Source organism: Bradyrhizobium sp. S69, from assembly GCF_009766005.1.
GTDB lineage: Bacteria > Pseudomonadota > Alphaproteobacteria > Rhizobiales > Xanthobacteraceae > Bradyrhizobium.
In genome coordinates, this window is the sequence record NZ_LMUK01000046.1 from 487,690 (window position 1) to 603,032 (window position 115,343).

General features: G+C 61.3%; 100 protein-coding genes (2 of these 100 only partly in view). 42 read left to right on the forward strand and 58 right to left on the reverse strand.

Annotated elements, in window-relative coordinates; genetic code table 11:
- Both GSQ88_RS26985 and GSQ88_RS26990 read right to left on the reverse strand, forming a co-directional pair.
- Window positions 1-765, reverse strand: partial view of an isopenicillin N synthase family dioxygenase gene (locus GSQ88_RS26985; protein WP_246785028.1) — the 5' portion only. The gene continues 213 nt to the left of window position 1, outside the view; only the first 765 of its 978 coding nucleotides appear in the window; it begins with the start codon at window positions 763-765; the stop codon falls past the left edge of the window.
- 26 nt (window positions 766-791) lie between these two features.
- The gene (locus GSQ88_RS26990) at window positions 792-1,796 is read right to left on the reverse strand and encodes an ABC transporter substrate-binding protein (RefSeq protein ID WP_159010799.1); all 1,005 of its coding nucleotides are present in this window, start codon (window positions 1,794-1,796) and stop codon (window positions 792-794) included.
- A 277-nt stretch (window positions 1,797-2,073) separates the two neighbouring features.
- Here GSQ88_RS26990 and GSQ88_RS26995 point away from each other — a divergent pair, with 277 nt between their 5' ends.
- On the forward strand, window positions 2,074-2,472 hold the full coding sequence (locus GSQ88_RS26995; RefSeq protein ID WP_159010800.1) for a RidA family protein: 399 nt from the start codon (window positions 2,074-2,076) through the stop codon (window positions 2,470-2,472).
- 40 nt (window positions 2,473-2,512) lie between these two features.
- Here GSQ88_RS26995 and GSQ88_RS27000 read toward each other — a convergent pair whose 3' ends face one another.
- The 5 genes from GSQ88_RS27000 to GSQ88_RS27020 are packed head-to-tail and all read right to left on the reverse strand — an operon-like array spanning window position 2,513 to window position 6,548.
- Window positions 2,513-3,097: an NAD(P)H-dependent oxidoreductase gene (locus GSQ88_RS27000; protein WP_159010801.1), complete on the reverse strand. Its 585-nt coding sequence runs from the start codon at window positions 3,095-3,097 to the stop codon at window positions 2,513-2,515.
- Between the two features lies 1 nt (window position 3,098).
- On the reverse strand, window positions 3,099-4,466 hold the full coding sequence (locus tag GSQ88_RS27005; protein ID WP_246785029.1) for an FAD-binding oxidoreductase: 1,368 nt from the start codon (window positions 4,464-4,466) through the stop codon (window positions 3,099-3,101).
- Entirely contained in the window at window positions 4,463-5,284 is an 822-nt protein-coding gene (locus tag GSQ88_RS27010; RefSeq protein ID WP_159010802.1) for a cysteine hydrolase family protein, read from the reverse strand. The genes GSQ88_RS27005 and GSQ88_RS27010 overlap by 4 nt, the downstream gene beginning before the upstream one ends.
- Before the next feature lie 3 nt (window positions 5,285-5,287).
- A complete protein-coding gene (locus tag GSQ88_RS27015; RefSeq protein WP_159010803.1) occupies window positions 5,288-5,707 on the reverse strand; it encodes a cupin domain-containing protein in 420 nt (139 codons plus the stop codon).
- Window positions 5,708-5,729: 22 nt separating this feature from the next.
- The gene (locus GSQ88_RS27020; RefSeq protein ID WP_159010804.1) at window positions 5,730-6,548 is read right to left on the reverse strand and encodes a creatininase family protein; all 819 of its coding nucleotides are present in this window, start codon (window positions 6,546-6,548) and stop codon (window positions 5,730-5,732) included.
- Between the two features lie 186 nt (window positions 6,549-6,734).
- Between GSQ88_RS27020 and GSQ88_RS27025 the strand changes: the two genes are divergently transcribed.
- Window positions 6,735-7,637, forward strand: a complete 903-nt coding sequence (locus GSQ88_RS27025; RefSeq protein ID WP_159010805.1) for a LysR family transcriptional regulator — start codon at window positions 6,735-6,737, stop codon at window positions 7,635-7,637.
- 17 nt (window positions 7,638-7,654) lie between these two features.
- On the opposite strand, the gene GSQ88_RS27030 is transcribed toward GSQ88_RS27025, so the two are convergent.
- Window positions 7,655-8,455 (reverse strand): MetQ/NlpA family ABC transporter substrate-binding protein, encoded by an 801-nt coding sequence (locus tag GSQ88_RS27030; RefSeq protein WP_246785031.1) that lies wholly within the window; start codon window positions 8,453-8,455, stop codon window positions 7,655-7,657.
- 28 nt (window positions 8,456-8,483) lie between these two features.
- Window positions 8,484-9,776, reverse strand: a complete 1,293-nt coding sequence (locus GSQ88_RS27035; protein WP_246785055.1) for an O-acetylhomoserine aminocarboxypropyltransferase/cysteine synthase family protein — start codon at window positions 9,774-9,776, stop codon at window positions 8,484-8,486.
- Here GSQ88_RS27035 and GSQ88_RS35810 point away from each other — a divergent pair.
- Together GSQ88_RS35810 and GSQ88_RS27045 are read left to right on the forward strand one after the other, a co-directional pair.
- Window positions 9,681-10,076 carry a hypothetical protein gene (locus GSQ88_RS35810; RefSeq protein ID WP_246785060.1) on the forward strand — a complete coding sequence of 132 codons (396 nt, stop codon included), beginning with the start codon at window positions 9,681-9,683 and terminating at the stop codon, window positions 10,074-10,076. The two genes, GSQ88_RS27035 and GSQ88_RS35810, sit on opposite strands and share 96 nt — an antisense overlap.
- A 196-nt stretch (window positions 10,077-10,272) precedes the next feature.
- Window positions 10,273-11,685, forward strand: a complete 1,413-nt coding sequence (locus GSQ88_RS27045; protein ID WP_159010808.1) for an LLM class flavin-dependent oxidoreductase — start codon at window positions 10,273-10,275, stop codon at window positions 11,683-11,685.
- A gap of 24 nt (window positions 11,686-11,709) precedes the next feature.
- Here GSQ88_RS27045 and GSQ88_RS27050 read toward each other — a convergent pair whose 3' ends face one another.
- The gene (locus GSQ88_RS27050) at window positions 11,710-12,486 is read right to left on the reverse strand and encodes a MetQ/NlpA family ABC transporter substrate-binding protein (protein ID WP_159010809.1); all 777 of its coding nucleotides are present in this window, start codon (window positions 12,484-12,486) and stop codon (window positions 11,710-11,712) included.
- Window positions 12,487-12,885: 399 nt separating this feature from the next.
- Between GSQ88_RS27050 and GSQ88_RS27055 the strand changes: the two genes are divergently transcribed.
- Window positions 12,886-13,884 (forward strand): aliphatic sulfonate ABC transporter substrate-binding protein, encoded by a 999-nt coding sequence (locus GSQ88_RS27055; RefSeq protein WP_159010810.1) that lies wholly within the window; start codon window positions 12,886-12,888, stop codon window positions 13,882-13,884.
- A gap of 8 nt (window positions 13,885-13,892) precedes the next feature.
- Here GSQ88_RS27055 and GSQ88_RS27060 read toward each other — a convergent pair whose 3' ends face one another.
- The 6 genes from GSQ88_RS27060 to GSQ88_RS27085 form a co-directional block, all read right to left on the reverse strand.
- Window positions 13,893-14,720, reverse strand: coding sequence for a MetQ/NlpA family ABC transporter substrate-binding protein (locus GSQ88_RS27060; RefSeq protein ID WP_210253898.1), 828 nt, complete (start codon window positions 14,718-14,720; stop codon window positions 13,893-13,895).
- 53 nt (window positions 14,721-14,773) lie between these two features.
- Complete coding sequence (locus tag GSQ88_RS27065) at window positions 14,774-16,189, reverse strand: LLM class flavin-dependent oxidoreductase (protein WP_159010811.1); 1,416 nt, start codon at window positions 16,187-16,189, stop codon at window positions 14,774-14,776.
- Window positions 16,190-16,196: 7 nt separating this feature from the next.
- Window positions 16,197-16,862: a methionine ABC transporter permease gene (locus GSQ88_RS27070; protein ID WP_159010812.1), complete on the reverse strand. Its 666-nt coding sequence runs from the start codon at window positions 16,860-16,862 to the stop codon at window positions 16,197-16,199.
- Window positions 16,852-17,973 carry a methionine ABC transporter ATP-binding protein gene (locus GSQ88_RS27075; protein WP_174248115.1) on the reverse strand — a complete coding sequence of 374 codons (1,122 nt, stop codon included), beginning with the start codon at window positions 17,971-17,973 and terminating at the stop codon, window positions 16,852-16,854. The genes GSQ88_RS27070 and GSQ88_RS27075 overlap by 11 nt, the downstream gene beginning before the upstream one ends.
- 62 nt (window positions 17,974-18,035) lie before the next feature.
- Window positions 18,036-18,356, reverse strand: coding sequence for a 4Fe-4S dicluster domain-containing protein (locus GSQ88_RS27080; RefSeq protein ID WP_159010813.1), 321 nt, complete (start codon window positions 18,354-18,356; stop codon window positions 18,036-18,038).
- A complete protein-coding gene (locus GSQ88_RS27085) occupies window positions 18,353-19,981 on the reverse strand; it encodes an FAD-dependent oxidoreductase (RefSeq protein ID WP_159010814.1) in 1,629 nt (542 codons plus the stop codon). The genes GSQ88_RS27080 and GSQ88_RS27085 overlap by 4 nt, the downstream gene beginning before the upstream one ends.
- 317 nt (window positions 19,982-20,298) lie before the next feature.
- On the opposite strand from GSQ88_RS27085, the gene GSQ88_RS27090 reads away from it, so the two are divergent.
- Window positions 20,299-21,639, forward strand: coding sequence for an LLM class flavin-dependent oxidoreductase (locus GSQ88_RS27090; RefSeq protein WP_159010815.1), 1,341 nt, complete (start codon window positions 20,299-20,301; stop codon window positions 21,637-21,639).
- 9 nt (window positions 21,640-21,648) lie between these two features.
- Here the strand turns inward: GSQ88_RS27090 and GSQ88_RS27095 are convergent, their stop codons facing one another.
- Window positions 21,649-22,743, reverse strand: a complete 1,095-nt coding sequence (locus GSQ88_RS27095; RefSeq protein ID WP_159010816.1) for an LLM class flavin-dependent oxidoreductase — start codon at window positions 22,741-22,743, stop codon at window positions 21,649-21,651.
- Window positions 22,744-23,214: 471 nt separating this feature from the next.
- Between GSQ88_RS27095 and GSQ88_RS27100 the strand changes: the two genes are divergently transcribed.
- The 6 genes from GSQ88_RS27100 (at window position 23,215) to epsC (ending at window position 28,686) form a co-directional block, all read left to right on the forward strand.
- On the forward strand, window positions 23,215-23,991 hold the full coding sequence (locus tag GSQ88_RS27100) for an ABC transporter permease subunit (protein WP_159010989.1): 777 nt from the start codon (window positions 23,215-23,217) through the stop codon (window positions 23,989-23,991).
- 35 nt (window positions 23,992-24,026) lie between these two features.
- Window positions 24,027-24,734, forward strand: coding sequence for an ABC transporter ATP-binding protein (locus GSQ88_RS27105; protein ID WP_174248131.1), 708 nt, complete (start codon window positions 24,027-24,029; stop codon window positions 24,732-24,734).
- A gap of 20 nt (window positions 24,735-24,754) precedes the next feature.
- A complete protein-coding gene (locus GSQ88_RS27110; protein ID WP_159010818.1) occupies window positions 24,755-25,759 on the forward strand; it encodes an NrtA/SsuA/CpmA family ABC transporter substrate-binding protein in 1,005 nt (334 codons plus the stop codon).
- Between the two features lie 65 nt (window positions 25,760-25,824).
- Window positions 25,825-27,054, forward strand: coding sequence for an acyl-CoA dehydrogenase family protein (locus GSQ88_RS27115; protein ID WP_159010819.1), 1,230 nt, complete (start codon window positions 25,825-25,827; stop codon window positions 27,052-27,054).
- 66 nt (window positions 27,055-27,120) lie between these two features.
- Window positions 27,121-27,693: a flavin reductase family protein gene (locus tag GSQ88_RS27120; RefSeq protein ID WP_159010820.1), complete on the forward strand. Its 573-nt coding sequence runs from the start codon at window positions 27,121-27,123 to the stop codon at window positions 27,691-27,693.
- Between the two features lie 39 nt (window positions 27,694-27,732).
- Window positions 27,733-28,686, forward strand: coding sequence for a serine O-acetyltransferase EpsC (gene epsC, locus GSQ88_RS27125; RefSeq protein ID WP_159010821.1), 954 nt, complete (start codon window positions 27,733-27,735; stop codon window positions 28,684-28,686).
- 8 nt (window positions 28,687-28,694) lie between these two features.
- On the opposite strand, the gene GSQ88_RS27130 is transcribed toward epsC, so the two are convergent.
- The 5 genes from GSQ88_RS27130 to GSQ88_RS27150 form a co-directional block, all read right to left on the reverse strand.
- Complete coding sequence (locus GSQ88_RS27130) at window positions 28,695-29,567, reverse strand: ABC transporter permease (RefSeq protein WP_174248116.1); 873 nt, start codon at window positions 29,565-29,567, stop codon at window positions 28,695-28,697.
- On the reverse strand, window positions 29,560-30,423 hold the full coding sequence (locus GSQ88_RS27135; protein WP_159010822.1) for an ABC transporter ATP-binding protein: 864 nt from the start codon (window positions 30,421-30,423) through the stop codon (window positions 29,560-29,562). The genes GSQ88_RS27130 and GSQ88_RS27135 overlap by 8 nt, the downstream gene beginning before the upstream one ends.
- Window positions 30,420-31,484, reverse strand: coding sequence for an ABC transporter substrate-binding protein (locus GSQ88_RS27140; RefSeq protein ID WP_159010823.1), 1,065 nt, complete (start codon window positions 31,482-31,484; stop codon window positions 30,420-30,422). Before GSQ88_RS27140 ends, GSQ88_RS27135 begins: the two co-directional genes overlap by 4 nt.
- Window positions 31,485-31,511: 27 nt before the next feature.
- Window positions 31,512-32,441: a TauD/TfdA dioxygenase family protein gene (locus GSQ88_RS27145; protein ID WP_159010824.1), complete on the reverse strand. Its 930-nt coding sequence runs from the start codon at window positions 32,439-32,441 to the stop codon at window positions 31,512-31,514.
- A 106-nt stretch (window positions 32,442-32,547) separates the two neighbouring features.
- The gene (locus GSQ88_RS27150) at window positions 32,548-33,987 is read right to left on the reverse strand and encodes an FAD-dependent oxidoreductase (RefSeq protein WP_159010825.1); all 1,440 of its coding nucleotides are present in this window, start codon (window positions 33,985-33,987) and stop codon (window positions 32,548-32,550) included.
- Window positions 33,988-34,421: 434 nt separating this feature from the next.
- Here GSQ88_RS27150 and GSQ88_RS27155 point away from each other — a divergent pair, with 434 nt between their 5' ends.
- From GSQ88_RS27155 to GSQ88_RS27170, 4 genes are all read left to right on the forward strand, one after another.
- Entirely contained in the window at window positions 34,422-35,276 is an 855-nt protein-coding gene (locus GSQ88_RS27155; RefSeq protein ID WP_159010826.1) for a class I SAM-dependent methyltransferase, read from the forward strand.
- Window positions 35,273-36,616 carry an LLM class flavin-dependent oxidoreductase gene (locus GSQ88_RS27160; protein WP_159010827.1) on the forward strand — a complete coding sequence of 448 codons (1,344 nt, stop codon included), beginning with the start codon at window positions 35,273-35,275 and terminating at the stop codon, window positions 36,614-36,616. Before GSQ88_RS27155 ends, GSQ88_RS27160 begins: the two co-directional genes overlap by 4 nt.
- Before the next feature lie 83 nt (window positions 36,617-36,699).
- The gene (locus GSQ88_RS27165; protein ID WP_159010828.1) at window positions 36,700-37,515 is read left to right on the forward strand and encodes a MetQ/NlpA family ABC transporter substrate-binding protein; all 816 of its coding nucleotides are present in this window, start codon (window positions 36,700-36,702) and stop codon (window positions 37,513-37,515) included.
- 240 nt (window positions 37,516-37,755) lie between these two features.
- Window positions 37,756-38,166: a hypothetical protein gene (locus GSQ88_RS27170; RefSeq protein WP_159010829.1), complete on the forward strand. Its 411-nt coding sequence runs from the start codon at window positions 37,756-37,758 to the stop codon at window positions 38,164-38,166.
- A gap of 96 nt (window positions 38,167-38,262) precedes the next feature.
- Here GSQ88_RS27170 and GSQ88_RS27175 read toward each other — a convergent pair whose 3' ends face one another.
- Window positions 38,263-39,207 (reverse strand): helix-turn-helix domain-containing protein, encoded by a 945-nt coding sequence (locus GSQ88_RS27175; RefSeq protein ID WP_159010830.1) that lies wholly within the window; start codon window positions 39,205-39,207, stop codon window positions 38,263-38,265.
- A 524-nt stretch (window positions 39,208-39,731) separates the two neighbouring features.
- On the opposite strand from GSQ88_RS27175, the gene GSQ88_RS27180 reads away from it, so the two are divergent.
- The 5 genes from GSQ88_RS27180 to GSQ88_RS27200 all read left to right on the forward strand — a co-directional run bounded on the left by GSQ88_RS27180 (window position 39,732) and on the right by GSQ88_RS27200 (window position 46,551).
- Window positions 39,732-40,703 carry an ABC transporter permease gene (locus GSQ88_RS27180; RefSeq protein ID WP_159010831.1) on the forward strand — a complete coding sequence of 324 codons (972 nt, stop codon included), beginning with the start codon at window positions 39,732-39,734 and terminating at the stop codon, window positions 40,701-40,703.
- Window positions 40,704-40,745: 42 nt separating this feature from the next.
- Window positions 40,746-41,762, forward strand: coding sequence for a sugar ABC transporter substrate-binding protein (locus GSQ88_RS27185; RefSeq protein ID WP_159010832.1), 1,017 nt, complete (start codon window positions 40,746-40,748; stop codon window positions 41,760-41,762).
- An 87-nt stretch (window positions 41,763-41,849) separates the two neighbouring features.
- A complete protein-coding gene (locus GSQ88_RS27190; protein ID WP_159010833.1) occupies window positions 41,850-43,967 on the forward strand; it encodes an ABC transporter permease in 2,118 nt (705 codons plus the stop codon).
- Window positions 43,964-45,058: an SMP-30/gluconolactonase/LRE family protein gene (locus GSQ88_RS27195; RefSeq protein ID WP_159010834.1), complete on the forward strand. Its 1,095-nt coding sequence runs from the start codon at window positions 43,964-43,966 to the stop codon at window positions 45,056-45,058. The genes GSQ88_RS27190 and GSQ88_RS27195 overlap by 4 nt, the downstream gene beginning before the upstream one ends.
- Window positions 45,055-46,551: a sugar ABC transporter ATP-binding protein gene (locus GSQ88_RS27200; RefSeq protein ID WP_159010835.1), complete on the forward strand. Its 1,497-nt coding sequence runs from the start codon at window positions 45,055-45,057 to the stop codon at window positions 46,549-46,551. Before GSQ88_RS27195 ends, GSQ88_RS27200 begins: the two co-directional genes overlap by 4 nt.
- Before the next feature lie 60 nt (window positions 46,552-46,611).
- Here the strand turns inward: GSQ88_RS27200 and mmsB are convergent, their stop codons facing one another.
- The 12 genes from mmsB to GSQ88_RS27260 all read right to left on the reverse strand — a co-directional run bounded on the left by mmsB (window position 46,612) and on the right by GSQ88_RS27260 (window position 60,302).
- On the reverse strand, window positions 46,612-47,802 hold the full coding sequence (mmsB, locus tag GSQ88_RS27205; RefSeq protein ID WP_159010836.1) for a multiple monosaccharide ABC transporter permease: 1,191 nt from the start codon (window positions 47,800-47,802) through the stop codon (window positions 46,612-46,614).
- Window positions 47,799-49,382, reverse strand: coding sequence for a multiple monosaccharide ABC transporter ATP-binding protein (gene mmsA, locus GSQ88_RS27210; protein WP_159010837.1), 1,584 nt, complete (start codon window positions 49,380-49,382; stop codon window positions 47,799-47,801). Before mmsA ends, mmsB begins: the two co-directional genes overlap by 4 nt.
- 185 nt (window positions 49,383-49,567) lie before the next feature.
- Window positions 49,568-50,641, reverse strand: a complete 1,074-nt coding sequence (gene chvE, locus GSQ88_RS27215) for a multiple monosaccharide ABC transporter substrate-binding protein (protein ID WP_159010838.1) — start codon at window positions 50,639-50,641, stop codon at window positions 49,568-49,570.
- Window positions 50,642-50,845: 204 nt separating this feature from the next.
- Window positions 50,846-51,928 (reverse strand): aldose epimerase family protein, encoded by a 1,083-nt coding sequence (locus tag GSQ88_RS27220; protein ID WP_159010839.1) that lies wholly within the window; start codon window positions 51,926-51,928, stop codon window positions 50,846-50,848.
- A 33-nt stretch (window positions 51,929-51,961) separates the two neighbouring features.
- The gene (locus tag GSQ88_RS27225; RefSeq protein WP_159010840.1) at window positions 51,962-52,894 is read right to left on the reverse strand and encodes a sugar-binding protein; all 933 of its coding nucleotides are present in this window, start codon (window positions 52,892-52,894) and stop codon (window positions 51,962-51,964) included.
- Window positions 52,895-52,989: 95 nt separating this feature from the next.
- Window positions 52,990-54,072 carry an ABC transporter permease gene (locus tag GSQ88_RS27230; RefSeq protein ID WP_174248117.1) on the reverse strand — a complete coding sequence of 361 codons (1,083 nt, stop codon included), beginning with the start codon at window positions 54,070-54,072 and terminating at the stop codon, window positions 52,990-52,992.
- Complete coding sequence (locus GSQ88_RS27235) at window positions 54,072-54,833, reverse strand: ATP-binding cassette domain-containing protein (protein WP_159010842.1); 762 nt, start codon at window positions 54,831-54,833, stop codon at window positions 54,072-54,074. Before GSQ88_RS27235 ends, GSQ88_RS27230 begins: the two co-directional genes overlap by 1 nt.
- Window positions 54,834-55,092: 259 nt before the next feature.
- Window positions 55,093-56,439 carry a carbohydrate porin gene (locus GSQ88_RS27240; RefSeq protein ID WP_159010843.1) on the reverse strand — a complete coding sequence of 449 codons (1,347 nt, stop codon included), beginning with the start codon at window positions 56,437-56,439 and terminating at the stop codon, window positions 55,093-55,095.
- 100 nt (window positions 56,440-56,539) lie between these two features.
- Window positions 56,540-56,689 (reverse strand): hypothetical protein, encoded by a 150-nt coding sequence (locus GSQ88_RS27245; RefSeq protein WP_159010844.1) that lies wholly within the window; start codon window positions 56,687-56,689, stop codon window positions 56,540-56,542.
- Window positions 56,686-57,747 (reverse strand): ABC transporter permease, encoded by a 1,062-nt coding sequence (locus GSQ88_RS27250; RefSeq protein ID WP_159010845.1) that lies wholly within the window; start codon window positions 57,745-57,747, stop codon window positions 56,686-56,688. The genes GSQ88_RS27245 and GSQ88_RS27250 overlap by 4 nt, the downstream gene beginning before the upstream one ends.
- On the reverse strand, window positions 57,744-59,270 hold the full coding sequence (locus GSQ88_RS27255; RefSeq protein ID WP_159010846.1) for a sugar ABC transporter ATP-binding protein: 1,527 nt from the start codon (window positions 59,268-59,270) through the stop codon (window positions 57,744-57,746). Before GSQ88_RS27255 ends, GSQ88_RS27250 begins: the two co-directional genes overlap by 4 nt.
- 66 nt (window positions 59,271-59,336) lie before the next feature.
- Window positions 59,337-60,302: a sugar-binding protein gene (locus tag GSQ88_RS27260; protein WP_159010847.1), complete on the reverse strand. Its 966-nt coding sequence runs from the start codon at window positions 60,300-60,302 to the stop codon at window positions 59,337-59,339.
- A gap of 248 nt (window positions 60,303-60,550) precedes the next feature.
- On the opposite strand from GSQ88_RS27260, the gene GSQ88_RS27265 reads away from it, so the two are divergent.
- Together GSQ88_RS27265 and GSQ88_RS27270 are read left to right on the forward strand one after the other, a co-directional pair.
- Complete coding sequence (locus GSQ88_RS27265) at window positions 60,551-61,828, forward strand: ROK family protein (protein ID WP_159010848.1); 1,278 nt, start codon at window positions 60,551-60,553, stop codon at window positions 61,826-61,828.
- Between the two features lie 77 nt (window positions 61,829-61,905).
- Window positions 61,906-62,664, forward strand: coding sequence for an SDR family NAD(P)-dependent oxidoreductase (locus tag GSQ88_RS27270; protein ID WP_159010849.1), 759 nt, complete (start codon window positions 61,906-61,908; stop codon window positions 62,662-62,664).
- Window positions 62,665-62,772: 108 nt separating this feature from the next.
- On the opposite strand, the gene zwf is transcribed toward GSQ88_RS27270, so the two are convergent.
- Window positions 62,773-64,341, reverse strand: coding sequence for a glucose-6-phosphate dehydrogenase (gene zwf, locus GSQ88_RS27275; RefSeq protein ID WP_159010850.1), 1,569 nt, complete (start codon window positions 64,339-64,341; stop codon window positions 62,773-62,775).
- 319 nt (window positions 64,342-64,660) lie between these two features.
- On the opposite strand from zwf, the gene GSQ88_RS27280 reads away from it, so the two are divergent.
- Window positions 64,661-66,178 carry a porin gene (locus tag GSQ88_RS27280; protein ID WP_210253899.1) on the forward strand — a complete coding sequence of 506 codons (1,518 nt, stop codon included), beginning with the start codon at window positions 64,661-64,663 and terminating at the stop codon, window positions 66,176-66,178.
- A gap of 144 nt (window positions 66,179-66,322) precedes the next feature.
- Here the strand turns inward: GSQ88_RS27280 and GSQ88_RS27285 are convergent, their stop codons facing one another.
- A complete protein-coding gene (locus GSQ88_RS27285) occupies window positions 66,323-66,580 on the reverse strand; it encodes a hypothetical protein (protein WP_159010852.1) in 258 nt (85 codons plus the stop codon).
- A 430-nt stretch (window positions 66,581-67,010) separates the two neighbouring features.
- Between GSQ88_RS27285 and GSQ88_RS27290 the strand changes: the two genes are divergently transcribed.
- Both GSQ88_RS27290 and GSQ88_RS27295 read left to right on the forward strand, forming a co-directional pair.
- Window positions 67,011-68,303: a D-arabinono-1,4-lactone oxidase gene (locus tag GSQ88_RS27290; protein WP_246785033.1), complete on the forward strand. Its 1,293-nt coding sequence runs from the start codon at window positions 67,011-67,013 to the stop codon at window positions 68,301-68,303.
- Window positions 68,300-69,469 carry an alanine racemase gene (locus GSQ88_RS27295; RefSeq protein ID WP_159010853.1) on the forward strand — a complete coding sequence of 390 codons (1,170 nt, stop codon included), beginning with the start codon at window positions 68,300-68,302 and terminating at the stop codon, window positions 69,467-69,469. The genes GSQ88_RS27290 and GSQ88_RS27295 overlap by 4 nt, the downstream gene beginning before the upstream one ends.
- Window positions 69,470-69,493: 24 nt before the next feature.
- Here GSQ88_RS27295 and GSQ88_RS27300 read toward each other — a convergent pair whose 3' ends face one another.
- Window positions 69,494-70,156: a TetR/AcrR family transcriptional regulator gene (locus GSQ88_RS27300; protein ID WP_159010854.1), complete on the reverse strand. Its 663-nt coding sequence runs from the start codon at window positions 70,154-70,156 to the stop codon at window positions 69,494-69,496.
- 223 nt (window positions 70,157-70,379) lie between these two features.
- Between GSQ88_RS27300 and GSQ88_RS27305 the strand changes: the two genes are divergently transcribed.
- Together GSQ88_RS27305 and GSQ88_RS27310 are read left to right on the forward strand one after the other, a co-directional pair.
- Window positions 70,380-71,921, forward strand: coding sequence for an amidase family protein (locus GSQ88_RS27305; RefSeq protein ID WP_159010855.1), 1,542 nt, complete (start codon window positions 70,380-70,382; stop codon window positions 71,919-71,921).
- Window positions 71,918-73,222 (forward strand): MFS transporter, encoded by a 1,305-nt coding sequence (locus tag GSQ88_RS27310; protein WP_159010856.1) that lies wholly within the window; start codon window positions 71,918-71,920, stop codon window positions 73,220-73,222. The genes GSQ88_RS27305 and GSQ88_RS27310 overlap by 4 nt, the downstream gene beginning before the upstream one ends.
- Before the next feature lie 42 nt (window positions 73,223-73,264).
- On the opposite strand, the gene GSQ88_RS27315 is transcribed toward GSQ88_RS27310, so the two are convergent.
- The 7 genes from GSQ88_RS27315 to GSQ88_RS27345 form a co-directional block, all read right to left on the reverse strand.
- Window positions 73,265-74,800 (reverse strand): efflux transporter outer membrane subunit, encoded by a 1,536-nt coding sequence (locus GSQ88_RS27315; RefSeq protein ID WP_159010857.1) that lies wholly within the window; start codon window positions 74,798-74,800, stop codon window positions 73,265-73,267.
- A gap of 70 nt (window positions 74,801-74,870) precedes the next feature.
- Entirely contained in the window at window positions 74,871-76,145 is a 1,275-nt protein-coding gene (locus GSQ88_RS27320) for an efflux RND transporter periplasmic adaptor subunit (RefSeq protein ID WP_246785035.1), read from the reverse strand.
- Window positions 76,146-76,166: 21 nt separating this feature from the next.
- Window positions 76,167-79,361 carry an efflux RND transporter permease subunit gene (locus tag GSQ88_RS27325; RefSeq protein WP_159010858.1) on the reverse strand — a complete coding sequence of 1,065 codons (3,195 nt, stop codon included), beginning with the start codon at window positions 79,359-79,361 and terminating at the stop codon, window positions 76,167-76,169.
- 261 nt (window positions 79,362-79,622) lie between these two features.
- Entirely contained in the window at window positions 79,623-80,756 is a 1,134-nt protein-coding gene (locus GSQ88_RS27330) for a FlgO family outer membrane protein (RefSeq protein ID WP_159010859.1), read from the reverse strand.
- Window positions 80,757-81,129: 373 nt separating this feature from the next.
- On the reverse strand, window positions 81,130-81,744 hold the full coding sequence (locus GSQ88_RS27335; RefSeq protein ID WP_159010860.1) for a sigma-70 family RNA polymerase sigma factor: 615 nt from the start codon (window positions 81,742-81,744) through the stop codon (window positions 81,130-81,132).
- A gap of 1,170 nt (window positions 81,745-82,914) precedes the next feature.
- Complete coding sequence (locus GSQ88_RS27340; protein WP_159010861.1) at window positions 82,915-84,513, reverse strand: porin; 1,599 nt, start codon at window positions 84,511-84,513, stop codon at window positions 82,915-82,917.
- Window positions 84,514-84,523: 10 nt separating this feature from the next.
- The gene (locus tag GSQ88_RS27345; protein WP_159010862.1) at window positions 84,524-84,727 is read right to left on the reverse strand and encodes a hypothetical protein; all 204 of its coding nucleotides are present in this window, start codon (window positions 84,725-84,727) and stop codon (window positions 84,524-84,526) included.
- A 60-nt stretch (window positions 84,728-84,787) separates the two neighbouring features.
- On the opposite strand from GSQ88_RS27345, the gene GSQ88_RS35350 reads away from it, so the two are divergent.
- The 3 genes from GSQ88_RS35350 to GSQ88_RS27355 all read left to right on the forward strand — a co-directional run bounded on the left by GSQ88_RS35350 (window position 84,788) and on the right by GSQ88_RS27355 (window position 85,954).
- A complete protein-coding gene (locus GSQ88_RS35350; RefSeq protein ID WP_210253900.1) occupies window positions 84,788-85,054 on the forward strand; it encodes a hypothetical protein in 267 nt (88 codons plus the stop codon).
- Window positions 85,055-85,292: 238 nt separating this feature from the next.
- Window positions 85,293-85,652 carry a BA14K family protein gene (locus GSQ88_RS35815; RefSeq protein WP_246785037.1) on the forward strand — a complete coding sequence of 120 codons (360 nt, stop codon included), beginning with the start codon at window positions 85,293-85,295 and terminating at the stop codon, window positions 85,650-85,652.
- Between the two features lie 29 nt (window positions 85,653-85,681).
- Entirely contained in the window at window positions 85,682-85,954 is a 273-nt protein-coding gene (locus tag GSQ88_RS27355) for a hypothetical protein (protein WP_159010863.1), read from the forward strand.
- Between the two features lie 33 nt (window positions 85,955-85,987).
- Here GSQ88_RS27355 and cbbX read toward each other — a convergent pair whose 3' ends face one another.
- The 7 genes from cbbX to GSQ88_RS27390 form a co-directional block, all read right to left on the reverse strand.
- Window positions 85,988-86,860 carry a CbbX protein gene (gene cbbX / locus GSQ88_RS27360; RefSeq protein WP_159010993.1) on the reverse strand — a complete coding sequence of 291 codons (873 nt, stop codon included), beginning with the start codon at window positions 86,858-86,860 and terminating at the stop codon, window positions 85,988-85,990.
- Between the two features lie 62 nt (window positions 86,861-86,922).
- A complete protein-coding gene (locus tag GSQ88_RS27365; protein ID WP_159010864.1) occupies window positions 86,923-87,348 on the reverse strand; it encodes a ribulose bisphosphate carboxylase small subunit in 426 nt (141 codons plus the stop codon).
- Between the two features lie 12 nt (window positions 87,349-87,360).
- The gene (locus GSQ88_RS27370) at window positions 87,361-88,821 is read right to left on the reverse strand and encodes a form I ribulose bisphosphate carboxylase large subunit (protein ID WP_159010865.1); all 1,461 of its coding nucleotides are present in this window, start codon (window positions 88,819-88,821) and stop codon (window positions 87,361-87,363) included.
- 57 nt (window positions 88,822-88,878) lie between these two features.
- Window positions 88,879-89,964 carry a class II fructose-bisphosphate aldolase gene (gene fba, locus GSQ88_RS27375; protein ID WP_159010866.1) on the reverse strand — a complete coding sequence of 362 codons (1,086 nt, stop codon included), beginning with the start codon at window positions 89,962-89,964 and terminating at the stop codon, window positions 88,879-88,881.
- A 34-nt stretch (window positions 89,965-89,998) separates the two neighbouring features.
- Window positions 89,999-92,038 (reverse strand): transketolase, encoded by a 2,040-nt coding sequence (gene tkt / locus GSQ88_RS27380; RefSeq protein WP_159010867.1) that lies wholly within the window; start codon window positions 92,036-92,038, stop codon window positions 89,999-90,001.
- Window positions 92,035-92,910 (reverse strand): phosphoribulokinase, encoded by an 876-nt coding sequence (locus tag GSQ88_RS27385; RefSeq protein ID WP_159010868.1) that lies wholly within the window; start codon window positions 92,908-92,910, stop codon window positions 92,035-92,037. The genes tkt and GSQ88_RS27385 overlap by 4 nt, the downstream gene beginning before the upstream one ends.
- A gap of 6 nt (window positions 92,911-92,916) precedes the next feature.
- The gene (locus tag GSQ88_RS27390; protein WP_159010869.1) at window positions 92,917-93,963 is read right to left on the reverse strand and encodes a class 1 fructose-bisphosphatase; all 1,047 of its coding nucleotides are present in this window, start codon (window positions 93,961-93,963) and stop codon (window positions 92,917-92,919) included.
- A gap of 150 nt (window positions 93,964-94,113) precedes the next feature.
- Here GSQ88_RS27390 and GSQ88_RS27395 point away from each other — a divergent pair, with 150 nt between their 5' ends.
- Window positions 94,114-95,085, forward strand: coding sequence for a LysR family transcriptional regulator (locus tag GSQ88_RS27395; RefSeq protein WP_159010870.1), 972 nt, complete (start codon window positions 94,114-94,116; stop codon window positions 95,083-95,085).
- Window positions 95,086-95,103: 18 nt separating this feature from the next.
- Here the strand turns inward: GSQ88_RS27395 and GSQ88_RS27400 are convergent, their stop codons facing one another.
- Window positions 95,104-96,132: an SDR family oxidoreductase gene (locus GSQ88_RS27400; protein WP_246785039.1), complete on the reverse strand. Its 1,029-nt coding sequence runs from the start codon at window positions 96,130-96,132 to the stop codon at window positions 95,104-95,106.
- Here GSQ88_RS27400 and GSQ88_RS27405 point away from each other — a divergent pair.
- A complete protein-coding gene (locus tag GSQ88_RS27405) occupies window positions 96,059-96,787 on the forward strand; it encodes a TetR/AcrR family transcriptional regulator (RefSeq protein ID WP_159010872.1) in 729 nt (242 codons plus the stop codon). The two genes, GSQ88_RS27400 and GSQ88_RS27405, sit on opposite strands and share 74 nt — an antisense overlap.
- 22 nt (window positions 96,788-96,809) lie before the next feature.
- Here GSQ88_RS27405 and GSQ88_RS27410 read toward each other — a convergent pair whose 3' ends face one another.
- Window positions 96,810-97,982: an acyl-CoA dehydrogenase family protein gene (locus GSQ88_RS27410; RefSeq protein ID WP_210253902.1), complete on the reverse strand. Its 1,173-nt coding sequence runs from the start codon at window positions 97,980-97,982 to the stop codon at window positions 96,810-96,812.
- A gap of 107 nt (window positions 97,983-98,089) precedes the next feature.
- Here GSQ88_RS27410 and GSQ88_RS27415 point away from each other — a divergent pair, with 107 nt between their 5' ends.
- Together GSQ88_RS27415 and GSQ88_RS27420 are read left to right on the forward strand one after the other, a co-directional pair.
- The gene (locus GSQ88_RS27415; protein WP_159010873.1) at window positions 98,090-98,941 is read left to right on the forward strand and encodes an SDR family oxidoreductase; all 852 of its coding nucleotides are present in this window, start codon (window positions 98,090-98,092) and stop codon (window positions 98,939-98,941) included.
- Between the two features lie 51 nt (window positions 98,942-98,992).
- A complete protein-coding gene (locus GSQ88_RS27420; RefSeq protein ID WP_159010874.1) occupies window positions 98,993-100,180 on the forward strand; it encodes an acyl-CoA dehydrogenase family protein in 1,188 nt (395 codons plus the stop codon).
- A 12-nt stretch (window positions 100,181-100,192) separates the two neighbouring features.
- Here the strand turns inward: GSQ88_RS27420 and GSQ88_RS27425 are convergent, their stop codons facing one another.
- On the reverse strand, window positions 100,193-100,870 hold the full coding sequence (locus GSQ88_RS27425) for a transglutaminase-like domain-containing protein (RefSeq protein WP_159010875.1): 678 nt from the start codon (window positions 100,868-100,870) through the stop codon (window positions 100,193-100,195).
- Between the two features lie 131 nt (window positions 100,871-101,001).
- Here GSQ88_RS27425 and GSQ88_RS27430 point away from each other — a divergent pair, with 131 nt between their 5' ends.
- On the forward strand, window positions 101,002-102,966 hold the full coding sequence (locus GSQ88_RS27430) for an AMP-binding protein (RefSeq protein WP_159010876.1): 1,965 nt from the start codon (window positions 101,002-101,004) through the stop codon (window positions 102,964-102,966).
- A gap of 79 nt (window positions 102,967-103,045) precedes the next feature.
- Here the strand turns inward: GSQ88_RS27430 and GSQ88_RS27435 are convergent, their stop codons facing one another.
- Window positions 103,046-103,855 (reverse strand): enoyl-CoA hydratase/isomerase family protein, encoded by an 810-nt coding sequence (locus GSQ88_RS27435; protein WP_159010877.1) that lies wholly within the window; start codon window positions 103,853-103,855, stop codon window positions 103,046-103,048.
- A 184-nt stretch (window positions 103,856-104,039) separates the two neighbouring features.
- Between GSQ88_RS27435 and GSQ88_RS27440 the strand changes: the two genes are divergently transcribed.
- The 5 genes from GSQ88_RS27440 to GSQ88_RS27460 all read left to right on the forward strand — a co-directional run bounded on the left by GSQ88_RS27440 (window position 104,040) and on the right by GSQ88_RS27460 (window position 112,488).
- A complete protein-coding gene (locus GSQ88_RS27440; protein WP_246785041.1) occupies window positions 104,040-105,626 on the forward strand; it encodes a class I adenylate-forming enzyme family protein in 1,587 nt (528 codons plus the stop codon).
- 111 nt (window positions 105,627-105,737) lie between these two features.
- Entirely contained in the window at window positions 105,738-106,901 is a 1,164-nt protein-coding gene (locus tag GSQ88_RS27445; RefSeq protein ID WP_159010878.1) for an acyl-CoA dehydrogenase family protein, read from the forward strand.
- Between the two features lie 10 nt (window positions 106,902-106,911).
- Window positions 106,912-108,519 (forward strand): carboxyl transferase domain-containing protein, encoded by a 1,608-nt coding sequence (locus GSQ88_RS27450; RefSeq protein WP_159010879.1) that lies wholly within the window; start codon window positions 106,912-106,914, stop codon window positions 108,517-108,519.
- Window positions 108,520-108,534: 15 nt separating this feature from the next.
- Complete coding sequence (locus GSQ88_RS27455) at window positions 108,535-110,544, forward strand: acetyl/propionyl/methylcrotonyl-CoA carboxylase subunit alpha (RefSeq protein WP_159010880.1); 2,010 nt, start codon at window positions 108,535-108,537, stop codon at window positions 110,542-110,544.
- A 252-nt stretch (window positions 110,545-110,796) separates the two neighbouring features.
- Window positions 110,797-112,488: an alpha-amylase family protein gene (locus GSQ88_RS27460; protein ID WP_159010881.1), complete on the forward strand. Its 1,692-nt coding sequence runs from the start codon at window positions 110,797-110,799 to the stop codon at window positions 112,486-112,488.
- A gap of 37 nt (window positions 112,489-112,525) precedes the next feature.
- Here GSQ88_RS27460 and GSQ88_RS27465 read toward each other — a convergent pair whose 3' ends face one another.
- Window positions 112,526-113,992, reverse strand: a complete 1,467-nt coding sequence (locus GSQ88_RS27465; RefSeq protein WP_159010882.1) for a sensor histidine kinase — start codon at window positions 113,990-113,992, stop codon at window positions 112,526-112,528.
- 394 nt (window positions 113,993-114,386) lie between these two features.
- On the opposite strand from GSQ88_RS27465, the gene GSQ88_RS27470 reads away from it, so the two are divergent.
- Window positions 114,387-114,650 carry a hypothetical protein gene (locus tag GSQ88_RS27470; protein ID WP_246785043.1) on the forward strand — a complete coding sequence of 88 codons (264 nt, stop codon included), beginning with the start codon at window positions 114,387-114,389 and terminating at the stop codon, window positions 114,648-114,650.
- Window positions 114,651-114,757: 107 nt separating this feature from the next.
- On the opposite strand, the gene GSQ88_RS27475 is transcribed toward GSQ88_RS27470, so the two are convergent.
- Window positions 114,758-115,343: the 3' portion of a Crp/Fnr family transcriptional regulator gene (locus GSQ88_RS27475; protein WP_159010883.1), read on the reverse strand. 107 nt of this gene lie beyond the right edge of the window; 586 of the gene's 693 nt are visible here — the last part of the coding sequence; its start codon lies off the right edge, out of view — the gene reads right to left on this strand; the stop codon is at window positions 114,758-114,760.

Genomic DNA, 115,343 nt, shown 5'->3' on the forward strand with positions numbered 1-115,343 from the left:
CGTCGATCGCCAGCGACCGTTGGTCCAGCGCGACATCAGATCGCCGACGTTGATCACGAAGGAATTCGGCACCACGCCTGCCTCATGCCACCGACCCGAGCGGTCGCAAATTTCGAGGCCGCCCGGTGCCTGATCCTGTCGCAGGATGGTCAGGCCGCCGTAATCGTGGTGCGCCCCATAGCGGAGTTGCCCCGCTGCGGGGGGCTCGGGCTGGTCCGGGTAGTGCACAAAGCGGAGCGTGAGGGATGGGTCGGCATACCAGGGCGCTAGATAATCTTCCGGCAGATCGAGCGCGAGAGCCGAAAGCTGCGCAAGATGACCGGTCAATTCGGCGATGCTGCCACACCAGGCTTCGACCAGGCGCCCAAGTTGTGGCGGCCTCTCGGGCCAGATATTCGGTCGGCTGCCCTGCCCTTCACTGCCTTGACCCTCACGGTGCGGCGCGCTGAAAACCAGCGCCTCGCACAGATCGGGCGGCGTCGCTCCTGAGAGCGTTTTGGCGACGCTCTCGATTCCCATTGGAAGATAGCCTCGCCCCTTTGTTTTCTCCGGCGGGCTGTCGACAAGCTTGACCGCCGTCGACTGGGCGAAATACGCTTTCATTGCGTCGTAGGTGTCGGTGGCAAGCCGTTCGGAAACGCCATGTCCGACCACCACCGCGAAGCCGGTGTTCTCGAAAGCCTGGCCGAAGGCTCGACCGACCCGGCTGCGAGATTTTGCGTCTCCCTGGATAAAGGGCGCGAGATCGACAACCGGGATATCCATTTGAGACATACGCTTCTCCTCTCCGGTCATTCTTGATTACTGAATTGCAGCGTATAGGCAGCCTTGAAATCCAAGCTTCGGGGATAGATTCCAGCCGTCGCCATCGTGTCGAAGAACGACGCCCAGCGCGCGTCGGTCATTGCGCCGATCCCGAGTTTGGCTGCGTCACCACCATCGACAAGGCCACGCTTGCGCATCTGATCGAGCTTGAACTTGAACAAATCCTCGCCACCGGAGGGATTGACCGCGAGGATCGCCTTCATTGCGGGCGTGGCATCTCCCTTTGCGCAATCCTCGTAGCCCCTGCGCGTAGCGTTGACGAAGCCGCGAACAGTCGAAGCGTGAGCTGCGATATAGGCATCCGTCGCAAACACGGTCGTGGCGTAGTTGTCGTAGCCGTAATCGGCCAGCAATATCGAGACGGGCGGCTCGGCGAGGGCCTTGCCGAGCAGCGCGGCATCTTCCGTGATGTACCCCTGTTGCACGGCTCTCGGATCAGCCAGGAACGGGGCTGCCGAATAGCTATAAGGGCGCAACTGCTCGTCGCTGAAACCATAGCGGATCTTTAGGAATTGCCAGAACTCGCTGCGCGAGAACTGCCCGACCATGATCGGACGATCCTTCAGATCCTCCAGCTTGCTGACGCCTTGACCTGCATGGGCGACAAGCGTTTGCGGATCCTTTTGGAAGAATGCTGCGACTGTTCGTGCCTTGATGCCGCGATTGACGAGGTTGAGCGTCGTGAAGCTGGATCCCATACCCATGTCGATCTCTCCGGCCGCGACGAGCAAGGGCATGTTGAGATTCGGATTGCCCGGACGCAGTTCGACGTCGAGCCCGGCGTCCTTGTAGTAGCCCTGTGCTTGGGCCTGAAAGAAGCCGCAGTGTTCGCCCTGCGGCACCCAGTTCAAACCGAAGCTGACTTTCTCGAGTGCCAGAGCTGGCGCCGCGATGAAAGTCCATACCAATGCGCAGGCGCCAAGGCTGCCTTTCGTAGCCGAGGCGAGACCGGATCGAGACGGGAGCTTCATTGATGATTCTTTCGTCGGTGATGTGAACGAACGCGGTGAGCTTTCATCAACGCCGCACCTGACGGCGAACGATGAGATTAATAAATCAAGCGATGCTGTCATCTGAAAGCATTTTTATTCGCGCTATCCGTTGCCTTTTAAGCAACGTTCGATCTAGCGGTAGAGCTATCGGAACAGGTTCGCGCGGCTGTGAGGTTGTATTAAAAAGAAATAGCCAATGACGCGCACGGCGAAACCGACGTAACATCGACGACGTTCATCCGCGGTACGAGGCATGATGGATTCGCGCGCGCTCTCTCCTCGATCGATCAAACCGCCCTTTGCCCGGTATAGCCACGGCATCGCGGTGCCCGCGGGGCACCGGCTGGTCGTGACCTCGGGCCAGCTCGGCATCGGTGCCGACGCGGCCGTCCCGGCGGATTGCGAAGCGCAAGCTGACCTTTGCTTTGCCAACATCGCGGCGATCCTCGCCGAAGATCGCATGACGCTGGCCAACATCGTCCGCCTCAACGCCTATGTGACGGCGCGGGAGCACATGCAGGGCTACATGCGATCGCGGGACCGGCAGTTTCCCGGGACGCCGCCTGCTTCAACGCTGATGATCGTCTCCGGCTTTACCCGCGCGGAGTTCCTCGTCGAGATCGAGGCCATCGCCGCGGCGCCCGACGAAGCCTGAGCGAATATGGCGACGCAACCGGCACTGGGACGAATCCGCGCTAAAAGCGCTGCATTTCCTGCCTGACCTTGGCAAGAAAGCGATTCCGTCGCGCCAAAGTCGCAGTGTTCATGTGGTACAGCGCATGATAGCGCACCTTGGCGTTGCCGCCGGTGAACCAGGGCAGATAGCGCTTGATGATCTTGCGTGGCGGATCGGCCATGCCGATCGCCTGCCAGCGCGGGCGGCCATAGGTCGAGATGCCGGTGATGCGCTCGATATGAAGCAACAGCGGCTTTGCCTGCGCCGGATCGGAAAGATCCATCGCGATACCCGGACCGAACATTCGGTCGAACCAGCCCTTCAGCATCGCGGGCGGCCCGAACGACCAGGTCGGGAATTGCACGACCAGCGCGTTCGCGGCCATCAGCCGGTCGACATAGGCCTGGTTGTTGGCCCGGTTGCGCAAGGGATCGTGGTAGTCGCTGCGCCGCTCGGCGGTCAGCACCGGATCAAAACCCTCGGCATAGAGATCGAGCAGGTCGACCGCGTGCCCTGCCCCCTCTAGGGCGGCCAGCGCTTCCTCGCGGATCGCGGCATGAAAGCTGCCGTCGAGCGGATGGCAATAGACATACAGCACGCGCATGTTACGGGCTCGCGGCCACGAAGCTTCGCATTTTGCCGGGATTGAGCAATCCGTGCGGATCGACTTCGTGCTTGAAACCCAGTTGATCGACGTCGGCGCGTTTGTAGCGGCTGCCATCCTCGACGGTAAAGACATGCGGGTTGGCGATATAAACGCCGCGCTCTTCGTGCAGCCGGATGATCTCGTTCAGGCGGTCTTCGCCCCTGTAACGCACGACCGGCAATCCGCTGCAGGTGACGCGGCCATTGAAGCGGATGAATTCCAGATGCTGCAACACCTCGTCGGGAAACAGCTCCCGCATCTCCGCGACCTTTTCCATCACGCGATCATGCGAATACAGGCATTGCAGATAGGTGACGGAACGATCGGACTTGAGCACCTGCAATGTGGTGTGGTTCCAGGTGTATTCATAGAGCGGGACTTGGCCCGGACTATCGTCGGTCGGCGTCTCCAGCGTGACCGTGCCGCGCCCGCTCAGCAGCGACTTGAAGCTTTCCAGCGAGGGCTCAGCGATCATCGCGATCAGGATGCTCTTGCCATCGGGACAATACGGCGTCAGCGCGCCGAAATAAGACGGCAGCGGCGCGGTGATCGGCGCCAGCACTTTCTTGACGATGCCATCGGCAAGGGCTGCTTCATAACCGAACGCGGCGGCCTCGATAAAATCGTCGAACGCGACGACGACATCGATCCATTTCCAGGCCGGCGCCAGCGGCATTTCGAGCGCCGTGATGATACCGGTGGTGCCATAGGCGCGATTGATCTTTTGCGCCGCGTCGCCGCGCAACTCGATGATCCGAGGCTCTTCTTCGACCGTGACGATGCGGGCAGCCAGGATGTTGCCGGGCTCGCGTAACCCGCCGTAGTTGACCGAGCCGATGCCGCCCGAGCCGCCCGCCACGAACCCGCCAATGGTGGCAGTCCGTTTGGTCGAGGGGTGCATCCGCAATTCCCAGCCCTGGGGCTGAAGCTCGGCATCCAGCGCATTCATCTTCGCACCGACGCCCACGCGGACGATCCCCGGCCTGACCCATTCGGTCGCCGCGAGCGCGGTGATGTCGAGCAGCACGCCGCCGTGCAATGGTACCGCCTGGCCATAGTTTCCGGTGCCGCCGGCCCGCACCGTGACCGGCACCCGGTGCCGCGCGCAGGCCGCCGCGACCCGAACGACCTCTTGCTCATCGCGCGGCGCCACGATCAGATCGGCCGACTTGCCGTTCAGTTGCTCGTTCAGGACAGGGCTGTACCAGAAGAAATCGCGCGAGCGCCGGCGCACGATCTTGGGATCGGTCACGACGGGAATGTCGCCAAGATCGGCAATAAGCTCCATAACCAGCGATGAGAGGGGGCCGGACAGCGTATCGTTCATGGCGTGGTCGCCCGTGCTGCGTGGTCTAGCTCGGCCACGACCGCCTCGGACCTGACGACAAAGCCGAAGCACTGGCGCACGTTGTAGAGCGTCGCCGCCAGACAATAATCCGGCGAAGTCGTGGCGGCGCAGTCTTCCACGAGCAGGCAGTCATAGCCACGGAAGTTGGCGTCCTGCAGTGTGCACATGACGCACTGGTCGGCATTGACGCCGGCAAACATCAAGGTCGTGACGCCGAGATTGCGCAGGATGCTGTCGAGCTCGGTATCCTGGAAACCCGACATCCGGTATTTGGCGACGTGAATGTCCGACAGGTCGGCCGTGAGCTCATCCACGATCGCCGCGGACCAACTGCCGCGCTCCAGCACCCTGGCGCCGGAATCCGGCAGCGGATCGCCGAGGCCGATCCCGGTGCCGCTGGGCTTGTAGACGTGCAGCAGCGCGGGGCTGAGATTGAGCCGGTCGGGCCGGTTGCCCCAATTGAGCCAAATCACCGGAACATCATGGCCGCGCAGCGCGGGCAGCAGGCGCTGCAGCGGCGCAATCGGGGTTCGCGCCGGCGCGACCTCGACGCCGAGATGGCCGAGCCAGCCGGCGGGGTGGCAGAAATCATTCTGCATGTCGATGACGACGATCGCGGTCCGCCCGAGGTCGAAGGTGACGCGCTTGCCTTCCGCCTGCACCGTGACCGGCCGCGGCTGCGTTGGTTGTCGCACCAGATCGGCTCTCGTTTCCGAAACCGACCAGCGATTACGCGCGCTCGAACCTAGCGGCAGCAAGCCTTCATTGTCGCTGTTGGCTGGCGGCGCCACGTTCATCGATCACGCTCCCTGCAGAATACGGATATCGTCGGCATCAAGCTCGACACGCTCGCCGCTACGGATCAGCTCGGCGAAGCCCTCGTTCGGGGTCATCACCGTGAGCGTATAGAGTTTGCCAGTACCGGTGTTCTCGATCACATGTTCGGAACCGGGATGCAGCAATAGCGAATCGCCCTTCTTGATCGGCAGGGTCTTGCCGTCACAGCGGGCGATCCCCTCGCCATGCAGCACATGGAAGAATTCATGCGCGGCAGCATGTTCGTTCGGGGGCGTGGCGCCGCCTGCCCTGAAAATCTCGATGACGAAGATGTTGTCGATCTTGTCGCTTTCCTTGTCGAACAGCATCACGAAATAATTGGTGTCCTTTGGCGAAATCCGGAACGCCTCTGCGTTTGCAAGATCCGCGACACTGAATGCCATGCGACTATTCCTTCTCATTTCGTTAAGACACGTCAAAGGCCGTGCGTGTCGCAATCCGCGACAACGGATAGCGGCTGATCTCTTCGATAAGTTGCAACAGCCGCGCCGCGACGCGGTCCACGGTGGTGCGGCCGAGATCGGCGGTCGCCTTGGTGGCGTCGCCGCAAACGCCCTTGGGATGAAGATCCTGGGCTTGCCAGCCGAACCTCACGGCGCCTTCCGGGCCCAGCATGCCGGACTCACGTTCGATTTCGACCGTCACCGGCACGAAATTTTCGGCGCTGTTCATGTCGACGAGATCAGGATGCAGATGCAGCATCACACTGGTTTCGCTCTGGCCGCCGTGAATGCCGTGGCGGTTTTCCGCGGACGGATAAAGATCATCCATGTCGATCAGACGCGGCCACATCACGCTTGCCGCGAACATGCCGAGCTTGACGCGCAAATCGCGGCAGACGATCTCCAGCAATTGCGGCTGGCCGCCATGCGAGTTGAGGAACAGAATCTTGCGAAGGCCGGCGCGATGCACGCTCTCGCCGAGTTCGTACCAGACCCGGCCCAAGGTCTCATGCGATAAGGTCAGCGTGCCCGGAAAGGCCAGATGCTCGTCGGACTTTCCGAACGGCATCATCGGCAGCACCAGCGCCGGACAGTCCGATGGCATCAATTCCATCGCGCGCGCGACGATGCCGGCGTTGATCGCCGCATCGACCCTGACCGGCAGATGCGGGCCATGCTGCTCGACCGCACCGACGGGCAGGATTGCGACCACGCGCTCCGGATCGAGCCCAGCGAAGTCCTGCGTCGTCAGGTCCCACCACCAGTGCGATTTGAGGGCCATGCGTCATGCGTCTCCGGCTGTGGCGGAGCGAGCCAAAACGGAGCAGCTCCGGCAGCTCTTATCCACCAGTTACGATTCAGCACGTCGGGCCGACACTTCAAAGCGCTTTAATTCGGCATATGCGTTGCCTTTTAGGCAACAAGTATCCATGCTGACCGCTCGGATTTCTCACCACAGGTTCTGATCATGCTGCACAGTCGACTGCTCAATTACGTGGACGAGGTCGCGCGTACCGGATCGATCCGAAAGGCGGCGACCCATCTCAACGTCGCCGCGTCCGCCATCAGCCGGCAAATCCTGGCGCTGGAAACCCAGTTGGGGACACCGATTTTTCAACGTCTGCCGAAAAAGCTGATCCTGACGGCGGCAGGCGAAGTGCTGATCGGTCACATCCGCCAAACCCTGAAGGAGTTGACCCGCGCGCAGACCAAGATCGAGGAATTGAAGGGGCTACGACGCGGCGAGATTACCGTGGCGATGATGAGCGGGCTGGCTTCCAACCTCGTTCCTGGAACCGTGAAACAATTTCGTCTCGCCAACCCGCGGGTGAAGCTGATCCTCACGCTTTATACCACCGGCGAAGAAATTCAGAATGCGGTCGCGGGCGGCGAAGCCGATCTCGGGATCGGATTCGATTTCACCAAGGACAGCAATCTGAAAGTTCTTGCGCGCGCCGTGGGTAAGCTGGGCGCCGTCATGGCACCGAGCCATCCCCTTGCCAAACGCGCCAGCATCCGGCTCAGCGATTGCATGGACTATCCGCTCGTCGTGGCCGATACCAGCAGTGCGATCAGGCCTTATCTGGACGCCGCCTTCACCCGCGTCTCGCTCGACCTGCAACCCATCATCGAAACCAACGCCATCGAAATCATGCGGCACGCAGCGATTTTGGAAAACGGCATCACCTTCCTGACGCCGTTCGACATCGAGTTCGAGCGGCGCGCCGGAAGGCTGGTCTATGTTGCCGTTCGCGAACTATCCCAGGAGAACCAGGCATTGATGCTGATCGGCCACGAACGCGGCAGCAGCGCGATCGCAAGTGTGCTCGCAGAAATGCTCAAAATCATGATGCAGCAGGCCGCTTCCTAGCGGCCCGAGCGCATCGCCTAGCTGTTGAAGCCGGCCGGAATGAACGCCGGGATATTCTGCTCGATGAACTGTTTGACTTCGGGCGACTTGAACACCTCGATGAACGCCTTCAAGCGTGGATCGTCTTTCTTGTCCGGGCGGGCAGTGAAGCGCAGCACCAATCCATCGTCGACAGTCCGGTCGATCGCGAGCGCCGATTTCGGATCACCGCCGGCCGGAATCAAATAGGTGATGTTGACCAGCGCGAGGGTGACGTCATCCAGCGAGCGATAGGTCTGCGCGGGGTCGAGTTCGATGATTTTGAGATTCTTGGGATTATCGATGATGTCGAACTTGCTCACCGAAAAGCCCTTGCCCGGCGCAAGCTTGATCAAACCGGCCCGCTCCAGCAGAATCAATCCGCGCGCGCCATTCAACGGCTCGTTGGGAATGGCGACGCTATCGCCGGATTTGATTTCGTCGAGCTTCTTGATCTTTTTCGAAAATAGCCCGACCGGCGCGATCACGCCGACATTGTCGACCTGGACGAGATTGAAGCCGTGCTGCTTGTTCTGAAGCGCCAGATAGGTCGCGTGCTGGAATAGATTGGCATCGACGTCGCCGCTGTTGACCACCTCGTTCAACGCCACCCAATCCGACAGCTCGACCACCTTGACGTCGATCCCCTTGTCCTTGGCGAGCTTGGCCGCAAACGACACCAGTTGCCCGACCGGACCGGCACTGGTGGCGATTTTTAGCGGCTGATCGGCGGCAGCTGCGGCCGTCAGTGCGAACAACAGGCTGGTGGCACCCACCAGCCTCGCAAGCGTCTTCATCATTGTCGTCAATCTTTCCTGGAGGTTGGGATCAAGCGGCCTTCCGGGCGCTCTCGCCCCCGGATTCGGCCTTCGCGAGCGCCTGGGTCAGGTCGGCCAAGATGTCGTCGGGATGCTCGATGCCAACCGACAGGCGCACATAGCCGGGCGTCACCCCCGCCGCGAGCTGTTGTTCCGAATTGAGCTGTTGGTGCGTGGTCGATGCCGGATGGATCGCAAGCGAGCGCGCATCACCGATGTTGGCGACGTGATAGAACAGCTCGAGCGCATCGATGAACCTGCGTCCGGCCTCGACACCCCCTTTGAGTTCGAACCCCACCAGCCCGCCGAAGCCACCCTTGAGATAAGCGTCGGCGCGGCGCCGGTTCTCCCCGCTTTGCAGGCCGGGGAAGATCACATGCGAAATCGAGGGATGGCTGGAGAGGAAATTCGCCACCTTGATCGCATTTTCGTTGTGCTGCCGTATTCGCAGCGGCAGCGTCTCGATGCCCTGGATGAACTGGAAGGCGTTCTGCGGAGCGATCGCCGCACCAAGATCGCGCAACAGCTTGACCCGCGCACGAAGGATGTAGGCAATCGGGCCGAATGGCTTGGCGGCTTCGGTCCAGACCGCGCCGTGATAGGCGTCGTCCGGCTGGGTCAGCAGCGGGAAGCGCGATCCGTGCGCCTCCCAGTCGAAATTGCCGCCGTCGATGATCGCGCCGCCGATCGAGGTGCCGTGTCCGCCGATATATTTGGTCGTGGAATAGACGACGATCGCGGCGCCATGCTCGAACGGACGCGCGATCAGCGGCGCAGCGGTGTTGTCGAGGATCAGTGGCACGCCGAGAGAGCGGCCGATATCCGCGACCTCCTTGATCGGAAAGACATTGAGCTTCGGGTTCGGCAGCGTCTCGGCATAATACGCACGCGTCTTCGCATCGGTGGCGCGGCGGAAGTTTTCGGGATCTGAGGGATCGACGAAGCGGACTTCGATGCCGAACTGCTTCAGCGTGTGCGAGAACAACGTCCAGGTGCCGCCATAGAGATCGGTCGATGAGACGACATTGTCGCCGGCCTGCGCGAGGTTGAAGATGGCAAACGCCGAGGCGGTCTGGCCCGAGGCCAGCGCGAGCGCGCCGACGCCGCCCTCGATTGCCGCAAGTCTCTCTTCAAAGGCGTCCTGGGTGGGATTCTTGATCCGTGTGTAGATCTGCCCGATCGCTTCCAACGCAAACAGCCGCGACGCATGATCAGCGTTCTGGAACTGGTAGGAGGTCGTTTGGTAGATCGGCACGGCCACCGCGCCCGTCGTCGGATCGGCGCGGTAGGAGCCGCCATGCAAGGCAAGCGTCTCGACGTTCTTTGTTTCGACAGGCATTTGCAATCTCCCTTTGATTGTCCAAACTACGCGCAGCCTGATCCGGCATCGCTCGATCCGTTGCGCGCCCGGACCATCAACATCAAAATGATGCTTGTCGATTTCGGCGCTGTCGAGCCATCTGGAAAAATAGCGATGCGCGTGCTGTCGCGCGGTCTCATCGCACCCGGATTATTTTGGAATGCCGCGCAATCGGAGTTTATTTGTTTCGACGACAACGACGTCGGCCATCGGCAATCCGACGCACCTTACGCGATCGAATAACGACGCTCGTAAGAGCACTACGGTGCTTCGTACCATCGTAATCTAACGAACAGCGAAACGCTGCTACGACCGAACTAAAATGCAGCAGGATTCGCATATCCGCCGCTCGATTTGGAAATAAAGTCACTTTGAGAAAAGTGCTAAACACGCCCGCGGCACGAACAACCTGAATCGCAACTCCTGTCGGGAACCAATCATGGCGCGACCACGAGAACTCCGCTTCAATGCGTTCAACATGACCGCGCCCAGCCACAACTGGGCCGGCCTGTGGTCGCATCCGCGCGATGCATCGATCAACTACAACACCCTCGACTACTGGGTCGACTACGCCCGAACGGCGGAGCGCGGGTTGCTCGATGGCATCTTCCTTGCCGATGTCTTCGGGGTCTACGATGTCTATGGCAGCAGTCCCGATACCGCGGTAGCGCACGCGGTCCAGCTCCCCAATGCCGAGCCGACGTTGATCGTCTCCGCCATGGCGCTGGTCACCAAACATCTCGGGTTCGGCGTCACGTCGAATCTGTCGTTCGAACATCCCTATCAATTCGCGCGGCGCTTCTCGACACTGGATCATCTGACGCAGGGCCGGATCGGCTGGAATATCGTCACCGGATATCTCGACAGCGGCGCGCGCGGGATGGGCTTTGCGGCAGGCCGCGCCCATGACGAGCGCTATGATGCGGCGGACGATTTTCTCACCGCCGCCTACAAATTATGGGAAGGCAGTTGGGAAGACGGTGCTATCAGGCGCGATCGGCAGGGCCGCCTGTTCACCGACCCCGCGAAGGTTCACGCGGTCCACCACCATAGCCCGCATTATCGGGTCGACGGCATTCATCTGGCCGAGCCATCCCCGCAGCGGACGCCGTTGTTGTACCAGGCCGGAACCTCGAAGCGCGGCAGGGCCTTCGCCGCCCGGCATGCGGAAGCCATCTTCCTCAACGGCCAGACCAAACCGATCCTCGCCGACACGGTACGCGAGATCAGGAGCGCGGCCAAAGCGGCGGGCCGCGACCCCTACGACATCAGACTGTTTGCCGGCGCCACCGTCATCGTCGCGCCCACGCGAGCCGAAGCCAACGACATTCTCGAGGACTACAGCCAGTATGTCGATCGAGACGGGCAACTCGCTCTGCTCTCCGGTTGGACCGGCATCGATTTTTCGACCTACCGCCCCGACCAGGCCGTGCAATATGTCGAGAGCAATGCGATCCAATCGATGGTCGAGAATTTCACGCTGCGGAGCGATCAGCCGGTGCGGATCGGAGACCTGGCTACGCTAAGCCGCGTCGGGGCACGTTCGCCCTTCGTGGTCGGTTCGCCCCAGGACGTGGCCCACGAGTTGATCGCCTGGGCGGATGAGACCGACGTCGATGGCTTCAATCTGTTCCGCCTGGTGGTGCCGGAATCGCTGAATGCCTTCGTTGATCTGGTGATCCCCGAACTGCAATCGCGCGGCGTCTACAAGACGGCCTACCGTGAGGGCACGCTGCGCGAGAAGCTGTTTCCGGGACGTGGCCCGTTGCTGCACTCGACGCATCCGGGCGCGAGTTTCCGCCGCGGCGCTCCGCCCGCAACGAACGCTGTTCGATCCGACGCGGCCGAATAGCGCAGGCGCGAACCAACAGAGCCGTCACCAAGTCGCAATATAGGTGCCTTTAAAACGGGTCTCGATGAAGCTCCTCACCTGATCCGAGTGATAGGCGTCAATGAGCCCTTTCACCCAGGGCTTGTCCTTGTCCTCCTCACGCACCGCGAGAATATTGACCCATGGTCCATCTGCGCTCTCGCGCGCAAGGGCGTCGGTCGCGGGGTTAAGGCCGGCCTGTACCGCGTAGTTGTTGTTGATCGACACCAGGTCGACATCTTGCAGGGAGCGCGGCAACTGCGCGGCGTCGAGCTCGACAAAACGTAATTTCTTCGGATTGTCGGTGATATCGGCAATGGTCGAGGCGACATTGCTGGGGTCTTTCAGCTTGATTAGCCCATGTAGGGCAAGGATCATCAATCCGCGCGCGCCATTTGACGGATCGTTGGCGATGGCAACGCGCGCGCCCTCGGGCAGATCGGCCAGCTTCTTGTATTTCTGCGAATAGACGCCTTGCGGCGAGGCGACGGTGGTGACGACTTTGACGATTTTCCAGCCGGTCTTGGAGATCTGGTTCTTGAGATAAGGCTCGTGCTGAAATGAATTCGCCTCGATATCCCCGAGCGCGAGCGCCTGGTTCGGGACGACGTAATCGGTGAATTCGACGACCTTGACGTCAATCCCCCGCTCGGCCGCCACCTTCTTGACGACGTCCATGATCTCGGCATGTGGACCAGCCGTGACGCCGACCCGGATGGTCTCCGCCCGCGCCGCGCCAGCCAGCAAGACAACCGTCGCAACTAATCCAATCAAGATACGCATGAAGCTCTCCAACGCACAAAGGTAACGGAGGTACGCTTGGCACTGATGGTTCCCGGCTTCAATCGCTTGCGCAACAAAACGACGAAACGGCTGCGTTCGCCTGATGTCGAGACGTAACGTCTAGCTTTGCCGGCGGGACGATATTTCTATTCCCCTTCGGGCCGGCTCCCCATTTGGACGGTTACCGTCGGACCGACTGCCAGGTGAATCACGAATGCGCTAACGCCGACGACATGCCGCGGAAATACGGTTCTCATATTCCCGTCGCACGGAGAATTTTCGACTAAGCTCGGTGAAATCTCCGCCATTGCCAATCGCGCACGCTTCCCTGCAAATCCAGCCTGGGCACGACCCGCAATAGGTGACATTTGTCCGCTATCCTGAATCGGAACGATTAGAATGTTGATCTCGCCCAAGCCTTCTCCGGGCTCTTCCCGGATTGCATCCGTCACGCGCCGCTTCGCGCTCGGCATCATCGGTTTCTTGGCTGCGGTCACGCTCGCGCAACCCGCCACCGCCGACGAGGTGCGTATCGGCTATCAGAAATCCTCGACGCTGACGGCGATTCTCAAGGCCAATGGTGAACTGGAAAAGGCGCTGGCTCCGCTCGGGGTAACGATCTCCTGGCACGAATTCAGCAGCGGCCTCCCGCTGCTGGAAGCGATCAATATCAGAAGCATCGATTTCAGCGCCGACGTCGCCGACACCGTACCAATTTTTGCACAAGCCGCCGGAGCCAAACTCGCTTATGTCGCCGAGGAAGCGGCCTCACCGTCCGCGCAGGCCATCCTGGTGCCGCAGGCTTCACCGGTCAAAACCCTGGCCGACCTCAAGGGCAGGAAAGTCGCGGTCACCAAGGGCGCCGGCAGCCACTTCCTGCTGCTGGCCGCTCTGGCGAAGGCGGGCCTGAGCTTCAAGGACATCACGCCGGCCTATCTGACGCCCGCCGACGGCCGGGCGGCATTTGTCAGCAACAATGTCGATGCCTGGGTTGCCTGGGATCCATTTCTCACCAGCGCCAGCCGCCAGTCCGATACGCGTGTCCTGGCGGACGGGAGCAACGGTCTTGCCAGCTACAAGCGCTATTATGTGGCGTCAGCCGATTTCGCGGATCGGCATGGCGATGTGCTGAACGTCATTTTTGACAAGCTCGCGGAGACCGGAAAATGGGTCAAAACCCATCCCCAAGACGCGGCAACCTTGCTCGCCGGCCTGTGGGGCATCGATGCTGCGACGGTCGAGGAAGCCAATAGTCATCGGTCCTATCAGGTCGGCGCCGTCACCGCGCCCGGCCTGTCGGAGCAGCAGCGTATCGCGGATGCCTTCCTGGCCGAAGCCCTGATCCCAAAGAAGGTCGATACAACAGCCGTGAAAATCTGGTCGCCAAAGGGCTCGTAACCCTGGCTTCACCAGACCGGCACAAAGAAGCGGCCATATTTCTTGGTGATGTAGTCCTTGACCTCCTGCGAGCGGTAGATCGAAACGAATCGTAGCAGGCGAGGATCGTCCTTCCTGTCGGTTCGCGCCACGAACTGGAGCGCGTAGCGCGGATCGCCGAAGCCGTCCTCCGCCAGCAGGCTCTCGGGATTGCCGCCCGAGGCAATCAGATAGCTGATGCTGACCTGCGCTAACTCGACATCATCGAGTGCCCGGGGCAGTTGCGGCGCCTCGATCTCCAGGAATTTCAGCTTCTTCGGATTCTCCACGATGTCGCGGACATTGGCCTTTTCGCCCGCGCCCTCGCGCAGCTTGATCAAACCGGCCTTCTCGAACAGCAAAAGCCCGCGCGCCTCGTTGACCGGATCGCTGGCGACCGCCACCGTCGAACCCGGACGAACCTCTTCCAGCTTGGCGATCTTCTTTGAATAGAGGCCGACAGGCAGCACATATGTCGGCGCAATCGGACTGAAATTGTAACCGCGCGCTTCGATAGCGTTGTTGAGGAAAGGAATATGCTGAAACAGATTGGCGTCGATATCGCCGCTCTGCAGCGCCTCGTTCGGCGTGACCCAATCCGAGAATTCGACGATCTTGACATCGAGCCCCTGTTCCTTGGCTCGGGCCGCGGCAAACTGGACGATTTCGGCAATCGGGCCGCTCGACGTCCCGATCTTCAGTGGCTCGGCGGCCCTGACCGGCGACACCGCCGCGTGCCCGAGCGCGAACAGAAGACTTGCCATCATGGCCGAAAGCAGGCCGCGTCGATGATAGCTTGCGCCGGTATTGCTGCTCATCTCTATCCCCCTCAAGCTTTCATTCCGTAGGCATCGCCTGGTTAAACCGCTGGCTACAAAACCGTGACCGGTACGGAAGTTTGATCTGATACATCGTCCCTCACCGTCCGATGCCGATGCGACGCCCCGATATGTGAATCCTGCAGGCGGCCGGATGCACCCCCGAACAGCTTTTGCCGCAGCGTTCCCTCGCGGTACGCGGTCTTGTACACACCGCGCTCCTGTAGGATCGGAACGACCAGATCGACAAAATCCTCCAGCCCTTCCGGCGTCACCACACGGCTGAGGTTGAAGCCGTCGATACCGGTCTCTTCAACCCAGCCCTGCATCTCATCGGCAACCTCCTCCGCCGAGCCGACAAAGGGCATGGTCCGGCTACCGAGCCCCATCTGGCCGAGCAGCTTGCGCAACGTCCATTGCTCGCTGCTGCGGGTGGTCACCGCTTCCAGGATCGATTGCATGGAGTTGGTCTGCTCATGCCGGAGCGGCGCGTCGAGGTCTTCCTTGGCGTAGTCGATCCCCACCGAACTCGCGAAATGCGCCAACGCGCCTTCGACGCTGCCATACGCCCTGTAATCGGCGAACTTCTCCTCGGCTTCCTTGCGCGTCCTGCCCACGACAAAGGAGCGGCTCAGAAAGATCACGATATCCTCGGCGTTGCGGCCGTTTCGGACCGCCTGCGCCCGCGTATCCCTGGCGATGGCGCGGACGTTCTCCTTGGTCGACGTCGAGAAGAACACGCATTCGGCATGCTTTGCGGCAAATGCGCGGCCGCGCGTCGATACGCCGGCCTGAAACAGCACCGGCGTCCGCTGCAGCGAGGGTTCGCTCAGATGGATGGCATTAACCCGATGCCGCCGGCCGACATGGTTGATCGCATGTATCTTTGCCGGATCCGCGTAAAGCCTGTTGGTCCGATCCGCGATGACCGCGTCGTCCTCCCAGCTTCCTTCGAGCAGCTTGTAAATGACCTCCATATACTCGTCCGCCAGATCGTAGCGGTCGTCATGTTCGATCTGCCGATCGAGCCCCATCGCCCGCGCGGCGCTGTCGAGATAACCGGTCACGATATTCCAGCCCATTCGCCCCTTGGTGAGATGATCGAGGGTCGAGAGCCTGCGGGCAAACAGATAAGGCGGTTCGTAAGTCGCATTCGAGGTAACGCCGAAGCCGATATTCTTTGTTACCGCCGCCATGACGGGAACGACCAGCAGCGGATCGTTGATCGGAACCTGGACCGCGTTGCGGATCGAGGCGGCCGGCGAAGCGCCATAGACATCGTAGACGCCGATAATATCAGCCAGGAAAATCGCGTCGAACAGCCCGCGCTCGGCGGTGCGCGCGAGATTCTGCCAGTATTCGATATCGGTGTAGCGCGGCGACTGATCGCGCGGATGCGTCCACATGCCATGCTGGATATGGCCGACACTGTTCATGTCGAATGCGTTGAGGCGGATTTCCCTGGGCATGGCGATTTCAGCGATTCCGCAAGCGGCGATTGACCCGGCGCGCCAGATAATCGCCAACGGTCTGCACGCTTTGCACCAGCGCGATGAGAACGACCACCACGGCAAGCATCATGTCCGGCATGAAGCGCTGATAGCCGTAGCGGATGCCCAGATCACCCAACCCTCCGCCGCCGACCGCGCCAACCATCGCGGAGTAGCCGAGCAGGCTGACAACCGCGAGCGTCAACGCCAGAACCAGCCCCGGCAGCGCTTCCGGGATCAGGACCTTGAGCACGACCTGCAAGGGCGTCGCGCCGAACGACGATGCGGTTTCGATCAAACCGGAATCGACTTCGCGGATCGCGCCCTCGACCAGCCGCGCGATAAAGGGCGCTGACGCGATCGTCAGCGGTACGATCGCCGCACCCGATCCGATCGACGTGCCCGCGATCAGGCGCGTGAACGGAATGATCGCGACCACCAGGATGATGAAGGGGGTCGATCGGGTCGCATTGACGATAACACCGAGAATCTTGTTGACGGCCGGCGCCTCGAACAATTCCCCCTTCCGGCTCGTCGCCAGGAAAATTCCGAGCGGCAACCCGAAAAGCGTTCCGAACAGGGCCGCGACCGCGACCATGAAAAGACTTTCCCCGGTGGCCTGTACAATCAGATTGATAAGGTCAAGCGACATAGCCGAGGCGCTCCACGGAGAACTGACGTTGTGAAAGATAGGACAGCACCTTGGTGAGTCGGGCTTCATCGCCGGGCACGCCGAGCGTCAGCGAGCCGACATGCTGGCCTCCGATCTCATCGATACGGGCCGACAGCAACGCCACGTCAACGGCGAACTCGCGCGCCAGCCGCGACACCAGCGTGTCGCCGCCGTCCACGCCCCGAACCAACACGCGAATGACGGCCTGGTCGCCCGGTTTCCGCTGCGGTTGCAACCGGCTCGACAACGACACCGGCACCGCGTCGCCGAGAACCTCGGTAAGGAAGCTCTGGGTGATCGCATGCCGCGGATGGGTAAATATATCGGCGACGTGCCCTCGCTCGACGATCTCGCCTGCATCGAGCACGACGACTTCCCTGGCGAGTTGCCTGACGACGGACATCTCGTGGGTGATGAGGATGATCGTGACGCCGAGTTCGCGATTGATGTTGGCCAGCAGGTCGAGGATCGAGCGCGTCGTCTGCGGGTCGAGCGCCGACGTCGCCTCATCGGACAACAGTACGCTCGGCCCCGTCGCGAGAGCGCGGGCGATGCCGATCCGCTGCTTTTGGCCGCCGGACAGCTCTGACGGGTAACGATCACGCTTGTCGGCGATATCGACGAGGTCGAGAAGTTCCGAAACACGCGTCGCGATATCGGATTTCGACCAGCCCGCGATTTCAAGCGGCAGGGCGATATTGCCCGCCGCCGTCCGCGACGACAGCAGGTTGAAATGCTGGAAGATCATTCCGATCGCGCGTTGCGCCAACCGCAATTGGTGGCCTGCGAGACCAGAAATGTCGCGGCCGTCGACGAAAACACGGCCGGCGGTCGGCTTCTCCAACCCGTTGATCAGCCGGACCAGGCTGGATTTTCCCGCTCCGGAGCGGCCGATGACACCGGTGATTGATCCGCGCGGAACGCCGAAATCGATGTCCTGCAGCGCGCGCACGCTCGGTTTGCCGCGATGGGCCGGATAGGTCTTTGAGACCGCCTCGAACCGAACCATCGGGGCCGGCTCCACATCGGGCGCGATAGGCGGGAACGACTCGATCGGCCGCAATGCCGTCGAGGATTGACGCACGTTCATTCAAGGATTCCAGACTTTACATGGGACCGCACGTCCGAAGCGGGTGCAGTCTGTTGTCTCTTTCAGTGACCAAACAGCAGATAGCTTCGATCGATCCCGCGACGGTCGCTGGTTTCATCGGTCCAACCGACCGCCCGGCGATAGCTGCCCATCGCGGCAGCTTGTTTCAGGGCAGCGAGGTCGACCTGCTGTGGCTCATCGGCAAAGGGCGACACGAACAGCGCGTCCTCGGGACAATAGAGTTCGCAGAGGAAACAGGTCTGGCAGTCGCCCTGCCGGGCGATCACCGGAATCCCGCCGGTCTTGTCGAATACATTGGTCGGACAGACGTTCACGCAGATGTCGCAGGAGGTGCAACGTTCCGCATCGATGATCTCGATCATTCGGCCGCCTCCGCATAGGCCGCGGCGGCGTGCGGACGAAACGCTGTCCAGACCTCGTCAAGCCCGCCGGACGTAATGTAGTGCCGCTGCCGGTCGTCCTGATCGGGAAAATCATCGCGCCGATGCATGCCGCGGCTTTCCTGGCGCGCAAGCGCGCTGCGATACATCCACCGCGCTGTGGCCAGCATGGCCGCGCCCTCCCGTGCCCGCAGCACATCGGACGCGTTTGCGGCATCGGCACTGGAAGCTTCAGCCCACAGCGCGTCGAGCCGCCGCAGCGACCCGCCGAGACGTCCCGCCTCCCGAAAATAATTCAGTTCATAGGGGACGACTTCGTCCCGGACGGCTCGCGTCAAATCGGCAGGGTTAAACGGCCGATTGGCGTTCTCCCGAAGCGCGACGGTACCAGCGCCCGATAGGGACCGCCTGGTTGCCGGGCCAATCTGCCTGGCATAGTCGGCGGCGCCCTGCCCCGCCCAGCCGCCGGACGACATCGCCCACGCCGCGTTGTGACTGCCGCCGCCGGTAAATCCGCCGCAGATCAGTTCGCGGGTTGCCGCATCGCCTGCCGCGTAAAGGCCCGACACGCTGGTTGCGCAATCGTCGTTGACGATACGAAGTCCTCCGGTACCGCGCACCGTGCCCTCGAGCCGCAGCGTTACCTGGAAGCGATCGGTGAACGGATCGATGCCGGTCCGGTCGAAAGGCAGGAAGAAATTCGGTTGCGACGCGCGCATATGTTGCTGCACATCGCCGTCGGCCTTGTCGAGCCGGGCGTAGACCGGCCCCTGCAGCAGCGCGCGGGCGATGGCTGACCTGCCGCCCTTCGAGGCGGCACCGGGAACCACGCTGCCGTCTTCATAGGTGAAAGTCGCCCAGCCAAAGAACAAGGTCTTGGTCACCGAGCCGAACGCGGTGGAGATCGCGTAAGGATTCGAAAACTCCATGCTGGTGAATTCGGCGCCTACTTCCGCCGCCATCAGGTAGCCGTCGCCGGTTAGGACGTTCGATCCCAGCGTCTTGCTGAGAAAGGCGCAGCCACCGGTCGCGATCACGACGGCCTTGGCGCGCACGGTCCATCGATCGTGCTTCTGGCGGCGCTCGCCCGTCGCGCCCGCGACCGCACCGTCTTCATCGACCAGCAGCTCGAGAGCCGGACTATGATCGAGAATGGTAACGCCGGCCTGCTTGGTGCGTTTGCGCATCAGCCGCATATATTCCGGTCCCTGCAGCGAGTTGCGCTGAGCTTTTCCGTTGCCGTCGACCGGATAGGGATAACCCCAATCGGCCAACTGATTGCTCCGATCGTAGGTGCGATCGAGTACACGGGCCATCCAGCGGCGATCCTGCAGATAGCCGCCCATCTTCTCGCGATTGGCCATCGCAGCCTCGCGAAGCGCCGGATCCGGATCGACATACCAAACGCCCGTTCCGGCGGCCGCCGTCGCGCCGGACGTCCCGCAGAAGCCCTTGTCGGCCAGCACGACGCGCGCGCCGCGTTCGGCTGCGCCGATGGCAGCCCACGTCCCCGCCGGACCGCCGCCGATGACCAGAACGTCCGCGTCGAACTCAACAGATCCGGCCGCCGAGAATGTCCTTTCGGCGCGGATGGATTGATTTGTCATGGACTATTGCTCCGCGCAGACCGTTCACGGCCAAATCAAGCCGCGCCGTTATCGTCGCGCGGCGCACCATTTCTGGCAATTTCAGATATTCGTGGAGAATTGGGTGAAGCTTCCCCGGTCGCCCTGCTGCGAAGAAGATTCATGTGGTCACACACATGACATTTTCTATTGGCGCTAAACTCGACGCATACCTGCGTACGATGCCCGCCTGTAAAGACGAATTTTTCTTTTTTGTTCTGTCGGACCACCGTTTGTTTCCTTGATCGTCGCAAAGCGATATCTCGCTTGCTGCGTTATCCTCCGGCCGGAATCCCATTATGGCGCCACGTCAACTGCACCTGAACGTCAATCTTCTGCACTCCGGTGTCTATGCGTCGGCATGGCGGCTGCCCGAGAGCGACCCGCGCGCTTGTTTCGATGTCGGCCACTACGTCCGCGTGGCGCAGATCGCCGAGCGCGGCAAGCTCGATGCGATCTTTCTTGCGGATACGCCCGCCATCACGGATCGGATCGATTATCGTCCGTTTCAGTCGCTGGAGCCGACCATCGTATTGGCGATGGTCGCGGCTGCCACCAGTCATATCGGCCTGATCGCAACCGCATCGACGACCTACAACGAGCCGTACAATATTGCCCGGCGGTTCGCGACGCTCGATCTTGCCAGCGGCGGCCGCGCCGGTTGGAACGCGGTGACCACGGCCGACGCGTCCGCGAGCCGCAATTTCGGCCTGCCTGCCGTCCTCGAACACAAGACGCGCTACGACCGCGCCAAGGAATTCGCGGAAGTGGTTCATGCGCTATGGGACAGCTGGGAAGACGACGCCTTCGTCGGCGACAAGGCTTCGGCCAGGTTCGTGGACACCTCAAAAGTCCATCCGATTGCCCACCGCGGCACGTATTATTCGGTGGCGGGCCCGCTGAACATGCCGCGGTCCCCGCAAGGAAGGCCCGTCACCGTGCAGGCGGGCGGATCGAACGATGGCCGGGATCTCGCCGCCGCCCAGGCGGACGCCGTTTTCACGCTGGCGCAGACGATCGAGGAAGGTGCAGCCTATGCGCGCGATCTGCGAGCGAGAGCTGCCGCCTACGGCCGGTCAGGCGAAGCCATCGTTATTCTGCCGGGTCTAGCGACAGTGATCGGCAGCACCGAGGCCGAAGCAAAACGGCGGCAGGACGAATTGTGGGAGCTCGTGCCCATCGAATACAGCCTCGCGCGCCTCGCCAACACGCTGCAGATCGATCCGGCATTGCTTGAACTCGACAAGCCGCTGCCCGATCCGTTGCCGCTGCCCGCCAACGCCAATCACACCATGTTCCAGGGCACCGTGAATATTGCCCGCCGCGGCAACCTGACCGTACGTCAATTGTTGCGCGCACTCGGCGGCGGCGTCGGCCACCGCATCATCGTCGGGACGCCCGATTCGATCGCCGATGATATCGAAGCCTGGTTCAGAGCCGGCGCCGCCGACGGCTTCAATCTGATGCCGGATGTGCTTCCGACCGGCCTCGAGGTCTTCGTCGAAACGGTCGTGCCGATCCTGCAGCGCCGCGGCCTATTCCGCACGGAGTATCGCGGTTCAACGCTACGCGACCATTTCGACCTTCCGCGACCGCCGAGCCGCTTTGCCAAGCAGGCTCCAGCGGCGGCGTCCGCGTAAGGATCCCTGTCAGCGCTGGCTCAGTTGCCGTTCGGACCGGTCCGCGAACGACCCGGTCTGTGCCTGTCGCACGCGCGGAATCACCTCCCGCGCAAAGCGCTCCATCTCCGCTTCAAATGGCTGGAACTGCAGCATGAACAGCTCGATCCCGGCGGCGTGGAAAGCAACAATGCGCGCCGCCACCTCGTCGTAACTGCCGACCAGCCCGGCTGCGGTCCCGCCGTTGCTGCCGACCCGCGGTGTCTTCTGCATCGTCTGCATCATCACGACTTTCGGATCGGTGTTCTGTTTCTGGATCGCCTTCATCGGCGCGTCCTTTGCCGCCAGGGCCAGCAGCCGCTCGTGGGCCGCTGCGGCCTGTTCACTGGTCTCGCGCGCGACGACGAAGGCGGAAAGACCGAAACGAAGCGGCGCGGAATGGCGCGGCCGCGCCGCAACGTCGGTAATCAGGCTTGCGACGTCCTCCAGCGGCTGGCCATTGATGAACCATACGTCGCCGTGATCGGCGACCAGCGCGCGCGCGGGTTCGGATTCGCCGCCCACATAGATCAGGGGGCGCGACCGGTAGATATCCTTTGGTCGGAGAGCGTAGTCGCGCACGTCGAAATGTTCGCCCTTGTATGTGAGCCGCTCGCCCTGCATCAGGCGCGACACCACCGAGATCCATTCCTGTCCGTAGGCGTAGCGCGCATCGTGCTCCGGGAAACCGATGCCGGCCTTCTCCAGCTCCGGACGATTCCACGCATTGACAAGATTGATCGCGAACCGTCCCCGGCTGATGTTCTCGATTTGAAGCGCCATCTTGGCCAGCACCACCGGGTGATACAGATACGGCTTGATGGCAGCGATGATCTCGATCCGGCTGGTCAAGGCCGCCAATGCTGCCGCCGAACTCCAGGCTTCGAGCTGGTCGAGATCCTCCTGATGAGGATTGACGGTGTGCTGAGCGATCAGGGTGGAATCATAACCGAGCCGTTCGGCCGCCAGCACCAGATCGCGATTGCGCTCCCATGACGCGTCATACGGTTCTTCGGGATCCTGATGCGCGGCGCGCGGCCCGTGGACCAGGGCCCAGATGCCAAATCGAAGGGGGTGCGCTGACATTACGTTCTCTCTTTGCTGGATCGCCCGCATGATGTGTTTCGGAAATAGGTCGTTTTCACCAAAACGCATCGATAGATCAAGTACATCTGATGGAAAAGCCGACAATGAAACCTTGATAGACATTCCTTGCTATCTTTGGCTTGCAAAGAAATCAGAACACTCCGGAACGAACGACAATTGAAATACCGATCTATTTCTGTTCGGCCGAATTCGTGTGACAGTTTCCATCGTACGATCGAGGCTTCCGTTGATGCAACGGTGCATCGCTGATCGAGTGATAGCTGCCGCGCATTCCGCGCCTGACGTCCTGGTGTTCGTTGCATCCATGTTCGTTGCATCCATAGAGGCGGCATAAGGTTCGATCGACTAGGGAATACTCTGTTGAGCAATATCGAACAGACTGCGGCGAATGTCGAATTTGATCAGCCTCAGCGCGCAGATGAGTCTTCCGCCTCGTCGGACAAACCGGGCCTGACGATCGGTCGTCACGGTTTGCTGGCGCTCTCCTGGCTCGCGCCGGTTGCGCTTGTCATCATCTGGGAACTGCTGGCCCGAGCCGGATGGTTGTCGCCGCAGGTGCTGCCGGCGCCAAGCAAGGTCATCCAAACCGCGATCAGGTTGGTGACGACCGATAACCTGCTGGGCGACCTCGGGATAAGTCTGCTGCGGGCCGCGGCCGGTTTTGCGATCGGCGGCAGCGTCGGCTTTACGCTCGGCATCCTGGTCGGGTTTTCGCGCATCGCGGAAGCCGCCATCGACCGCAGCATCCAGATGATACGCGCGATTCCGTTTATCGCGTCGCTGCCGCTGGTGATTGTGTGGCTCGGTGTCGGCGAGGCAGAAAAGATTTTCCTGGTCGCGCTCGGCGTCACCTTTCCGATCTACATCAACACCACCCTGGGGATTCGGCAGGTCGACCCCAAGCTGGTCGAACTTGGGCGCGTTCAGGGACTGAGCTCGCTGCAACTGATCCTGCGCATCGTTCTCCCCGGTGCGTTGCCGTCGATTCTCACCGGCATCCGCTACGCGCTGGCAACAGCATGGCTGGCGCTGGTCGTCGCCGAAACCATCGGCGCCCAATCTGGCATCGGCTTCCTGGCGATGGACGCGCGCGAATTCCTGCGCACCGATGTGATCGTGCTGACGATCGTGATTTACGCGCTGATCGGCGTCGCCGCCGATGCGATTGCCCGCCTGCTCGAACGGCGTCTGCTCGCCTGGCATCCCAATTACGGAGCCGCCCGGTGACCTTCCATGTCTCGCCACTTCATGTCTCGCCACCCTTGTCGTCTTCGACCATCCCCTCGCCAGCCGTGGTGGTCAGTCATCTCCGCCGCGCCTATGGCAGCCGGGTGGTGATCGAAAACCTCAATCTGCGCATTGAACGCGGCGAATTCGTCGCGCTCCTGGGAGAAAGCGGGTGCGGCAAGACCACGCTGCTGCGGGCGCTTGCCGGCCTCGATCCGATCCAGGGTGGGCGCATCGTGGCGCCGCGTCGTCCGGCCGTGGTGTTCCAGGAACATCGGTTGCTGCCCTGGGGCAATCTTTGGCGAAACGTGTCGCTCGGGCTTCAACACCCGGATGCGCGCGAGCGCGCCGGCGCCGCATTGGCCGAAGTTGGGCTCGGCGACCGGCTCGATGATTGGCCGCGCAATTTGTCGGGCGGACAGGCCCAGCGCGTCGCCTTGGCTCGCGCCCTGGTGCAGCAACCTGAACTCCTGCTTCTGGATGAGCCCTTTGCCGCGCTCGACGCGCTGACTCGTATTCGCATGCATGAACTCGTCCGCGTGCTGGTCGCCAGCCACCGGCCCGGTGTTTTGCTGGTGACGCACGATGTCGATGAAGCCATCGCGCTGGCCGACCGCATCCTGGTGATGCGTGACGGCAGGATCGCCTTTGAACACCGGACCAAAGCTGACGCTTCAACTCCGATCGCCCGCGCCGACCTCCTGGCGGAGCTTGGCGTCCTGGCTTCTCCTCTCCCCGCCTGACCTCCCGGAAGGATCCATTGATGTCTGATTTCTCCCTTGGCAGACCATCCCGGCGCGGTTTTCTCGGCGCGGCGAGTTTCGGCATCGGCGCGCTCGCCGGGTTGAATTTGAACGAACCGGCATGGTCGGCCGCGGGCCGCACCACCGACACGGTCCGCCTGACCTGGGGCCTCAGTGGCCTCAATCTCATCGCCAAGGAGCGCGGCGAGTTCGACAAGCTCTTGGCCAAAGACGGCATCAAGGTCGAGTGGCTTGGCCCGTTTCCCAACCACGCGCCTACCTTGCAAGCCGTAACCGGCGGCAGTGCCGATTTCAGTTTCGGCGGCAGCACCACACCGGCGCTGGCCGCCATCATCGCCGGCTCGCCGCTGGTGTTCACCCAGTTCGTGGTCTACGAGCCGCGCACCACCGCGATCATCGCCAAGGACGATTCCGGCATCAACAAGATCGAGGATCTCGTTGGAAAATCGGTCGCGGTGAACCGTTCAGGCCTCGGCGAATTCCTGCTGGTCGCAGCACTGGAAAAGCACAAGATCGAACGCTCGGCGGTAAAATTCGTCTATCTCAATCCACCCGACGCCGCGCCCGCGCTCGCGTCGGGAAAAGTCGATGCCTGGTCGATGTGGAGTCCCGGCGTCGATATCGCGCGGCTGGAATACAAGGCGCATGACCTGTTTCTCGAAGGCCGCGATCTGGAGTTCCAGATCGATTACACCTCCTATCTGACCACCCGCAAATTCGCGACCGACAATCGGGCCCTGGTCCGCGCGGTCAATGATGCCTTCCGTGCCGAGGGCAAGTGGATCTCGGAAAACAGCAAGGACGCCGAATACATCGCACAGAAGGCCGGAAAATACAGCGATCAGGTGCGCGATCAGTTCATCGCGATGGACCGCAAATATCGCTATTTCCCTGTCAACGACGAGAATTTCATTGCCGAACTGCAAAGAGCGGCAGACTGGCTGGTCGCGCGCAAGGTCTTGCCGGAACCAGTCACGATCACCGATCACCTGGCGCAGCTTTAGTAGGCGAATTTAGTCTTGCACAATCACGCACCCGTCAATCGCATCCACTCCATCGGGGTCAACCAATGAACAAGCCTGTATCCGCTCTGTCCCTCGAACGTTCGCACCCTCTCGACCCCCGTTCGCCGGACCTCGAGGCGCTGTTGAACCACATCGAGAAGGGAGCCAGCGAGCGCGAGCGCGAACGCATTCTGCCCTATGAATCGATCGACCTCATACGCGGCGCCCGGCTCGGCGCCTTGCGGCTGCCTATCGAGGCCGGCGGCGCCGGCAGCTCGATCCGCGAACTGTTCGAGGTCGTCATCCGCCTTGGCGAGGCGGATGCCAATGTCGCGCATATCCTGCGCAATCACTTCAGCGTGGTCGAGCGGCTGGTGCGGTTTCCCCGCGACGACCAGAGCCGGCAGTGGCAGAAAGCCGTCGCCGATGGCGCCATTATCGGGCTGGCAACGACGGAGCTGGAGTCGCCGAAGGTGGGTGACGTCAAGCCGAATACGACGCTGACGGCTGACGGCGACGACTATCTGCTCAACGGCACGAAATACTACAGCACCGGGACGTTGTATTCCGACTATGTCCTCGTGCGTGTGGCCGACGCATCCGGCGCGACCGGGGCGACGCTGATCCCGGTGAAGCGGGAGGGCATTGAACTGGTCGATGACTGGGATGGATTGGGACAGCGGCTCACGGCGACGGGGACCACGCATTTCCGCAACGTTCGGGTCAAGCGACAGGAAGTCGTGTTCGACGCCCCCGATGTCGGCTACGGCGTCCCCTATTCGAACACGTTCGCCCAGCTTTTCCTGACTGCGATCAATGCCGGCATTGCGCGGGCCATCCTGCGCGACGCTGCCGCCCTTGTACGTACCCGCCAGCGAACATTCTATTACGCGCCGAGCGAGATCCCGACCGAAGATCCGTTGCTGCAGCAGACCGTCGGGCAAATCGCCGCCGGGGCTTTTGCCGCGGAGACCGTCGTGCTTGCGGCGGCCGAAGCGCTCGATGTCGCCACCGACGCATTTCATGCCGGCGCGGAAAACGCCGTCGAAGCCGCCCACAAGGCCGCGCTGCTATCGGCCAAGGCCAAGATCGTCGCGGACGAGCTTGCCATTCGCGGCGGCAGCCTGCTGTTCGACGTCGGCGGTGCCTCCGCCACCAAGAAAGTCACCAATTTCGATCGCCACTGGCGCAATGCGCGGACGTTGTCCTCGCACAACCCGACCACCTTCAAGGCCCGATCGATCGGGCAATACGAAATCAGCGGCACACCGCTGCCCGCCAAAGGGTTCTTCTGACGGTTCGGGCACTTGCCTGCGGCCGCCCATGACGAGCTTCGACGGCACTTGATGAGAGAGCGACAGATGAGCAAGTCCGACATTCATCTCGTCGACGATTCGGGCGAAATCGAACGCCAGTTTCGTTCCATCATGCGCCGCCTCCCCGGCGGCGTCAGTATTATCACGGCCGGCAACGGTGAGGATATCTCGGGCATGACGGTCACTTCGCTGAGCTCCCTGAGCACTGATCCTCCACGGCTGCTTGTAAGCATCAATAAGCAGGCGTCGTCGTTCGCCTTGATCGAGCGCTATCGCCTGTTTGGCGTCAATATTCTGGGGTCGGACCAGCAAGAGCTCGCAACCCGCTTCAGCAATGGCAGGCTGAAAGGCAAGGAGCGTTTTGAAGGCGCCGAATGGTTCCCCGGTTCATCCGGCGTGCCGCTGCTCGGACAATCGCTAGCGACCGTGGAGTGTCAGGTCGAGGAGATCATCGAGCGGCATTCGCACGGGATCGTGGTGGGCCGACTGTTGAGCTTCGACCTGTCGCATCGCCTGTCAGGGCTGGTGTACTGGAACGGCCAATATATCGAAATCGACCATGATACCGATCTGGACCGGCTTGCCGAAGTGAGCATTCCCTTGGCGCACGTGCGCTGAGTGAACGGCCGTGCAACCGAAACGACAAGGCGAAGCACAATGAAACGTGAAATCCCGCCGAATTCCCACATCGTATCAACCAACCACGACGACGCCCCGCGAGGGCGATGGCAGCTCGATCGGATCGTCGCCGAGCTGCGAAGCTCGCGCGAAGAGACCCATAGCATCCGCCGGGATGGAGAGGCGCGTCGGCCTCCGTCGCGAGACGCGTTGGAAGATATCCTCAACGGCCTCACCGAGGTGCTATTTCCACGCCACTATGGCCGGTTCGAGCTGGATGGCGAGAATATCGACTATTTTGTCGGCAATACGCTGAGCACCGCGCTCAACTCCCTGTGCGAACAAATCCATCGCGGCGCGCTATTTGTCGGCGACGAGTTGTTGCCGGGCTTTCGACGCGACGATGCGGTCGAACTGACACGCCAATTCGCCGCGCGCATGCCTGAGCTGCGGGGCATCCTCGTCAGCGATTTGCGGGCCGCTTTCGTCGGCGATCCCGCAGCCCGGAACTTTCCCGAGATCCTGATCGGCTATCCCGGAATGACGGCGATCATCCATCATCGTCTCGCCCACATTCTCCATGGTTTGGGTGCAAGACTGATTGCCCGCCTGATGGCCTCGATCGCTCATGCCGGAACCGGCATCGACATCCACCCTGGCGCGAGCATCGGATCTGGTTTCTTTGTCGATCACGGTACTGGCGTCGTGATCGGCGAGACTGCGATTGTTGGAGAGAACGTTCGCATCTATCAGGCTGTGACGCTCGGCGCGCGGCATTTTCCGACCGATGACGAGGGCAATTTGATCAAGGGCGACGCACGTCATCCGATCGTGGAAGATGATGTCGTCATCTACGCCGGCGCCACCATCCTCGGCAGGATCACGATCGGACGTGGATCGGCGATCGGTGGCAATGTCTGGATTACAAAAGATGTTCCGCCAAACAGCCTCGTGACGCAGGCTACCGCTCGCAACACGCCCGGCTCATCGTAAGGTTGCCTTTAGACCGCCGGCGCTTTCCAGCGCATGAAGTGCCGCTCCAGGACCTCCAGGATGGCATTGAACGCGAGGCCAAGCACGGTGATACCCAGAATTCCGAAGTACATCTGCGGAATCAGGAAACTGTACTGGCTGTAGATGATCAGATAGCCAAGACCGGCCTTGGCGCCGACCATCTCGGAGGCGACCAGCACCAGCATCGCCGCGGCGCTCGCAAGCCTGATCCCGACAAAGATCGTGGGAAGAGATGCCGGCAAGATGACCTTGCGGAACAGCTGCTGTGGCGTCGCCCCCATCGTGCGGGCCGACTTGATCAGCAGCGGATCGACCTGCTTGACGGCCGCGATGGTATTGAGAAGCAGCGGCCATGCGCAGCTGTAGATCACCATCGTGACCTTCGATACCTCGCCTATCCCCAGCAACAGGATGAAGACCGGCAGCAAGGCGAGCGGCGCGGTGTTGCGGGCTATTTCGATGATCTGGTTCAGTAAACTGCCGAGCCGGCCGTACCAGCCGATCACCAGCCCCAGCGGAACCACCAGCACGACCGAGATCAGAAAGCCGCTCAGGGCGCGCAACAGACTGGCCGCGACGTCGTCGTAAAGCTCGCCGCTTAGAGCGAGTTGCCACCCCGCCTTCAGCACTTCCGAAAACGGCGGCAGGAACGTCGGATCGGCCAGTCCCAGCCGCGGAACCGCCTCCCACGCCGCCAGCAAGACGAGCAGCAGCAGCGACCTTCGCCCGAACGCCCCAAGCCACCGGATGGCGCGGCGAAACTCCTTCGGTGCCGACGAAGACTGTTCGCCTGCACCGCCCAAGGTCGCAGGCCGCCCCTGCGCCAGTTCCAGCAGGGTCAGCATTTCCAGGCTAGACATGGGCAACTTCCTTTGCAGCGCTTTCGGCTCGCAGACCCGCGTCTCCGGTCAGCTGGCCTTGCTGAGCTTTCAGCACTTCGTCGCGCAGCAAGGTCCAGACTTCGTGCCGGACAGCTCCAAATGCCGGAAGCGACCGCACGTCCTCGGTCTCGCTGCGAAGCACCTCGGGAACCTCGATGATTTGCTTGATGCGCCCTGGGCGTGACGTCATGACCGCGACCCGCTGCCCGAGGACCACAGCCTCGTCGATCCCGTGCGTGATAAAGACGATGGTCTTGCCTGTGCGCCGCCAGATGCGCAGAAGCTCGCCCTGCAGCGTCTCCCGGGTTTGGGCATCGAGCGCCGCGAACGGCTCGTCCATCAGCAGCACCTCAGGATCGTAGGCCAGGCTGCGCGCGATCGCGACGCGCTGCTTCATGCCGCCGGACAGCTCATGCGGATACCGGTTGGCGAACGCCGACAGGCCAACCAAATCGAGATAGTGCAGCGCCTTTTCGCGACGCGCTTTCGATTTGAGCCCGGCGATATCGAGCCCGAACTCGACATTCTGGACCGCCGTACGCCAGGGGAACAAAGCATATTGCTGGAACACGATACCGCGGTCGCGCGCCGGCCCCAGGATCGGCCGCCCGTCAAGCAGTATCCGGCCGCTGGTCGGAGTGTCCAATCCGCCCAAGAGATCGAGCAGAGTCGATTTTCCGCAACCGCTCGGGCCCACGAGGGCGAGGAATTCGCCGGACTTAACATCCAGCGTAATGTCGTCGAGCGCGGTGAAGCGCCGGGCCGGTCCGCCGTTTTCGCCGCGGACGGCGAACTCCTTGCGGACCTGCTCGAAGCGAATTTTGACCGCGCTCATTGGGCATCCGCCGTCTTGCCCGGCCGATAGTAATTGAACGCATTGGTATAGATATCCGATGGCTTGAGCTGATCGGGCTTGAGAAGGCCGTCCTTGACCAGCCAATCGATCCATACCTGCAATTGATCGTCCGAGATCTGGCCACCCTTCGTCGGCACCCCGGTGCTCTTCCAGTATTTGATCGACGAGGCGTCCTCGTTGCGTTTGCGCTCGGCAATGATCTTTTCGAATCGGGCCCGCACCTCCGCAGGTGGCGTCGTCTGCGCCCAGTCGATGGCCCGTGAGATGCCTTCGACCAGCTTGCGGGACGCCTCCGGGTTATCCTTGATGAACCTGTCCCGCAGCACATAAGCGCCGCCGGTAAAATTGCCGAACAGGTCGGTATCGGCAAACAGTTTGCGGATTCCACCGCGTTCCAGCGCCTTGTCGCGCAACACGCCGCTGAGCGCGGTCACCTCGACCTGTCCCTGGCGCAGCGCTTGCTCGCCCGTGACCGGCGGCACCGCAACCAATGTGACCTGCTTTGCTTCGGCGGCGCTGAGGCCACCACGTGACAGATATTCGCGCAGCACGAATTCAAGGTGGGCGCCAAGTGTGTTGACCGCGACCTTCTTGCCGATCAGGTCGCGGGCCGTTTTGATGGGGCTGTCATCTTTTACGTAATAGCCGTAGTAGGTATCGGCATCGGAACCGTAATAGCCGACCACCGCCTTGATCGGCGCTTTCGCGTTGATCAGCTTGATGATCGCGCCATAGAAGGCGCCACCAACATCGACATCGCCCGTGACCACGGTCTGGATATCCTGCGGGCCGCTGATCGTGTTGCCGACCCATTTCAGCTTGAGCGGCGCCAGATAGCCGAGATCTTCGGCCAACTCCGGAAACGTCACCTGGCCTGCCCAGCCCTGATAGCGGATCTCGGTCTTTTCCAGCGGCTCCGCGTGGCCCTGCCAGCCAAAGCCCAGGGTCAACAAGGACGCCCACAGAACGGGCAACGCCTTTCGCGCACCAGCGACCGAAGCATTGCGCGTCGCACGGACCGATCGAAACAAGGATGTCATTTCGGAATTCCTCTGGTGATATCCGGTCTAGGCGGCTTTGGCCGCCTGCGGCTTGGTCGCCTTGATGCGCGTGACGCTGTGGCGGCCGTCGATGCTGACCGGGACGTCGCCGTCGATCGTGGCCCGGCGCACGATGCGATGCTGGTCGCCGTAGTCGTTGACCGCATAATGCTGAGTGGCGCGGTTATCCCAGATCGCGACGTCACCGTCCTTCCAGCTCCACCGCACGGTGTTTTCAGGCGAGGTGATATGCGACTGGAACAGGTCGAACAGCTTCTGGCCGTCATACTTGGGCAGGCCGACGAACCGCTGCACGAAATTGCCCAGCACCAGCGTACGCTCGCCGGTTTCGGGGTGAACCCGCACCACCGGATGCTCTGTTTCATAGACCGTTCCGGTAAAGACCTCGTCGAAATACTTCTTGTCGGCCTCGCTGGCGCGCGACTTGACGGCATAGTCGTAGGCATTGCTGTGCACCGCCCAGAGTTCGTCGGCGAGCCTTTGCAGAGGCGACGGCAGGTCGAGATAGGCTGCCGCCGTATTCGACCAGACCGTGTCGCCGCCGAACGGCGGGATCACGACGCCGCGCAGCACGGATATCTTCGGATAGGCGTCAACAAAGGTGACGTCGGTATGCCACTGGTCGGCGCGCCCCCCGCCGCGGCCGGAATCGAGCTCGAGAATTGACGACGTACCCTTGATGGCGCCGACCGTTGGATGCGGAACCAGTTTTCCAAGACGGACGGCAAACCGCTCCTGTTCGGCATCGTCAAGATGCTCCTGATCGCGGAAGAAAATAACCTTGTGCTCGAGAAGCACCTTGTTGATCGCACCGATGGTCTGGTCGGACAGATCACCCGACAGTTTGATATTCCTGATCTCCGCACCGAGACGCGCCGCGCGCTTGATGATGTCGGCTCTCGGAATCACGTTATCGATGGTGGCCGTTTCAGTCATGGTCTTGGTTCCCAGGCTGCGATCCTTTGCCAGGCAATGCTCCGCCGTGCGCAGGTCGCAGCTGCGACAGCGGAGATGAGATGAGGTGACTTTCGTTCATGGGCATCTATTCCGCCGCGACGTTTTGCGGCGATCGCCAGACCGCGGAAGCATAGAGATCGGTACTGAAATCCTCAGCGATTGATCCGTTGATGCGTTTTTCATGGGACGCGAGGTCAGCGAGGAACAGATCACGGCTGATCCGCGCCGCGATCGCCGGAATGTCGCGCTTGAAGCTTGGGATATCTCCGACCGGCAGGCCGAAACTGACGAACGCCGCAGGGTTGAAGACGTGGATATCTTTCAGATGAGGCGCGCTGCCGCGTCGCTTCTCCAGATACTCATGCCCCGATCCCAGATAGGGATAAGTTACCAAGGTCTCGTCGTGCTCGTGCTCCGGCGGCGTGAACCGGTCGCGCCAAAGCAGGATTTCACCAGCGAAGTCGCGCAGTTCCGGTTGCGAGGCAAGGTCGACGGAATAGCCGGTGCCGGCAATCACGAAATCAAACGCGAACTCACCCAGCGGCGTGCCGGCGACCAGCCTTGATCCCAAGGGCTTCGCCGAGCTCCACGGCGAGGCCAAATGCAAATGAAAATTGGGAAACTTTACCGCACGCGCGATCGCATCGGGCGGCGGCGTCGAGCCGGCGCGCCGGAAGCGAATGGCCTGATGCCATCGCACCGCATCCGGCAGTGAACCGTAATTATCATAGGCGCCGGGATAGCCGCGTATCCGGATCACCGGTAGCGAAGCAAGGCCGTCGCGGCGGGCGAACAGGTGAACCTCACTCGCCCCGGTCTCCAGCGCAACCGCGGCGGCGTCGAAGGCCGATGCGGCGCTTCCGAGCACGGCGACAGACTTGCCGCGTAACGCCTCGAAATTGATGGCCTCCGATGTGTGAGCATAAAGGCTCTTCGGTAAATGGCGCACCAGCACATCAGGCACGGAGGGACCGCCATTGCCGGAAAATCCGGTTGCGAGAACGAGTTTGCGTGTGGTCTCGACCCTGGTTGTGCCGCCCTGCTCCAGATGAAGCCGAAGGTGATCGGCCGCAGGCTCAACACGAACCAGCCGCGTGCCGTAGCGGACGGAAATGCCGGTCAGTTTACGGTACCATTCGAGATAGGCGGCCCACTCCAAACGTGGAATGCGATCGATCTCAACGTAGGCCGCCACGCCGTAACGTGCTTCATACCAGGCCTGAAAGCTCAGACCGGGCAACCCGAGTTCCGGGCCCGGCAGATTTTTCGGGGTGCGCAGCTTGTTCATCCGCGCGCTGGTCAACCATACGCCGGCTTCGGCGCTGTCTGTCGCGGCATCGATCACCGAAACCTTACCGATCCCGGCTCGCCGCAGCGCAAACGCCAACGCGCTTCCGGATTGGGCGCCGCCGACCACCACCACATTATGATCGATCCCATCGCGGTCAGGTACCCAGTTTTCCGGATCGGGACCGATCAAGCGGAGGGCTTCGCGGGCAACGCTATCGGGATCGGACTGCGGCATGATGATCGACCTCACTATGGTCGGCAAATCGTAGAAGCGAACGCCAGACAGTCAATGAAACGAAATCAGCTTTGTTTGCGCGGACGAACAATGATCGCATCGTCGCCGATGCCGGCCCTGAAATATTTGCAACGACAGTGACGCGGCGGCTTCCTCGCCGATCAGATTTCGGCGCGACCACATCGCATTTGACGCGAACACGCTCAACGAACCGCAACAATCCCCGGAAAACACGCCGCGAACCACGGACTCATCTCCGATTTGAGATCAACTCATGCGATTCATGCTCGCATCCGCTGCAACAACGTAAATTCATTTCATCGACATCATCGCGATCGGAAACGTAGAGTTCCGCTTCACACTCGCCTGGAAGACAGGCCGGCCGGTCGCTCCGGCCGCCAGAGCCAAACAACCGAGATTGACGGATATTGGAAATGCCACAGCCTGGCGAAACCATCAGCCTTGAACAGGATACGCCCGAACTCGCCAACACCTACGAACGCGCAGGCATCGTTCAATTCCATCACGGCAAGTTCCTGATCGGACCGTTGGCGGTGAAGGCGGGAGAGCACGTTCTCGACATCGGCGCCGGAACCGGCCGGCTCGCTGAATTCGTCGCCAGCCTGGTTGGCTCGCAGGGCCGGGTCATCGGAATTGATCCGCTGGAAAGCCGCATCGAAATTGCCCGGCTTCGGCAATCGAAAACACTGACGTTCGAGACCGGCCGCGCCGAGGATCTCTCCCGTTTTCGCGACGGCCAGTTCGACGCGGTCTATCTCAACAGCGTATTCCACTGGATTGAGGAAAAGGATCGTACCTTGCGGGAGGTCCACCGTGTGCTCAAGCCCGGTGGCCGGCTCGGGCTCAATATCCAGGATCCCTCAAAACCTCACCAATCTCGCGTTTTGCTGCGCACCGCCATCGCGCAAGTCGGCCTCGGCGATCGGCATCGCGAGTCCAATCCGGTCCTCGGCGCGACCCACGAGCAATTGAAGGATCTGTTCACGACAGCCGGATTCGTCGATTACCGCAGCGACCTGCGGTCGCTGATCGACGTGCACGCCGACGCCGATTCCCTGCTTAAATGGTCGGAATCGAGCGCCTTCGGCAACTTCCTTGACGGCTTCTCCAAATCGGAACGTGAACAGATTCGCAAGGCCTTCACCGGGCTGGTCGAGACCAAGCGCGCACCGGAAGGGCTGCGCCTGGAGCGCTATCTGCGCTTTGCGTTCGCGCGCAAAACTCCCTCCAACGTCGTACAGATCGCCACGCGCGAGTCCCTGACATGAGCGAACAACGGCAGCTTGCGCTGAACCTCTTCATCTATCCCGGCGGCCACCACGAAGCCGCGTGGCGCCACAAGGACTCCGCGGCGGATCGCATCCTTGATATCACCTACTACCAGGAACTCGCGCAGCGCGCGGAAGCCAACAAGTTCGACGCGATCTTCTTCGCCGACGGACCGGCACTTGCCGACAACGTCCGCTATGCGCAGCGATTTCGATTTGAGCCCATCACCTGGCTTGCGGCCATCGCGGCCGTAACCAGCCGCGTCGGATTGATCGCGACGGCGTCGACGACCTACACCGAACCCTACAATCTGGCGCGACTATTCGCCTCGCTCGATCATCTCAGCGCGGGCCGCGCCGGCTGGAATATCGTCACGACCAGCACCGCGCAGGCAGCTCAGAATTTCGGCCTGCCCGAGCATCCTCCGCACAGCGAGCGATATGAGCGTGCTAGGGAGTTTCTCGACGTCGTCACCAGACTGTGGGACAGCTGGGAGGATGACGCGCTCGTCAACGATCCGGTGTCCGGCGTTTTTGCCGACACCAGCAAAATCCACGCGATTAATCACGTCGGAAAACATCTTCGCGTCCGCGGACCGTTGAATATCTCGCGGCCACCGCAAGGCCGCCCGGTCTATGTGCAAGCGGGCTCATCCGACGACGGGCGAGCGTTCGCAGCCCGTTTCGCCGAAGCCATCTTCACCGCGCACCAGACGCTTGCCAGCGCACAGGAATTCTACGCCGACATCAAACGGCAGGCCCGGGCCTTCGACCGCAGTCCGGACCAGATCAAGATCCTGCCCGGCATCAGCCCCTTTATCGCCAGCACGCAGGCAGAGGCGGACCGGCTACAGGATGAATTCAACGAACTGATCCAGCCGGAATATTCATTGACCCAGCTTCGTCAGATGATCGGGTTGGATCTCTCCGGCTTCGACCTTGACGGTCCATTCCCGCGGCACCTGATCGATACCGACAGCGCCCGCGGTGTCGCCAGCCGTTTCAAGCTCGTTGTCGATATCGTCGATCGCGAGCAGCCGACCATCCGGCAACTGGTGCAGCGACTTGCCGGCGCGCGCGGTCATTGGGTGATCGCCGGACCGCCGCAAAAGATCGCCGACAACATCCAGACCTGGTTCGAAAATGGGGCCGCCGACGGATTCAACGTCATGCCGCCGTGGCTGCCGGGCGGATTTGACCTGTTCACCGAGCATGTCGTTCCGATCTTGCGTCAACGCGGGCTGTTCCGCGCCGAATACACCGGCAAGACGTTGCGCGAGCACTACGGCCTGAACCGGCCCGCAAGCGTGTTTGCTGACAGGATTCAAGCGACCGCATGATCGTTTGACCCCTGCCGCATTCTCGCTATCCGCCGCATGACGCCGGCGACGCAAAATCCGAATAACAGCAACCCGAGATAAAGATGAAACACAGATGGTCGCTGCTTTCCGCAGCCCTGATCCTGTCCGCACTGATCACTGGACAATCCTTTTCACAGCAGGTCTCCAAAGCCCAGATCAAAATCGGCTTCGTGCCAGGTCCCTACATCGACGAGTTCAAGGCGGGAGTTGAGCCGGAACTCAGGAAGAAGGGCTACAGCATTCGATATTTCGAATTCAGCACCGGCCTGGAAGCCAATTCCGCCGTGTTCCGCGACGACATCGACGCCAATGTCATGCAGCACCCGGTATTCCTGAAATCTTACAACGACCGCAACAACACCGATCTTGCGGGCATCGTCGACGTGCCCACCCCTCCGATGGGGCTCTATTCGAAGAAACATCCACGCAACACCCCCGTAAAGGCCGGGATGACGGTCGCGGTGCCCAACGATCCCGTCAATCTGCAGCGTGCCCTCTGGATCTTGCGCGACCTCGGCTGGATCGAAATCAAGGACAACAATCCGGTCGACGTCACCGAACTTGACGTCATCAGGAACCCCAGCGGGATCAAACTGGTGCCACTTGAGAATGCCCAGGGTCCGCGCGCGCTCGATGACGTCGACTTTGTCGCCATTCAAGGCAATTTCGCGATTTACAGCGGCCTGAAACTAACGGACGCGCTGGCGCTGGAAAAGATGACAAGCCCCTATCGCAACGTTGTGGCGGTACGGCAGGGCAATAGCGAAAAGCCGTGGGCAAAGGATATCGTCGTTGCCTATAAATCAGACACGTTCAGATCGGCGATCCGGTCGAACAACTTCTACGACGGGTTTGCACTGCCGGATTACTTCAACTGAGCCGACTGGCGGAAAGACGACCGCGCTGCCCGAAAAAAGAGGCGTAGAGAGCCCGTCTGCGCCCCTTCTTCGTCTTCTTGTTTACTCTTAACAGCTCCTTAACAGCTCGCATTCCGCACGAACGCGGAGCTGATGGATACCAGAAATAGTACAATCTCTCCGGCTGCTTCCGTATGTATTTGTCGATGGCCCGTTTTGAGGTAGCTTTGCGTCCGTAGACCTCGGCCAGGACATGAATCGATGTTTCAACTTCTTTGGCGACCTCGTACGTACAAGCGGACCAGCCAGGGCAATCGCGACTTCAGGGCACGCTCAAGCGACCGCGACGCCGGCACCGATCGGTCGCGCGTCAACTCGATTCTGGAAGCGATCGAAAATGCTTTGCGCGCGACCGAGCAGGAGCGATCAGGCCTTGATCGACGGGTCGAGGATGCTCTGGCGCGCGCCGCCGTTACCATAGGCAACGGAACCGACGAATACCTGGAACGCGACGCCCTCGATAGTCATCATCAAGACTTGTTCGGCACCGAAATTTCCAACGGTCAACGTCGCCTCAAAGAGCTCGCCACCACGCTCACACACTTCAAATTTTTAAAGGCAGCGGTGTTGAGCAGATTCCCTGACCTAAATCCGCCCTCGCCGAAAAACTAGACCTGCGACAGTTACTGCGATCGTTACGCGCGGATGGGCTGTCGGGCGCGCTTTGGGTCGCAGCCACGGCCAGCCCTGCTCCAAGCGATCACGGCTTCACCGTCTGCGTAGCTCCGACGGGCTATGTCCGAACTTTCTCCGGAACACGGTGCTGAAATGCGAAGAACTGCGAAATCCGAACCGATACGCCAGTTCAGTCACTGACAACGAGCGCAACTCAGGGCAAATCAGCGCGTCATGGCAGCGCAACAGCCGTCGATCCAAAATCCACTCGGAGACGGATAAGTCCGTGAGCCTGAAAAGATAATGCAAATGCCTTAGCGAGACACCGTTGCTCCTCGCGATTTTTTCCAGCGAAAGGTCTGGATCGGCGAGATGCTCCTCGATCCAGGCTTTTACAGAACGAAGGCGAGCTTTCTGCGCCGTCGCATCTTCCGAAAAGTCATCCTTGTCACCCATATCCAATGCGAGCGCCAGGACGTCCATCAGTTCGTCACCCAGCCGGGTTCTCACGGTCTCTTCCAAGGAGGAGCCCTCCGAGGCAAGCATCGCGCAGAATTCAGCGGCAATCCGACCGAGACCGCGCCCTGTTGCTATGGTCACGGCGACCGGAATCCCGCTTTCGTTAAACCGCGACGAAAATTCCTCGCGCGGTATCTCCAAATAGAGTGACCGGACCCTGCCCACGCACTCCAGATCATAGGCTTCGGAAGCCGAGAAAATCGCGCCTACCCCCGGATTTGAGAGCAGCGTCTGGCCTGCCTGGAGGATGTTGACTTTTCCCTGCTGGACAAACTCGACGTAGTAGCAATCCTTGTCGAGCTTCGCGATATGCCGCTCGCGTCGCGTTATCCGCTGCTCCGACACCAAGACGTCCGTCATCGTGACGGAGCCGAACCGCGCTTCGCGGATGAAGCCCTGATAGTCGGAACGCTTTTCGGCATTCACGTCGACATGGACATAGACGTCGCAAATGGCGCCTTGCCAGGCTGCATAACGCTTGGAAGGCTCCAGATCCTCCGTCGTGAACACCAGTTCCATCAATTGCCCTTGCCCGCAGGTTCGAGACCCTTGTGCATCGCACAAAATGCCGAACGACGCGATTCTAGATGTACATCCGCGCTCCGCAAGCTAACTTTGCGCGCCAGGGCAAAACCTTTGCGCTCCAGAGCAAGCGTTGTCTGGGGCACTGCGCTAAGCAAAAGCAAAAACGGTTCACACATGGGAGGAAGCATTGCGCGCGCCGCTGCGGCACAGGTGGCCACGAAGTGCCGATCCAGGGACTGCGGGAATCCGTGCCGGTCTGCCTTCACCAGTGACAACGGGGTTCACGAGACCCATCAAAACCATCGCCGATATCGAGGCGGTGCAGCAACTGCCGCGCGGCTCTCTCGTGCCCGCACGCAAAATCCATCATCTCTTCGATGCTACCACGCGATTGCATCCCGAGAGGTCAGCGCCGCCGGTTTTGACGAAGAACTTCTGGAAACCCGGCGAAATCCGCTTCACGCATCGTGGATGGCTTGTGGAGATGTCCCGAGCGGTGAACCTATGAGGGCAAGACGATGAAGCGCTTTCGGCTCAATCAACAGGAAATCGTGTTCGCGGTTTTCGCGGCGCTGTTTCTGGTATTTTCGATTCTGCTCAAAGGCTTTCTCACCGCCGACAACATGCTGACGCTGCTGCAGAACGTGGCAGTCCTCGGCATCCTTGGCCTGGCAATGGCGATCGTGGTGATCGGCCGGGGGATCGATCTCTCGCTGATAGCAACGCTCGCGGTTCCGGCCGGCCTCGTGCTGCAAATGGTGCAGAACGGCCACTCGTTGCCTGCGTCCTTGTTGGCCGCCTCCCTCTTGTCGATAGCGATCGGCCTCGTCAATGGATGGCTCATTGCCTATGCGGAAGTCCCCCCGTTGTTTGCAACGCTCGCCAGCGGCTTGTTTGTTGCAGGGCTTGGTCAGGCAGCGCTGTTCCAGCTCGACGTCGTTCAATGGAGCGATGGCATGGCCGGGTTCGAGCGGCTTGGGCAAGGCAGCATCCTCGGTATTCCGACGTCGATCGTGATGTTTGCGATTGCCTGCGTCGTGGTGTTCATCCTGCTGCGGTTCACCCGCTGGGGCGCCTACATCTATGCCGTCGGTGACAATCCGTTCGCAGCGCGCGTCACCGGCATTCCGTCCAGACCCATCATTGTGCTCCAATATGTCCTGGCAGCGCTGATCGGCTGCTTTGCCGGCCTCGTGATGGCGGCATCGGTCAACTCGATGCCGACCCGGATCTTCAATTCGACGCTGATCTACGATGTCATCCTCGTCGTGGTGCTGGGTGGCATCGGTCTGTCGGGCGGACGAGGCGGCGTCGTGAACGTCATCATCGGCACGCTGCTGATCGGAACAATGTTGAACGGGATGACCATCCTGGACGTACCTTATGCCGGTCAGAACCTGATCAAGGGAATCGTCCTGTTGATCGCGGTCATCACGGACACGTTCTTGAATCCACGAAATGAGGAAACGGCCCAACAAGGCGACATCTAATCTGCCCAAACATCGAAAAAAACATCAACCAAGGAGGAAACAATGGTCCGTGTTCACAGGTTCGCGTTTGGAAGTATTGCTGCGCTGACATTTGCAAGCGTCGCGGTCCCGGCGCTCGCGCAACAGGGGCTCGATGAGCCGTTCCAGAAACCCTTTCGCGAGTCTCTTGCCGGCAAGACGGTTGCCTATGTGCCGGTCGCGATGAATTTCGATCTTACGGAAGGCTGGTACGCCGGCCTGAAAAAGGAGCTCGAGCCATACGGTGTCAAGTTCGAGATTCGCGATCCCAACTGGAATACCAATGCCGGCGCGCAGGCCGTCACCTCGCTGATTTCCGAGAAGCCGGCGGTGATGGTGATTCACAATCCCGACGTTCAGACCTATGCCAAGCTGTTGCAGCGCGCGGAAAACGAGGGGATCTATGTTATCCAGATCAACATGGGGTCCGCCTATCGCAGCTCGGCCTTCGTCGGCGCAAACTGGATCGAGATTGGTGAACGCCAGACCGAAGGTGTGGTGAAGGCGTGCGAAGGCAAGTCGAACAAGATCGCCATCATACAGGGAGCGCTTTCCGCCGCCGCCAGCGCCTATACGCTCAAGGGCGTCGAAAACATCCTCGCCAAGCACCCCGAAATCAAGGTCGTCTCCAGCCAGGCAGCCGACTGGGATGCGGCAAAGGCCAAGGCGATCACGCAGACGGTGTTGAAGCAGAATCCCGATCTCTGCGGCATTGTGGGCTTCTGGGATGGCATGGACATCGGCACCGCGGCGGCAGTCAAGGAGGCCGGATTGACCGGCAAGGTGTTTTTGGCGACGTCCGGCGGCGGAGAGCGGAAAGGCGCATGCGAACTCGTCAAGAACGGATCGTTCGATCTCGACATGAGTTACGACGTGCCGACGCAGGCAGCGCAAATGGCTGGAACGATCAAGTGGCTGCTGTCTTCCGGGGTCAAGCCCGGATCGGTCAAGGGTTCGGAATACACGACGCTCATTCCGATCACCAAGGAAAACGCCGACAGCCAGACGACGTGCTGGAACCTGTCCGATCTCAAGAAGTGATCGCCGCATAAAAACCAGCGTTCCGGGCCGGCGGTCCGGAACGCGCGTACCACGCCGTTCTCCATCAGCAACATCCACGGAAGCTAGATGCGCGAGACACTGACTCGGCTGCGTTATCGTTACTGGCCGGACCATCTCCTGGGTGAGATCCTATCCAAGAGGTGGACCGAAACTGCCATTCCGGTGATCTTGCTCTTGATCGTCGGGTTCGCATTAAGTCAGTCGCTCGAACATTTCCTGTCTGCCGCAAGCCTCGCTGACACCGCGCGCGAGGCAGGAGAAATCGGCTTCATCGGTCTCGGAATGGGGCTCGTCGTTATCGTCGGCGGCATCGACCTTTCGGTGGGATCGATGTTCGCGTTGACGGACTTCTGCGCGCTCTATCTGCTGGACGTGCTGGGTTGGCCTGTCCCCGCTGTGATCATCGCGACCATGGTCTTCGGCGGACTGCTCGGCGCGGTCAATGGGTTCCTGATCGGCTATCTCAGGCTTCGCGCCTTCATCACCACGCTCATCACCCTGATCATCTATCGCTCGGCATTCGATCTGCTGATTCAACGCTATTCGAATGCCATCGCCTCGGCATTTCCGGATATTCCATCCTGGAACTTCATCGGTGACGGAAACGTCTTTGGCATTCCGAGCGTCGCCTTGGTCTACATCGCCGTCGCGATATTTGGTCATATCTTCCTGACGCGATTGCGGCCTGGCTGGCACATCACGGCGATCGGCGGATCGCGCCGTTCGGCCTATAATTCGGGTATTCCCGTCCGGCGGACCATCGCGCTTTGCTATGTCGCAAGCGGCGTGCTGACCAGCGTCGCCGGCCTCTTCTTTGCCGCCCGCCTCGGGACGGTGGGCGGTGATATCGGCGTCGGACTAGAGGTGATCGTGCTGACGGCCACCGTTCTTGGCGGCATCACCCTAGGTGGCGGTAAAGGATCGGTCGTCAAATCGCTTGTCGGCGTGCTGGTCGTCCTGCTGGTCACCAACGGTTTGACCGCCATGAATGCCCGAGGTGGCGTCAACCGCATGGCGCTCGCCACGATTCTGCTGGCGGCCGCGATGATCGACATCCGCTGGCAGAAGAATCGCACGCGCATCATCAGCAAGGTCTACGTCGCACCGACATACCATGCGCTGCCGCCCGCTCCGTCGACCGAAATCGGCAAGGGCGGACCGTTCGAGCAGAATGACAAGCTGCGAGACGTATCGCTGATTGGACTGGGGATGATCGAGGCCCCTGAGGATGTCATCCTCGACCGCAACGACGTGCTCTATGCCGGATCACGTCACGGCGACATCATCCGCTTCTTTCCGCCCGACTATCAACGAATGGAGGTGTTCGCGCATATTGGCGGTCAACCACTCGGCATGGCGTTCGACCGGCAGGACAACCTTTACGTCTGCATCGGCGGCATGGGGCTCTATCGCATCAAGCCTGACGGGACCGTGGAAAAAGCCACCGACGAGACGAACCGCAGCCTGTACTCCGTGAACGATGACAGCCGTCTCCGGCTCGCGGACGATCTCGACATCACCGATGACGGGCTGATTTTCTTCTCCGAAGCGACCGTCCGCTATGAGATGGACGAGTGGCCGGTCGATGGACTTGAGGCGCGCGGCAATGGCCGCATCATCTGCTACGACACCAAGAGCGGCGCCACGCATACGGCGCTGCGCGGGCTCAAATTCCCGAACGGCGTCGCCGTGGCAAGCGATGGGCAGTCGATATTGTTCGCGGAGACCTTCGGTTGCACGGTCAAGCGGTATTGGTTCGCCGGGCCGAAGAAGGGCGCCGTCGAGGTCGTGATGGATAACCTGCCGGGGTATCCTGACAACATCAACCTTGCTTCGGACGGCAACTACTGGCTGGCGCTCGTCGGCATGCGCAGCCCGTCGCTCGATCTGGCCTGGAAAATGCCCGGCTTCCGCCGGCGCATGGCCAAGCGGGTCCCGGTCGATGAATGGCTATTTCCAAACATCAACACCGGCTGTGTCGTCAAATTCAACGAGCAAGGCAAGATTCTGGAGTCGCTCTGGGACCTCAAGGGCGTCAATCATCCGATGATCACCTCGATGCGGGAGCACCGCGGCTACCTTTATCTCGGCGGCATCGCCAATAATCGGATAGGACGATTCAAGCTGCAGAATGCCGATCCTGACTTTGTGCAGTATGACCGGCGCTGGAGGGGGCAGTCGTGATCGCCATCATCCGTGAGATCGCCAACCGTTTTCTCGGTCGCGGAGAAGCGACCATCACCGTGCCGTCGTTCGATGGGGCATTGAAGCCAAATCAAATACTCGAACAGGCCGAAACCCTGTTCGAATGCGAGGCACCGGAAGATCTTGCGACCGATGGCCATTCGCTCTTCATTGCCGATGGAACGCGGCTACTGCGCGTAGCCGGATCGTCGCCGACATTGATCCGAACATTCGAACGGCCGATCTCCGCCCTCGCCGCCTTGCCATCGGGTGGACTGGCTGTCGCGCTCGGCGGACGTGAGGTGCACATCTACGACAGCATCACGGCCGAGACCCCGGCAGTGGTCTTCACCGGCGAGCTGCATGCCGTAAATGCGCTCGTTGCGGCGCCTGACGGCACGCTGATCGCTACCGACGGCTCCTCCGAACGAGACGTCGGCGATTGGGCGAGGGATTTGATGGAGCTCGGCGAGACTGGCCGGGTCTTTCGGCTGGATCCAAAGACACAAACGATGAGACAGCTTGCCCGGGGGCTCGGCTACGCCTTCGGTGCTGTCGCAAGCGGCAGCGACATCCTCGTCAGCGAGAGCTGGCGGCATCGCGTGGTTTCGATTGCCCCCGACGGAACACGCAAGGTCATCCTGCGTCATTTGCCGGTCTATCCTTCCCGGCTTGTCCCAGCCACCGGCGGCGGCTTTTGGCTCACGGCGTTCACCGCTCGCACACAGCTCATCGAGTTTGTGCTTCGCGAACCGGCCTACCGTCGCCGAATGATCGCTGAAATCGATCCAGAATATTGGATCGTCCCGCGGCTCAGGTCCGGAAGCTCTTTCAAGGAGCCGCTCCAGGGGGCACACATCAAGACCATGGGGGTGATGAAGCCGTGGGCTCCCCCCCGTTCATACGGTCTCGTCATCCGGCTGGGCGCCGACGGATCGCCACGCTACTCGCTGCATAGCCGGGCCGATGGCCTCAATCACGGCATCGTCGCCGCTGTCGAGTTCGGCGGCGACCTCGTCGTAATCGCAAAGGGGCCAGGACGCGTACTCAAGCTGCCACTTGCGGTACTCGACAAGGAGGCCCGCCTATGACCGACATTATCCTGTCACTGTCGCAGGCAACCAAACTTTATGCCGGTGTGCCGGCAATCGAGAACGTCGATTTCGAGCTTCGGCGTGGCGAAATCCACGCATTGGTTGGCGAGAATGGTGCCGGCAAATCGACGCTGACGAAGGTCATGGCCGGCGTCGTCACGTTGACATCAGGAAAAATGACCGTCGACGGCGCCAGTTTCGCTCCGAAGACGCCGCTGGAGGCACGCCAGCTCGGCATAGCGATGGTGTTCCAGGAGAACAGCCTGGTGCCCACCATGACCGTGGCGCAGAACCTGTTTCTGGGGCAGGAGAAGTTCTACAACCGCCTGCGCGGAATCTACATCGCGGCCCAACAATTCCTTCAGTCGCTCAACTTCGACGTGACGCCGACGGCCACCGTCGGCGGGCTCGGGGCAGCCAAGAAGCAAATGGTCGAAATCGCCCGCGCGGTTCTGCACAACGCAAAGGTCATCATCTTTGACGAACCGACGGCCAGCCTCACCCCGGAGGAGAAGAAGTATTTCTTCGATTTGGTGCGGGATCTGAAGAAGCGCGGTGTGTCGATCATCTTCATCTCGCATGCGCTCGAGGAAGCGCTGCTGCTCGCCGACCGCATCACGGTCCTGCGCGACGGCAAACATGTCGTGACCGACGATGCATCGAAGTTCGATCGGGCGCGCATCGTTCAAGCGATGGTGGGGCGCGACCTCTCCAACACGCTCTACGGCGCACGCAAGGATAGCGTTCGTCCATCCGGCAGGCGGGTATTGACGGTGCAGAATCTGAAGATGGCCCCGATGGTCAAGAACAATTCCCTATCGGTGTTCGCCGGCCAGATCACGGGTGTGTTCGGCCTGGTCGGCGCCGGCCGCACCGAAACATTCAAAATCGTATCCGGCGTGTTGAAACGTGATTTCTTCCACGGCGGAGAGATCCTGCTCAACGAAAAGCCGGTGCGCTACCGGGTGCCCGGACCGGCTGTGAAGGCCGGCATCGCCTACGTCACCGAGGACCGCAAGGTCGAGGGCTTCTTCGAGACGGCCTCGATCGCGCGCAACATCTATCTCGGGCTGCTCGCCAAATTTCCCTCGGGGCGCACCTGGCTGTCGCGACGCGAAATCAATTCGGCGGGCAAGACGTGGATCGAACGTCTCAAAGTCCGCGCCACCGGCGACGAGATCAAGGTCGTCGAGCTCTCGGGCGGCAACCAGCAGAAGGTCGTGATCGCCAAATCGCTGATCCAGGATCCGGAGCTGATTATTTTCGACGAACCCACGCGAGGCGTCGACGTCGGAGCCATTGTCGAAATTCACGAATTGATCAACAAGCTTGCCGACGAGGGCAAGGCGGTGGTCGTGATCTCGTCTTATCTGCCGGAAATCATGGCTCTGTCGGATCGGATCCTGGTTTCTCGACAAGGCAAGGTCGTCGAGGAATTCTCCGGGCTCGAAGCCACGGAGGAGAAAATCATGTACGCGGCAATCCATTGAATGCCGCGGATGTGAGGCCGCGATCGTGCCTTGCGCCGGAGGCCACCGTGGCGACGTCCGCTATCTGCGCTGGTTATAGACGTCGACCGCGACAGCGCCGAGCAGCACGAGGCCCTTGATCACCAGCTGCCAGTCGATACCGATGCCAAGGATGGACAGGCCGTTGTTCATCACACCCATGATCATGGCGCCAACCACGGCACCTCCGACCCGGCCGACACCGCCATAGGCAGACGCGCCGCCGATAAAGCAGGCCGCAATGACGTCAAGCTCGAAACCGGTGCCCGCACCGGGCGTCGCCGAGTTGAGGCGCGCGGTGATGACCAGCCCGCCAAGCGCTGCCAGCACCCCCATATTGACGAAGGTCAGAAAGGTAAGCCGATCGGTCTTGACGCCGGACAGTTTCGCGGCTCTGGCATTGCCACCGACGGCGTAAATCTGCCGGCCGAGCACGGTTCGCCGCGTCACAAAGCCGTAGAGCGCGATCAGCGCCATCAAGATCACGAGCACGTTCGGCAGGCCGTGAAGCGAGGCCATCAGATAGGTCGAGTAGAACAGCAAGCCCGACAGCAGGAAGTTCTTTACGACAAACACCGCGTAAGGCTCGACGTCGATGCCGTGCGACTGCTCACGCGCGCGGCCCTTGGCGCTGGAATAGATCATCCCCAGCGCCAGCACGGCGCCGATCAACAACGAGGTGGGATGCAGCGTGCCGGCGCCGGGAAACAGCTCCGGAATGTAACCCGACGACAAATTCCGGAAGGTTTCGGGAAACGGCCCGATCGACTGGCCATCCAAGAGCGCGAACCCGAGGCCCCTGAACACCATCATGCCGGCGAGCGTAACGATAAAGGCCGGAATCTTGAAATAGGCCACCCAGTAACCTTGGGCCGCGCCGATCGCTGCTCCCACCAGCAGGCAGGCGATGAAGGCCACGGGGTAGCCGACGTGATAGCGCACCATCAGCATGGCCCCGACTGCGCCGACGAAGCCAGCCACCGAGCCGACCGAGAGATCGATATTGCCGGTGACGATCACCAGCAACATGCCGAATGCCATGATCACGATATAGCTGTTCTGCAGCACGAGATTGGTGAGATTGGCCGGCTGCAGCAGGATGCCGTCGGTGACAAACTGGAAGAACAGCATGATCGCAAACAGCGACAGCAGCATGCCATATTCGCGCAGATTGTTCTTGATGAACCCGCCATGCCGGCGCTGCTCGGGCAGCGAAACCGTCTTGTCTGTCATACCTGCATTCCTTGCGTCCGCATGTCGCTCTCGTTCATGCCCTTCTTGCTGGGGATTTTAATATTACGCATGATGGCGCGCATGATCTTCTCCTGCGTTGCGTCTGCAGCGGCAAACTCGCCGACAAAGGCACCGTCGTTCATCACACAGATGCGATCGCAGGTGCCGAGCAGTTCCGGCATTTCCGACGAAATCACCACAACGGCCCTGCCGGCCTCCGCCAGCTCGTTGATGATACCGTAAATCTCATATTTGGCACCGACGTCGATGCCCCGGGTCGGCTCGTCGAGAATGAGCACCTTGGGGTCCGTCATCAGCCATTTCGACAGTACCACCTTCTGCTGGTTGCCGCCGGACAGTTGGCCGACCTCCTGGTAGACGTCGGAGCAGCGGATCCGCATCCGGTTCCGGTAATCGTTCGCCACCTTCAATTCAGCGATGTCGTCGATGACCCAGCGCGGGGCGACCCTGGCGAGACTGGCCAGGGTGACGTTCTTGCGGACGTCATCGGCCAGGATCAGCCCGAGTTGCTTGCGGTCTTCGGTCACATAAGCGAGGCCGGCATCAATCGCCGTTGCCACATTGGAAAGCTGGACCTCGCGGCCGTCGAGATGGAGCCGTCCGGTGATCTGGCGGCCCCAGGCCCGGCCGAACAGGCTCATCGCGAACTCGGTCCTGCCAGCGCCCATCAGGCCGGCGATACCAACGACTTCGCCTCGCCGAACTTGAAAATCGACGTTCTTGATGACCTGCCGCTCGGGATGGAGCGGATGGTACACGGACCAGTCCTCCACCTGCATCACGGGATCGCCAATCGCAGCCTTACGTTCCGGGAAGCGGTGCGCAAGGTCGCGGTTCACCATGCTGCGGATGATGCGGTCCTCCTGCACTGGTTCGGCGTGGCAATCGATGTCATCGACGGTGCGGCCGTCGCGCAGCACCGTGATGCGGTCGGCGACACGGGCAACCTCGTTCAGCTTGTGGGAAATCAGGATCGAGGCGATGCCCTGCTCCCGAAATGTAACGAGACGCTCGAGCAGCGCTTCGCTGTCCTTTTCATTGAGGCTGGCGGTCGGCTCGTCCAGGATCAACAGCCGCACCCGCTTGGAGAGCGCTTTCGCGATCTCGACCAACTGCTGCTTGCCGACGCCGAGATCGGTGATCAGTGTGTCCGGCGATTCTTGTAGGCCGACCTGGGTCAGCAATTCGCGCGTGCGCCGATACCCCTCGTAACGATCGATGACACCGAGCCGCGACGGCGGATGCGACAGGAAGATATTCTCAGCGATCGACATCAGCGGGATCAGCGCCAACTCCTGGTGGATGATGATGATCCCGAGCGCCTCGGAATCGTTGATGTCGCGAAAGCGCCGCTCTTCGCCCTCGTAGACGATCGCTCCCTCATAGCTGCCGTGGGGATAGACGCCGCTGAGCACTTTCATCAGCGTCGACTTGCCGGCGCCGTTCTCGCCGACCAGGGTATGGATCTGGCCGGGCTCGACAGTGAGGTTGACGTCGCGCAGCGCCTGGACGCCCGCAAAGCTCTTGCTGACGCCGCGCATTTCCAGCATTGCCGTCATCGGATCATATCCCTCGTGCGCCGGGCCCTAGTCTTTTGTTTTGACGCGTTTTCTTCACGCGAACCGGTACCCACGGAGCCTGTCATCGGGCGCGCATTCGCGCGACCCGTTGGCTCGAAAACGCTCTAGTGGGGGTATTGTCCGGCAGGCGCTGGTGGGCACCGCACCTGCCGGACAAGTTGCGGTTACTCGAACTGAGCGCGTTTGTAGTAACCGCTATCAATCAGGGTCTTCTCCCAATTGCTCTTGTAGACCACGACCGGCTTGAGCAGATAGGACGGAACCACCTTGACACCGTTATTGTAGGTCTTGGTGTCGTTGACGGAAACTTCCTTGCCGCTGAGCGATGCATCGACCATGTCGGCGGTCACGCTGGCCAGATCGCGGGTGTCCTTGAAGATGGACGAATACTGCTCGCCACGCAGGATCGCCTTGACCGACGGCACTTCCGAGTCTTGGCCGCTGATGATTGGCATCTTCTGATCGCCGCTGCCGTAGCCGACGCCCTTCAGCGAGGAGATGATGCCGATGGAGAGACCGTCATAGGGCGACAGTACCGCATCGACGCGCTTCTTGCCGTAAAACGCGCTGAGCAGATTGTCCATGCGGGCCTGGGCGGTGGCAGGGTCCCAGCGCAGGGTCGCAACCTTGTCCATACCCTTCTGCCCGCTACCGATCACCAGCTTGCCGCTGTCGATATAGGGTTGAAGCACCGACATGGCGCCATTGTAGAAGAAGAAGGCATTATTGTCGTCAGGTGAGCCACCGAACAATTCGATGTTGAAGGGCCCCTTGCCTTCCTTCAGCCCAAGCCCCTGCTCGATCGACTGCGCCTGGAGGACGCCGACCTGGAAGTTGTCGAAGGTCGCATAATAGTCGACGTTCGGGGTGTCGCGGATCAGGCGATCATAGGCGACCACGGTAATACCCTTGGCCTTGGCCTGCTTAAGCACGTCCGAAAGCGTGGTGCCGTCGATCGCGGCGATCACCAGCACCTTGTCGCCCTTGGTTACCATGTTCTCGATCTGCGAGAGCTGATTGGGAATATTGTCGCCGGCATATTGCAGATCAGTGCCGTAGCCGCGCTCCTTCAGGACCTTGACGATGTTGTTGCCGTCGTCGATCCAGCGCGCGGAGGTTTTTGTCGGCATCGCGATGCCGACGGTCGGCTTGCCTTGGGCAAAGGCACCGACCGCCGATGCCGTAGTCATTGCCGTCGCCAGCGCGAGGGCCATCAAGGTGCTCTTCAGATTGATCATGCTTCACTCCCTTTGATCATCGAGGATTTATGGTTCTTGGTTCGCAAGACCGCTGATGCGGTTATTGAAGTCGAATGGTTTGCGGGGTTGGCTCTCCCTGCTGGTCTCTCTCCCTCAAGCGGTTGTGGGTTTGACGTCGGGCTCCGGGCGTCCATGCGCCGCCACGCGGCTTTGATCTAAGTCTCTTTTGATCCAACTCTCCCGTCATCCGTGCATGAACCGGTACAGTGTGGTGTGGCGATAGACCTCCCCAGGGAAGAGATACGCTATCGGGAAATCGGGCCGGTTGGGTGTGTCGGGCCAGGCCTGCGGCTCAAGGCAGACGGCGTCGGACTGCCGATAGAGCCGACCACTCTTTCCGGCAGAGCTGCCGTCGAGATAGTTCCCGGAATAGACTTGCAGGCCGGGTTGATTGGTGTGCAGTTCGAGCACGCGGCCGGAGCCTGGATCGGCGAGCCGCGCGGCGAAGTGAGGCGCATCGCCTGCCCGCGCGAGACAAAAATTGTGATCATAGCCGCGGCCATTTCGCAGCTGCGGATGATCGTTGCGGATGCGTGCGCCGATCTCGACGCCGGCGCGAAAGTCGAACGGCGTGCCGGCAACGGCGCAGGGTGACTGCGATAGCGGAATGGCGGCGGCGTCGATCGCCAGAAAATGATCCGCGGCGACGGTAAGGCGATGATCAAGAATATCGCCCGCCGAGCCTGCCCCGGCCAGATTGAAGAAGCTATGATTGGTGAGATTGACCACGGTAGCGCGATCGGTCCGCGCCGTCATGTCGAGTGAGAGCTCCATCGGCCCGGAGAGACACCACCTCACCTCTACTTCCAGCTTACCGGGATAGCCCTCTTCGCCATCGGCGCTGGTGCGCGCGAGGGTTACTGCCGGACGAGCGCCCTCCTCGATCGTGACAATCCGCCAGTTGTGACGATCGAAGCCCTCGGGTCCGCCATGCAGCGCATTGGGTCCATCATTGGCCGCAAGTTGCACCACCTCACCGTCGAGCACGAAGCGCGCGCCCGCAACACGGTTGGCATAACGTCCGATGGTCGCGCCGAAGAATTGCCGGCGGGCAAGGTATCGATCAAACGTGTCGTGACCGAGCACGACGTCGTCGCGGCGGCCGGCGGCATCCGGCACCAGCAACGCCTGCAACGCCGCACCATAGGTGATGATGCGAGCCTCGAAACCACCGGCATCCTGCAAGGTCACGCACTCCACTTCGTTGCCATCGGGCAACGTCCCGAAGGAGGAGCGCGACACGCGAGGAGCCGATGGTGTATTCATGCTTGGTCCTCGCGCGTCAGGTTACGCACACTTTCACTTCAGGAGCTGAGCGACATTGTCCTTGGTGACGAGATCGAGACCCGTGTAGATGGTCTCGGGCACCTTCTGGCCCTTCTTGATCGCCAGCAGCGTGTCCATCGCCTTCTCGCCCATCTCGAACGGCCGTTGGCCGGTCAGCGCGTTGGAATAGCCGTCGCGCAGCAGTTCGAGCTGCATCTTGAGGGTATCGGCCACGACAAGCGTGAACTTGCCGGCGTCGATATCCTTCTTGTTGTGGTTGACAAAGGACTTGTAGCCCTCGGGCGCGAACATCGGCCAGCCGCCGATCGGCACGATGGCCCCAAGGTCCGGCGTCGCGGTGCGCAGGTCGGTCATCTGTTGCACCGCGAGCGCGGGGTCGTCATTGCAGAAGGTCGGCGAACCCGCCACCTCGACCCATTTCGAACCCTTGAGCGCTTCGCGGACACCATCGACGCGTTCGGCAAGATTCTTGGCACCCGGTCCGCCGGAGACGATGGCGTACTTGCCGCCATCAGGCCGCAGTTGCAGCAGCTGTTTGCCCAGTGCGAGGCCAAAATCCTTGTTGTTGGTACCAATGTAGGCCAGGCGCTTGGAGCCCGGCGCGTCCGAATCGAAGGTTATGACCGGGATGCCGGCGGCGGCAGCGGCGTCGATCGACTTGGTCATGGACGCGACGTCGGCGACCGAGATAGCAAGTCCATCCACCTTCTGTGTGACGAAGTCCTGGATGATCTGGGCTTGGGTCGCCGGCTCATGCTCGACCGGGCCCTTGTAGATGCATTCGATGTTGCCGAGTTCCTTGGCGCGCTTCACGCAACCGTCACGCACCCCGTCGAAGAACGGGTTGTTCATGGCTTTGGGCACGATCACGAAGTGGTAGGTCTGGGCGAGAGCAGGTGTCGCGATCATCGCGACGGCCATGCCGGCAAGCAGAAGCTTCCTCATTGGTGTCTCCTCCACGGTTGTTATGCCTATCCCAAAGATTTTCTGTTCCGGGAGGTGGATAGACGGCACATTGGTTGCCCTCCCGGCCTTTATCTTCAAATCATGCGCGAGCGAACGCGATCGACCAGCACAGCCAGAATGATGATCACGCCCACCAAGGTCTGCTGCCAATAGGAATTGACCTGCGCGAGCACGAGACCGTTGCGGATCACCTCGAGCAGCACGCAGCCGACGATGGCGCCGAGCGGTCCACCGATGCCACCCGCGAGATTGGCGCCGCCGATGACTGCCGCCGCGATCACATTGAGTTCATAGGACGTCGCCATGTTCGCCGGCGCCGAACCGAGCCAACCGCAGACGATGATCCCCTGCAGCCCCGCGGCGAGCGCGCACAGCACGTAGACTTCGATCTTCACCCGCACCACCGAGACGCCGGTCAATTCGGCCGCCTTCTCATTGCCGCCAAGCGCAAAGACGTGGCGACCGAACGCCGTGTGGTGCAATACGACCGCCATCACCAAAGCGAGGATCACGAGATAGATGAAAGGTGCGGGCACTCCGTACACCTCGCCCGACGTGAGCGCGTAGAAATAGTCGGCGTCCGGTCCGGCCGGGGATGCACCTCTGCCATTGGAGATGACATAGCCGAGGCCGCGCACGATCGAGAGCATGCCGAGCGTGGTCACGAACGGCGACAGCCCCAGCGCTGCGATGCAAAAGCCGTTGACGAGGCCAACGATCAGCGCGACCCCAAGTCCTGCGAGGACCGAAATGAGCAGGATCAGGCCGGGTATGTTGGCAACCACCGTCTTGCCGTCGCCGGCGATGTGGACGAACAGCGATGCACCGGGCATGCCCGGCGTCGACAGACCCGTCATCACCATCGATGTGACCATCGCAGAAAAGCACATCATCGAGCCGACCGACAGATCGATGCCGCCAGTGATGATCACCAACGTGACGCCGAGGGTGGCGATCGCGATAAAGGAAAAATTCTTCGCGACGTTCTGGATATTGCCTTCGGTGAAGAAGTACGGACTAGCGAAGTTCATCACCACGATGAGGACCAGCAGCGCCAGTGCAACATAGCCGGTTTGCGAGGCAAAAAAGCCGCGTTGCCACCATCTGGACTGGCCGACATTGGTAAAGGAGATCGGCGATTCCATCGGCAGGCCCATCACGCGGCCTCCTTTGCGCCGGTGATGAGGGCCGTCACCTCCTCAGGGCTGGTGTCGCCGATCGGCTTGTCCGCCCTTTTCTCGCCGCGACGCATCACGATGACCCGATCGCAGACCGCGAAGACGTCGGGCATGCGATGGGAGATCAGCATGACGGCTACGCCCTGTTCTTTCAGCCGCAGGATCAGACTCAGCACCTGCTCGACCTGCCGAACCGAGATTGCGGCGGTAGGTTCGTCCATCATGACAAGCTTGGCGTTGGATAGCCGCGTCCGCGCGATCGCGACCGCCTGGCGTTGACCACCCGACATCTGCTTGACGAGATCGTGCGGCCGGGTCTCGGAGCGCAACTCGCCAAAAAGCTCCAGCGCGCGGGCCGCCATCGCCTTGTGGTCAAGCAAGGCGATGGGGCCGAACTTGCGCTTGAGTTCTCGCCCCAGGAACACGTTTGCCGCCGCCGTCAGATTATCCGCGAGCGCAAGATCCTGGTAGACGACCTCGATGCCGACGGCGCGCGCATCAACGGGGCGATGAAAATGGACAGCCTTGCTGTCGAAGCGAATCTCTCCTGAACTCGGTGCGAAGTTGCCGGCGATGATTTTCACGAGCGTCGACTTTCCCGCGCCATTGTCGCCCATGAGGCCGACGACCTCTCCGGATGAAACTTGCATGTCAACGGCGTGCAGCGCCCGGATCGCGCCGAACTGCTTACCGACCCCTGTCAATTCCAGAACCGGCTCGCCGGCCTGAGGCGTCTTCACCACGACAATCCCCTACTCGCCCCTACTCGTTTGATGCACGTGGCCTCCGCACGATGGCGCGCCCGATCGGTCCGCCGCGATCAAGGATCGCGTGGATGGTGCTCGTGCGGCCCCTCGGCGTCGACGTCCCGTACCAGCAGAGCCCGCGCATGTTGCGTGCGCCCTAACCGGGCTTCCCGGCATGCCCGCATACGGGCATGCACTCACCTTCCGGGTCAGAGCAGTTCAGTACTTTGACCCGGACAGGCTTACCGCCGCATCAGAAGGCGACCGTGGTGCGCAGGCCATAAACCCAGGCATCGTCGGTCTTCACGCCGGCGGCGTTATATCCGCGGCCGCCAGGATTCATCACATACTGGAGGTCGAACTTGAGGTTCATCCAGCCGGTCGCTTGCCACCCGTACCAAACTTCGAGCGGAACTTCGTTACCGCCCGCATTCGGGGTAAGCGCGGACGAATTCACGTGGGTCGTACCCAACCCGAAGGCGACTTCGTCCAGCGGACGGAAGGCGAAGGTTCCGGTGTGCTTGAACATCAAGGAGACCTCGTAGTCCTGGTACGAAGTCCGTTGATCGGCCCATGTCGTATTGAGGTTGATATACCAACCCTTTGCGGGGCCACCTTCATCGGTCAAGCGCTGCAGGACCGACTCATAGACGCCGTAGCGGCCTCTTTGATCTCCCAGATTTTGGCCACCCACGCCGGGATCGCCCGGGATGGTCCTAATGATACCCGGGAGGCCTCCGTCAATGGTCGACGCATCGTCATACCAGCCGCCCAATCTCCAGGTCCCGAACAGGTGACCTTCCGGGCGCCAGGTCAACTCCACCGGCACCAGCGTACCCGAGGCAAGACTTGAGCCAGGAATGCCCCCTAGGTAGACGCCGGCGTCGCTGGTCGTCAGATAATTCGGGTTGGCATCGTAAACGCCGACCGAAAACTGGACTGTCTTGGTTATGTTGTAGTGGACGAGACCGGCCCATTGGCTGACCGGGAAGTTATAGATGTAGCCACCCTGGATGTTGCCGGGCTGACCGCCGCAGAAGGTCAGGTTGATGAATTCGCAGTTTCCGAAGAAGAAGTCGGAACCGACTGGAAGACGGCCGCCCTTGATTTCAAGGGTGTCATTGAAAAGCTTCTGCGAATAGTAGAGTTCGGTCAGATGCGTAATACTGCCGCGGCCGAAAACTTCGTTGGTCAGCTGCAAGGCCGGAATGCCTGCTTCGCTGTTCAAATTCTGGCCGTAACGGTCGACGATCGTGACACCGATCAAGCCGCCCGGGATGCCGGCCAGCTTCGCCATGTCGAACTTGCCCTGAAAGACAAACTGTCCCGCGTGGGTCACCTGTTGGTTGCTTCCGCCTGTCGCGTTGGCGACAGTTTCGTCACCAAAATTCAGTGACAGATCGATGCCCAGCTTCTTCAGCCTCGCCCTGCCGAGATCGCCGAACAGATACGGTCTGGTCCAGAAATCATCGGTCTCCGCATAAGGAATCGGCGGAGCTTTCGTTATGAGATCGGCCGCATACGCCCCACCACTCAACAGGGATGACAGAGCAACCCCTACCCCGCACGCTCGTGCGGTTTTCACAAACCTAGGTAACATCTTCTTGGCCCTCCCAAAGTCACAGGCTTTGTCTTTCGTCTCACGTTCCGGCCCAAAGCCCTCAAGCCTGGAACGTGCTCTCTCCCCAGAGACACCGATTTCAGCCGCCGAAAAAAGCGGCCGCAAATAAACTATTTCCCTTGGCGCTATCGTCGTTGGTGAAAAGCGGCAGATCTGAGACCGCCTTGCCGTTCTCCCCATTGAGTCGTTCCGCAGCCTTGGTCGTGGTTTTCCGTTGTTGAGCTGTCATGCGTGATCACCCGTTCTCGCCGGCAACGCAGCTGCGCCGCGTGGTGGTGCGTTCTGCTGTCCTTGCGTAAGTATCGATTTCGGCACCGTGCGGACCAGGCCGGCCAGCGATACCTGGCGCCGCCGACGGGCCTGCAATTGCTGATCCGCCAGCACCCCGAGCAAAATCACCGTTCCCATCACCGCGAAGTTCAGGGAATTGGGGATGCCCAGGATATTCACGAGGTTCTGCAGCACCTGCAGCAGCGCCGTCCCCAGCACGATACCGAGGATAGAGCCCTCGCCGCCGCGCAGGCTGCACCCGCCCAGGACGGCAGCGGCGATCGCGTAGAGTTCGTAGAAGTTTCCGAACGAACTCGGAGAGACCGAGTTGGTGTAGAACACGAACAACACGGTCGAAACCCCGGCGAGCCCGCCGCTGATGATATAAGCGGTCGCGATCACGACTCCCGTGCTGATCCCGGAGAAGCGCGCCGCTTCCTCGTTTTTGCCCACGGCGTAGAGCCAGCGCCCATAGACCGAGCGATGCAGCAGCACGCCGAGGATCAGCGCAAGGATGATCAGGAGGATAAAGGTGTTCGGGATGCCCGCGATATGGCCGGAGGCAATGTTGCCCAGTGTCCCGGCTTCGTCACCGTAGCCGAAGCCGCGCGTCGAATCGCTGGTGTAGTAGCGGGCGGCGCCGCGATAGATCAGCAACCCGCACAGCGTTACGATGAAGGGCTGCATTTTCAGCCGTGTGATCAGGAACCCCTGGATGCCCCCCAGCGTCAGCCCGCCCAGCAGGACCAGCAGCAGCGCCAAGGGCCAGGCAATCTGATACGTCGTCAGAAGGTCGACGAATACGACGCCAAGCAGCGCGAACATCGAGCCCAGCGAAAGGTCGATGCCTCCGGTGATGATCACGAGCCCCTCGCCGAGCGCGAAAACACCGAACAGGCCGATCAGATTGGCCATATTCAGCAAGTTCACCAAAGACAGAAACGCCGGATTGATCGCGCCCGTGATGGCGGAGATCACCACCAGCAGCAGAAACAGACCGAGTTCTTTCTTCATCATGACGCAGCGGCTTCCATGGTTTCCAACGTTTGGCCGATCGCTAGCCGCAACACGTTGTATTCGCTGAACTGCTCGCGCTCGAGCACGCCACTGACACTGCCTTCATGCATTACCGCCACGCGGTCGGAGACGCCGATGACCTCCTCCATGTCCGAGGAGATCATCACGATCGCGACGCCCTGGTCGGCAAGATCGCGCATCAGCATGTAGATCTCGCTCTTGGCACCGACATCGATGCCACGGGTCGGCTCGTCGAAGAACATCACGCGCGGCCGCATGGAAAGCCACTTGCCCAGCACCACTTTTTGCTGGTTGCCGCCGGAGAGCGTCACGGCCTCCACATCGATGCTCGGCACCTTTATGGACAAGCTCGCGACCTGTTCTTTGGCGACCCGGCGCTCGGCCGTGCCGTTGACCAGCCACATCCGCGCATAGTCCAGCAAGCTCGCGAGCGCCACGTTCTCCCGAATCGGCAGCTCCAGCACCAACCCGGATTTCTTGCGGTCCTCCGGCACCAGATAGATGCCCTGCCTGATCGCGTCGCGCGGCGAGACGACGCCGACCGGCGCGTTGTCGATCCTGATCTCGCCGCCCAGCAGCGGGTCAATGCCGAAGGCCGCGCGGGCGAGAGAGGTGCGGCCAGCGCCGACGAGTCCCGCCAAGCCAAGGATCTCGCCGCGCCGTACCGAAAGATTAATCTGCCGGTCGGGAAAGGCTGATGTCACCAGGTCGACGATGTCGCAGCCGCCCGGCTGCGGCGACTGTTTCGGTGGCGTGTACTGCGCCTTCAGGTCGCGGCCGATCATCAACCGGATCATTGCGGCATGGCTCAGTTCGTGCCGCGCCAACTCCCCCACCGTGTGCCCGTCGCGCAGCACCACGACGCGGTCCGCGCAGGTCATGATCTCGCCCAGCCGGTGAGAGATATAGATCACCGAAATCCCATGCGCCTTCAGGTCGGCAATCACCTCCAGCAGCCGTTCGGTCTCCGAAATTGTCAGGCTGGAAGTCGGCTCGTCCATGATGATCACGCGGGCGTCGATCGAGAGCGCCTTGGCGATCTCCACCATCTGACGCTGCGCAATGGATAGGTTCTCGACCAGCGTGTCCGGCGTGAAATCCGCGCCCAGCCGCTGCAGCAGCGGCGTCACGCGGGCCCGCATCACCTTATGGTCCACAAGCTTCAGCGGGCCACCGGTAAGCTTCTCGCGCCCTATGAAAACATTGGCTGCGACGTCGAGATTCTCGAACAGGTTCAGTTCCTGGTGCACGAAGGCGATGCCGGCCTGCGTCGCTTCGCTCACCGTCATGCGGGCGCGGTCGTTGCCGTCGATGCGGATCACGCCCTCGGTCGGCGCGACCACGCCGCCCAGCACGCGCATCAGCGTCGACTTGCCGGCGCCGTTCTCGCCAATCAAGCCCAACACCTCGCCGCGGTACACGCGCAGGCTGACATCGTCGAGGGCTCTGACACCGGGATAAGTCTTGCTGATCCCGGCGAGTTCTAGCAGCGTCTCCGCCATGCGGCGTTTCCTTCGGCACGACCGCCCGGCGGCCTGTGGCAGCCGGGCGGTGAAGCACATTGAGAGTTACTTCTTCAGCAGTTCCTTCATATTGGCGGCGAACTCCGCCACGTTGGACTTATTGATCACTTTGGTCGGCACGATCAGCTTGCTGTCCGCCGGGATCCACGACTTGTCGCCGCTCAGCGTTTTGATGATGTTGGTGGCGGAGAGATAGCCGAACTCGTACGGCTGCTGCACGACCGTCGATTCGATCGTGCCGTCGGAAACGCCCCGCAGCGTGCGCTGATCCTCGTCGAAGCCGACGATCTTCACCTTGCCGGCCTTGCCCGCCGCCTTCACCGCGTCATAGATCAGCGGCGTCTCGTAGCTCCACAGGCCGGACAACAACGCAATGTCGGGATATTTGACCAGCACGTTCTCCATGTTCGCCTTGGCCTTGGCGGCGTCCACCTGATCGGTGAACACGTCGACGAGCTCAACCTTGGTGCCGGCGATCGACTCCTTGATTCCCTGCACCCGCTCGCGGGCGTTGTCGGCGTCCATCGTGCCGACAAACAGCGCTATCTTGCCGCCGTTCGGGAGCGCCTTCTTGATTTCCTCGCCCGCCTGCCGCCCGGCCGCGACGTTGTCGGTGCCGATATAGGCCAGACGCTTGCTCTGCGGCGCGTCACTGTCCGTCGTGATCAACACGGTGTTGGCCGCAATCTTGTTGAGTTCTTCGGTTGCGTGCGGCGCATCGTCTACAGAGACAGAGATGCCGGCGACGCCGCGCACCTGCAGGTCGTCCAACTCGCGCCGCTGGCCCGCCGCGGTGCCTTCATTGGTGACGATCAACTCGATATTGTAGTCCGGGTGTTCCTTCTGCGCCTTCTCAAGCCCACGGCCGGCGATGGTCCAGAAGTCGGCAGCGACATTGGTCACCAGCGCGATGGTCTTTTTCTGCTGCGCTTGCGCCGTCTGCGTGGCCATGGCCAGCACGGCTGCGCTCGCCAGCAGCGGCACGATCCATTTATTCATTGAGCCCTTCATATGCACCTCCCTATAGTCCCCCCGGTATGCGGGGATTCACGCGCGGCGCTTGTGCGCCTTGATTTTATTTACGTGACGAATAAATTATGCGAATTAAATCCGCAGTCAAGGCTGTTCTTAGCCTCTTTCTCAAGCAAGAGTGGTGCATGAGACCCCACAATGGCGTATGAGACACTCTATATTGGTCTTTAGTGTTGCCTTTTAGTTTCACACGTTGATTAAATTCACTAAGCGAATTAAAAACCCGCATGGATGAGCAGCCCGAGACACCGAGACGTACTTCAGGCCTGGCCCGTGGATCGAACCGCGGCCGCCTCGTCGACGTCTTGCGACGCCAGGGGCCATTGCCGCGCGTGGAGCTGGCACGCAGCACGGGGCTGAGCTTCCCGGCCATTTCGGCCATCACGTCGAGACTGATGGCGGAAGAATTGCTCTGCGAGGCTGAGACAGAGACGGGCGCGGCGATGTCGTGGCCCGACGACGCCTACGAAGAAGATGCGGACGGGCTGAATGGCCGTCGCCGTGGCCGGCCAGCGGTGCTGCTGACCCTGAACCCGGCGTTTGGCCGCATCGTTGCTGTCTCGCTGCGCATGAACCTGATTGAGACACTGATCGCGGATTACAGTGGCACCGGCCTGGCGCAATCGCGACGTGTGCTCGCTACGCGCGCTCTCGATGCAGGCGCGTTGTGCAATCTCGTGATCGCAGAGATCGATGCAATACTTGAGGCGACGGCCACGCCGCGCCATCGGCTGCTGGGAATCGGGATTGCGCTGCAGGGCATCGTGAACGGCGACACCGGCCGGCATCTGTGGAGTCCGGCGCTGTCGGTTACCGACATCGATCTGGCGAAGCCGGTGCGTCAGGCATTCGGAGTCGAAGTCGTGATGACGAACGACGCTGTTGCCGTTGCGCTAGCCCTCGCGGCCGCAGAGCCGGCACTGGCGCAGGGCCTCACAGCCACGATCATGGTGGGCCACGGCGTTGGGATGGGCGTCGTTATCGACGGCGAAGCGCGCTGGGGCACGGGAGTCGGCAGCGAGATCGGCCATGTCAAGGTGGCGCCGGATGGTCCGCAATGCCGCTGCGGCCAGCGCGGCTGCATCGAGGCCTATCTCGCCGACTATGCGCTCTACCGCGATGCCCGCACCTTTCTCGATCTGCCGTCGGCGGAGTCGCAGCAGCCGTCCGAGGCGCAGATGGCTCTGCTGCGCGAGCGCGCACGAGGCGGCGACCCCCGCCTCGAGCAATTATTCCAGCAGGCAGGCCGCGCGCTTGCAGAGGCGGTCGCCGCGACGATATCGGTGCTGCGCCCGCATCATGTCATCCTGGCGGGGCCCGGCCTGCAGGCATTCGACATGATGCGCCATGCCTACGAGGAGCGGCTTGAGCAGGCCGTCTTGCCGTGGCTGCTCAAGTCCACGGCGATACATTTACGTCCAAGCGAGTCTGCGACCATTGTCGATGGCATGGCGCGGCGGACGCTGCGGGTCGTGGACCAAAACCACATGGAAACGACCGAGTGAACCCGGGAGCTGCGGCCCTCGTTTGAGCCGCAGCGACGCAACCGGCGCCGTTCAGGCGCCAAATCGAGAGAATGCAAATGCAGGGCGCCATCTATCCAAGCCTCAAGGACCGGACCGTACTGGTGACCGGCGGCGGTTCCGGCATTGGCGAAGCCATCGTCCGCCAGTTCATCGGCCAGGGCTCGCGGGTAGGCTTCATCGACATCGACATGGCGGCCTCAAAGCAGCTATTGGCCAGCCTGCCGGCGGATGCCAGCGTGCACTTCGAGCACGCCGATCTGCGCGACATCGGCGCCCTGAAACGCGCGGTCGCGGGAGTCCGCGAGGCGTTCGGGCCGATCACCATCCTGGTCAACAACGCGGGCCGCGACGACCGTCACACCATCGAGGACGTCACGCCGGAATACTGGGACGAGCGGTTCGCGCTCAACCTGAAACATCAGTTCTTTGCCGCCCAAGCGGTCGCGCCGGACATGAGCAAGGCGGGTGGCGGCTCGATCGTCAACATGGGCTCGGTCAGCTGGGTGCTCGGCCAGGGCAACATGCCCTGCTACACCACCGCCAAGTCCGCGGTTCAGGGCCTAACCCGTGCGCTCGCCCGCGATCTCGGGCCGAACAACGTGCGGGTCAATTCCATCCTGCCCGGATGGATCATGACCCAGCGGCAGCAAGATCTGTGGTTGACGCCGGAAGGCGAGGCCGAGCTCATGAAGCGCCAATGCCTCAAGCGCAAGCTGGTGCCGGACGACATCGCCCGTACCGTGCTTTTCTTTAGCGCCGACGACAGCGGCGCCTGCACCAACCAGAGCTACATCGTCGATGGCGGCTGGGTCTGACCACGGCCGATGCCTGTCACGGAGCGGGCGGCGTCTCGGCGTCGTCAACCATGATCCTCGCGGAATGAGTCGGCGAGCCGCTGCACGTCGCACGCACGCCGCGCCTCCTCAAATAGGATTGCCGATCGGGCGCCAACTGCGTTCGCCGTCGTTAGCGAGCAGATCGTCGGCGGCCTTGGGGCCGCTGCTGCCGGCAGCGTAGTTCGGGAAATCCGCCGGCTTCTCCGCGGCCCAGCCGTCGAGAACCGGCTGCACGATGCGCCAGCCGGCTTCGACCATGTCGGCCCTCTGGAACAGCGTCGCATCGCCGATCATGCAGTCGTAGATCAACGTCTCGTAGCCAACATTGGCTGAGGGTGGAAACCAGTCCTTGTAGGCAAAGCTGCTCTTGACCGGTGCCAGCGCAACCGTCTGGCCCGGGCGCTTGACCTGAAATTGAAAAGAGATGCCCTCGTCCGGCTGGATCTGCAGCACCAGCCAATTCGGGGCCATGTGCGACACATCCGTGCCCTGGAAGATCGACAGCGGCGCCCGGCGGAACTGGATGGCGATCTCGGTCCATCGCTTGCTCATCGACTTGCCGGTGCGCAGGTAGAACGGGACTCCGGCCCAGCGCCAGCTGTCGATCTCGAGCTTGAGCGCGACATAGGTCTCGGCCGACGATGTCGGGGAGACGTCCGGCTCGTGCCGATAATCCACGACCGGATGCCCTTCGACTTCACCTCTGCCGTATTGGCCGCGCACGGCACAATCGAGCGACGCCGGCGGGATCGCCTTCATCACATCAGCCTTGCGGTCGCGCACGGCGTCGGGATCGAAGCTGGTCGGCGGCTCCATGGCGATCATCGTCAAGAGCTGGAACAGATGGTTCGGGACCATGTCGCGGAGCGCGCCGGTTTGCTCGTAGAACTTGCCGCGGCGTTCGACTCCGACGGTCTCGGCGACGGTGATCTGCACCTGGTCGACGTGGTCACGGTTCCAGATCGGCTCAAAAAAACCGTTGGCGAAACGAATTGCCATGATGCTCTGCACCGTCTCCTTGCCGAGGAAATGGTCGATCCGGTAGATCTGGTCCTCGCGCAGCACCTTGAGCAGCCGCTGGTTCAGCGCCTTCGCCGACTCCAGGCTATGCCCAAACGGCTTCTCGACGATGACGCGCCGCCAGCGCTTACCGTCCTGCTCATCGGCAAGCCCCGCAGCCGCGATCTTATCCACCACCGGCCCGAAGAAGCGATCGGCCACCGCAAGATAGAACAAGACGTTGCCGCCGGTGTGCCGATCGTCCTCCGTCTTCTGCAGCACGTCACCCAGCTTCTTGAAGGTTCCATCGTCGGCGAAGTCGCCGCGCAAATAGCTCATGTTGCCGATGAGCCCATCCCAGGCGCTGGGGTCGATCGATTCCGGCGTGAACTCGCCGCCACCGGCGAGGAAGCTCTGCATCATCTTGCTGAGGTTTTCGCGCCATTGATCGGTGGTGAGATCAGCGACATCGACGCCGATCAAGACGAAATCCTTCGGCAACAACTTGCTGGTGGCAAGATTGTAAAGTGCCGGAACCACCAGTCGCTTGGTCAAGTCGCCCCCGGCACCGAAAATGACCATCGCACAGGGCCCGGCCGGCTTCGCTTCGGGCGCCGGCTCCATGACGCGGCCTTTGACGCTTCCATCGTTGGACATCGTATCGCTCCTTCAGCGGACGCATTTCACGAAGATCTCGATGTGGAGTCTGGCTGAAGACGAGCACTCCATCAAGCTGATCCAGTCGTTCATTTCCCCCGCAAGACAATCGGCATCGCGACGGTTCAACCGACCAACCATATGAAACTTATGTGACGCCAAGTCCTTGAGGCACTACACGAAATCTTCATCCGGTTTGGCGGCGCAGCGGCTGCTATGTCCGCGAAAGTTACCTGATGGCCACACCTTAAAATGATCAGGTGAGCTAAGCACCGACCAGTTGTTTGGGGGTCTTAACCGTCAAGCACTATCGGACTGGGTGGTCCGGGCGAGTGTCGGCAAGTGTGGGGTCAATGGGCGCCACAAAGAAACGAGAGGACAATCTGTGAAGAACTTCGGAAAACTGCTTTTGGCGTCCACGGGCGCGATAGCGCTGTGTGGCGCGGCGCAAGCAGCGGATCTGCCTGCCTACACCAAGGCGCCACCGGCACCGGACGCTTTGGCCGCGCCTGCGTCATGCACCAACGTGCCGGATTTCATCACCACCAATTGCGCGCTGGCCTATTACGGTATCACCGTGTACGGCACGATCGACATGGGCGGCGGATACGAGACCCATGGCACGCCGTTCAATCAAAACATCATCACCGGCGTCGAAGAGCTGGTGCAGAAGAACAGCAACAAGGCTCTCTGGCTTCTGACGCCTGGTGGCCTCAGCCAATCGAACATCGGCATCAAGGGAAATGAAGCCATCGCGCCTGGCTTGAATTTCATCTTCGATCTAAATTTCGGGTTTGACCCCTATTCCATGACCGCGGCTAACGGCCCGAAGTCCCTTCTTGACAACAACGGTGTGCCGCTCTCCGCCCAATCGTCGAACGCGGACTCGAGCCGCGCAGGTCAATTTTACAATGCGGTAGGTTACGCGGGCCTCAGCTCGCCGACCTACGGCACCCTGACCATCGGTCGGCAAAACTCGCTCGAACTGGACGGTGTAAACGCTTACGATCCAATGGGCGGTTCGTATGCCTTCTCCGTGATCGGCTGGCAGGGAACGGCGGTCGGCGGCGGCGATACCGAAGATGCCAGGGTCTCGACGGCGGTGAAATATCGCCTCAATGTCGGAGATAATCTGTTTCGGGTCAGCGGCATGGCTCAGCTCGGCGGCTACGATCAGAACAACGCGACCCAGGGCGAATACGGCGCTGGGATCGGCAAGGACTTTAATTTCGGCGCTGCCGGCTCGCTCGCCCTCGACGCGATCTTTACCTACGACAAGGGCGCGGTGAAATCGACGGCGCTGGCCGCGGGTTCGGCGGCGTTCCTGGCAGCTCCAAACACCCTGGGAGCCACCGTTTCCGACGACACCAGCGGCATGATCCTGGCCAAGTACACCTATCAGAAGCTCAAAGTGTACGGCGGCTACGAATACATCTCGTTCGCCAATCCAAATTCGCCTTTGACGACGGGCTTTACCGACATCGCCGGAATACCTGTTCTTCTCGGCAATATCTCGCAGAGCGGCTTCGTTAATAACGAGCATCTGCAGATCATGTGGACCGGCGCGCGATACGCCTTCACCGATACCCTCGATGCCGGCATCGCCTACTACCACTACGATCAGAACAGCTTCGGCAAGACGTTCTGTAACAACAACTCGGCGTCGACGTGCTCGGGCACGCTGGACGCGGTTTCGTTGAACGTGGATTGGCAGTTCGCGAAGAAATTCGATGCCTACGCCGGCTTCATGTACTCTCAGGTCCACAACGGACTGGCGAACGGCTACCTCTTCACGAACAACTTCGCTCCGACGGTTGGCCTTCGCTTCCGGTTCTGAGTACCTGCGGGCTAGCCCGCGCAGGCAAGGCCTGTGAACGACCTTGCACGGCTCTTCAAGTGCCGATCGTTTCTGTGGAAGGTGAACTCCGGTTCACCTTCCATCGAATTGTTCGCGGCCGACGACCGCTACGTGGCTTCTCGCCTACGGGGCGCCGCCGCCAAACTCCGACGCGCTGCGTCCGTTCCACATCGCGCCGCCCGCGGACACGCTTCCCGGATCGTTCGGGCCGCTGGCGTATGAATTATAGAAATGTGACCTCGCCATCGGAATGCCCCGGTACATGCTGTAGGTTCTGTAATGCGCGTGATGGCTGGTTCTGTAGTGTCGCGTATGCGCCGTCGCCTGGGTCGCGAAGGCCGATACCAGCAATAGCGTCGCCAGAACGGATGTGATCTTCATTGTTCGCTTCCTTTGTTGGCCTCCACCGGCGGAGGCGTTCTGTCTCTAAAAGGAAGACTGAGATCGGGGCCTGGATATTCCCCTGATGCAAAATGTTTAGCCGCGTCAGCCTGCCGCGAGCTCGTCTGGAACTGGAGCCCCGTTCCGAGCGAAGCGCAACGGGCTCAAATCTCTTGTTTTGGCGCGTTTCTTCACACGAACCGGCGCCCAAGGACCCTGTCATCGGGCCCGCGTTTCGCGCGACCCGTCCGCTCGAAAACGCGTTCTCTCCCGGGTAGCTACACGATCGCTTGACTCTCGATTTTTAAAACGGTAATCATCGCTACTATATTGACATACCTTCTTGCTCGCGGCATGAGACCTGTCCTCCGTTCGATGCCCGGGGAGCGCGCCCGCATGCAGCAGCCACCGTCGGCGGGAACGCGTGGAAATGCCCCAGGCTATGAAGAACCAATGGTCGAACTGGTCAGGCTTCGTCACAGCCCAGCCGCGAAGTCTGGCCAGGCCGCAAGATCAGGAGGAACTGACGGACCTGATCAAGACCGCGCCGGGTCCGATTCGCATCGCAGGCACCGGGCATTCCTTCACCCGGTTGGTGCAGAGCGAGGGCACCATCCTATCGCTCGACAATTTCCAGGGGCTGATCGCGCATGACCCGCAAAAGCTGCAGGCCACCGTCGGCGCGGGTATTAAAATCGGACCGATGACCAAGCTGCTGCATGGGATCGGCCAGGCGCTGCCGAACATGGGCGACATCGACACCCAGGCGTTCGGCGGTGCGCTCGCCACCTCGACCCACGGCTCGGGCGCGACGCTCGGCGCCTATCCGACGCTGCTCGAAGCCATTCAGATCACCGACGGCCGCGGCGCCGTGCGCGAGTTCAACCGCGCCGCCCATCCGGATGCGATGTCCGCCATCAGCGTCTCGCTCGGCGCGTTCGGTGCGGTCACGCAAGTGACCATCCGAAATGTCGCGGACTATCGCTTGCGTCGGCGGCGCTGGACAGAACCCGTCGTCGGCGTGCTGGAGCGCTTCGAGAGCGTCATGACCGCGCAGAGATCGGTCGAGTTCTTTTACATCCCGTTCTCGGGTCAGGCCATCATGCTGACCAGCGAAGTCACCGAAGCGCCGGTGACTCGCCGTCCGCCGAATACGGACGATGAGGCCGTCAAAACCTTGCGCACCCTGCGCAACTATCTCAAGCGGGTGCCATGGTTGCGCCACCGCCTGATCGGCTCGGCGATCGGAAAACTGCCGCCGGAGGATTATGTCGAGGCGTGGCTGAACGTCTTTCCGTCCGAACGCAATGTGAAGTTCAACGAGATGGAATACCATCTCCCGATCGAGGAAGGCGCGAAAGCGCTGCGCGACATCATCGCCTTGCTGGAAGGCCGGTTTCCCGAGGTGTATTTCCCGATCGAAGTGCGGGTGGTCGCGCCCGACGACAACTGGCTGAGCCCGTTTTACAAGCGGCCCAGTTGCTCGATCGCGATCCATCACGGGACGCCGGAAGATCCGTTGCCCTTCTTCGCCGCGGCGGAGCCGATCTTCCGCAAATATGGCGGGCGGCCGCATTGGGGCAAGATGCATAATTTGGCCGCCAAGGAACTCAGCGCCCTCTATCCGCGCTGGAATGACGCGATGGAGGTGCGCCGCGAGATGGACCCCGACAACCGCTTCGTGTCGGCCTATATGGCGCAGCTTCTCGGCGTCGATCTGTGACGGGTGATCGTTATTTTGCGCAACTGTCGGAAGCCCTGCGCGCTGCGGAGATTCACCAGCCTTCTCTGGTGCTCGATCTCGACCGGCTGAACGCCAATATCGCGAGCATCAAGTCCCGGCTGGCCCCGGGGCTGCAAGTCCGCATCGTCGACAAGTCGTTGCCATGCCTGCCGCTGCTGGACCACATCCGAACGGCAATGAAGACCGACCTGATCATGACTTTCCATTTACCGGTCGCTGCTGCCGTTGCGCAGGCGTTTCCCGCAGCCAGCCTGCTGTTCGGCAAGCCGATGCCGGTGGGCGCCGCGCGGCAGGCGCTGACCAAGGGCATGCTCGCCGATCCGGGCGGCGTGGAATCGCGCATCGTCTGGCTGATCGATACCGACGAGCGGCTGGCGGCCTATGGCGCGCTGGCCGACGAGCTGGGAATCGATCTGCACTTTTGTTTCGAGGTGGATGTCGGCCTGCACCGCGGCGGCTACCGCAATCACGATACGCTTCTGCTCGCACTCAAGGCGCTGGAAAAATACCCCAGGCTGCATTGTCAGGGGATCATGGCCTATGAAGCCCATATCGGCCATGTGCCCGGTCTATTCGGCGGCCCGACTGCGGCGCTGGCAAAAGCCAGGAGCCTGATCCAACAGTTCGTCGCCTGCCTTGGGCCGCAGCAGCGTACCATCCTCAATATCGGCGGCAGTTCGACCGCCCTGCTCTATGACAACGACGCCGGCGCCAACGAGGTGTCGATGGGATCGGCATTCGTGCTGCCGACCGATTTCGACGTACCGAGTTTGTCCGGGCTCAAGCCCGCGGTGCATATCGCAACGCCGATTCTGAAGGTCGTGGACGCGCAGGTGCCCGGGCTCGACGACCGCTCGTGGATCTTGCAGAAGCTCGGGAAGTTTCCCAGGCGCGGCTGCTTCCTTTACGGAGGACGATGGATGGCGAAGCCGGTGCACCCGCCAGGCCTCAAGCCAAGCAAGCAATTCTGGCATTCCACCAATCAGCAATTCGCCGCGCTGCCGGACGATTCGGACGTCAAGCCCGACGACTATGCGTTCCTGCGCCCGACCCAGAGCGAATTCGTGCTGCAACTGTTCGGTCCGATCGCCGTCTATTCCGCTGGCCAGATCGCGGATAGCTGGCCAGTGCTTCCACCATCTTGAAGATCGCGCGGACGTCAGACTGGATCAAACCTCGCTGCGCTGCAGGTCGAGTACAGCCAAGTTCAAAATCCGCGACGCGTCGCGAAAAATGTCATTGCGCGAAATGCGATCCTCTTCGTCCAGCATCTCGTCGACGGCGTAGCCAAATTCGACGGTGAGCCGCACGCGGCGCCAGAGCGCCTTCCGGGGCACACCGGGAAGCAGTGGCGCAAAGGCATCGGTAATCCGGTCGGTCACGAACTGATGCGAGGCCACCCGCACATGAGCGAGTTTTGGCGAGGCGCGCAGGGCCCGTTCGATCCAGACGCCGCCCGGTTCCGCCCTGGTGATGCGCGCCGTCTCGCGCATCAAATCCTCGAGATGGGTCGTGAGCGCATCGATGCCGTCCGGCGTATGGCGTTCCAGCCAGCTTAGCAGCGCCTCGTTCTGGCGATCCATCAGACGCTGCCCCAAAGTCTCGAGCACCGCGTGCTTGTCCTTGAAGTAGCGATAAAGCGCCGGCGGCGTCATGCCTGCGCGGGCGCAGATCATGTTGGTTGAAATGTTCTCGATGCCGACCTCGCCAAGCAACTCACCGGCAACGTCGAGCAGATGGTCACGGGTCTGCACCGCGCGCTCCTGCTGCGGCGCGATCTGCCCAAGCCGGGATTTTGCCTTCTTGACGGGACGTGTTTTCGCAATGGCCATCTATCGAACTCTCAAGAGCGCGCGCTTTTGCGCGGGATTATCCCGGCGATACGTCGCCGCTCGCGGCATCCGCGCGTACTACCAAAAAAAACAGAACGCACAAAATCCTGTTGTCGCGTCGGGAGCCGATGTATCGCCTTGACAAAAGATAGTTATAACTACTAACTTGATTTATGCAAGCGCTGGCCCGGCGGTCTTTGATGCCCAGAGAGAGAAACAAGCCATGCAAATTCGCGATCATGTGTCAGGGGCGTCGGCGCCAGCGGGAGGCGGCAACGACGGCGACCTCCATCCGGTGACACCGGACGCGACGGAAATTGCCGCGATGATCCGGCGCAAGGACATCACCGCGCTGGAGGCGGTCGATGATGCCATCGCGCGCGCGGACGCCATGCAACCGAAGCTCAACTTTCTGGTGACGCCGATGTTCGAACAGGCGCGGGCACGAGCTAAGGCCGGTGGATTGAGCGGCCCCTTCGCCGGCGTGCCCTACCTCCTCAAGGACATGTACGACATCGCCGGCGTGCCTACCCGCTGGGGCGCGCGCTTCACGGAGGTGGCGCCGATCCCGACCAAGAGTTGCGCGCAAGTGATGGCCTACGAGGCCGCAGGCCTGGTGCTGATCGGCAAATCGGCGTTGGGCGAATTCGGCTGGCTGCCGACGACCGAACCGTTGACGTTCGGGCCGACGCGCAATCCGTGGGATCTGAGCCGTACGCCGGGAGGATCATCGGGCGGTTCTGCCGCCGCGGTGGCAGGCGGCGTGCTGCCGATGGCGGACGCCGCCGATGGCGGCGGATCGATCCGTATCCCGGCCTCGGCCTGCGGCCTGTTCGGCATGAAGCCGTCGCGCCGCCGGCTGATCGGCGATCAGCACGCGGCCAGCGGTATCGAGCTCACCGCGGAGCACTGCGTGTCGCGCAGCGTGCGCGATTCGGCCGCGTTGTTCGCGGCGATGGAGTGCAGCGGCGTGGATGCCGCGTTGCCGCCGATCGGCGCGGTGACCGGTCCGGCGCAACGTCGCCTGCGCGTCGGCTATGTCTGCAACAGCATCTGTGGCCAGCGGCCGGATGCCGAGGTGCAGGCCGGCGCGGACAGCGCGGCCGAACTGCTGCAACAACTCGGACACCAGGTCGAGGAGACCAACTGGCCGTTCGACGGCGCCGCACTCACCTCCGATTTCGTCAAGCTGTACAGTGCCGCGGCGCTCGAGGTCACCGGATTGGCGCGGCTTGCCATCAATCCGAAGATCGTTGCGCTTGCCGCACTGGCGCTGAAGTCGATCGGACTGTTTCCGCGTGGGCTGGGGCGCAAGCCCGATCAGCCGATGCTCGAGCCCCTCACTTTGGCGCTGGCCGAGGAAGCCGCCCGGTTGCCCGCGGACGAGCTTAACAAGGCGCTGGCGCGGCTGAAAGGATATGAGACCTCCTATGACGGCTGGTTCGAGCGTTACGACGTGATCCTGTCGCCGGTGTTGTTGCAGCCGCCCGTGCCGATCGGCCATATCACCGGCGACGTGGAACGCGAAACCCTGACGAAGCGTGTGTTCGCGTTCGCGGACTACACGCTGGTTCACAATATCGTCGGCGCACCGGCCATGAGCGTTCCCCTGCACTGGACGTCCGGCGGCTTGCCGGTGGGCCTGCAATTTGCCGCCCGCAGGGGCAAGGAGCGCCTGCTGTTCGAACTCGCTTACGAACTCGAGGCGGCGCAGCCATGGGCTCATCGTCGACCCCCGGTGTTCGCCGAAGGGAGGCACCTATGACGCCGGCGGCGGATGTGGTTGCATTCAACGCAGCGGCATCGGCCGCGGAGACGCCGGCGGCGCTCGCCGAGCCGGTGACGCCGGTTGGCAAGCGCTTCATCGCGCTATTCACGCTGGCCAATCTCGGTTTGTTTACCGGGATGTTCGGGGCTGCCAGCCTGCTGCTGCCGCGGCAAATCGAACTGGTCTCGCCGAACGGCAAGGAAGCCGTGCTGGCGCTGGCTTCCGGCCTCGGTGCGCTCGCCGCCTTGCTGGCTAATCCATTGGTCGGCGCATTGTCCGATCGGACCACGTCGCGATTTGGCCGGCGGCACATCTGGACCCTGGGCGGTGTTGTGATCGGCGCCCTGGCGTTGACCCTGCTCGGCGGTCAAGCGAGCCTCGCCGGCGTGTTGGTGCTCTGGTGCGTGGCGATGGCGGCCTTGAACGGCATGCTGGCGGCGCTGACCGCGGAGGTGCCGGATCACGTGCCGGTGCAGCAGCGCGCGGTGACCAGTGCCTTTATGGGGTTGATGCCCGCTACCGGCAGCGTCATCGGCGTCGTGGTGATTGTCTTTGTTTTCACTGAGCTGTCGACCGGCTACGCTGCACTCGCCGCAATTGCGGTTCTGCTCACGTTGCCGTTCGTGTTGACGACGCGAGACGCGGCGTTGCCGCGCGCCGTGCTGACGCCGTTCCGCTGGCGTGACTTCCTTGCCGGGTTCTGGATCAGCCCGCGGCTGCATCCCGACTTCGCCTGGGCCTGGATCACCCGCTTCCTGATGCAACTCGGCTCCGCGATGTTCACGCTCTATCTCCTGTTCTTCCTGCGCGACCGGATTCATTACGAGCAGGTGTTTCCCGGTGGGCGATCCGAGGAGGGCGTATTTATCCTGACATTGATCTACACGCTCTGCGCGCTGCTCACCGCAACCACCGTCGGTTTGCTCTCCGACCGCAGCGGACGGCGCAAGATTTTCGTGATCGTGTCGAGCATGATTCAGGGCGCCGGCATGCTGATGCTGGCGTTCTGGCAAACCTGGATTGCGGTCGAGTGCGCCACCGCCATCGTGGCCCTCGGCTATGGCGCCTACATCGCGGTCGACCAGGCCATGATCACCCAGGTGCTGCCGGCGGCCGGCAACCGCGGCAAGGATCTCGGCGTCATCAATTTCGCGATCGCGGGCCCTTATGCGCTGGCGCCGGTGTTCGCCGCCCCGTTGGTGACAAAACTCGGTGGCTATCCGGTTCTGTTTGCCGTTGCCGGAACGATCCTGGTGCTGGGCGGTATCTTTGTGCGCAACATAAAAAGCGTGCCGTGAAACGACGCATGGTCGATTTTATCGACAAATGGGTCGTCAGACTCACCGATTTTGCAGGGGGGCCGGCTGCAGGTACCTGGAAGCGGCGATCAGCGCGGGCTGCGGCCGCGAGAGCTGCGGAATGACCGCGTCCGGTGGCCAGCCGCCGCCGAGCGCCTTGCAGAGCGCGACGAAATAGGCTGCCGCGGCCTGACGCGCGATGACGTGCCTTTGTTCGATGTCGTAGAGCGCGCGCTCGGCATCGAGCACATTCAGAAAATCGGTCAAGCCGCGATCGTAGCGTTCGCTAGCGATTTTCGCCGCCTGAACCGCCGCCTCGAGGGCGCGATCGAGGCTGCCGAGACGTGTCAGTTCCGCATGGTAGGACGCAACCGCATCGTCAACCTGCTGCACCGCGGTCAATATCGTCTCTTTATAAGCGGCCAACAGCCCGCGCGTTTGCAGGTCGGCGATTTGGATCTGCGCGTCGAGTCCGCCAAAATCCAGCACCGGCATGGTGACCGATGGACCGATCGCGCCGATCCAGGTCATCGGCACGGCGGCGGGGGACGAAGCCACACCGCCCTGCCCGCCGCCGCCCCCGATCAGAATCACGGTTGGAAACAGTTGTGCGATGGCGACGCCGACCAAGGCATTTGCCGCGGCCAGCCGCCGCTCCGCCTCGCGAATGTCAGGACGTCGCCGCAGCAAATCGACCGGCAGCCCGAGCGGAATCCTCGGTGGCAGCGCAGGAAGCGGGCCCGATCTGGCGAGCTCCGGGGCCAACTGCTCGGGAAAATATCCCATCAGGACCGCGATCGCGTGACGGCTGACGTCGACCTGGGCGGCCAGCGGCGCGGTATCGGCTTCCAGGGTCGCCAGTTGCCGCTGCGCCAGACTGACATCCAGTTCGTTGGTGAGGCCCCGGTTCAAACGGGTCTGCGCCAGATCCAGGTTGCTGCGGGCTGCGGCAATGTTTTTGCTCAGGACAACCAATTCGCGCTGATGCGCTCGCATATCGAGGTAAGCGCGGGCGACATCGGCGGCGACAATCGCAAACATCCAGTCGCGCGCGTCCTTGAGCGCTTCGGCGTCGGCGCTGCGTGCTTCGACCGCGCGCTGGATCTTGCCGAAAAGATCGAGCTCCCAGCCTGCGTCGAGGCCGCCGACTTGATTGATGCTCTGGAGGTTCTTCGAGTTGTCCCCGGCCCGGAGCGCCGCCGGCGCCACGGCCTTGGTATTGTCGGTCCCGGTGCCGGCGGCGGCGCCGTAGCCCGCGTCGACCTCAGGAAGCCCCTGGTTGGCTTGGACCACGATCAGCGCACGCGCCGCCTGTACGCGGGTCAGCGCTATCTCAAGGTCGAGATTGGATTCCAGAGCGCGGGCGACCAGGGAATCGAGCTCCCGGTCGTGCAGCATGCGCCACCATTGCGTGAGGTCCGCGCTTGCGGAATTGGCCGACAACGAAGCGTCCCTGCCCCGCTGCGTCAGAAAGCTCGCCGGCATCGCCGCCTCCGGCGGCACATAATTGGGACCGACGGCGCACCCGGTGACGACGACGGCGACCCCGAGCAAACTAATGATGATTCGCTTTTTCACGCCACAAGTCCAACGATAGCTGATCGTGCAAGAAGGCTACGCGGCTTAAGGCGCCGCATCGGTATTTTCTCTACTGGACCGATGCGCTTTTTATATCGCTTGCGCTGGTTTTAACCTTTTCGCCGGCTGCGATCTGGCTGCTAAGATTAAGAGCGACTTTGTCGCCAATCGCAAGGCCGGAGTCAATGGCGACCTCGTTGCCATTGTCGCTAGCGATCGTGACGTCTCTGAACGCAACCGCGCCGTCGTCACCAATCACCGCGACTTGTGGGCCGCCCGACCGAAACAACAGTGCCGCCGCCGGAACCTCGATCTGCTCATCGCCCTTGATGCTGAAGGCGACCTGCACATACATGCCGGGAACCAGTACGTGGTCCGGATTCGGAATGTCGACCTCGACGCGCAGGGTGCGGGACTGCGGGTTGACCGCCTTCGCGGTGCGGGCGACCTTGCCTTCGAAATGCTTGCCGGGAAGATCCTTGCAGGTGATCACGGCGTTCACGTCAGGCTCCATGAGTAGCGCAGCGGCGCTCTGCGGCGCATGCACGAAAATGCGCATCGGATCGTCTTTTGAAATCCGATACAGCGGTGAGGTGCTCGCGGTGCTGCCGGCCGTGACCAGATTGCCGATGTCGATTTTACGCTCGACGATCGTGCCGTCGAACGGCGCCTTGACTTTCTTGAATTGGGTGAGCGCGGTGAGACGATCAACGTCGGCCTGTTGTAGCGCCACTTGCGCGCGCGCCGCATTGAGTTCGGCGTTTGCCTCGGCGCTGCCCGCCTTCTTGGATTCCCGCTCCTGATCCGACACGACCCCCTTCGGGGAATCTCGCCAGCGCTCATCCGTCGTCGTGGCGAAATCCGCCTGGGCCTGTTTGACAACCACCTGGGCGACGCTGGCATTTAGTTTCGCCTTTGCCGCCGCCAGTTCGGCGTCCAGTTCCGGCGTGTCGATCGTCGCGAGCGTCTGGCCTGCTTTTGCAGTGTCGCCAATATCGACAAACCATTTGGCGACATAGCCATTCACGCGCGCATAGATCGTGGTGGCATCCCACGCAGCGGTCTCACCGGGAAGCGTGAGCGACTGCGCGCCGACGGCGGGTGCGATCGTGACCACATCGACCGCCGGCGCCTCGGAAGCGCTTTTCGATGTTGCATCGGCGAGGCGCGCCTCGGCCTCCATCTTCTGGCGATGTACCAAGAAAAAGCCAACGGTTAGCCCGATCGCAATCACCCCGGCGATACGCAGCATCCGTCTGCCTGTTCCAGGTTCGCGCTGCTGCACCATTTGCACGTCGTCCGGAATTGGCGATTCCGGATCGAGGTGTTCATCCAAGGCTTTCATCGCGATTCCTCAAAATACGGTTCATGACGGCGAGACAACGGGTGCCGCAACAATAGCGGCGCCCGGCGCAGCCGGTCGCAACATTCGGTACACCACCGGAACGAAAATCATCGTTGCCGCCGTGGCGAATAACAGCCCACCGATGACCGCGCGCGCCAGTGGCGCATTCTGCTCGCCACCCTCGCCCACGCCCAACGCCATCGGGATCATACCCAAGATCATGGCGCCCGCGGTCATCATCACCGGCCGCAGCCGGGTATAACCCGCGACGATCGCGGCGGTCGCCTTGTCGTCGCCTGCTTCCATTCGCTGATTGGCGAAACTCACGACAAGAATGCTGTTGGCGGCCGTCAGACCGATGCACATCAACGAGCCCATCAAGGCCGGCACGCTGAGGTGAGTTTGGGTGAGAAACAACATCCACATGACGCCGGCCAAGGTGAAGGGGACGGCCGCCAGCACGATCAGCGGATCGGTCCAGCTTTGGAAGTTGATCACAAGAATGAGGTAGACCAGCACGACCGCCAACGCGATGCCGGAAAACAGCCCGTCAAAGCTTTCGCGCATGGTTTCGACCTGGCCGCTCAGCGTGATCGTGACCGGCGTGGCGGACGCTGCCCGTTCTTTCGCCAGCACCTGGTCGATGGCATCCGCGGCGGACGCGAGGTCACGGCCCTGGACGTCGGCGTTGACGTCGAACACCGGTCGGATGTTGAGCTGAGACGCGACGAGGGGCATATTCTTGCGCCCGAATGCCGCGATATTCGAAAGTATCTGGTTCGATTTGCCCGGGGCAGTCACCGGCATGACGCCCAGATCCTGGGTCGAATTGACCCGATAGGTCGGCATCTGGACCACCAGCGGATAGCTCACGCTATTTCTAGGATCGACCCAGAAATTGGGAACGGTCTGCGCGCTCGAATTGGCCGTCACCAGCACGTTCTTGGCAACCTCGTCCTCGCTGACGCCAAGTTGATTGGCGAGCGTGCGGTCGACGTTGATGGTCAGGGCCGGCGCGTCGGGCACCTGGAACACATGCGCATCGACCACGCCGGGAATGGCGTTCAACTCACGTGCGATCTTCTGCGCCAGTTCGTAAGCGACGTGGCTCGCCGGCCCCGAGATCCGGACATCGATCGGTGCGGGTTGACCGAAATTGAGCACCTGATTGACGATATCCGCGGGCTGAAAGAAGAACTGTAGGTCGGGAAACAGTTTTGGCAATTCGCGCCGCAACGCCGCGACATGAGCGGCCGTCGGGCTGTGCTCCTTCTTCAGCGAAATCAGAATCTCGCCGTCCATCGGACCGACGGTGGCCGAATCGCTCAGCGCAATATTGATGCCGCTATAGGGCAGACCGATATTGTCGAGGATGACGTCGATCTGGTCCTTGCCGACGATCTTGCGGATTGCGGTCTCGACTTCGGCGAAATAGCGCTGGGTCTCCTCGATACGGCTGGCGGGCGGCGCGCGAACGTGAAGCCGCATCTGGCCGGCGTCCACCTGCGGGAAGAAGTCGCGGCCGAGCTGTGGGAACAGCAGCAGCGAGCACGCGATCAGAGCCATGAAGAACACGCTGGTTGCGCCTGCGCGCGACACGCAAAAGGCGACGCTGTTGCGATAACCGTCGCGCAGGCGGGTGAATCCGGTCTCGAATCCATGATGGATCGCGCCAAACATATTGAATGGCCAGCGTCGCGGGGCGCTACGATGAGCAGGGTTTGCGTGGCCCTCGACCGATGAGCGCATCAGAACGGCGAACAGCAGCGGCACCAGCGTGAAGGACAGCGCCAGACTGGCGACCAGCGAGATGCAAACCGACAGCGACAGCGGCGAGAACAGATATTTGGCCGTTCCCTGCAGCATGAACACCGGTACGAAGACGATGCAGATGCAGATCGTCGAAAGCACGGTGGGAACGGCGACCTCTCCAGAGCCTGCGATAATCGCCTGAGTGAGCGGATCGCCTTCATGGACGTGGCGCTCGATGTTCTCGATGACGACGGTGCTGTTGTCGACGAGAATGCCGACGGCCAACGCGAAGCCGCCAAGCGTCATGGTGTTCAGCGTCTGGCCGTCGACGAAGAGGACGAGAATGGCAGTGATGATCGCGAGCGGAATCGTCGCCAGAATGATCAGCGTCAAACGCCAGTTGCCGAGAAACAGCAGGATCATCATGGCGGTCAATCCGGCCGCCATCAGACCGCCCATCATCACGCTGTCGAGCGAGGCCTTGACGAACACCGACTGGTCGAAGATCGCCTTGATGTTGACGCCCTGCGGCATCAACCGTCTGATATCGGGCAACGCCTCCTTGACGCCATCGATCACCGCCAGGGTCGAAACGCCGCCGGTCTTGCGCACCGACATCAAGGCGCCGGGCCGGCCATCGACGCTCACCGAATTGGTCTGAACCTGGAAGCCGTCATGGACATGCGCAACATCGCGCACGAACACGGTTTGACCGTCGACCTGCCCGACCGGAAACCCGTTGATGGTTGCGATCGCGTTGGGGCTGGTGTTCATCGCCAAGGCGTAGTCCTTGGCGCCGATCTTGACGTCGCCGGAGGGCAGAATCACGTTCTGCTTCTGGATCGCCGCCGCGACATCCGATGCCGACAATCCGCGCGCGCTGAGCGCCTGCTGGTCGAGATCGACCATGATAACACGCGGCTTGCCGCCGTAGGGATAAGGAACTTCGGCACCGTGAACGACCGCAAGATCGGGACGGATGATGTTTTGGCCAAGATCGTTCAGCTTGGTGTCCGGCAGCGAGCCGCTCGACAGGCTGAGCTGGATGATGGGCACGTCCGTCGCGCCATAGCGCAGCACCAGCGGCGGCGTTATGTTCGGCGGCATGTACTTCAAAACCACGAGCGCACTACTCGCCAGTTGCGTGATGGCGCGCGACACGTTGGCGCCTTCGTGCAGATACACCTTCTCGACGCCGACGCCGTTGTAGCTCGTCGCCTCGATCCGGCTGATATCATCGACCAGCGAGGCGAGTTGCCGTTCATGCAGGGTCAGAATGCGGTCACGGATGTCCTGCGCGCTCATCCCGTTGTAAGTCCAGACCACGCTGACGACAGGGATGTCGATTTCCGGGAAGATATCGATGGGCATGCGCAATGCAGCCCCAATGCCCATCAGGCAGATGAGAATCAGGGACGCGACGATCGTATACGGTCGCTTTAACGCGAACGCGGCAAACCACATTTAAGGAGTCTCAGTGTTGGCGCCTGCGGCGCGGATCGCATCCGGCGAGGCCAGGTAGCATGTAAATTCCGTCACCGACTGCCTCCGCCTGGCCCACGTTGCTGATCAACGCCTCTGGTAACCAGACTCGCCGTGCAGTCGCGATATTCCCGCACCCGCGAAGTCGTCAGCTCAACGACCTGGGATATCGTTAATCTCTATGAATAGACGGCTTTAATGCGATGGCGTCAGCGAGCCCGAGTAGGCTTCGGCGTCGTTGGATCAAACGCGATCGGTAAAATACCGCAGGACGTTCTTCAATCCGTCTCCGGTACTCCGTTTCCAGAGATATCGGTCCTTGAGGTAACTCCCGTAAGCGACGGTATTTCCCCTTGCCGGCTTCCTGAGAGCGTCTTCTTGCTGCCGATCCAGGATATTCCGGAGCTCGTCGGCGATCGACTGCGCTATCTCACTTTGGGTCTTCAGCGGGTGCTGGATATCTCTTTCATAGCTTTGGGCCCATACGTCCCGTTCGCTCGGCATCTTGACCAGGCGCGCCGTGATCCGCACGTGGTTGCTGGAAAACAACACGCTGCCCGTCACCACGGCATCGACGTTCAAGTCTTGGGCGATCTCGCGCAGGGATCGATGGGAACGCCCGTTAGCGATCGACGATGGCGCGGCGATGACCCGCAACCGGCGGATCTGAGCCAAATCAGTGATCAACTCATCGGTCATGCCATCGGTGAAGTAATCCTGCGACATATCGGTGGAGAGGTTTTCCAGCGGAAGTACGGCGACAGAACGGATTTCAGGCGATGGCAGCCTCGACGCGTGGATCACCGTCAGCAACAAAACGACAAGTACAAATAACCCGCCGAAAAACCACCGAGTGGGAAAACGGCTCAACCGCCCAGGTGGTGTGGCGGCAGGTGCTGTGGCGGCAAGTGATGTAGCGGCGGGAAATGTGGTATCGGTTGATGCGATCGCAGGCGGTGCAGCGGCAGCTCGGAGATCCGGAAGCCCAGCATTCTGCTGCGGGGCGAGATCAACGGTTTCGGGCGCAGGTTGTTCGTCCCCGACCACCGTCACATCGGCGAGAAACTTGTAGCCGCGGCGAGCGACGGTCTCGATGAATCGGGGATTCTCGGCTGAATCTCCCAACGCTTCGCGAATCTTGCTGATGGCTTTGTTGAGACCGTGATCGAAATCCACGGTGGTTTCCGGCCAGAGCTTCAGATGCAGCTCTTCCCGGGTTACCAGCACGCCCGGTTTTGCCAGCAGCATCGCCAGCAACTGGAATGGCTGTTCTTGCAATCTGACGCGCTTGCCCAGCTTCGTCAGTTCGCCGGCTCGAACATCGACTTCGAAGACTCCAAACTTCACGATCGGGACAGCCATTTCGGTTTGCAGCATGGTAATTTGGCAGGTCCGTCGAATGCGGGAAGATCCGAACACCAGTAAGACGCTTCAGGACCGCCTACTCAGCAGAAGTTGCCCCAAATCGCAATCAAACTATACGCGAGCTCGGATCAGCCTCTGGTGAATGATTCTTTTTCTTTCCTTAGTATGTTGGAAGCCACCCGGAAATCCTGTTACCCGCGCGCCACAGAATATCAGGAAGCTTCTATTAACGAATGTCCACTTCTCAAGCAGCAAACAGAGAGGCTGAATCGGCGTAACGCGTTCTCGCGCGATCCTTAAAACGAGAACCAACGCTCGCATTCAACTCAGCGCAGTTACGGCAAGCCGTACCAGCGCAGTATTGATCAACTCGCGTGGCATTCCTTCACGTAAACGCGAGATCGGCTTTCTCGTGGCTCTTCTTTTCCCCAACCGCGAGAAATCGGCTGCGCGCCCGCGCGAGGCGCGACATCACGGTACCGATCGGCACATTCGTTCGCTCGGCAATCTCGCGATAGGACAGTCCATGAAGATTTCGTAATATTACCGTCTCCCGGAATGGATCGGGCAAAGCGGCAATGCTCGTCTCCATGTCGGATTTGGCGATCAGCATCGTTTCGGGACCCGGATCGCCGGGGTCCGTCTGCGCGACCTCGACCTGTTCGAGATCGTCAACCGTGAATACGGCCGAAGGACGGTTCTTGCGTATCCACGTAAAGGCGGTGTTGCGCATGATCGTCATCACCCATGCACGCGCGGTACCATCCACGACGTTGCCGACCGCACGGAATGCACGCAGGCAGGCATCCTGCAAAACGTCCTCGGCATCGGCGTGACTTCCTGTGATCCGGTAAGCCAGCGCGTAGGCATCGCTCAGATGCGGCACCACCAGCTTGGAAAACCGTTCGCTATTGTCATCCTGCGGACCAAGTTTGCCAACGATTGTGTTCTTTTGTCGCGAGCCGGGCAAACACCCAACACGAGCGGAATAACAAGACATTGCGGCCTCCTGACGTGATTGACCAATCCAAACCGTGCATCGTTTTGGTTTGGACAGACCGTCACCTCAATGGACCGGCTCTCCCATCGTTCGGGATCGTGAATACCCTGAAAAATTCAAATAATTCAGTCTCTTACCTACATGTCCTCCTCTGCGCGGCTGCACGTTTTTGACCTCCCTGAAGTGCCATCCCGCGCCTCGAAACAGCTTTCGTCTCGCTCCTGGAATTTCGAATCCGCCTCGGACTGTTTTCAACCGGCAGGCGCGATGTCCGAGCTTGATATCCCGCGCGCACAGCGTCGCGGCCGACGCAAAGTCCAAGCGCCGGCGCAGGATCTGCTGATCCTGGTGAATGAATTGTGATCCCTGCACCTGACTCCGCCGGATACCCCCGCTCGCTGAACCGGGCAAACGCCGAAGGTTTATTTTGGCGGCCTGCCTCGCTTGGCGAAGACCAACCCGCGAGAATCGGCAGCGCACCGAAGCAGGCTTGCCAGTTTAAGCGCCTCGTTGCGTTCCGGACCAGGCGGCATCAGCCGCGCTAGTTCCAAGGCGTCTACAGCGAGGGTACCCCAATCATACCGACCCGTTGAGCGCTGCGTTTCGTTGTCCATCGCTCCCCAGAGCTCCTGCTAGCTCGTTCCAGGACTTGTGTTTAACAAGACTCAACTTGGGTGGCGTTTATTCCCGGATCGTCAGCGCCACTCTCCTCAGTCGAAAATCCCGATCGAAGCCATCTGCGCGAGCGACCGATTTGTCGCCCTTCTCCCGCGATTGGCGTGTGGGCACCATCGCTCACGGACACCTCACGCTGGTGTGATTCAAATAGTGTCTCAGCCGGGCATGACTGAGACACTTCTTGGAGTTCGAGCCAGCTGAAGGCCGCCGGCATTTCAAATTCTTGAATTTTGTTGTTACAGAGCGCCTCCTTTCCTTCTTGCAGAAAGACTCGCGCGCCCCTGCGGATATTCCCAACGGACAATCAATTTGTTGCCACAACACCAATCCGTTACTTGTCGCGCGAGCGTGCAGATTCGGCCATCGCTCAAGGAAAAGCCCCGCCCCTATAAAGAGGGACGGGGCTTCCTGGATTGCGCGCAGGACCGCGGCAACAGTCCTGGGCACAATCATCAAGTTCGGCGCGGCGTCTGGATCGCCGCGCCGATGCACTCAGAACGAGTAGCGAGCGCCGATCGTCGGATCGAGGTTTGTCGCGGTCGACTTGCCATTATTCCCAAGCACCGCACCTGTCGCGCTGAGGGTCGAGGTCTGGACGGTGCCATTCGCCAGGCCGTTATTCTCCTGCGAGTACTCGATGCCGGCATAGACGTCGAAGTGCTTGTTGAAGACGTAGTCGGCTACGAACGACACGGCATCCAGCGTTCCGCTGCAGAAGGACGAAAGCGCCGTGTTGCATCCGGCGACCGCGCCAATGCCGAAAGCATTCTGCGTTTCATGATAGTAAGCCGCGATCAAGGTCAGATTGTCGGTCGCCTTCCACTTGCCGCCGACCCACATCATCTGGAGGATCTTGTCGTTTGGGAAAGCGGTGTTGCTCACGGTGGTGAACTCGTAGCCGTAGTTGTTCGAGAAATCCACCGGCACGGGATTGGACGGATTGGCGAAGTCGATGTGCTCGTAGCCGCCCATCACCTCGAACCGGTCCCATTTGTACTTCGCGGTGACCATCCACTGGACGTTGTCGGAGATCGTGCCAGAAAGTCCCGTTAGGCCGATATTCGCCGGAGAGGGCGCCAGCGGCGACGCCGACACCACGCCGCGAATCTTGGCGGCGGTGCCATCGACGCTGAAGCCCCCGTAGATCAGGCCGATATCGCCCTGGAGGTCGTCGTGCACCCACTCCGTGCTGCCGCCGCTGCCGTAGTTGCCGACCTGGTAAAGCGCACCGCCATGGATAAGGCCGTAGTTCCAGTTATATTTGATCGACTGGTCGAGCCGACCGTCTTCGGTCGAACCACCGCCGGCCCACGTACCGGAGAATCCGATCGGCGAGAACGCGTAAGCCCCACCCATCGGGTCGTAGGCCAGGATCTGATCAAGCGGCAACCCGTTGTTGCGGCCGATGGTCAAGGTGCCCCAGGTCGGAGATTGCAGACCGACATAAACCTGGCCGTTGAGGGCCTGTCCGTTGCGGCTCGAATCGCCGTTCGCCGAGCGCAAGTTCAGCGGAACGCCGTTGTTCTGCACCATTGAGCCCTCGCCGTTGGCGAGTTGGCCGGCCTCCGGATTGAAGCCGGTTTCAATCTTGAAGATGGCATCCAGATCAGGAAGTATTCCGACTGCCCCCTTCAAACCGATGGTCGACTGCGACAGCGCGTTCGGTGCGGCGGTCCACATCGCGCGGTTGCTGCCCGGGCTCACCAGATATTGCGCGCCCGTTGGGAAGGCACCGTTGAACGGCTGACCATGCGTCTGATAGCCAAAGCCGGCATCGACGATGCCGTAGAGGCAGACGCGGTTCCAGCACAACGCATCATCGACCGGCGCGGCGTGAGCGGCCGCCTTGTATGGCATCGGCATATCGGCCGCCTGCGCATTCATGACCCGCTGCGTCGCGGTGGTGTCGGTCTCAATGGCCTTCTGGCGCTTTTCGATCGCCGCGAGGCGCTTGGCCAACGCATCATTCTGCTTTTGCAGCGCCTTGGCCTCGGACTTGAGGTCGGTGACCTCGTCGGCGTGTGCCACACCGATCGGCAACGCCAGGAATCCTGCAGCGACCATAGCTGCGGAAAGATATTTCTTGCGCATGAGAAACCCCCTAGAAAGTGAAGTCGGTCGTCCGACAATTCTTCGTGTAGTCCGAGGGGCCATCGAAATCCTGTGATGGTTCTGCAACGCCCGGCAGAATTAAGATAAGATTACTGTCTCTGCTCGCACACACGCGTGCGCCGGCAATGTCCTTGCCGGGCGATGCCAGCAAATAAATTTCATCAAGCGTTTTGAAGGTGATATCGGCGACCATCGGCTCAGGCCAACGAGTCTGAGATTGTCTTTGCAGGCCCATGGGCCCGCGACTTGAACGTTGTCCATTTTTCTGAGCGTGAGCCGCGCTTGCAACACCACGATGAGCGAAAGAGATCAGAAGAACCAAAACACGACGGTGATTCTTAGCTTTCCTGGCTCACATTTGATTCGTTACCTCGGCTGCAAAATGCAGCCGCAGCGTCACAAGCGCGGCCAGCATCCCGATCATGGAGCCCAATTGGACTCAGTGCGTTTAGTAGAGACCCACAATCCACCTCAAAAAATTCCCGGCGCACTGATTTTTTTATGCGCCACAAATAACTAAAGTCTCATGCCATCGGACGTCCCCTCCCCTCGATGCCTGATCGCCGAGGCGACGGGGACATTTTTTCGGCGTCGATATCTCAAATGCGCGTGAGCGCCCCCGGGACGGCGGGAATATCGCGAGCCGGATTCGAGTCTATCCAGCACAAGGCCAACGGACATACGCGCCGGAGGTCGACGACCTGCCGAAGGCGAGACTCCCCAGATCACATGATCCAGTGCTTCACGGAGAAACACTTATGACCAAATTCAATATCCTCGGCGCAGCAGCCGTTTTGTCGCTGATGTTCGCAACGCCGGTGTTCGCGCAAGCGGCGATCCAGGAGCCGGGGGCGTTCGCGTTCGCCTATCCCAACAATGACGTCCTCAACGGCGGTCGCCCGACACCGGCGGCGACCCGGGAGGGAGGTCCGTACGCGTCCATCGATCCGCAGCAGGCGGCGCGCGCTGACGTCAAGATGCCGGTGGTATTCGGCAGCAATCCCGATGCCGCCATGGCCGAAGCAGGCAGTGCGTCCTGTGCCCAGCGGTACCGTTCCTATGATCCGGCTTCCGGGACCTTCGTTGGACGCGACGGTCGCCGGCACGAGTGCAGGTAATAGATCCGCCAAATAACAAGAGGATTTTCATGGAACATGAAACCGAAATTCGCGCGCTTTCGGCCGAAACGCTGGCGACGAGCATCGTTCTGGCCAACCTACTGAGCAAGTTCGCGAGAATTCCCGCGCTACGGCTGGCCATTGTCTCATGCTTCGATCAATCCGTTGATATGGCGGATGACATCACGGCTGTGTTGGGCAAGTCTGCCGCTCCAGACCACACGGTCAAGGTGCTCCGCCTCGTCGAGGAGATGCGATCGATGGTGCTCGGCGACGGCGGAAAGCCGAAGAGCCTCGTTTAGCTCACCGCTATTGCGATGGGTGACCGGCCGGACTCAAGTGCCGCGTGAGAACACCCGGCTGGCCAGAATATCCGAGGGCTCCAGCGACATGATGTCATCGGCGCTCAGCGCCTGGTCGAGATCGGCAACAAGGCGGTTGGCCTGGCGCAACCGCATGCGGTCGAGCGCGTTGCGGATCGACCGGGCGTTGGAAAACAGCGGCTGGGCCTTGCGCAACGCGATGTAGCGGACGAACGCCTCCCGTGCATCGGCGCTGAGCTTGTAGTTCATGTCGCGCAACATCAGCTCGGCGATCGCGAGCAATTCATCGTCGGCATAATCCGGAAAATCGATGTGGTGGGCGATGCGCGAGCGGAAGCCGGGATTGCTGCCGAAGAACTTGTCCATGCGGTCGCCATAGCCGGCCAGGATCACGACCAGGTCCTCGCGCTGCGATTCCATCACCTGCAGCAGGATCTCGATTGCCTCCTGCCCGTAGTCGCGCTCGTTGTCGGGCCGGTGCAAATAATAGGCCTCGTCGATGAACAGGACACCGCCCATCGCCTTCTTCAAAATCTCCTTGGTCTTGGGCGCGGTGTGACCGATATATTGCCCGACCAGTTCGTCACGCGTCACCGACACCACCTGCCCTCTGCGAACGAAGCCGAGCCTGTGCAGGATGCTGGCAATCCGCAGCGCCACTGTGGTCTTGCCGGTGCCGGGATTTCCCGTGAACGACATGTGCAACGTCGGCACATCCGACGTCAGGCCCATGCGCTTGCGGATGCGTTCGATCAACAGCAGCGAGGCAATTTCCCGGATGCGGGTCTTCACCGGCTTGAGCCCGATCAGTTCGCGGTCAAGCTGATCCAGCACCTCGCCGATGCCGACCTCGTTGAATTCGCGGCGCAGATCGACTTGCTCCATCGACGGCTCGCTCGGATGCGGCGCGACCGCCTGTGAACTCGCTTGCGCGTTCACTTGCCCGCTCACTTGCCACCGTAGCGCTGTCCCTCGGGACGATCGGCTGCATAGGAATTCGTGGTGTAGCGGATGCCGCGGCCGGCAACCTCGTGGCGATCCAGCCGGAAGCCGGGCTCGTCCGCGGGGCGGTTGACGATGAACGACAGCCGCACCGATTCCCAGCCGTGGCTGGAATCAAACGCCGACAGCCGGATATAGCGATCGCCATAAACCTTGCGGCATTCGCTCAGCTCCATCAGCACGCCCGCGGCGTCGCGCAGATCGAACATCGGCAGGCCCCACATTTCCCAAAAACTGTTGCGGGGATGGGGATCGTCGGTGAATTCGATGTTCACCGCCCAGCCATTGGCCAGGCAATATTGCACCTGTTTCGATATCTGTTCGTCGGTGAGATCGGGTAGGAATGAGAAACAGCCTTGGGTTACACGCATGAGTTCGGCTCCTTACATCGAGACGCTGGCGGTCGGGGCATAATCGGGCATATCGGTCGATTCGTAGTTGAAGGTGACGTCCTTCCAAACCTCGAGGGCCGCCTTCAGCGGCGTGCAGGTGGCCGCCGCCTTGGCCAGGATTTCGGGTCCTTCATGCAGATAATCGCGCCCCTCGTTGCGCGCGAGGATCATGGCTTCGAGCGCGACACGATTGGCGGTCGCCCCGGCCTGGATGCCCATCGGGTGGCCGATGGTGCCGCCGCCGAACTGCAGGATCACGTCCTCGCCGAGATGATCGAGCAATTGATGCATCTGGCCGGCGTGAATGCCGCCCGACGCCACCGGCATCATCTTGTTGAGGCTCGCCCAGCTCTGGTCGAAGAACACGCCGTGTTCGAGCCGCGTCGGATTAAAATCCTCGCGGCAAATGTCGTAATAGCCGCGCGTGGTCGCGGGGTCGCCTTCCAGCTTGCCGACCACCGTGCCGGCATGGATGTGATCGACGCCGGCGAGCCGCATCCATTTCGCGATCACGCGGAACGAGACGCCATGATTGCGCTGCCGCGTGTAGGTCGAATGGCCTGCCCGATGCAGATGCAGGATCATGTCGTTGCGGCGCGCCCATTTCGCCATCGACTGGATCGCGGTGTAGCCGATCACGAGATCGATCATGATGATGACCGAGCCGAGCTCCTTGGCGAATTCGGCGCGCTCGTACATGTCTTCCATCGTGCCGGCGGTGACGTTGAGATAGGTGCCCTTGATCTCGCCGGAGGCCGCCTGCGCCTTGTTGACCGCCTCCATGCAATAGAGGAACCGCTCGCGCCAATGCATGAACGGCTGCGAGTTGATGTTCTCGTCGTCCTTGGTGAAGTCGAGCCCGCCCTTCAAGGCCTCATAGACCACGCGACCGTAGTTGCGCCCCGAGAGTCCGAGCTTCGGCTTGACGGTGGCGCCAAGCAGCGGCCGGCCGAACTTGTCCATGCGCTCGCGCTCGACGACAATGCCGGTCGCCGGCCCCTGGAACGTCTTCACATAGGCCACCGGCAACCGCATGTCCTCGAGGCGAAGCGCCTTGAGCGGCTTGAAGCCGAACACATTGCCGATGATCGACGCCGAGAGGTTGGCGATCGAGCCGTTCTCGAACAGATCGAGATCGTAGGCGATATAGGCAAAATATTGCCCCGGCGAATTCGGCACCGGATCGACACGGAAGCATTTCGCGCGATATTTTTCCGCCGCCGTCAGCCGGTCGGTCCACACCACGGTCCAGGTCGCGGTGGAGGATTCGCCCGCGACCGCCGCCGAAGCCTCGATCGGATCGACCCCGTCCTGTGGCGTCACCCGGAACAGCGCGATGATATCGGTGTCCTTTGGCGTGTAGTCGGGCTCCCAATAGCCCATTTTCTTGTATTCCATCACACCGGATTTGTAGCGATCCTTGCCGCGAACGGTCATCGAGATTGCGTTCATGTTGGTCTCCTTGCGTTAAGATTGCCGCCCCGGTTCGTTCGATCGACGACGTTCATGTCACTCGGCCGCATCGGCCATCGAACCGATCCGCGGATCGAGGCTGCCCGACCGATACCGCGTTGCCATTTCGACCAGCGAAATGACCTTGATCTTTGAAGCGTTGCCGGCGGTGCCGAATTGTTCGAAGCGCTCGCGGCAGAGATCGCGCAACGCATCCATCGCCGGCTTGAGGAATTTGCGCGGATCGAACTCGCTTCTGCTTTCGGTCGCGACCTTGCGAAACGCCGCGGTCATCGCCAACCGGCAGTCGGTATCGATGTTGACCTTGCGGACGCCGTGCCGGATGCCGCGGGCAATTTCCTCGACCGGCACGCCCCAGGTTTGCGGCATCTCGCCGCCGAATGCGTTGAACATGTCCTGCAGCGGCTGCGGCACCGACGACGAGCCGTGCATGACCAGATGCGTATTGGGCAATCGGCGATGGATTTCTTCGACCACTTTCATCGCGAGGATGTCGCCATCCGGCTGACGCGAGAACTTGTAGGCGCCATGCGAGGTGCCCATCGCGATCGCCAGCGCGTCGACTTTGGTGGCGCGAACGAAATCGACCGCCTGCTCCGGATCGGTCAGCAACTGGTCATGGCTGAGCTTACCCTCGACGCCATGGCCGTCTTCCTGCTCGCCGCCGCCGTGCTCGAGCGATCCGAGCACGCCTAGTTCGCCCTCCACCGAGGCGCCGATCCAGTGCGCCATCTCGCCGACGCGCCGGGTGATATCGACGTTGTAGTCATAATCGGCCGCGGTCTTGCCATCCGCCTTCAGCGAGCCGTCCATCATCACCGAGGTAAAGCCGTGTTGAAGCGCGGTAGCACAGGTGGATTCCTCGTTGCCGTGGTCCTGGTGCAGGCAAAGCGGGATCTGCGGGTGCATTTCCTCCAACGCGTCGATCATCTTCGAAAGCATGATGTCGTTGGCATAGGAGCGCGCACCGCGCGAGGCCTGAATGATGACGGGCGCATCCGCGGCCGCCGCGGCGTCCATGATCGCGAGCCCTTGCTCCATGTTGTTGATGTTGAACGCCGGTACGCCGTAGCCGTGTTCGGCGGCATGATCGAGCAGCTGCCTCAGGGTGATTCTTGCCATTACAACTTTCCTTCGAATCCGTGGTGCGAGTGCATCAAGAATAAGTTTCCGCCATTCGCTTGCGAGCGACGCAGCGCGTGGCGGCCTTGGCGACAGCCTCCGGCGTGATGCCGAACTCGCGATAGAGCGTCTCGGCGGGCGCGGAGGCGCCGAAGCCGGTCATACCGACGAATTCGCCATCATCGCCGAGCCAGCGCGCCCACTCGCCTTCGATCGCCGCTTCGACACCGATCCTTGGGACGCGTCCCAGAACCGCGGTTCGGTATTCACGGGATTGCCGACGAAACAGCTCGAAGCACGGCGCCGAGACCACCGCGGCGCGGACGTTGGCTTTTTCCAGCAGCCTTGCCGCTGCGAGCGCGAGCGACACTTCGGAGCCCGTTGCAATCAAGGTGACGTCGCGGCCGTCCTCCGGTTCAACGACGACGTAAGCGCCGAATGCAACCAGATTGGCCTCGCCGGCCATTTCACGAAAATTCGGCAACGCCTGTCGCGACAGGCACAGCACCGACGGATTGGCATCCGCCCGCAACGCGCAGTCCCAGGCCTCGGCGGTCTCTACCGCATCGCCGGGACGAAACACCAGAAGGTTGGGGATCGCACGCAGTGACGCGAGATGCTCGACAGGTTGATGGGTGGGGCCATCCTCACCCAGCCCGATCGAGTCGTGGGTCATTACATGGATGACCCGCACGCCCATCAAGGCCGCGAGCCTGATCGCAGGCCGGCTGTAATCGGCAAAGGTGAGAAAGGTGCCGCCGTAGGGAATAAAGCCACCATGCAGGGCGATGCCGTTCATCGCGGCGGCCATGGCATGTTCACGGATACCGTAATGGATATAATTGCCTTCGAAAAAATCATGCCGCACCGGCCGCTGCGTCTTGGCGCGTGTCAGGTTCGAATGGGTCAGGTCGGCCGAACCGCCGATCAGATTCGGCAACGCTTCCGCGATCGCATCGATCACGAGCTGCGATGCCTGGCGGGTGGCGATGGTGGGCTGCTCGGCGGTGAGGCGGTCACGGATCAGCGCCATCGTCGATGCATAGTCGCACGGCAATTTTCGGTTCAGCGCGTCATGAAACGGCGACCGCGCTCCCGAACAGAGGCGCTTGCTGCGCTCGATCCAGGCCCGATGGATATCGCGCCCTTGCGCGCCGATCTCGCGCCAGGCATCGAGCACGGCATCCGGAAGCTGAAACGGCTGGTGCGGCCAGTGCAGCGCCTCCCGCGTCCTGGCCACCTCGTCGCTGCCGAGCGGAGCGCCATGCGCCTTTTCGGTCCCCTGCCGGTTCGGCGCGCCGAAGCCGATCACGGTCCGGCACGCGATCAGCGAGGGGCGGTCGCCATGCCGCGCCTGTTCGATGGCCGCGGCGATCGCTTCGGGATCATGGCCGTCGATCCGGCACGCCGACCATCCCGAGGCCCCAAAGCGCGCCAGTTGATCGTCGGAGCAGGATAGCGACGTCGGTCCATCGATCGAAATCTGGTTGTCGTCGAACAGCACGATCAACCGGCTGAGCCGCAGATGCCCCGCCAGCGAAATCGCTTCATGGCTGAGACCCTCCATCAGGCAGCCGTCGCCCGCGATGACGTAGGTATGATGATCGACAAGCTGGTTACCGAAGCGCGCGTTGAGCAGGCGCTCCGCCATCGCCATGCCGACGGCGGTGGCGATCCCCTGCCCGAGCGGCCCGGTGGTGGTCTCGACGCCCGGCGTGTGGCCAACTTCCGGATGGCCCGGTGTTTTCGATCCCCATTGCCGGAACGCCCTGAGTTCGTCGGAGGTCACGCCCTCATAGCCGGTCAGATACAACAGCGCATACAGCAGCATCGAACCGTGGCCGGCCGACAGCACGAACCGATCACGATCCGGCCAGGCCGGGTCGGCCGCATCGAACTTCAGGAAACGTGAAAACAACACGGTGGCGACGTCGGCCATGCCCATCGGCATCCCTGGATGGCCCGATTTCGCGTTTTCGACGGCGTCGATGGCGAGGAAGCGGATCGCGTTGGCCATGTCGGCGTGCGAAACAGCCGGGCGGCTGGCGATAGCGGCGAGAGCAGGAGCAGTCATACGGTGCGCCTCTTGCGTTCGATCAGTTGCAGGATCAGCGGGGTGAGGATGAGCTGCATGGCGAGGTCGAGCTTCGATCCGTGGATCACGATCGAATTGGCGCGCGACATGAAGCTGTTGGGAATCATCGACAGCAGATAGGGAAAGTCGATGCCGCGCGGATTTTTGAGCCGGATCACCACCATCGATTCGTCCGGCGTCGGGATCCAGCGCGCGATGAACGGGTTTGAGGTATCGACCGTCGGCACGCGCTGGAAGTTGATGTCGGTTTCGCTGAATTGCGGGCAGATGTAATTCACATAATCCGGCATCCGCCGCAGGATCGTATCGGTCACCGCCTCCGCGGTGTAGCCGCGGTCGTGGCGGTCGCGGTGCAGCTTCTGGATCCATTCCAGATTGATGACGGGAACGACGCCGATCTTGAGGTCGGCATATTGCGCGACGTTGATCTCGTCGGTCACGACGGCGCCGTGCAAGCCCTCGTAGAACAGCAGATCGGATTTTTCCGGCAACTGTTCCCATGCGGTGAACGTGCCGGGCGAGCCGCCGTATAATTTTGCCTCGTCATCATCATGGATGTAGTGGCGTGTCGTGCCGGTGCCGGCTTCGCTGTAGTCGCGAAAGACCTTCTGCAGCTCCTCGAACAGATTGGTCTCGGGACTGAAGTGGCTCAGATGCTTGTTGCCTTTCTCGCCCTCCTCGATCATCTTGGTCCGCATCTCGGCGCGGTTATAGCGATGGAACGCATCGCCCTCGATGTAGGCTGCGGTCACATTTTCGCGGCGGAAGATGTTCTCGAACGTCTTCTTCACCGACGTCGTGCCGGCGCCGGAAGAGCCCGTGATCGATATGATGGGATAGCTGCGCGACATCCGATCTCACCGGCTCTCGAGAAAAAGGCCGCGCCGCGCGAACAGCGGGGCATCGCTGTTGTCGAACATCGGCTCGATGGCGTCATGGATGGCCGCGACGTCGCGGACGCCCCGCAACGATCCCATGATCAGCGGCACGCGCTGGTGCGGCGTTTTCGCTGCGAGTTCGAGAACCCGCCGGCGTCCGGTGATCGCGGCCCCTCCCGCCCATTCCATCACCAGCGCCATCGGATGCGCCTCGTACAGCAGGCGCAGACGCCCTTCGCGATAGGCCGGGCGGGCATCGGCCGGATACAGGAACACACCGCCGCGGACCAGGATACGGAGCGATTCGGCAACCAGCGAACCGATCCAGCGCATGTTGAAATCCGCCTCGCCATTGCCGCTGGTGCCGGCCAGGCATTGGTCGATATAGGCGCGAACCGGCCCGTGCCAGTGCCGGCGGTTCGATGCGTTGATGGCGAATTCCGGCGTATCGTGCGCGATTTTCACGCCGCGCTCGGTCAACATAAATTCACCGGTGCGACGGTCGAGAACGAAAGCATCGACGTCGCCGTTGATGGCGAGGATGAGCTTGGTCTGCGGGCCATACACCACGAATCCCGCCGCGCATTGCGCGGTGCCGGGCTCAAAGAAGGTCGAGAGCACATCGTTGCCGCGCGGGCGGATCGAGAAGATGGTTCCAACCGAAATATTGTTCTCAAGGTTGGCCGATCCATCGAGCGGATCGATCGCAATGCAGAGCGGCGCCCCGGCATCGAAAATCTCAGGGAGTTCGGATTCCTCCGACAGGACGGCCGCGACCGCCGGGATCCGCAGCGCCCGCTGCATGATCGTGTCGGCGGCAAGGTCGATATCCGTTTGCCGGTCGCCATCCGAATTGAACCCGCCGAGCCGTCCCGTAATGCCGGCCAGCGGCCCGTGGGCGATCAGGTCGGCAAGCTCGATCGCCGCGGCAGCGACCGCCTCGACCACGGCATTGACCGCGGACCCGTTCGGCGTCCGCGACACCGATCGGTCGAGATGAGAACGCAAGGTGACGCGTTCGTCCATGGTCGTTTCCCTGTCATTGCCCTCTTCGGGGGCCATCGCAACGCGGCTTGCTGATTGGGAGCCGCCCGCACACAACAGCCCAGTTTGCTAAATTAGTGAAATTTTCTTATCTTTGGCTGGACCAAAGTAATTCTTATAATGGGGGAAGCGATGGCTGGCCGTTTTCTGCGGGAATTGACCATTCGCCAGTTGCGCGCACTGGCCGCGGTTCATCGCGATCGATCGGTGACCTCGGCCGCCAAGCGGCTCCATCTCACGCAGCCGGCCGTCACCTTGCAGATCCGCAATCTACAGGCGCTTGCCGGCCTGCCCCTGATGCAGCGGACCAGCGAGGGAATGCTGTTGACCGATGCCGGGCGCGAGGTGCTGGCGCTCAGCGAGCGTATCGAGGCCGCGATCGCGGATTGCGAGACTTCGCTGGAGATGATGGCGGGAAAGACCGCGGGACGTATCGCGATCGGCGCCGTCAGCACCTCAAAATATTTCGTGCCGTTCATGATCTCCGGATTTTCCAAGCTGCATCCGAATATCGACATCACGTTGTCGATCGGAAACCGGCAGGAGATCGGCACCGCCCTGCGCGGCTACGATCTCGATTTCGCAATCATGGGCCGCCCTCCCGCTGATATCGATATGGACGTTCATCTGATCGGCGATCACCCCCATGTCATCATCGCGCCGACCAGCCACCGCCTGGCCCGCAAGGCCCGCGTGGCGCTGAGCGATCTTGCCAACGAAACGTTCCTGATGCGCGAGCCCGGCTCCGGTACCCGCGGCCTGATGGAGCAATTATTCGAGACCGCCGCGGTCCGCCCCAAAATCGGCATGGCCATGAGCAGCAACGAAACCATCAAGCAGGCGGTGATTGCCGGCCTCGGAATTGCGTTCATTTCCGCGCATACGGTCGCCACCGAACTCGACGAGCGACGGCTGGTAACCCTCGACGTCGTTGGCCTTCCCGTCGTCCGGCAATGGTTCGCACTGGCCCGCAAGGACAAAGTGCTGCTGCCGCCGGCGCGGGCGATGCTGGACTTCCTCAGCGCCAAGGGGGCTCAATTTCTACCGAGAACCCATGGCAGGCTTCGCCTGACCCGGGCATCGGCGCGTTCATCTCGACGTTGATGCCCGCGATCCGTTACATCAGCCGTGCATGGTCAAGCCGCCGGATACGCTGATCGTTTGTCCCGTGATGTAGCCGGCATCGTCACTGAGTAGGAACGCGATCATGCCTGGATAGTCCTCCGGCTGTCCAAGGCGCCGTAGCGGAATGGCCCTCGCAAGGCCTTCGGCGATCTTGCTGCCGGACGGCGAACTCTGCGTAAAGGCCTCGAACAGTGGGGTATCCGTTGGACCGGGGCACACCACATTCAGGATGATGTTCTTTCGTGCCAACTCACGGGCCACCGTTTTTGTGAATGCGATCAGGCCGCCCTTGCAGGCCGAATAGACCGCCTCCCCGGAGGAGCCGACCCTGCCCGCATCGGATGCCACATTCACGACGCGTCCAAAGCTGCGTTCGACCATGCGCTTGACCACGACGTGATGCAGATTGAGCGGGCCGTAAAGATTGATGCCGATGACCTTGTCCCAGAAGGCCCGATCGGTCTCCAGAAAGGCGATCGGGATATCCCAGCCGGCGACATTGGCGAGCAGTTCAACCGGCCCGGCGGCGGCTTCGAACTTGTCTGTTGCGCCGGCGACCGCATCGCGATCGGTGATATCGACCTGAAAGGCCAGCACTCGGCCGGGCTTGGCGGCGCACAGATGCGCTGTCTCCTCCGCACCCGCCAGATTCTGGTCGAAGACGCCGACGACGCAGCCCTCGTCGGCCAGCCTGAGTGTCGTCGCCCGTCCGATCCCGCTTGCCCCGCCGGTCAAAATCGTCCGTCGTCCATGGAGTCCGCGCATATCAACCTCCCAGTCTGTTTTATTGTTGTGTTTGAACGCAATCGCTGGCCGATTGTTTCGCCTGATCGAGACGACGTCAACGTCGGTCCTCATGGTCGCGATCTCGCCTGCTTCACGCGATCGTTCGCGTGGCGGTTGACGAAGTGTTTTAGCTGCGCCAATAATCGCGCGGAGAAGGCATTTGAACATGAATCCGACACGGCGGGCTTTGCTGGTTTCCAGTCCCGAGAAGCGTCTCTCCAGGCCGAAGCGCCGTGCCAATCCTCATCCCGCGAAGATATCCCAGAAGGCCACCTCGCCGGGGAAAGCGGCCGCCCCGGCAGCCCAGGCTTCAAAATCGGAAAAGTCACGCGATACGATTCTGGAGGCTGCGGCCAAGCTGTTCCGCCGCCAGGGCTACTCCGCCACCACGCTACGCCAGATCGCGGCGATGGCCGAAATCAAGGCCGGCAGCATCTATTACTATTTCGATTCCAAGGAGCAGATCCTCGACGAGGTTCTGCATCTCGGGCTGCTGCATGTCTTCGAAGCGGTCAAGAAAGCCCTCAAGGATGCAGGCAAGGTCTCGCACCGCCGCCGCATCGGGCTTGCCATCGAGGCGCATCTGGTGGCGCTGCTCGAAGCCAGTGACTTCACATCCGCCAATATCCGTATCTACGGTCAGTTGCCCGAGTCGCTCAAGAAACCGCATCGCCCGCTGCGCAGGGCTTACGCAAAATACTGGGACCGGCTCTTTCTCGACGCGCGCCGCGCCGGAGAAATTCGCGCCGATATCGAGATCGTCCCATTGCGGATTTTCGTGCTGGGCGCGCTGAACTGGACGATCGAATGGTTTAGCCTCGACAGCAAGGACGCGGTGCTGCAACTGGCTCGACGGACCGAACTGCTGATCTTCGACGGGGTCAAGAAAGCCTGATCCTGACAGATCAGCGCTGGTCTCAGCGCATCCGCTTGGCAACTTCCTCCAGCATCACCTCCGTCGTGCCGCCGCCGATCGATTGCACGCGTGCATCGCGCGTCATCCGCTCGATCGCGCTCTCGCGCATGTAGCCCATGCCGCCGTGAAACTGCAGGCAGTCGTACATCACCTCGTTGACCAGTTCGCCGCAATACGCCTTGACCATCGACACTTCCTTGGTCGCGTCGATGCCCTTGGTGACCAGCCACGCCGAATGATAGACCAGTTGACGGCCCGCCGCGACCTTGGCTGCCAGCATCGCCAAACGCTGACGGATCGCTTGTTTCGACCATAGCGGCGCCCCGAAGGCCTGCCGCTGCGTCACCCAATCCAGCGTGATCTCGATCGCGGCCTGGGCCTCGCCCATCGCCATCGCGCCGATCACGATCCGCTCGTTCTGGAAATTGCGCATGATCGCATAAAAGCCATGGCCTTCCTCGCCGAGCAGGTTTTCGGCAGGCACGCGGCAATCCTCGAACAGCAACTCCGCGGTGTCGGACGAGCGCCAGCCATGCTTGTCGAGGGCACGGCCGACCCGAAAGCCCGGCGTTGCCTTCTCGACCAACAGCATCGACAGCCGCTGCGACGGCCGCGCCTCCGGATTGGTGACCGCTGCAATGCAATAGAGATTGGCATGGACACCATTGGTGATGAACATCTTGGCGCCGTTGAGCACATAGCTGTCGCCATCGCGGCAGGCGGTGGTGCGGATGGCCTTCACATCCGAACCCGCGCCGGGCTCGGTGACGCCGACCGCGACGATTTTCTTGCCGGCGACGACATCCGGCATGAAACGGTCCCTCAGCGTCGGCGATCCACCGTTGAACAGATGCACCGACGCCATGTCGGTATGAACCAGCACCGTGATGGCCACGCCCGAGAACGTTGAACGGCCGAGCTCCTCCGCCAGTATCACCGTCGCCAGCGTGTTCAGATCCGAACCGCCATATTCCGCGGGATAGCGGATACCGAGAAAACCGAGTTGGCCCATGCGCTGCAACACCTCGCGCGGCACCATGCCGTCCTGTTCCCATTGCAGCGCGTGCGGCTTGATCTCCTCGTCGACAAAACGCCGGATCTGGGCCCGGAGCAGCTCATGCTCTTCTTCCAGATAGACCGAAGGCATGTCGTTGCCGGAAACCTGCGTGCTCATACCAATTCGCCTCGCTCTGGAGTCTCTCTTCCGGAGATTTCTAACATCTGTTAGAATACTGCCGAACCATTCGATTACAACCGGTATTCAACCATCGGGACCCCCAAATGCAGCCAATGCCCAATATGCGTTTCGCGTCGGACCTTCTCAGCGGCCAGGTCGCGTTGGTGACCGGGGGCGGAACCGGAATGGGTCGCGCCACCGCCATCGAAATGGCGCGTTGCGGCGCCGACGTCGTGGTGCTGGGCCGCCGCGCCGAACCGATCGAGGACTGCGCCAAGATCATCCAGGAACTCGGCCGCAAGGCCGTGGCGATCTCGACCGACATTCGCCTGCCCGACCAGATCGACGCCGCCATGCACCGGATCAAGGACGAATTCGGTCGGCTCGACATCCTCGTCAACAATGCCGGCGGTCAGTTCGTGACGCCGGCGCGCGAGCTCAACAACAAGGGCTTCGAGACCGTGATTCGCAACAATTTGATCGGCTCCTGGCAGATGACCAAGGCGGTCGCCGATCATTTCATGCTGGAGCATGGCGGCTCCATCGTCTTCGTGACGGCCTGTGTCCGCTCCGGGTTGAGCGGTTTTGTGCACACGGCGGCAGCGCGCGGCGGCGTTCTCGCCATGATGAAAACACTGGCGTTCGAGTGGGCCGAATTCGGCATCCGCCTCAATTGCGTCGCGCCCGGCACCATCAAGACCGAAGGCATGGATCACTACCCGATCAATCCCGAGCAATGGCTGAAATTGAACCGCAATGTGATGGGTCACATGGGCGACGTCGGGGATATTTCAGCCGCCATCATTTTCCTCAGCTCGGCGCTCGGAAAGTTCGTCACCGGCGAGGAATGGTACATCGACGGCGGCGAAACGCTGCATCTGGCCCATGACGCCCGCCAGATGATCGATGCGGTCAAATTCTCCAAACGCGAGCCTGGCACCGTCAAAGCGAAGTAGCCGAGTCTCTCCCGGCTCCGACCGGCCGCCCCTCAGGAACGGAAGATTGACATGGACTACGCGCTCAGCGAGCAACAGCAGGCGTTTCGTGAGACCGCACAGCGATTTGCCCGCGAGAAGCTCTCCCCTCATTACCAGCAGCGCGCCAGGCATGACCGCATCGACCGCGCGATGCTCAAGGAGATGGGCGAACTCGGACTGATCGGCGTCGATCTGCCGGAGCAATATGGCGGCCTCGGCGAGAGCAGCACCACCGCCGGGATCGTCATCGAGCAGATCGCCTATGGCGACTTCAATGCCAGTTATGTCCCGTTACTAGCCTCCTTGATGGGCGGCATGATCGCGCAATACGCCTCGCGCGATATCGCGCAGCAATGGCTGCCGCGCGTTGCGCGCGGGGACGCCATCATCGGCCTCGGCCTGACTGAGCCACGCGGCGGTTCGGATGCCGCCAACCTGATTTTGCGGGCCGTAAAATCCGGCAACGGCTACCGGCTCAATGGCGAGAAAACCTCGATGAGTTTCTCGGACCAATGCGACGCCGCCGTGATCTTCGCGCGCACCGGCAGCATTGAGGACGGCGCCCACGGCGTCAGCGCCTTCTTTGTCGATCTCAACCAGCGCGGCATCACCCGCACCCATTTCGACGACATCGGCACCAGGCCGGTCGGCCGGGGTTCGGTGTTCTTCGACGATGTCTTGATTTCAGCGGAATGCCTGATGGCCGAGGAGAACAAGGGCTTTTCCAAGATCATGTCCGGCTTCGACTATAGCCGCGCTTTGATCGGCCTCGAATGCATCGGCCCGGCGCAGGCATCGGTCGACGAAGCCTGGCAATACAGCACCGACCGCATCGCCTTCGATCGGCCGATCGCGCAGTATCAGGGCGTCAGCTTCCCGCTCGCGGAAGCCGAGACACAGCTTACCATGATGCGGCAGCTCTGTTTCTACACGCTATCGCTGCGCGACCGGCAACTGGCCCACACCGCGGAGGCCGCGATGTGCAAATGGTATGTGCCGAAGGTAGCATGCGAGATCATTCACCAGTGCCTGCTGACCCACGGCCATTACGGTTACACCACCGACCTGCCGTTCCATCAGCGCTACGTGGACGTAATGGGCCTTCAGATCGGCGACGGCACCGCGCAAATCCAGAAGCTGGTGATTGCCCGCGAGAAGGTCGGACGGGTCGCGGTCCAGTATGCCAAGCCGCGGACAACAGCAACCACGACCAAATAGCCGCCGCTTTTCCTATTGCGGGCCGCCGAATGCATCGTCGCGCACCGCGACCCGGTCGGCGCTCGATTGCCAGAGTTTTGGGTACATGGCGTGGAACTCGCGCAGCAATTGTTCGATCGGCGGATCGGCGAACCAGCCGCGATCATGGACATATTCCATGTGACGCTGGCTGTTGGCATCGAACTCGTGAAACAACGCGTCGCTTTTGCCGTCGAAGATCAACTGCCGGACGCCAAACCGTTCGCACATCTCGGTGTTGAACGCCGGCGTTACCTTGAATTGCTTGCCGTCGAGCCACAGCGCGACATAACCATGGTAGATGAACAGGTCGGTTCCCATCAACTCCGCGAGCTTCGCCGAGTTCAGATGATTGCGGACATCGGCAAATCCAACCGCCGCGGCAATGCCTGCGTTGCGCAACGCGGCCGTCAGCAGGATTGCCTTCGGCACGCAATAATTCGACGGCTTTACGGCGATCCGGCTGGCGCGGTAGTCGTCCGCGCTGGTGCCGATATCGAACGGATTGTATCTGATGCCGTCGCGCACCGCATCGAACAGCCGGATCGCCTTGCCGGTCTCGGACAGGTCGCGCGCGCCATCCAGGCTGCGTGAAACAAACTCGCCGATCTCCGGCGAGTTGCAATCGACAAAGTGCGTCGGCGCGAGAAACGTTGGCGTGGCCGAATTCATGTCCTTCTCCCCGCCTTTTCCGGTTTCACCGCATTTCTAACAAACGTTAGAATCAAAGGAAAGCGGCCATTGACGCCGTGTGCGTCGCAGCGTTAGCTTTCGCGACCGCCGGACAAGGCACAAGATCGTTCATGAACGACACCACGCCATATCTCTGGATGCCACCACCCGAATTGGTCGCGGCAAGCAATCTGACGGCATTTCTGCGCGTCACCGGTCACAAGGATTATGAAGATCTCGCCGCGCAAGCCGAGGCCGATCCGGCCTGGCTGATGGGGCAAGTTTTTCGATTCTGCGATGTGCGGTTTTACCGCAACTACGACAAGGTCCTGGATGTTTCGGATGGTCAGGCGTGGGCGCGCTGGTGTGTCGGCGGCACCACCAACATCGTGCTCAATTGCCTCGACAAGCATCGCGACACGCCGCGTTGGGATCAGACCTTCCTGGTCTGGGAGGGCGAAGACAAAAGCCAACGCCGCTCGCTGAGCTACCGCCAATTCGATCATGACGTCAGGCGGCTGGCACAGGGACTCCACGATCACGGGATCGGCCGCGGAGACGTTGTCGCGATCTATATGCCGAACCTGCCGGAGACATTCGTCGCGTTCTTCGCGATCCTGAAGCTCGGCGCGATCGTCATGCCGCTATTCTCAGGCTTTGGTCCGGCGCCTATACAGACCCGCCTGAACCATGCCGAAGCAAAAGCCGTCATCACGGCCGACTGGACCTGGCGGCGCGGTGCGCGGGCGCCGCTCAAATCCGTACTCGACGTGGCCCTGGAGGCTGCGCCCACCGTGAAACGGGTGATCGTCACCCGTCGCGACGGACATGCGATCGACACTCCGATGCAGAACGGCCGCGACCTCTGGTGGGACGAATTCGTCGCCAGCGGAAACCCTGACATCGCGACCGCCGAGATGCGGGCCGAAGACCCCGCGATCCTGCTCTACACATCGGGCACGACCGGTGAGCCGAAGGGATGCGTCTGGACCCATATCGGGTTCATCGGCTCGATGGTGACCCGCGATATGATCATCTGCGGCGACTTCAAATCGTCCGATCGCTTCTTCTTTTTCAGCGACATGGGCTGGATGGTCGGCGCCATGTGCGCCTGCATCCCGAGTTTCGCCGGCGGCAGCCTGCTGATCGCGGAAGGTACGCCTGATTATCCGGATACGGGCCGGTTCTGGCGCCTGATCGCCGAACATCGGGTGACCTATCTCGGGGTGTCGCCGACGATCGTGCGCAGCCTGATGCGATACGGGCGTGAAATCGAAACCTACGATCTTTCCAGCCTGCGGATCACCGCCTCCGGCGGCGAAGCTTGGACCGCGGCGCCCTGGCTGTGGTTCTTCGAGCACGTCTGCAAGAAGAAAATCCCGATCATCAATATTTCGGGCGGCACCGAAGTCGGCGGCTGCATCTTTACCGGCACGCCCAATCACCCGATGAATCCGGGCTCCTTCTCGCGGCCCGCGCTCGGTGTCGGCGTCGATATCGTCGACCTGAGCGGGCAGCGCGTGCCCGATGGGACGGTCGGCGAACTGGTGCTACGGCATTCATCGATCGGGCTGACCAAAAGCCTTTGGAAAGCTGATGCGCGCTATATCGAGAGCTACTGGAGCACGCTGCCGGGGCTGTGGGTGCATGGCGATTTCGCGATGCGCGGTGAGGACGGGCTGTTTTACATTCTCGGCCGCTCCGACGACACCATCAAGATTTCCGGCAAGCGCACCGGGCCGTCGGAACTCGAAGGCATTCTGGTCGCGACTGGCAAGCTCGCGGAAGCCGCCGTGATCGGCATCCCGCATCCCGTCAAGGGCTCGGCGATCGTCTGCGCCTGCGTGCCGATGCCGGGCGTCGCGGGTGATCGCAGCCTTGCGGCCGAGCTATCGTCCGCCCTCGTCGCGGCAATGGGCACGTCGTATCGTCCCGAAACGATCCTGTTTGTCGATGATCTGCCGCGCACGCGCAATCTGAAGATCATGCGCCGGGTGTTGCGCGCCGTGATCGAGAACAAGGATCCCGGCGACCTCTCGGCGCTGGCCAATCCCGAAGCGATCGATCGGCTGCGGGAAAAGCTGGCTGCGATGTGAAGCGCGGCGTGAACCAACGGCAAGGCTTAGCGAACAAGGCCCGGCGAACCCCGCCGGACCGTGCTGCTGCTGCGCCGCGTCAGATCGGGCAATCCTCCGGAAATACCGGCTTGCGCTTCTCGAGGTGCGACGCCAGTCCCTCCCGCGCCTCGGCGCCGGTGAAGCCGAGCATCTCCAGCGCGGTCGACGTGTCGAACAGCGGACCGTTGACGCGCAGCCAGTTGTTCAGGGCGTATTTGGTCCAGCGGATCGCGCTTTGCGCACCGGCCGCCAGATCTTCGGCGGTTTCCAACGCAACCTTTTGCAGTTCGTCGTCCTCGACGCACAGCGAAACCAGCCCGATTCGCTCGGCTTCGGTTCCCGACAGCGGCTTGCAGGTCAGGAGATAGTATTTTGCCTTGGCAAGCCCGCACAGCAGCGGCCAGATGATGCAGGCGACATCGCCCGCCGCGACGCCCAGCCGGGTGTGACCATCGACGATACGTGCGGATTTTCCGCAGATCGAAATGTCGGCGAGGATGCCGACGACGAGGCCGGCGCCAACCGCGACGCCGTTGATCGCGGAGATGATCGGCTTGTTGCAGTTGATGACATTGTAGACTAGGTCCTTGGCCTCCTTCCAGGTCGCCATGCGGGCGCTCGGGTTGTCGAGAATGCTCTTGATCAGCTCAAAATCGCCGCCGGCCGAAAATGCCTTGCCCGCACCAGTGACGATGATAGCGCTGATATCGGGATCGTCATTGATGTCGCGCCAGATATTCGTGAGTTGGGTGTGGGTCTGCGCATCGACCGAATTGTAGGTCTCGGGCCTGTCGAATGTCAGCCGCAGGACTCGCTTGGACGGGTAATCGATCTTCAGCTTGGTGTAGGCGGCATACCGGTCGGACATGGGCTCTTCCCCTTTTTTGCTGACGGGCCACTCCGCGGCCCTCGATCGCTTGCGCGCGAACGCTCTTGATTTTCGAACAGGCGTTAGAATTTAGGTTTGATCGGATACCGCCGCAAGCGTATAGTTTCGGGCGATATCGACAGGCGCAAAAACGACAAGAAAACGCCTCGGGAGTGGACGCAAGATGACGGGCGAATTCATGACCGGCGTATTCGGTGGCGCTGCCGCGGCCGGCTCCGGTCTCACGGTCGGTGAATTGTTCCGCATTCGCGCACAGATTCAACCAGCCGACACCGCGATCGAATATCAGGGGCGGCAGATCAACTACGGCGAGTTGCAAAGCCGCGTCGAGCGCGCAACCGCGATGCTGGCGACCTCTGGCTTGAGCCGGGGCGACCGTGTCGCTTTGCTGTCGCGCAACCGGCCCGAATATATCGAGATCGAACTGGCGGCCGCCAATCTGGGTGTCATCACCGCCTGCCTGAACTGGCGTCTATCGCCGCGCGAACTCGCTTATTGCATCGAACTGGTATCGCCGAAGCTCGTGATCTCTGAACCGGATCTGGCCGGCAGTCTCGTGATTCCCGCAGGGCAAGCCTGGCAAACCCTCGAAATCGGACCGCCCTATGAACGCCTGCTGCAACAGCAGGCAGATCATGCCGCGCCGGTGGTTGCGGAGCCTGAAGACGGCCTCGTGATCCTCTACACCAGCGGCACCACCGGCCTGCCCAAGGGCGCGGTGATCTCGCACCGCGCGATGATCGCCCGCGCGCTGGTGTTCAGCTCCGAATTGAGCATCTCGCCGCGCGACAGCTTTGTCGCGTGGGCGCCGATGTTTCACATGGCCTCGACCGATCACAGCCTTTCAACCCTGCTGCGCGGCGGCACGGTCGTGATGATCGACGGCTTTCAGGTCGATGCACTGCTGGCGGCGGTCGAACGTCACCAGATCGGCTGGCTGGTCCTGATCCCGGGGATGGTGGAGGCGTTTGCCGCGGCGCTGAAGGCGCAGGCAACCAACGTGAAAGGCGTCCGGGTGTGCGGCGCGATGGCCGATCTGGTGCCGCCGCACGCGATCGCCGAGGTGACCGAGTTGCTGAAAGCGCCCTACCTCAACAGCTTCGGCTCGACCGAAACCGGCCTGCCTCCAGCGACCCGGGCCCTGATCGCGCCGGGTGAAATACCCGAGCGGCTGTCGAAACAGCAAAGCGCGTTTTGCCAGATCAAACTCGTCAACCCCTCCGATCAGGAAGTCGCTCCGGGCCAGCCCGGGGAACTCGCGATGCGCGGCGCTACGTTGTTTTCCGGCTATTGGCAGGCCGACGAAACTAACGCGCATGATTTCCGCGGCGGCTGGTTTCACATGGGCGATGTGTTCCGGCGCAACCCCGACGGCTCGCTGGATTTCGTCGATCGCGTCAAATATCTGATCAAGTCCGGCGGCGAGAACGTCTATCCAGCCGAGATCGAACGGGTTCTGCTGAGCGACAGCCGCATCACCGAGGCCGCGGTGGTCAGGGCACCAGACCAAAAATGGGGCGAAGTGCCTGTCGCCTTTGTCTCCTGCCGCGATGACAGCGTCACCGAAGCACATCTGCTCGAACTGTGCCGGCGCGATCTCGCCTCGTACAAGCGGCCCCGGCAGTTCAACTTCATCGCTTTTTCGGATTTTCCGCGTTCAACCAGCGGCAAGGTTCAGCGCCACGAACTGGAAGCGAGACTTGCCAGAACCCCAGTTGCCAAGACTTCAGTTGCGAAGACCCCGCACTGAAGCGCGGCACACTCATTTTCTAACAAATGTTCGATTCTAACGATTGTTAGATTGAAATCAGGCAGGCTTTCTGCCTAAACAGGATGGCCAACTGCCAACCGGAGCCGATCTATGGACTTTGATCTTACGCACGAACAGCGGCAGATCCTCGGCTATGGAGACACCGTCGCCAAGAAATTCGATCGTAAATACTGGATGGAATGCGCCGACAAGCACGTCTTTCCAGACGCGCTGTATCAGCGGATCGCCGACGACGGTTTCGTCGGAACCATGGTGCCCGAGGAATATGGCGGCGCCGGCCAGGGCATGGTCGAGATGCATCTTTTCCTGGAAGGATTATCGAATAACGGCATTCCGCTGCTGAACCTCGTGGTCGGCGCGGCGATGAGCCTCGGCTTCATCGCCAAATACGGCTCCGAAGCGCAGAAGATGCGTTATTTGCCGGATGCGTGCGCCGGCAAGACGCGTTTCTGCTTCGCGATCACCGAGCCCGATGCCGGCAGCAACACGATCCGCACCGCCACGATGGCGACCAAGCGCGGCAACCGCTTCGCGCTGAACGGCCAGAAAACCTTCATCACCGACGCCGATGGCGCCGACCACGCACTGGTGGTGGCGCGTACCACGCCGCACGGCGAAACCGCAAAAAAGACCGACGGCTTCACGTTGTTCATCGTCGACCTCAAAGCCAAGGGACTCGCGAAACAATACATCCCGGTCAGCATTCCGGCACCGGAAACCCAATGGCAGTTGTTCTTTGACGATGTCGACCTCGGACCGGAGGATATCGTCGGAGAGATCGACAAGGGATTTGGCATTCTGTTCAAGAGCCTCAATCCGGAGCGGATCCTGGTCGGTTCGATCTGCTGTGGTCTCGGTCGCTATGCGCTGAACCGCGCCGTCGAATACGTCAAAGAGCGCAAGGTCTTCAACAACGTGCCGATCGGCGCCTATCAAGGCTTGCAGCATCCGCTGGCGAGCGCGCGCACCGATGTGGAGATGGCTTCCCTGATGACCTTGAAAGCAGCCTGGATCTTCGACCAGGGCCGCGAGGCCGGCGAGTTCGCCAATATGGCCAAGCTTGCCGCCGCCGACGCCGGCATCAAGGCGGTTGACACCGCCGTGCAGTGCCATGGCGGTAACGGCTTCACCAAAGAGTACGGCATCTTCGACATCTACCCGCTGGTTCGCCTGTTGAAGACCGCCCCGCTCAATCGCGAAATGATTCTCAACTATATCGGCGAGCACGTGATGGGCTTGCCACGCAGCTATTAGGTTATCCACGATGGCCGTGATGAAGTCCGAGGTGCCGACGACGAGCGAGGAGTACCGGCGCAACCGTGAGGCCTATCAGGCACGGATTGCCGATCTTTATGCCCGTCGCGCGGCGGCAGCCGTCGGAGGTCCGGAACGGGCGCGGCGATTGCACAAGGAACGCAAGCAATTATTGCCGCGGGAACGGATTGCCGCCCTGCTCGATCCCGGCTCGCCCTTCCTGGAGTTTTGCCAGCTTGCCGGCGAAGGCATGTATGAGGGTGTGCCCCCCGGCGGCAGCATCATTACCGGCGTCGGCATGGTATCCGGTCGCGCCTGCATGATCATCGCCAACGACGCCACCGTGAAGGGCGGCACCTATTACGGCATCACCTGCAAGAAGCACGTTCGTGCCCAACGGTTCGCCTGGCAGCACCGGCTGCCCTGCGTCACTTTGGTGCAGTCCGGCGGCGCCAATTTGCCGGACCAGCCCAATATCTTTCCCGACGAAGGCCAGTTCGGTTCGATCTTCTATAACCAGATCCGGATGTCCAGCGAAGGCATCCCGCAGATCGCCGTCGTGCACGGGCCGTCGACGGCGGGCGGCGCCTATATGCCGGCGCTGTGCGACGAGACCGTCATCGTGCGTAATCAGGGCGCCATGTTTCTCGGCGGCCCGCAGCTGGTCTATGCGGCTACCCGGGAAGAAGTCGGCATGGAAGCGCTCGGCGGCGGCGAGATGCACAGCCGTGTCAGCGGCGTGACCGACCATCTAGCCGAAAGCGACGGCCACGCCATTGCGATCACCCGCGACATCGTCGCCCATCTCGGCGAGATTGCGCCGCAACGCTGGAAGGTGGCCCCGCCTCGCCCACCGCGCGCTGATCCCAACGAGATCTACGGGCTGGTCAGCGCCGACCCGCGCGTGCCGACCAACAACCGCGACATCGTCGGCCGCCTGATCGACGACAGCGAATTTCACGAATTCAAGCCGCTGTATGGCGACACGCTGATCACCGGCTTCGCGCGCATCATGGGATTTGAAGTCGGGATCCTCTGCAACAACGGCGTGCTGTTTTCGGAAAGCGCGTTGAAAGCGACGCACTTCATCGATCTCTGCTGCAAGCGCAACATTCCCCTGCTGTTCATGGCCGACGTCACCGGCTTCATGGTTGGCCGCGAGGCTGAGGAAGGCGGCATTTCCAAACATGGCGCCAAGATGATCACCGCAATGGCGAGCGCCAATGTGCCGAAATACACCCTGATCATCGGCAACGCCTATGGCGCCGGCTATCTCTCGATGTGTGGCCGCGCCTTCAGGCCGAACGCGATGATGATGTGGCCGAACGGGCGTTCCGCGATCATGGGCCCCGACCAGGCCGCCAACACGCTCGCGATGGTCAAGGACGAAGGACACAAACGCGAGGGCACGAGCTGGACCGACGAGGAGCGCGAGGCCTATCGGGCGCCGGTGCGCAAGACGTTCGAGGATTTCGCAAACGCCTACAATTTCGCCCGCAACACCTGGTGCGACATGGTGATCGACCCGCTCGAAACCCGCAATGTCATGGCGCTGCTGCTCGATCTGGCCGGCCGGCTACCGCAACAAGCCACGGATTTCGGCGTTTTGCGCATGTGACGACAGGGGATATCGGTGTTCAAGAAAATCCTGATAGCCAATCGCGGTGAGATCGCCTGCCGCATTGCGCGAACCTGTCGCAGGCTCGGCATCAAGGTCGCGGGCGTTCACTCCGCAGCCGACGCCAACGCCCTGCATGTCAAGACGATCGGCGAATCCTATGAGATCGGCCGGGCCGCCGCATCCGACAGTTATTTGCGGATCGACGCCGTGATCGCCGCGGCAAAAGCCGCCGGCGCGCAAGCCATTCATCCCGGGTTCGGCTTTCTGGCGGAGAATGCCGCGTTCGCGCGGGCGGTCGAGGCCGCGGGCATGGTTTTTATCGGCCCCACGCCTGATGTGATCGACCGGCTCGGCGACAAGGCCTCCGCCAAGCGCGAGGCCGAAGCCGCTGATGTGCCGACCGTACCCGGCAGCCAGATGCCGAGCGAGGACCCGGCAGCAATTGCCCGGACCGTGCGCGAGCTCGGTCTGCCCGCGATGTTGAAGGCGGCGGCCGGCGGCGGCGGCAAGGGAATGCGCGCCGTCGCAGATCTCGATGGTCTGGCCGGTGAAATCGAAGCCGCGATGCGCGAGGCAAAAAGCTCATTCGGGCATGGCGGGCTGATCGTCGAAAGACTGATCGAGCATGGACGTCATATCGAGGTGCAGATCGCCGGCGACGGCAAAGGCAATGTCATTCACCTGTTCGAACGCGAATGCTCGCTGCAGCGGCGGCACCAGAAGCTGATCGAGGAAGCTCCAGCCGCGAACCTTGCCGCCAAGTTGCGCGAGCGAATGCTGACCGACGCCGTGCGGCTCGGTCAGCGCCTGAGATATCGTGGCGTCGGTACCGTCGAATTTATCGTCAGCGGCGACAGCTATTATTTCCTCGAGGTCAATCCTCGCCTCCAGGTCGAGCATCCCGTCACCGAGATGGTGACCGGCATCGATATCGTTGAGCTCATGCTGCGGATTGCCGCGGGCAATGGCTTGCCCATGGCGCAAGCCGACATCCACCACCACGGCCATGCGGTCGAAGCACGAATTTGCGCCGAAGACCCCGCCAACAATTTCCTGCCCTGTACCGGTGAGCTTGCTTATATCCGCTTCCCCAATGCCGGCGTTCGGGTCGAGACCGGCGTCGAAACCGGATCGACCGTTACGCCCTATTACGACTCGATGCTGGCCAAGCTGATCGCGCACGCCGAGACCCGCGATGAGGCCCTCGACAAACTGGGCCGCGCGCTCGAGCAGACCTCGATCTTCGGCATCACCACCAATCAAAGCTTTCTCGCACGCCTGATCGGGCTGCCCGAAACCCGCAACGCCACGTTCCATACCCGATTGATCGACGAGCAGATCGGTCAGCTCGTAGACAAGGCAAAGGGATCCGACACCGAGGCGCTGGCGCTTGGGGCCTATTTCTGGATGACCCGGCAGCGCCCGCCGGTAGCGACCAATTCCTCGCACAATCCGTGGCTGTCGCGCGAGGTGACCTGTTGGCAGATGGCGGCCGGCGACGATGGACTTTCGCCGATCCCGATCCTGCATCTGGAGGCGGCCGGCGCCAGCGCGGAGATCAGGTTTGCGCCATTGCAGGCCGATGGCACCATGCTCGTCGGCATCAACGACGACAGACTGTCGGTCAGGCTGGTTCCTGACGACGAGGACAGCTTCACCGCCGTGGTCGGAAGCCGTCGTGAAACGGTACGCATTCACCAGCACGATCAGACATTGTTCGTCCACGACCGGCGCGGCGTGCATACGCTGACCGCCATTCCCTATCTGACCTATATCAGCGCGGCGGCGGAGACGAGCGGCGAATTGCGGGCGCCGATGACGGGCATGATCCTCAAGGTCAACGTCTCGGTCGGCGACCGGATCAAGGCCGGCGACGTCGCCGCCATTCTCGAATCGATGAAGATGGAACTGCGCATCAGCAGCGAAACCGACGGCGTCGTCGCGGCCGTAAACTGCCGGGCGGGCGAAACGGTCGAGCGCAATGCGGTCATCGTGGTCGTGGAGCCGGACGCGCCGACGTAGGTCACGGACCAGAATGAACGACGGGCGTGCCGACATGCGACTGGGACGCGTCAACTAGGTCGCGATCCTCACGCTCGACGAGGCCGACAAGCTCAACGCCCGGCGCGCGGTATTCGCCAGGGATCGCTCGGTCCAGCCTTAAGAAAATGCCTGCATGGAACTTCCGTGCAGACCGGAGCGTTCATGTTTGAGCGCCGTGTTTCCATTTGAAACCGCACCCGCCTCAAACGGAGTGTACCATGAACATCTCTCATGATCGATGATCTTTGGTACAAGAACGGCGTATTTTATTGCCTGTCCGTCGGGACCTATATGGATGCTAACGGCGACGGGATCGGCGACTTCAAAGGGCTGTTGCGGCGTCTCGACTATCTGCACGGGTTGGGAGTGACCGCGATCTGGCTGATGCCGTTTCAGCCATCGCCCGGCAAGGACGACGGTTACGATATCTCCGACTATTATGGTGTCGACCCGCGATACGGCACGCTCGGTGACTTCGTGGAATTCACTCACGGCTGCCGGCAACGAGGCATTCGCGTCATTATCGATCTCGTCGTCAATCACACCTCGGATGCCCATCCGTGGTTTCGCGACGCCAGAAGCTCGCCGAATTCTCAACATCGCGACTGGTACGTATGGGCCGACAAGAGACCCCCCAGCGCCAGCAAGGGCATGGTTTTTCCCGGGGTGCAGAAATCGACATGGACGCACGACAAGGAAGCCAAGGCCTGGTTCTTTCATCGCTTCTACGATTTTCAACCCGATCTCAACACGTCGAACCCGTACGTCCAGGCCGAGATCCTCAAGATCATGGGTTTCTGGATACAACTCGGCGTCTCCGGCTTTCGGATGGACGCCGTGCCCTTCGTGATATCAACCAAGGGCGCAAAGGTCAGGACGCCGGTCGAACAATACGACATGCTTCGTACCCTCCGTGAATTCCTGCAATGGCGGCAAGGCAACGCCATAATTCTCGCTGAAGCCAACGTCCTGCCCGAAACCGACATGGAATACTTCGGCAAGGATGGCGACCGCATGCACATGATGTTCAATTTCCACGTCAACCAGAATTTGTTCTACGCGATGGCGTCCGCCGACTCCCGTCCGCTCGCAAAGGCTCTCAAGGCCACAAAACCGCGACCAGCTTCAGCCCAATGGGGCCTATTCCTGCGCAATCACGATGAACTCGATCTCGGCCGGCTAACCAAGAAGCAACAGGCCGTGGTGTTCAAGAGCTTCGCCCCCGACAAGAATATGCAGTTGTATGAGCGGGGCATCCGGCGTCGCCTTGCGCCGATGCTGGGGGGTGATCGCCGACGACTCGAACTCGCCTACAGCCTGATGTGTACGTTGCCAGGTACACCCGTGATCCGCTACGGCGACGAAATCGGGATGGGCGACAATCTTGATCTGCCAGAGCGCAACTGCGCCCGAACGCCGATGCAGTGGTCGACCGAACCACACGGCGGATTTACCGAAAGCGAAAAGCCCTGCTCGCCCGTCATCGATGTAAGCCCCTACGGTTACGAACACATCAATGTTGCCCAGCAGCGCCGTGATCCCAACTCGATGCTGAACTGGACCGAGCGCATTATCCGGATGCGCAAGGAAGTGCCGGAGATCGGCTGGGGTGACTTCCGTGTGATCGCGACGCGTGATCCAGCCGTTCTGGTCATTCGCTACGATTGGCGGAATAACTCGGTACTTTTCGTTCACAATCTCGACGAGAAGCCGCGCGAGGTGTCATTCTCGGTTGGGGTTGCCGGTGACGACGGAAAACACCTGATCAACCTTTTGTCGGAAAACCACAGCGAAGCCAATGATCGGGGCAAGCACAGCTTGATGCTGGAGGCTTATGGCTATCGCTGGTACCGCGTTGGCGGACTGGACTATCTACTGAAGCGAACCGACATCGACGGTGTAAACCCAAATCACCCCGAATAACGCACGTTATCTCGGCAGCATCGACTGCACGTCTCCTTCAGGGACGAGAGTAGTCACTCGAACGCAGGAGATTTGTTCGCTGATTCCCGGCAGTCATCGTCGGCAGGGATGCGTCGATCGAATAGCTCAATCCATGGGGTGCAAACGTGATCGTTGGTTGCGCGCCAAAATCCTGTGAAGCGAGCTTTTCGAGCAAGACGCTGCCGAAGCCTTTACGCGCCGGAACGACGACTGGCGGTCCGTCGCGCTCCTGCCAATAAAACTTGAATCTGGCTTCCTCAGCTTCCCCGTCAACCGACCAGTGAATATCGACCTGGCCCTTGGCCGGCTGCGAGAGCGCACCGTATTTGGCCGCATTGGTCGCGAGTTCATGCAGCAGCAGCGCAAAGGTCTGCGCTGCCCTGGAATTCAGCATCACGTCCGGGCCGGCAGCCGTGACGCGGTCGGAAAATCCTTCGAACTCGAGCCGGACGATCTCCGCCACCAGAGCGCCCTGGAATCCCTTGCTCATCAGCGCCGATTGACTGCCTGCGAGTGCCTGCAGGCGCCGCGTAAGTGTGTTGCGCTCCTCGGCGATAGGCTTCGATCCGACCAAGGTGCGGGCCACGATGGATTGGATCACCGCCAGCAGGTTTCCGCCCCGGTGGGCGAGTTCGCCCATCAGGAACCGCTGGTGCTCTTCAACATGCTTCCGCTCGGTAATGTCGTAGGCGCAATTGATCGCGCCGGTGACTTCTCCGCGCTCATTCCGGAGCGAGCGGATATTTACGACGGCGGTCACCCGCGAGCCGTCGGGCCGCTCGATGATTACTTCCTCGTCATTGACCTCCGACACTTTTCCGGAGACTACCCACGCCATGGGGCACTGATCGTGGGGCAGGAAACTTCCATCCGGACGGAACATCCTGATCGAGCCGCAGAACCGTTCGCTGTCATCGCCGCGGGCCGGCGTGCGGCCCCACAATTCCGTTGCCCGCTGGTTGAAATCCTGAATGACGCCACGAGCATCGCAGGCATAGACGGCCGAGGGGCCCAGCTCAAACAGGGTGCGGAAGCGTTCTTCGCTCGCGCGTAACGCAGCTTCGGTCCGCTTTCGTTCGGTGATATCGCGGACATTGCACTGAACGACCTGCGTGCCGTCCTCATCGTAGCGATTGGCCACGATCTCGACTTCCCGCTTCTCGCCCAATTTGGATTCCAACGGCAAATCTTCGTAGCGTACCTGGCCGTTATTCTGCAGCTCCCGAAACGCGGCCTGGCTTGCCTGCTCGTCCTTCAGCAGGCCGATTTCCCAAAGCTCCTTGCCCAGCAACTCTTCGTGGCGATAGCCGAGCAACTGGGACATGAAAGGATTGGCGTCGGTGATTTTTCGGCTGACGGAGTCCAGGATAAGAACGCCGTCGTGGGCAGCCTCGAAAAGCCGGCGATAGCGGATTTCCGATTGGCGAATGGCAACCCGGAAAGCGAGGTCTTCGGCTGTGCCCTGGGTGATCGGGACATCCATCTAGCGCGACGTTTCAGGGACGGCAAAGATACCGGGACCATGTCGTCGAGTGTACCGAAAATGCCTGAGGCGCTTCACGTCGAACTGTCCGATTGGTGCGCCGGCTGCGCTAGTGGCGACGCAATGCGAAATATGCGCCCGTATTGCAACAGCGCGGTCGGGCAAAAGGTCCCGCTTCCTCCGGGGAAAAGAGAGTGAGCCATATTGCTCATTCGCCTCCTTAAACTCTTTCGGGGAAATAAAGTGAGCAATATTGCTCACTCTCAGGGGCCTCTTGGTCGCCTCTCCCATCACCTTTAATTGCTCCTCCCACTTTAGCGGATCAGCAATAGGGGGAACGATCCTGACGTCGGGGTATTGGCCTCTCAGAGTTTAACAACGATAGGAGTACGCAATGATTAGATATGCCGTAATGATCGCCGCCGTGGCCGGAATTTGCAGCGCGATACCTGCTGGAGCGGAAGAGGTTGGGGTCGGTGTTGGCCCTGTTGGCGTAACGGTTGGACAGGGGCACGGAGATCATGACAGGGATCGCGACCGTGATGTCATACGCGACCGTGATCATCGGGACGACAACAAAACCGTCATCATCAAAAAGGGCGATCACGACAGGGATGTCGACCATGATCGCCGACCTGCTATTATCGACAGACAGTAATCGGATTTTAGCGGCCCCCAAAACGGGGGCCGCCTTTTTGTGTTTAGGGCAGCCATCGTCGCCTTGAAAATTCCTGGAGCGGCTGAAGAACGCGCGGCAACGGTCGGCTAGACCTTGCTTGATGGATCATCCCGCTCCAGCTCGGGCTTTTCATGCAAAACAGCGTTCAACAGTGAATTGTGAACCTCTATCTTTCCGTTGTAGCTGATGAGTCCAAGTTTTCGGAATTTGTTCATAAAGAAGCTCACGCGGGATCGAGTCGTCCCAATCATCTCGGCCAATGTTTCCTGACTCATGTCCAATAGAATAGGCTGAGGTCTGCCTTCCTTGCCGAAATGCGCGAGCAAAAGAAGAAGGCGCGCGAGTCGCTTCTCGCTCGAATTAAAAAGCTGGTCGATCAAGTCTTCTTCTACCCGGCTGTTCCGCGTCAAGAGATACGCCATGAACAGTTCAGAAAATTTCGGCTCGTTATGAAGGATGGCAATCATCGCTTCTTTGGTTATCGAGGTGATCACACATTGCTCCATCGCGGTTGTGGTCGCGATGCGCAATGGGTGGCCGTTAAGGCACCCCTCGCCGAAAAACTGGCCCGGCTCTAGAATCCCGACGACCGCTTCTTTGCCGTGCTCGGATAGGACAGTGAGCTTGACGCTACCCTTTTGGATATAAAAAACAGCATCCGCCACGTCTCCT

Excerpts from the sequence above, each read along its gene's own strand:
- GSQ88_RS26990 (WP_159010799.1), bottom strand. The coding sequence starts at position 1,796 with ATGAAGCTCCCGTCTCGATCCGGTCTCGCCTCGGCTACGAAAGGCAGC.
- GSQ88_RS26995 (WP_159010800.1), top strand. The coding sequence starts at position 2,074 with ATGGATTCGCGCGCGCTCTCTCCTCGATCGATCAAACCGCCCTTTGCC.
- GSQ88_RS27000 (WP_159010801.1), bottom strand. The coding sequence starts at position 3,097 with ATGCGCGTGCTGTATGTCTATTGCCATCCGCTCGACGGCAGCTTTCAT.
- GSQ88_RS27005 (WP_246785029.1), bottom strand. The coding sequence starts at position 4,466 with ATGAACGATACGCTGTCCGGCCCCCTCTCATCGCTGGTTATGGAGCTT.
- GSQ88_RS27010 (WP_159010802.1), bottom strand. The coding sequence starts at position 5,284 with ATGAACGTGGCGCCGCCAGCCAACAGCGACAATGAAGGCTTGCTGCCG.
- GSQ88_RS27015 (WP_159010803.1), bottom strand. The coding sequence starts at position 5,707 with ATGGCATTCAGTGTCGCGGATCTTGCAAACGCAGAGGCGTTCCGGATT.
- GSQ88_RS27020 (WP_159010804.1), bottom strand. The coding sequence starts at position 6,548 with ATGGCCCTCAAATCGCACTGGTGGTGGGACCTGACGACGCAGGACTTC.
- GSQ88_RS27025 (WP_159010805.1), top strand. The coding sequence starts at position 6,735 with ATGCTGCACAGTCGACTGCTCAATTACGTGGACGAGGTCGCGCGTACC.
- GSQ88_RS27030 (WP_246785031.1), bottom strand. The coding sequence starts at position 8,455 with ATGATGAAGACGCTTGCGAGGCTGGTGGGTGCCACCAGCCTGTTGTTC.
- GSQ88_RS35810 (WP_246785060.1), top strand. The coding sequence starts at position 9,681 with ATGATCAGCGTTCTGGAACTGGTAGGAGGTCGTTTGGTAGATCGGCAC.
- GSQ88_RS27045 (WP_159010808.1), top strand. The coding sequence starts at position 10,273 with ATGGCGCGACCACGAGAACTCCGCTTCAATGCGTTCAACATGACCGCG.
- GSQ88_RS27050 (WP_159010809.1), bottom strand. The coding sequence starts at position 12,486 with ATGCGTATCTTGATTGGATTAGTTGCGACGGTTGTCTTGCTGGCTGGC.
- GSQ88_RS27055 (WP_159010810.1), top strand. The coding sequence starts at position 12,886 with ATGTTGATCTCGCCCAAGCCTTCTCCGGGCTCTTCCCGGATTGCATCC.
- GSQ88_RS27060 (WP_210253898.1), bottom strand. The coding sequence starts at position 14,720 with ATGAGCAGCAATACCGGCGCAAGCTATCATCGACGCGGCCTGCTTTCG.
- GSQ88_RS27065 (WP_159010811.1), bottom strand. The coding sequence starts at position 16,189 with ATGCCCAGGGAAATCCGCCTCAACGCATTCGACATGAACAGTGTCGGC.
- GSQ88_RS27070 (WP_159010812.1), bottom strand. The coding sequence starts at position 16,862 with ATGTCGCTTGACCTTATCAATCTGATTGTACAGGCCACCGGGGAAAGT.
- GSQ88_RS27075 (WP_174248115.1), bottom strand. The coding sequence starts at position 17,973 with ATGAACGTGCGTCAATCCTCGACGGCATTGCGGCCGATCGAGTCGTTC.
- GSQ88_RS27080 (WP_159010813.1), bottom strand. The coding sequence starts at position 18,356 with ATGATCGAGATCATCGATGCGGAACGTTGCACCTCCTGCGACATCTGC.
- GSQ88_RS27085 (WP_159010814.1), bottom strand. The coding sequence starts at position 19,981 with ATGACAAATCAATCCATCCGCGCCGAAAGGACATTCTCGGCGGCCGGA.
- GSQ88_RS27090 (WP_159010815.1), top strand. The coding sequence starts at position 20,299 with ATGGCGCCACGTCAACTGCACCTGAACGTCAATCTTCTGCACTCCGGT.
- GSQ88_RS27095 (WP_159010816.1), bottom strand. The coding sequence starts at position 22,743 with ATGTCAGCGCACCCCCTTCGATTTGGCATCTGGGCCCTGGTCCACGGG.
- GSQ88_RS27110 (WP_159010818.1), top strand. The coding sequence starts at position 24,755 with ATGTCTGATTTCTCCCTTGGCAGACCATCCCGGCGCGGTTTTCTCGGC.
- GSQ88_RS27115 (WP_159010819.1), top strand. The coding sequence starts at position 25,825 with ATGAACAAGCCTGTATCCGCTCTGTCCCTCGAACGTTCGCACCCTCTC.
- GSQ88_RS27120 (WP_159010820.1), top strand. The coding sequence starts at position 27,121 with ATGAGCAAGTCCGACATTCATCTCGTCGACGATTCGGGCGAAATCGAA.
- epsC (WP_159010821.1), top strand. The coding sequence starts at position 27,733 with ATGAAACGTGAAATCCCGCCGAATTCCCACATCGTATCAACCAACCAC.
- GSQ88_RS27130 (WP_174248116.1), bottom strand. The coding sequence starts at position 29,567 with ATGTCTAGCCTGGAAATGCTGACCCTGCTGGAACTGGCGCAGGGGCGG.
- GSQ88_RS27135 (WP_159010822.1), bottom strand. The coding sequence starts at position 30,423 with ATGAGCGCGGTCAAAATTCGCTTCGAGCAGGTCCGCAAGGAGTTCGCC.
- GSQ88_RS27140 (WP_159010823.1), bottom strand. The coding sequence starts at position 31,484 with ATGACATCCTTGTTTCGATCGGTCCGTGCGACGCGCAATGCTTCGGTC.
- GSQ88_RS27145 (WP_159010824.1), bottom strand. The coding sequence starts at position 32,441 with ATGACTGAAACGGCCACCATCGATAACGTGATTCCGAGAGCCGACATC.
- GSQ88_RS27150 (WP_159010825.1), bottom strand. The coding sequence starts at position 33,987 with ATGCCGCAGTCCGATCCCGATAGCGTTGCCCGCGAAGCCCTCCGCTTG.
- GSQ88_RS27155 (WP_159010826.1), top strand. The coding sequence starts at position 34,422 with ATGCCACAGCCTGGCGAAACCATCAGCCTTGAACAGGATACGCCCGAA.
- GSQ88_RS27160 (WP_159010827.1), top strand. The coding sequence starts at position 35,273 with ATGAGCGAACAACGGCAGCTTGCGCTGAACCTCTTCATCTATCCCGGC.
- GSQ88_RS27165 (WP_159010828.1), top strand. The coding sequence starts at position 36,700 with ATGAAACACAGATGGTCGCTGCTTTCCGCAGCCCTGATCCTGTCCGCA.
- GSQ88_RS27170 (WP_159010829.1), top strand. The coding sequence starts at position 37,756 with ATGTTTCAACTTCTTTGGCGACCTCGTACGTACAAGCGGACCAGCCAG.
- GSQ88_RS27175 (WP_159010830.1), bottom strand. The coding sequence starts at position 39,207 with ATGGAACTGGTGTTCACGACGGAGGATCTGGAGCCTTCCAAGCGTTAT.
- GSQ88_RS27180 (WP_159010831.1), top strand. The coding sequence starts at position 39,732 with ATGAAGCGCTTTCGGCTCAATCAACAGGAAATCGTGTTCGCGGTTTTC.
- GSQ88_RS27185 (WP_159010832.1), top strand. The coding sequence starts at position 40,746 with ATGGTCCGTGTTCACAGGTTCGCGTTTGGAAGTATTGCTGCGCTGACA.
- GSQ88_RS27190 (WP_159010833.1), top strand. The coding sequence starts at position 41,850 with ATGCGCGAGACACTGACTCGGCTGCGTTATCGTTACTGGCCGGACCAT.
- GSQ88_RS27200 (WP_159010835.1), top strand. The coding sequence starts at position 45,055 with ATGACCGACATTATCCTGTCACTGTCGCAGGCAACCAAACTTTATGCC.
- mmsB (WP_159010836.1), bottom strand. The coding sequence starts at position 47,802 with ATGACAGACAAGACGGTTTCGCTGCCCGAGCAGCGCCGGCATGGCGGG.
- mmsA (WP_159010837.1), bottom strand. The coding sequence starts at position 49,382 with ATGACGGCAATGCTGGAAATGCGCGGCGTCAGCAAGAGCTTTGCGGGC.
- chvE (WP_159010838.1), bottom strand. The coding sequence starts at position 50,641 with ATGATCAATCTGAAGAGCACCTTGATGGCCCTCGCGCTGGCGACGGCA.
- GSQ88_RS27220 (WP_159010839.1), bottom strand. The coding sequence starts at position 51,928 with ATGAATACACCATCGGCTCCTCGCGTGTCGCGCTCCTCCTTCGGGACG.
- GSQ88_RS27225 (WP_159010840.1), bottom strand. The coding sequence starts at position 52,894 with ATGAGGAAGCTTCTGCTTGCCGGCATGGCCGTCGCGATGATCGCGACA.
- GSQ88_RS27230 (WP_174248117.1), bottom strand. The coding sequence starts at position 54,072 with ATGGGCCTGCCGATGGAATCGCCGATCTCCTTTACCAATGTCGGCCAG.
- GSQ88_RS27240 (WP_159010843.1), bottom strand. The coding sequence starts at position 56,439 with ATGTTACCTAGGTTTGTGAAAACCGCACGAGCGTGCGGGGTAGGGGTT.
- GSQ88_RS27245 (WP_159010844.1), bottom strand. The coding sequence starts at position 56,689 with ATGACAGCTCAACAACGGAAAACCACGACCAAGGCTGCGGAACGACTC.
- GSQ88_RS27250 (WP_159010845.1), bottom strand. The coding sequence starts at position 57,747 with ATGATGAAGAAAGAACTCGGTCTGTTTCTGCTGCTGGTGGTGATCTCC.
- GSQ88_RS27255 (WP_159010846.1), bottom strand. The coding sequence starts at position 59,270 with ATGGCGGAGACGCTGCTAGAACTCGCCGGGATCAGCAAGACTTATCCC.
- GSQ88_RS27260 (WP_159010847.1), bottom strand. The coding sequence starts at position 60,302 with ATGAAGGGCTCAATGAATAAATGGATCGTGCCGCTGCTGGCGAGCGCA.
- GSQ88_RS27265 (WP_159010848.1), top strand. The coding sequence starts at position 60,551 with ATGGATGAGCAGCCCGAGACACCGAGACGTACTTCAGGCCTGGCCCGT.
- GSQ88_RS27270 (WP_159010849.1), top strand. The coding sequence starts at position 61,906 with ATGCAGGGCGCCATCTATCCAAGCCTCAAGGACCGGACCGTACTGGTG.
- zwf (WP_159010850.1), bottom strand. The coding sequence starts at position 64,341 with ATGTCCAACGATGGAAGCGTCAAAGGCCGCGTCATGGAGCCGGCGCCC.
- GSQ88_RS27285 (WP_159010852.1), bottom strand. The coding sequence starts at position 66,580 with ATGAAGATCACATCCGTTCTGGCGACGCTATTGCTGGTATCGGCCTTC.
- GSQ88_RS27290 (WP_246785033.1), top strand. The coding sequence starts at position 67,011 with ATGCCCCAGGCTATGAAGAACCAATGGTCGAACTGGTCAGGCTTCGTC.
- GSQ88_RS27300 (WP_159010854.1), bottom strand. The coding sequence starts at position 70,156 with ATGGCCATTGCGAAAACACGTCCCGTCAAGAAGGCAAAATCCCGGCTT.
- GSQ88_RS27305 (WP_159010855.1), top strand. The coding sequence starts at position 70,380 with ATGCAAATTCGCGATCATGTGTCAGGGGCGTCGGCGCCAGCGGGAGGC.
- GSQ88_RS27310 (WP_159010856.1), top strand. The coding sequence starts at position 71,918 with ATGACGCCGGCGGCGGATGTGGTTGCATTCAACGCAGCGGCATCGGCC.
- GSQ88_RS27320 (WP_246785035.1), bottom strand. The coding sequence starts at position 76,145 with ATGAAAGCCTTGGATGAACACCTCGATCCGGAATCGCCAATTCCGGAC.
- GSQ88_RS27325 (WP_159010858.1), bottom strand. The coding sequence starts at position 79,361 with ATGTGGTTTGCCGCGTTCGCGTTAAAGCGACCGTATACGATCGTCGCG.
- GSQ88_RS27330 (WP_159010859.1), bottom strand. The coding sequence starts at position 80,756 with ATGCTGCAAACCGAAATGGCTGTCCCGATCGTGAAGTTTGGAGTCTTC.
- GSQ88_RS27335 (WP_159010860.1), bottom strand. The coding sequence starts at position 81,744 with ATGTCTTGTTATTCCGCTCGTGTTGGGTGTTTGCCCGGCTCGCGACAA.
- GSQ88_RS27340 (WP_159010861.1), bottom strand. The coding sequence starts at position 84,513 with ATGCGCAAGAAATATCTTTCCGCAGCTATGGTCGCTGCAGGATTCCTG.
- GSQ88_RS27345 (WP_159010862.1), bottom strand. The coding sequence starts at position 84,727 with ATGGTCGCCGATATCACCTTCAAAACGCTTGATGAAATTTATTTGCTG.
- GSQ88_RS35815 (WP_246785037.1), top strand. The coding sequence starts at position 85,293 with ATGACCAAATTCAATATCCTCGGCGCAGCAGCCGTTTTGTCGCTGATG.
- GSQ88_RS27355 (WP_159010863.1), top strand. The coding sequence starts at position 85,682 with ATGGAACATGAAACCGAAATTCGCGCGCTTTCGGCCGAAACGCTGGCG.
- cbbX (WP_159010993.1), bottom strand. The coding sequence starts at position 86,860 with ATGGAGCAAGTCGATCTGCGCCGCGAATTCAACGAGGTCGGCATCGGC.
- GSQ88_RS27365 (WP_159010864.1), bottom strand. The coding sequence starts at position 87,348 with ATGCGTGTAACCCAAGGCTGTTTCTCATTCCTACCCGATCTCACCGAC.
- GSQ88_RS27370 (WP_159010865.1), bottom strand. The coding sequence starts at position 88,821 with ATGAACGCAATCTCGATGACCGTTCGCGGCAAGGATCGCTACAAATCC.
- fba (WP_159010866.1), bottom strand. The coding sequence starts at position 89,964 with ATGGCAAGAATCACCCTGAGGCAGCTGCTCGATCATGCCGCCGAACAC.
- tkt (WP_159010867.1), bottom strand. The coding sequence starts at position 92,038 with ATGACTGCTCCTGCTCTCGCCGCTATCGCCAGCCGCCCGGCTGTTTCG.
- GSQ88_RS27385 (WP_159010868.1), bottom strand. The coding sequence starts at position 92,910 with ATGTCGCGCAGCTATCCCATCATATCGATCACGGGCTCTTCCGGCGCC.
- GSQ88_RS27390 (WP_159010869.1), bottom strand. The coding sequence starts at position 93,963 with ATGGACGAACGCGTCACCTTGCGTTCTCATCTCGACCGATCGGTGTCG.
- GSQ88_RS27395 (WP_159010870.1), top strand. The coding sequence starts at position 94,114 with ATGGCTGGCCGTTTTCTGCGGGAATTGACCATTCGCCAGTTGCGCGCA.
- GSQ88_RS27405 (WP_159010872.1), top strand. The coding sequence starts at position 96,059 with ATGAATCCGACACGGCGGGCTTTGCTGGTTTCCAGTCCCGAGAAGCGT.
- GSQ88_RS27410 (WP_210253902.1), bottom strand. The coding sequence starts at position 97,982 with ATGAGCACGCAGGTTTCCGGCAACGACATGCCTTCGGTCTATCTGGAA.
- GSQ88_RS27415 (WP_159010873.1), top strand. The coding sequence starts at position 98,090 with ATGCAGCCAATGCCCAATATGCGTTTCGCGTCGGACCTTCTCAGCGGC.
- GSQ88_RS27420 (WP_159010874.1), top strand. The coding sequence starts at position 98,993 with ATGGACTACGCGCTCAGCGAGCAACAGCAGGCGTTTCGTGAGACCGCA.
- GSQ88_RS27425 (WP_159010875.1), bottom strand. The coding sequence starts at position 100,870 with ATGAATTCGGCCACGCCAACGTTTCTCGCGCCGACGCACTTTGTCGAT.
- GSQ88_RS27430 (WP_159010876.1), top strand. The coding sequence starts at position 101,002 with ATGAACGACACCACGCCATATCTCTGGATGCCACCACCCGAATTGGTC.
- GSQ88_RS27435 (WP_159010877.1), bottom strand. The coding sequence starts at position 103,855 with ATGTCCGACCGGTATGCCGCCTACACCAAGCTGAAGATCGATTACCCG.
- GSQ88_RS27440 (WP_246785041.1), top strand. The coding sequence starts at position 104,040 with ATGACGGGCGAATTCATGACCGGCGTATTCGGTGGCGCTGCCGCGGCC.
- GSQ88_RS27445 (WP_159010878.1), top strand. The coding sequence starts at position 105,738 with ATGGACTTTGATCTTACGCACGAACAGCGGCAGATCCTCGGCTATGGA.
- GSQ88_RS27450 (WP_159010879.1), top strand. The coding sequence starts at position 106,912 with ATGGCCGTGATGAAGTCCGAGGTGCCGACGACGAGCGAGGAGTACCGG.
- GSQ88_RS27460 (WP_159010881.1), top strand. The coding sequence starts at position 110,797 with ATGATCGATGATCTTTGGTACAAGAACGGCGTATTTTATTGCCTGTCC.
- GSQ88_RS27465 (WP_159010882.1), bottom strand. The coding sequence starts at position 113,992 with ATGGATGTCCCGATCACCCAGGGCACAGCCGAAGACCTCGCTTTCCGG.
- GSQ88_RS27470 (WP_246785043.1), top strand. The coding sequence starts at position 114,387 with ATGATTAGATATGCCGTAATGATCGCCGCCGTGGCCGGAATTTGCAGC.